This window comes from Leptospira broomii serovar Hurstbridge str. 5399 (assembly GCF_000243715.2).
GTDB classification, from domain to species: Bacteria; Spirochaetota; Leptospiria; order Leptospirales; family Leptospiraceae; genus Leptospira_B; species Leptospira_B broomii.
The window spans coordinates 579,213-690,000 of the sequence record NZ_AHMO02000004.1 but is presented as its reverse complement, the minus strand read 5'-3'; the positions used below and the strand labels follow the sequence as shown (position 1 = coordinate 690,000).

At 43.4% G+C, this 110,788-nt stretch carries 105 protein-coding genes and 2 pseudogenes (2 of these 107 only partly in view); 53 read left to right on the top strand and 54 right to left on the bottom strand.

Features of this window, described 5'->3' with window-relative positions; all coding sequences use genetic code 11:
* Together LEP1GSC050_RS03330 and LEP1GSC050_RS03325 are read right to left on the bottom strand one after the other, a co-directional pair.
* Positions 1 to 928, bottom strand: partial view of an S-layer protein gene (locus LEP1GSC050_RS03330; RefSeq protein WP_232225642.1) — the 5' portion only. It extends 314 nt beyond the left edge of the window; only the first 928 of its 1,242 coding nucleotides appear in the window; it begins with the start codon at positions 926 to 928; its stop codon lies off the left edge, out of view.
* 103 nt (positions 929 to 1,031) lie between these two features.
* Entirely contained in the window at positions 1,032 to 1,976 is a 945-nt protein-coding gene (locus tag LEP1GSC050_RS03325; protein WP_010569640.1) for a LysM peptidoglycan-binding domain-containing protein, read from the bottom strand.
* A gap of 243 nt (positions 1,977 to 2,219) precedes the next feature.
* Here LEP1GSC050_RS03325 and LEP1GSC050_RS20500 point away from each other — a divergent pair, with 243 nt between their 5' ends.
* Complete coding sequence (locus LEP1GSC050_RS20500; RefSeq protein ID WP_010569639.1) at positions 2,220 to 2,504, top strand: hypothetical protein; 285 nt, start codon at positions 2,220 to 2,222, stop codon at positions 2,502 to 2,504.
* Between the two features lie 474 nt (positions 2,505 to 2,978).
* On the opposite strand, the gene LEP1GSC050_RS03320 is transcribed toward LEP1GSC050_RS20500, so the two are convergent.
* The 5 genes from LEP1GSC050_RS03320 to LEP1GSC050_RS03305 all read right to left on the bottom strand — a co-directional run bounded on the left by LEP1GSC050_RS03320 (position 2,979) and on the right by LEP1GSC050_RS03305 (position 7,506).
* Positions 2,979 to 3,356: a hypothetical protein gene (locus tag LEP1GSC050_RS03320; RefSeq protein ID WP_010569638.1), complete on the bottom strand. Its 378-nt coding sequence runs from the start codon at positions 3,354 to 3,356 to the stop codon at positions 2,979 to 2,981.
* A 262-nt stretch (positions 3,357 to 3,618) separates the two neighbouring features.
* Entirely contained in the window at positions 3,619 to 3,795 is a 177-nt protein-coding gene (locus tag LEP1GSC050_RS21065; RefSeq protein ID WP_020987026.1) for a hypothetical protein, read from the bottom strand.
* A gap of 36 nt (positions 3,796 to 3,831) precedes the next feature.
* Positions 3,832 to 4,824 carry a hypothetical protein gene (locus tag LEP1GSC050_RS03315; protein WP_010569637.1) on the bottom strand — a complete coding sequence of 331 codons (993 nt, stop codon included), beginning with the start codon at positions 4,822 to 4,824 and terminating at the stop codon, positions 3,832 to 3,834.
* A 569-nt stretch (positions 4,825 to 5,393) separates the two neighbouring features.
* A complete protein-coding gene (locus LEP1GSC050_RS03310) occupies positions 5,394 to 6,173 on the bottom strand; it encodes an SDR family oxidoreductase (protein WP_010569636.1) in 780 nt (259 codons plus the stop codon).
* Between the two features lie 838 nt (positions 6,174 to 7,011).
* Positions 7,012 to 7,506, bottom strand: a complete 495-nt coding sequence (locus tag LEP1GSC050_RS03305) for a DoxX family protein (RefSeq protein WP_232225641.1) — start codon at positions 7,504 to 7,506, stop codon at positions 7,012 to 7,014.
* A 401-nt stretch (positions 7,507 to 7,907) separates the two neighbouring features.
* On the opposite strand from LEP1GSC050_RS03305, the gene LEP1GSC050_RS03300 reads away from it, so the two are divergent.
* The 3 genes from LEP1GSC050_RS03300 to LEP1GSC050_RS03290 all read left to right on the top strand — a co-directional run bounded on the left by LEP1GSC050_RS03300 (position 7,908) and on the right by LEP1GSC050_RS03290 (position 11,893).
* A complete protein-coding gene (locus tag LEP1GSC050_RS03300; protein WP_010569634.1) occupies positions 7,908 to 9,809 on the top strand; it encodes a glycoside hydrolase family 5 protein in 1,902 nt (633 codons plus the stop codon).
* A gap of 327 nt (positions 9,810 to 10,136) precedes the next feature.
* Positions 10,137 to 11,291 carry a glycosyltransferase family 2 protein gene (locus LEP1GSC050_RS03295; protein WP_010569633.1) on the top strand — a complete coding sequence of 385 codons (1,155 nt, stop codon included), beginning with the start codon at positions 10,137 to 10,139 and terminating at the stop codon, positions 11,289 to 11,291.
* Between the two features lie 56 nt (positions 11,292 to 11,347).
* A complete protein-coding gene (locus LEP1GSC050_RS03290; RefSeq protein WP_010569632.1) occupies positions 11,348 to 11,893 on the top strand; it encodes a DJ-1 family glyoxalase III in 546 nt (181 codons plus the stop codon).
* Between the two features lie 23 nt (positions 11,894 to 11,916).
* Here the strand turns inward: LEP1GSC050_RS03290 and LEP1GSC050_RS03285 are convergent, their stop codons facing one another.
* From LEP1GSC050_RS03285 to LEP1GSC050_RS03275, 3 genes are read right to left on the bottom strand one after another with little or no spacing between them, the layout of a single operon-like run.
* Positions 11,917 to 13,002, bottom strand: coding sequence for a DUF1574 domain-containing protein (locus LEP1GSC050_RS03285; RefSeq protein ID WP_010569631.1), 1,086 nt, complete (start codon positions 13,000 to 13,002; stop codon positions 11,917 to 11,919).
* Between the two features lie 18 nt (positions 13,003 to 13,020).
* Positions 13,021 to 14,520, bottom strand: a complete 1,500-nt coding sequence (locus tag LEP1GSC050_RS03280; protein WP_010569630.1) for an MBOAT family O-acyltransferase — start codon at positions 14,518 to 14,520, stop codon at positions 13,021 to 13,023.
* 3 nt (positions 14,521 to 14,523) lie between these two features.
* Positions 14,524 to 15,015: an NYN domain-containing protein gene (locus LEP1GSC050_RS03275; protein WP_040910972.1), complete on the bottom strand. Its 492-nt coding sequence runs from the start codon at positions 15,013 to 15,015 to the stop codon at positions 14,524 to 14,526.
* Between the two features lie 74 nt (positions 15,016 to 15,089).
* On the opposite strand from LEP1GSC050_RS03275, the gene LEP1GSC050_RS03270 reads away from it, so the two are divergent.
* Entirely contained in the window at positions 15,090 to 15,932 is an 843-nt protein-coding gene (locus tag LEP1GSC050_RS03270; protein WP_010569628.1) for a hypothetical protein, read from the top strand.
* Between the two features lie 21 nt (positions 15,933 to 15,953).
* Here LEP1GSC050_RS03270 and LEP1GSC050_RS03265 read toward each other — a convergent pair whose 3' ends face one another.
* A complete protein-coding gene (locus LEP1GSC050_RS03265; RefSeq protein WP_010569627.1) occupies positions 15,954 to 16,421 on the bottom strand; it encodes a PaaI family thioesterase in 468 nt (155 codons plus the stop codon).
* A gap of 158 nt (positions 16,422 to 16,579) precedes the next feature.
* Between LEP1GSC050_RS03265 and LEP1GSC050_RS03260 the strand changes: the two genes are divergently transcribed.
* The 3 genes from LEP1GSC050_RS03260 (at position 16,580) to LEP1GSC050_RS03250 (ending at position 18,775) form a co-directional block, all read left to right on the top strand.
* Entirely contained in the window at positions 16,580 to 17,581 is a 1,002-nt protein-coding gene (locus LEP1GSC050_RS03260) for a patatin-like phospholipase family protein (RefSeq protein ID WP_051184842.1), read from the top strand.
* 23 nt (positions 17,582 to 17,604) lie between these two features.
* Positions 17,605 to 18,075, top strand: a complete 471-nt coding sequence (locus tag LEP1GSC050_RS03255) for an Mpo1 family 2-hydroxy fatty acid dioxygenase (protein WP_010569625.1) — start codon at positions 17,605 to 17,607, stop codon at positions 18,073 to 18,075.
* Positions 18,076 to 18,196: 121 nt separating this feature from the next.
* Positions 18,197 to 18,775, top strand: coding sequence for a TetR/AcrR family transcriptional regulator (locus tag LEP1GSC050_RS03250; RefSeq protein WP_010569624.1), 579 nt, complete (start codon positions 18,197 to 18,199; stop codon positions 18,773 to 18,775).
* Positions 18,776 to 18,862: 87 nt separating this feature from the next.
* Here LEP1GSC050_RS03250 and LEP1GSC050_RS03245 read toward each other — a convergent pair whose 3' ends face one another.
* Positions 18,863 to 20,506, bottom strand: a complete 1,644-nt coding sequence (locus LEP1GSC050_RS03245; protein ID WP_010569623.1) for a glycerol-3-phosphate dehydrogenase/oxidase — start codon at positions 20,504 to 20,506, stop codon at positions 18,863 to 18,865.
* A 164-nt stretch (positions 20,507 to 20,670) separates the two neighbouring features.
* Here LEP1GSC050_RS03245 and LEP1GSC050_RS03240 point away from each other — a divergent pair, with 164 nt between their 5' ends.
* The gene (locus LEP1GSC050_RS03240; RefSeq protein WP_010569622.1) at positions 20,671 to 22,698 is read left to right on the top strand and encodes a PP2C family protein-serine/threonine phosphatase; all 2,028 of its coding nucleotides are present in this window, start codon (positions 20,671 to 20,673) and stop codon (positions 22,696 to 22,698) included.
* A 156-nt stretch (positions 22,699 to 22,854) separates the two neighbouring features.
* Positions 22,855 to 24,549 (top strand): FAD-binding oxidoreductase, encoded by a 1,695-nt coding sequence (locus LEP1GSC050_RS03235; protein WP_040910872.1) that lies wholly within the window; start codon positions 22,855 to 22,857, stop codon positions 24,547 to 24,549.
* 68 nt (positions 24,550 to 24,617) lie between these two features.
* On the opposite strand, the gene LEP1GSC050_RS03230 is transcribed toward LEP1GSC050_RS03235, so the two are convergent.
* From LEP1GSC050_RS03230 to LEP1GSC050_RS03220, 3 genes are read right to left on the bottom strand one after another with little or no spacing between them, the layout of a single operon-like run.
* Positions 24,618 to 25,382, bottom strand: coding sequence for an enoyl-CoA hydratase/isomerase family protein (locus LEP1GSC050_RS03230; protein ID WP_010569621.1), 765 nt, complete (start codon positions 25,380 to 25,382; stop codon positions 24,618 to 24,620).
* 20 nt (positions 25,383 to 25,402) lie between these two features.
* On the bottom strand, positions 25,403 to 26,209 hold the full coding sequence (locus LEP1GSC050_RS03225; protein ID WP_010569620.1) for a hypothetical protein: 807 nt from the start codon (positions 26,207 to 26,209) through the stop codon (positions 25,403 to 25,405).
* 29 nt (positions 26,210 to 26,238) lie between these two features.
* Positions 26,239 to 28,254, bottom strand: coding sequence for a tetratricopeptide repeat protein (locus LEP1GSC050_RS03220; protein ID WP_010569619.1), 2,016 nt, complete (start codon positions 28,252 to 28,254; stop codon positions 26,239 to 26,241).
* Positions 28,255 to 28,367: 113 nt separating this feature from the next.
* Between LEP1GSC050_RS03220 and LEP1GSC050_RS03215 the strand changes: the two genes are divergently transcribed.
* Complete coding sequence (locus LEP1GSC050_RS03215; RefSeq protein WP_020986897.1) at positions 28,368 to 29,810, top strand: hypothetical protein; 1,443 nt, start codon at positions 28,368 to 28,370, stop codon at positions 29,808 to 29,810.
* On the top strand, positions 29,797 to 30,906 hold the full coding sequence (locus tag LEP1GSC050_RS03210; protein WP_010569617.1) for a cysteine desulfurase family protein: 1,110 nt from the start codon (positions 29,797 to 29,799) through the stop codon (positions 30,904 to 30,906). The genes LEP1GSC050_RS03215 and LEP1GSC050_RS03210 overlap by 14 nt, the downstream gene beginning before the upstream one ends.
* 237 nt (positions 30,907 to 31,143) lie before the next feature.
* Here LEP1GSC050_RS03210 and LEP1GSC050_RS03205 read toward each other — a convergent pair whose 3' ends face one another.
* On the bottom strand, positions 31,144 to 32,271 hold the full coding sequence (locus LEP1GSC050_RS03205) for a deoxyguanosinetriphosphate triphosphohydrolase (protein ID WP_040910969.1): 1,128 nt from the start codon (positions 32,269 to 32,271) through the stop codon (positions 31,144 to 31,146).
* Positions 32,272 to 32,459: 188 nt separating this feature from the next.
* Here LEP1GSC050_RS03205 and LEP1GSC050_RS03200 point away from each other — a divergent pair, with 188 nt between their 5' ends.
* The 3 genes from LEP1GSC050_RS03200 to LEP1GSC050_RS03190 are packed head-to-tail and all read left to right on the top strand — an operon-like array spanning position 32,460 to position 34,206.
* Positions 32,460 to 33,083 carry a DedA family protein gene (locus LEP1GSC050_RS03200; RefSeq protein WP_010569616.1) on the top strand — a complete coding sequence of 208 codons (624 nt, stop codon included), beginning with the start codon at positions 32,460 to 32,462 and terminating at the stop codon, positions 33,081 to 33,083.
* A gap of 47 nt (positions 33,084 to 33,130) precedes the next feature.
* The gene (locus LEP1GSC050_RS03195) at positions 33,131 to 33,682 is read left to right on the top strand and encodes an HNH endonuclease (RefSeq protein WP_010569615.1); all 552 of its coding nucleotides are present in this window, start codon (positions 33,131 to 33,133) and stop codon (positions 33,680 to 33,682) included.
* Entirely contained in the window at positions 33,682 to 34,206 is a 525-nt protein-coding gene (locus LEP1GSC050_RS03190; RefSeq protein WP_010569614.1) for an LIC11661 family lipoprotein, read from the top strand. The genes LEP1GSC050_RS03195 and LEP1GSC050_RS03190 overlap by 1 nt, the downstream gene beginning before the upstream one ends.
* Positions 34,207 to 34,211: 5 nt before the next feature.
* Here the strand turns inward: LEP1GSC050_RS03190 and LEP1GSC050_RS03185 are convergent, their stop codons facing one another.
* The 3 genes from LEP1GSC050_RS03185 to fliS are packed head-to-tail and all read right to left on the bottom strand — an operon-like array spanning position 34,212 to position 35,612.
* The gene (locus LEP1GSC050_RS03185) at positions 34,212 to 34,706 is read right to left on the bottom strand and encodes a molecular chaperone DnaJ (protein ID WP_010569613.1); all 495 of its coding nucleotides are present in this window, start codon (positions 34,704 to 34,706) and stop codon (positions 34,212 to 34,214) included.
* Complete coding sequence (locus tag LEP1GSC050_RS03180; RefSeq protein WP_010569612.1) at positions 34,685 to 35,122, bottom strand: hypothetical protein; 438 nt, start codon at positions 35,120 to 35,122, stop codon at positions 34,685 to 34,687. The genes LEP1GSC050_RS03185 and LEP1GSC050_RS03180 overlap by 22 nt, the downstream gene beginning before the upstream one ends.
* Positions 35,123 to 35,162: 40 nt before the next feature.
* Positions 35,163 to 35,612, bottom strand: a complete 450-nt coding sequence (gene fliS / locus LEP1GSC050_RS03175) for a flagellar export chaperone FliS (protein WP_010569611.1) — start codon at positions 35,610 to 35,612, stop codon at positions 35,163 to 35,165.
* Positions 35,613 to 35,699: 87 nt separating this feature from the next.
* Here fliS and purN point away from each other — a divergent pair, with 87 nt between their 5' ends.
* From purN to fsa, 5 genes are all read left to right on the top strand, one after another.
* Positions 35,700 to 36,326: a phosphoribosylglycinamide formyltransferase gene (purN, locus tag LEP1GSC050_RS03170; RefSeq protein WP_010569610.1), complete on the top strand. Its 627-nt coding sequence runs from the start codon at positions 35,700 to 35,702 to the stop codon at positions 36,324 to 36,326.
* A 1-nt stretch (position 36,327) separates the two neighbouring features.
* On the top strand, positions 36,328 to 37,869 hold the full coding sequence (gene purH / locus LEP1GSC050_RS03165; protein WP_010569609.1) for a bifunctional phosphoribosylaminoimidazolecarboxamide formyltransferase/IMP cyclohydrolase: 1,542 nt from the start codon (positions 36,328 to 36,330) through the stop codon (positions 37,867 to 37,869).
* 1 nt (position 37,870) lies between these two features.
* Entirely contained in the window at positions 37,871 to 38,500 is a 630-nt protein-coding gene (locus LEP1GSC050_RS03160; protein WP_010569608.1) for a hypothetical protein, read from the top strand.
* Between the two features lie 32 nt (positions 38,501 to 38,532).
* Entirely contained in the window at positions 38,533 to 39,252 is a 720-nt protein-coding gene (locus LEP1GSC050_RS03155) for a hypothetical protein (RefSeq protein WP_010569607.1), read from the top strand.
* A gap of 136 nt (positions 39,253 to 39,388) precedes the next feature.
* Positions 39,389 to 40,033, top strand: coding sequence for a fructose-6-phosphate aldolase (fsa, locus tag LEP1GSC050_RS03150; protein WP_010569606.1), 645 nt, complete (start codon positions 39,389 to 39,391; stop codon positions 40,031 to 40,033).
* Between the two features lie 108 nt (positions 40,034 to 40,141).
* On the opposite strand, the gene LEP1GSC050_RS03145 is transcribed toward fsa, so the two are convergent.
* The 3 genes from LEP1GSC050_RS03145 to LEP1GSC050_RS03135 are packed head-to-tail and all read right to left on the bottom strand — an operon-like array spanning position 40,142 to position 43,353.
* Entirely contained in the window at positions 40,142 to 41,179 is a 1,038-nt protein-coding gene (locus tag LEP1GSC050_RS03145; protein ID WP_010569605.1) for a DUF1574 domain-containing protein, read from the bottom strand.
* 9 nt (positions 41,180 to 41,188) lie between these two features.
* Positions 41,189 to 42,598: an MBOAT family O-acyltransferase gene (locus LEP1GSC050_RS03140; RefSeq protein WP_010569604.1), complete on the bottom strand. Its 1,410-nt coding sequence runs from the start codon at positions 42,596 to 42,598 to the stop codon at positions 41,189 to 41,191.
* On the bottom strand, positions 42,595 to 43,353 hold the full coding sequence (locus LEP1GSC050_RS03135; protein WP_010569603.1) for a pseudouridine synthase: 759 nt from the start codon (positions 43,351 to 43,353) through the stop codon (positions 42,595 to 42,597). The genes LEP1GSC050_RS03140 and LEP1GSC050_RS03135 overlap by 4 nt, the downstream gene beginning before the upstream one ends.
* Positions 43,354 to 43,469: 116 nt before the next feature.
* Between LEP1GSC050_RS03135 and lipA the strand changes: the two genes are divergently transcribed.
* Together lipA and LEP1GSC050_RS03125 are read left to right on the top strand one after the other, a co-directional pair.
* Complete coding sequence (gene lipA / locus LEP1GSC050_RS03130; RefSeq protein ID WP_010569602.1) at positions 43,470 to 44,375, top strand: lipoyl synthase; 906 nt, start codon at positions 43,470 to 43,472, stop codon at positions 44,373 to 44,375.
* Positions 44,360 to 44,695, top strand: coding sequence for a hypothetical protein (locus LEP1GSC050_RS03125; protein ID WP_010569601.1), 336 nt, complete (start codon positions 44,360 to 44,362; stop codon positions 44,693 to 44,695). The genes lipA and LEP1GSC050_RS03125 overlap by 16 nt, the downstream gene beginning before the upstream one ends.
* A 91-nt stretch (positions 44,696 to 44,786) precedes the next feature.
* On the opposite strand, the gene ompL47 is transcribed toward LEP1GSC050_RS03125, so the two are convergent.
* The 3 genes from ompL47 to LEP1GSC050_RS03110 form a co-directional block, all read right to left on the bottom strand.
* Positions 44,787 to 45,869, bottom strand: coding sequence for a multi-beta-barrel domain surface protein OmpL47 (ompL47, locus tag LEP1GSC050_RS03120; protein ID WP_010569600.1), 1,083 nt, complete (start codon positions 45,867 to 45,869; stop codon positions 44,787 to 44,789).
* A gap of 314 nt (positions 45,870 to 46,183) precedes the next feature.
* Positions 46,184 to 47,359 carry a lipoprotein LipL45 gene (locus LEP1GSC050_RS03115; RefSeq protein WP_010569599.1) on the bottom strand — a complete coding sequence of 392 codons (1,176 nt, stop codon included), beginning with the start codon at positions 47,357 to 47,359 and terminating at the stop codon, positions 46,184 to 46,186.
* Between the two features lie 94 nt (positions 47,360 to 47,453).
* A complete protein-coding gene (locus LEP1GSC050_RS03110; protein ID WP_020986982.1) occupies positions 47,454 to 48,653 on the bottom strand; it encodes a PQQ-dependent sugar dehydrogenase in 1,200 nt (399 codons plus the stop codon).
* A 93-nt stretch (positions 48,654 to 48,746) separates the two neighbouring features.
* Here LEP1GSC050_RS03110 and LEP1GSC050_RS03105 point away from each other — a divergent pair, with 93 nt between their 5' ends.
* Positions 48,747 to 50,081, top strand: coding sequence for a radical SAM protein (locus LEP1GSC050_RS03105; protein ID WP_010569597.1), 1,335 nt, complete (start codon positions 48,747 to 48,749; stop codon positions 50,079 to 50,081).
* 284 nt (positions 50,082 to 50,365) lie between these two features.
* Here the strand turns inward: LEP1GSC050_RS03105 and LEP1GSC050_RS03100 are convergent, their stop codons facing one another.
* From LEP1GSC050_RS03100 to LEP1GSC050_RS03090, 3 genes are read right to left on the bottom strand one after another with little or no spacing between them, the layout of a single operon-like run.
* On the bottom strand, positions 50,366 to 51,049 hold the full coding sequence (locus tag LEP1GSC050_RS03100) for a TIGR00266 family protein (RefSeq protein ID WP_010569596.1): 684 nt from the start codon (positions 51,047 to 51,049) through the stop codon (positions 50,366 to 50,368).
* Between the two features lie 16 nt (positions 51,050 to 51,065).
* Complete coding sequence (locus tag LEP1GSC050_RS03095) at positions 51,066 to 51,737, bottom strand: TIGR00266 family protein (RefSeq protein WP_010569595.1); 672 nt, start codon at positions 51,735 to 51,737, stop codon at positions 51,066 to 51,068.
* A 27-nt stretch (positions 51,738 to 51,764) separates the two neighbouring features.
* On the bottom strand, positions 51,765 to 52,430 hold the full coding sequence (locus tag LEP1GSC050_RS03090; protein WP_040910870.1) for a TIGR00266 family protein: 666 nt from the start codon (positions 52,428 to 52,430) through the stop codon (positions 51,765 to 51,767).
* Positions 52,431 to 52,533: 103 nt separating this feature from the next.
* Between LEP1GSC050_RS03090 and LEP1GSC050_RS03085 the strand changes: the two genes are divergently transcribed.
* The 3 genes from LEP1GSC050_RS03085 (at position 52,534) to ptsP (ending at position 56,430) form a co-directional block, all read left to right on the top strand.
* Positions 52,534 to 53,193 carry an SDR family oxidoreductase gene (locus LEP1GSC050_RS03085; protein ID WP_040910868.1) on the top strand — a complete coding sequence of 220 codons (660 nt, stop codon included), beginning with the start codon at positions 52,534 to 52,536 and terminating at the stop codon, positions 53,191 to 53,193.
* 386 nt (positions 53,194 to 53,579) lie between these two features.
* Complete coding sequence (gene lpxC, locus LEP1GSC050_RS03075) at positions 53,580 to 54,485, top strand: UDP-3-O-acyl-N-acetylglucosamine deacetylase (protein ID WP_010569593.1); 906 nt, start codon at positions 53,580 to 53,582, stop codon at positions 54,483 to 54,485.
* A gap of 199 nt (positions 54,486 to 54,684) precedes the next feature.
* Positions 54,685 to 56,430, top strand: coding sequence for a phosphoenolpyruvate--protein phosphotransferase (ptsP, locus tag LEP1GSC050_RS03070; RefSeq protein ID WP_010569592.1), 1,746 nt, complete (start codon positions 54,685 to 54,687; stop codon positions 56,428 to 56,430).
* Between the two features lie 45 nt (positions 56,431 to 56,475).
* On the opposite strand, the gene LEP1GSC050_RS03065 is transcribed toward ptsP, so the two are convergent.
* From LEP1GSC050_RS03065 to LEP1GSC050_RS03055, 3 genes are all read right to left on the bottom strand, one after another.
* Positions 56,476 to 57,153, bottom strand: coding sequence for an LIC11631 family protein (locus LEP1GSC050_RS03065; RefSeq protein ID WP_040910864.1), 678 nt, complete (start codon positions 57,151 to 57,153; stop codon positions 56,476 to 56,478).
* 95 nt (positions 57,154 to 57,248) lie between these two features.
* A complete protein-coding gene (locus LEP1GSC050_RS03060; RefSeq protein ID WP_010569590.1) occupies positions 57,249 to 59,288 on the bottom strand; it encodes an AMP-dependent synthetase/ligase in 2,040 nt (679 codons plus the stop codon).
* A gap of 168 nt (positions 59,289 to 59,456) precedes the next feature.
* Positions 59,457 to 59,963: a TlpA family protein disulfide reductase gene (locus LEP1GSC050_RS03055; RefSeq protein ID WP_010569589.1), complete on the bottom strand. Its 507-nt coding sequence runs from the start codon at positions 59,961 to 59,963 to the stop codon at positions 59,457 to 59,459.
* A gap of 59 nt (positions 59,964 to 60,022) precedes the next feature.
* Between LEP1GSC050_RS03055 and LEP1GSC050_RS03050 the strand changes: the two genes are divergently transcribed.
* Complete coding sequence (locus LEP1GSC050_RS03050; protein WP_010569588.1) at positions 60,023 to 60,496, top strand: hypothetical protein; 474 nt, start codon at positions 60,023 to 60,025, stop codon at positions 60,494 to 60,496.
* Here LEP1GSC050_RS03050 and LEP1GSC050_RS03045 read toward each other — a convergent pair.
* The 8 genes from LEP1GSC050_RS03045 to recN all read right to left on the bottom strand — a co-directional run bounded on the left by LEP1GSC050_RS03045 (position 60,493) and on the right by recN (position 71,166).
* A complete protein-coding gene (locus LEP1GSC050_RS03045; protein ID WP_232225640.1) occupies positions 60,493 to 61,701 on the bottom strand; it encodes a glycosyltransferase family 4 protein in 1,209 nt (402 codons plus the stop codon). The genes LEP1GSC050_RS03050 and LEP1GSC050_RS03045 overlap by 4 nt on opposite strands.
* Entirely contained in the window at positions 61,688 to 62,617 is a 930-nt protein-coding gene (locus LEP1GSC050_RS03040; RefSeq protein WP_232225639.1) for a 3'(2'),5'-bisphosphate nucleotidase CysQ family protein, read from the bottom strand. The genes LEP1GSC050_RS03045 and LEP1GSC050_RS03040 overlap by 14 nt, the downstream gene beginning before the upstream one ends.
* Positions 62,556 to 63,002, bottom strand: coding sequence for an LIC11625 family surface-exposed protein (locus LEP1GSC050_RS03035; RefSeq protein WP_010569585.1), 447 nt, complete (start codon positions 63,000 to 63,002; stop codon positions 62,556 to 62,558). Before LEP1GSC050_RS03035 ends, LEP1GSC050_RS03040 begins: the two co-directional genes overlap by 62 nt.
* Before the next feature lie 61 nt (positions 63,003 to 63,063).
* Positions 63,064 to 65,268, bottom strand: coding sequence for an ATP-dependent helicase (locus LEP1GSC050_RS03030; protein ID WP_010569584.1), 2,205 nt, complete (start codon positions 65,266 to 65,268; stop codon positions 63,064 to 63,066).
* Between the two features lie 15 nt (positions 65,269 to 65,283).
* Positions 65,284 to 68,175, bottom strand: a complete 2,892-nt coding sequence (locus LEP1GSC050_RS03025) for a BamA/OMP85 family outer membrane protein (protein ID WP_020987029.1) — start codon at positions 68,173 to 68,175, stop codon at positions 65,284 to 65,286.
* A 94-nt stretch (positions 68,176 to 68,269) separates the two neighbouring features.
* Positions 68,270 to 68,725 (bottom strand): ExbD/TolR family protein, encoded by a 456-nt coding sequence (locus LEP1GSC050_RS03020; RefSeq protein ID WP_010569582.1) that lies wholly within the window; start codon positions 68,723 to 68,725, stop codon positions 68,270 to 68,272.
* Between the two features lie 2 nt (positions 68,726 to 68,727).
* Positions 68,728 to 69,333: a MotA/TolQ/ExbB proton channel family protein gene (locus LEP1GSC050_RS03015; protein WP_010419068.1), complete on the bottom strand. Its 606-nt coding sequence runs from the start codon at positions 69,331 to 69,333 to the stop codon at positions 68,728 to 68,730.
* Between the two features lie 126 nt (positions 69,334 to 69,459).
* Positions 69,460 to 71,166 carry a DNA repair protein RecN gene (gene recN / locus LEP1GSC050_RS03010; RefSeq protein ID WP_010569581.1) on the bottom strand — a complete coding sequence of 569 codons (1,707 nt, stop codon included), beginning with the start codon at positions 71,164 to 71,166 and terminating at the stop codon, positions 69,460 to 69,462.
* A gap of 429 nt (positions 71,167 to 71,595) precedes the next feature.
* Here recN and LEP1GSC050_RS03005 point away from each other — a divergent pair, with 429 nt between their 5' ends.
* The 3 genes from LEP1GSC050_RS03005 (at position 71,596) to LEP1GSC050_RS02995 (ending at position 73,728) form a co-directional block, all read left to right on the top strand.
* Entirely contained in the window at positions 71,596 to 72,300 is a 705-nt protein-coding gene (locus LEP1GSC050_RS03005; protein ID WP_040910861.1) for a hypothetical protein, read from the top strand.
* Complete coding sequence (locus tag LEP1GSC050_RS03000) at positions 72,284 to 73,054, top strand: SDR family NAD(P)-dependent oxidoreductase (protein WP_010569579.1); 771 nt, start codon at positions 72,284 to 72,286, stop codon at positions 73,052 to 73,054. Before LEP1GSC050_RS03005 ends, LEP1GSC050_RS03000 begins: the two co-directional genes overlap by 17 nt.
* Positions 73,055 to 73,425: 371 nt before the next feature.
* On the top strand, positions 73,426 to 73,728 hold the full coding sequence (locus LEP1GSC050_RS02995) for an ArsR/SmtB family transcription factor (protein WP_010419051.1): 303 nt from the start codon (positions 73,426 to 73,428) through the stop codon (positions 73,726 to 73,728).
* A gap of 32 nt (positions 73,729 to 73,760) precedes the next feature.
* Here LEP1GSC050_RS02995 and rfaD read toward each other — a convergent pair whose 3' ends face one another.
* From rfaD to LEP1GSC050_RS02980, 3 genes are read right to left on the bottom strand one after another with little or no spacing between them, the layout of a single operon-like run.
* On the bottom strand, positions 73,761 to 74,729 hold the full coding sequence (gene rfaD, locus LEP1GSC050_RS02990; protein WP_010569578.1) for an ADP-glyceromanno-heptose 6-epimerase: 969 nt from the start codon (positions 74,727 to 74,729) through the stop codon (positions 73,761 to 73,763).
* Between the two features lie 13 nt (positions 74,730 to 74,742).
* Positions 74,743 to 76,500 carry a UbiD family decarboxylase gene (locus tag LEP1GSC050_RS02985; protein ID WP_010569577.1) on the bottom strand — a complete coding sequence of 586 codons (1,758 nt, stop codon included), beginning with the start codon at positions 76,498 to 76,500 and terminating at the stop codon, positions 74,743 to 74,745.
* Positions 76,497 to 77,663, bottom strand: a complete 1,167-nt coding sequence (locus LEP1GSC050_RS02980) for an A/G-specific adenine glycosylase (RefSeq protein ID WP_020987054.1) — start codon at positions 77,661 to 77,663, stop codon at positions 76,497 to 76,499. Before LEP1GSC050_RS02980 ends, LEP1GSC050_RS02985 begins: the two co-directional genes overlap by 4 nt.
* 164 nt (positions 77,664 to 77,827) lie before the next feature.
* Here LEP1GSC050_RS02980 and LEP1GSC050_RS02975 point away from each other — a divergent pair, with 164 nt between their 5' ends.
* Entirely contained in the window at positions 77,828 to 79,540 is a 1,713-nt protein-coding gene (locus tag LEP1GSC050_RS02975; protein WP_010569575.1) for a methyl-accepting chemotaxis protein, read from the top strand.
* Between the two features lie 31 nt (positions 79,541 to 79,571).
* Here the strand turns inward: LEP1GSC050_RS02975 and queG are convergent, their stop codons facing one another.
* A complete protein-coding gene (queG, locus tag LEP1GSC050_RS02970) occupies positions 79,572 to 80,510 on the bottom strand; it encodes a tRNA epoxyqueuosine(34) reductase QueG (RefSeq protein WP_020986921.1) in 939 nt (312 codons plus the stop codon).
* 17 nt (positions 80,511 to 80,527) lie between these two features.
* Between queG and LEP1GSC050_RS02965 the strand changes: the two genes are divergently transcribed.
* The gene (locus LEP1GSC050_RS02965) at positions 80,528 to 80,902 is read left to right on the top strand and encodes an LIC_11502 family protein (RefSeq protein ID WP_010569574.1); all 375 of its coding nucleotides are present in this window, start codon (positions 80,528 to 80,530) and stop codon (positions 80,900 to 80,902) included.
* An 8-nt stretch (positions 80,903 to 80,910) separates the two neighbouring features.
* On the opposite strand, the gene LEP1GSC050_RS02960 is transcribed toward LEP1GSC050_RS02965, so the two are convergent.
* From LEP1GSC050_RS02960 to LEP1GSC050_RS21275, 5 genes and pseudogenes are all read right to left on the bottom strand, one after another.
* Positions 80,911 to 81,834 carry a DUF350 domain-containing protein gene (locus LEP1GSC050_RS02960; RefSeq protein ID WP_020986949.1) on the bottom strand — a complete coding sequence of 308 codons (924 nt, stop codon included), beginning with the start codon at positions 81,832 to 81,834 and terminating at the stop codon, positions 80,911 to 80,913.
* Between the two features lie 13 nt (positions 81,835 to 81,847).
* Positions 81,848 to 82,603, bottom strand: coding sequence for a type I methionyl aminopeptidase (gene map, locus LEP1GSC050_RS02955; RefSeq protein ID WP_010569572.1), 756 nt, complete (start codon positions 82,601 to 82,603; stop codon positions 81,848 to 81,850).
* A 6-nt stretch (positions 82,604 to 82,609) separates the two neighbouring features.
* Positions 82,610 to 82,843, bottom strand: a complete 234-nt coding sequence (locus LEP1GSC050_RS02950; protein WP_010419029.1) for a hypothetical protein — start codon at positions 82,841 to 82,843, stop codon at positions 82,610 to 82,612.
* Between the two features lie 234 nt (positions 82,844 to 83,077).
* Positions 83,078 to 84,103, bottom strand: a pseudogene (locus LEP1GSC050_RS21280) (SpiroCoCo family coiled-coil protein); the annotation flags it as partial.
* A 1,221-nt stretch (positions 84,104 to 85,324) separates the two neighbouring features.
* A pseudogene (locus LEP1GSC050_RS21275) lies at positions 85,325 to 86,659 on the bottom strand (SpiroCoCo family coiled-coil protein); the annotation flags it as partial.
* A 63-nt stretch (positions 86,660 to 86,722) separates the two neighbouring features.
* Between LEP1GSC050_RS21275 and LEP1GSC050_RS02940 the strand changes: the two are divergent.
* From LEP1GSC050_RS02940 to lmtA, 7 genes are all read left to right on the top strand, one after another.
* A complete protein-coding gene (locus LEP1GSC050_RS02940) occupies positions 86,723 to 87,508 on the top strand; it encodes a class I SAM-dependent DNA methyltransferase (RefSeq protein WP_020986969.1) in 786 nt (261 codons plus the stop codon).
* A 70-nt stretch (positions 87,509 to 87,578) separates the two neighbouring features.
* Entirely contained in the window at positions 87,579 to 87,881 is a 303-nt protein-coding gene (locus tag LEP1GSC050_RS02935) for an STAS domain-containing protein (protein ID WP_010569569.1), read from the top strand.
* A 51-nt stretch (positions 87,882 to 87,932) separates the two neighbouring features.
* Entirely contained in the window at positions 87,933 to 88,847 is a 915-nt protein-coding gene (locus tag LEP1GSC050_RS02930) for an ABC transporter ATP-binding protein (RefSeq protein ID WP_010569568.1), read from the top strand.
* Entirely contained in the window at positions 88,844 to 89,602 is a 759-nt protein-coding gene (locus LEP1GSC050_RS02925) for an ABC transporter permease (protein ID WP_010569567.1), read from the top strand. Before LEP1GSC050_RS02930 ends, LEP1GSC050_RS02925 begins: the two co-directional genes overlap by 4 nt.
* On the top strand, positions 89,599 to 91,293 hold the full coding sequence (locus tag LEP1GSC050_RS02920; RefSeq protein WP_010569566.1) for a GldG family protein: 1,695 nt from the start codon (positions 89,599 to 89,601) through the stop codon (positions 91,291 to 91,293). The genes LEP1GSC050_RS02925 and LEP1GSC050_RS02920 overlap by 4 nt, the downstream gene beginning before the upstream one ends.
* Positions 91,290 to 92,315 (top strand): DUF4340 domain-containing protein, encoded by a 1,026-nt coding sequence (locus tag LEP1GSC050_RS02915; RefSeq protein WP_010569565.1) that lies wholly within the window; start codon positions 91,290 to 91,292, stop codon positions 92,313 to 92,315. Before LEP1GSC050_RS02920 ends, LEP1GSC050_RS02915 begins: the two co-directional genes overlap by 4 nt.
* An 80-nt stretch (positions 92,316 to 92,395) precedes the next feature.
* Positions 92,396 to 93,154 carry a lipid A Kdo2 1-phosphate O-methyltransferase gene (lmtA, locus tag LEP1GSC050_RS02910; protein WP_010569564.1) on the top strand — a complete coding sequence of 253 codons (759 nt, stop codon included), beginning with the start codon at positions 92,396 to 92,398 and terminating at the stop codon, positions 93,152 to 93,154.
* A gap of 71 nt (positions 93,155 to 93,225) precedes the next feature.
* Here lmtA and LEP1GSC050_RS02905 read toward each other — a convergent pair whose 3' ends face one another.
* Positions 93,226 to 93,948, bottom strand: a complete 723-nt coding sequence (locus LEP1GSC050_RS02905; RefSeq protein WP_010569563.1) for an LIC_11490 family protein — start codon at positions 93,946 to 93,948, stop codon at positions 93,226 to 93,228.
* 106 nt (positions 93,949 to 94,054) lie between these two features.
* On the opposite strand from LEP1GSC050_RS02905, the gene LEP1GSC050_RS02900 reads away from it, so the two are divergent.
* Together LEP1GSC050_RS02900 and LEP1GSC050_RS02895 are read left to right on the top strand one after the other, a co-directional pair.
* Complete coding sequence (locus LEP1GSC050_RS02900) at positions 94,055 to 95,269, top strand: hypothetical protein (RefSeq protein WP_010569562.1); 1,215 nt, start codon at positions 94,055 to 94,057, stop codon at positions 95,267 to 95,269.
* Positions 95,269 to 95,733, top strand: a complete 465-nt coding sequence (locus LEP1GSC050_RS02895) for a chemotaxis protein CheX (RefSeq protein ID WP_010569561.1) — start codon at positions 95,269 to 95,271, stop codon at positions 95,731 to 95,733. The genes LEP1GSC050_RS02900 and LEP1GSC050_RS02895 overlap by 1 nt, the downstream gene beginning before the upstream one ends.
* A gap of 81 nt (positions 95,734 to 95,814) precedes the next feature.
* Here the strand turns inward: LEP1GSC050_RS02895 and LEP1GSC050_RS02890 are convergent, their stop codons facing one another.
* Together LEP1GSC050_RS02890 and LEP1GSC050_RS02885 are read right to left on the bottom strand one after the other, a co-directional pair.
* The gene (locus LEP1GSC050_RS02890; RefSeq protein WP_010569560.1) at positions 95,815 to 96,810 is read right to left on the bottom strand and encodes a tetratricopeptide repeat protein; all 996 of its coding nucleotides are present in this window, start codon (positions 96,808 to 96,810) and stop codon (positions 95,815 to 95,817) included.
* The gene (locus LEP1GSC050_RS02885) at positions 96,807 to 97,415 is read right to left on the bottom strand and encodes an LIC_11485 family protein (protein WP_010569559.1); all 609 of its coding nucleotides are present in this window, start codon (positions 97,413 to 97,415) and stop codon (positions 96,807 to 96,809) included. The genes LEP1GSC050_RS02890 and LEP1GSC050_RS02885 overlap by 4 nt, the downstream gene beginning before the upstream one ends.
* 459 nt (positions 97,416 to 97,874) lie before the next feature.
* On the opposite strand from LEP1GSC050_RS02885, the gene ccoN reads away from it, so the two are divergent.
* The 10 genes from ccoN to LEP1GSC050_RS02830 all read left to right on the top strand — a co-directional run bounded on the left by ccoN (position 97,875) and on the right by LEP1GSC050_RS02830 (position 107,836).
* Positions 97,875 to 99,305 carry a cytochrome-c oxidase, cbb3-type subunit I gene (gene ccoN / locus LEP1GSC050_RS02875; RefSeq protein ID WP_040910957.1) on the top strand — a complete coding sequence of 477 codons (1,431 nt, stop codon included), beginning with the start codon at positions 97,875 to 97,877 and terminating at the stop codon, positions 99,303 to 99,305.
* Positions 99,302 to 99,991 (top strand): cbb3-type cytochrome c oxidase subunit II, encoded by a 690-nt coding sequence (locus LEP1GSC050_RS02870; RefSeq protein WP_010569556.1) that lies wholly within the window; start codon positions 99,302 to 99,304, stop codon positions 99,989 to 99,991. The genes ccoN and LEP1GSC050_RS02870 overlap by 4 nt, the downstream gene beginning before the upstream one ends.
* 9 nt (positions 99,992 to 100,000) lie before the next feature.
* Entirely contained in the window at positions 100,001 to 100,147 is a 147-nt protein-coding gene (locus tag LEP1GSC050_RS02865; protein WP_010418992.1) for a hypothetical protein, read from the top strand.
* 3 nt (positions 100,148 to 100,150) lie between these two features.
* Entirely contained in the window at positions 100,151 to 100,684 is a 534-nt protein-coding gene (locus tag LEP1GSC050_RS02860) for a cbb3-type cytochrome c oxidase N-terminal domain-containing protein (protein ID WP_010569555.1), read from the top strand.
* Positions 100,685 to 100,737: 53 nt separating this feature from the next.
* Positions 100,738 to 102,111: a cytochrome c oxidase accessory protein CcoG gene (gene ccoG, locus LEP1GSC050_RS02855; protein WP_010569554.1), complete on the top strand. Its 1,374-nt coding sequence runs from the start codon at positions 100,738 to 100,740 to the stop codon at positions 102,109 to 102,111.
* A complete protein-coding gene (locus LEP1GSC050_RS02850; RefSeq protein WP_010569553.1) occupies positions 102,095 to 102,580 on the top strand; it encodes a FixH family protein in 486 nt (161 codons plus the stop codon). Before ccoG ends, LEP1GSC050_RS02850 begins: the two co-directional genes overlap by 17 nt.
* Entirely contained in the window at positions 102,577 to 105,009 is a 2,433-nt protein-coding gene (locus tag LEP1GSC050_RS02845; RefSeq protein WP_040910854.1) for a heavy metal translocating P-type ATPase, read from the top strand. Before LEP1GSC050_RS02850 ends, LEP1GSC050_RS02845 begins: the two co-directional genes overlap by 4 nt.
* Positions 105,006 to 105,185, top strand: a complete 180-nt coding sequence (gene ccoS / locus LEP1GSC050_RS02840; RefSeq protein WP_010569551.1) for a cbb3-type cytochrome oxidase assembly protein CcoS — start codon at positions 105,006 to 105,008, stop codon at positions 105,183 to 105,185. The genes LEP1GSC050_RS02845 and ccoS overlap by 4 nt, the downstream gene beginning before the upstream one ends.
* Positions 105,182 to 105,937, top strand: coding sequence for a sulfite exporter TauE/SafE family protein (locus LEP1GSC050_RS02835; RefSeq protein WP_010569550.1), 756 nt, complete (start codon positions 105,182 to 105,184; stop codon positions 105,935 to 105,937). The genes ccoS and LEP1GSC050_RS02835 overlap by 4 nt, the downstream gene beginning before the upstream one ends.
* Positions 105,938 to 106,120: 183 nt before the next feature.
* Positions 106,121 to 107,836, top strand: a complete 1,716-nt coding sequence (locus LEP1GSC050_RS02830) for a DUF342 domain-containing protein (RefSeq protein ID WP_020986975.1) — start codon at positions 106,121 to 106,123, stop codon at positions 107,834 to 107,836.
* A 64-nt stretch (positions 107,837 to 107,900) separates the two neighbouring features.
* Here the strand turns inward: LEP1GSC050_RS02830 and LEP1GSC050_RS02825 are convergent, their stop codons facing one another.
* From LEP1GSC050_RS02825 to xerD, 3 genes are all read right to left on the bottom strand, one after another.
* The gene (locus tag LEP1GSC050_RS02825; protein WP_040910955.1) at positions 107,901 to 108,305 is read right to left on the bottom strand and encodes an LA_2478/LA_2722/LA_4182 family protein; all 405 of its coding nucleotides are present in this window, start codon (positions 108,303 to 108,305) and stop codon (positions 107,901 to 107,903) included.
* Positions 108,306 to 108,369: 64 nt separating this feature from the next.
* Positions 108,370 to 108,795 carry an ATP-binding protein gene (locus LEP1GSC050_RS02820; RefSeq protein ID WP_010569548.1) on the bottom strand — a complete coding sequence of 142 codons (426 nt, stop codon included), beginning with the start codon at positions 108,793 to 108,795 and terminating at the stop codon, positions 108,370 to 108,372.
* 37 nt (positions 108,796 to 108,832) lie between these two features.
* On the bottom strand, positions 108,833 to 109,729 hold the full coding sequence (xerD, locus tag LEP1GSC050_RS02815; protein ID WP_040910953.1) for a site-specific tyrosine recombinase XerD: 897 nt from the start codon (positions 109,727 to 109,729) through the stop codon (positions 108,833 to 108,835).
* A gap of 126 nt (positions 109,730 to 109,855) precedes the next feature.
* On the opposite strand from xerD, the gene LEP1GSC050_RS02810 reads away from it, so the two are divergent.
* Both LEP1GSC050_RS02810 and LEP1GSC050_RS02805 read left to right on the top strand, forming a co-directional pair.
* Positions 109,856 to 110,452, top strand: a complete 597-nt coding sequence (locus tag LEP1GSC050_RS02810) for a tetratricopeptide repeat protein (protein ID WP_010569546.1) — start codon at positions 109,856 to 109,858, stop codon at positions 110,450 to 110,452.
* Positions 110,453 to 110,464: 12 nt separating this feature from the next.
* Positions 110,465 to 110,788, top strand: the 5' portion of a protein-coding gene (locus LEP1GSC050_RS02805) for an LA_2486 family SGNH/GDSL-type esterase (RefSeq protein WP_010569545.1). 684 nt of this gene lie beyond the right edge of the window; 324 of the gene's 1,008 nt are visible here — the first part of the coding sequence; its start codon is at positions 110,465 to 110,467; its stop codon lies off the right edge, out of view.

The window sequence follows — 110,788 nt, the reverse complement described above, 5'->3', positions numbered from 1 at the left end:
TCTGGTCGACCATGAGGGGGAATTCCCCCGATTTTTTATTTCCTGCCTTGTCTTCAGAAATCCACCGTAAAATCCAAATACCTTCCTGTAGCGACTCCGGTATTTTATATTCTCCTTTAAAAGCAGGAGGCGAACCCTCGAATTCTCGAATCCGTCGCACACCGACTTTTCGCCCGTTAGGGGACTCGGATTTTATTTCCGCCTCAAGATAGCGAATCCCTGAACCGGCTTCTTGAATTGCAAAGTTTATCGACTCTCCTGAATGGTATTCAGGTAAACCGGAACTTCCTATTTCTTTAGGATTCCAGATAACCTGGGGAGGAGTTGTGTCCTTCAGAACACGAATCGTTCGGACCTCTTCTCGGTTTCCGACTATATCTTCGGAGTAAAATTCTACGTCAGCCCAGCCCTCCTTTACTAGCGGAATTGATCCTCTATATTCCAACCATTCACCTTTATCGATTCTAAAAAAAGTTTTCAGAGGTAAGTGGGCCTTAGGACTGCTTTCAGAATTATTTCCCGATCCGGCGGAATCTGCCTTCTTCGAATTAGAATCTCCAAAGAAAATCTCCAAACGTTCCGACGGATTTATAAAACTATCCGCCCCGTAACTTTCCTCTCGAAATCTTTCCGAATATTCCTTTAAAGAAACCACACTGGAAGGAGGACCTTTTGCACCCGACATCCCAATAGCAGTAATCCGCACATATAATGTAAGTTTATCTTCTCCAAAAGATACCGACGGATCAAGAACCGTTTGAGAAGTGAGAACATTAGCGAAATCTGATCGTTCGGAAAGTTCTACTAAATATCCTTTGACGCCGAGAACCTGTCCCCATTTAAGAGTAATTGACAAAAGCGGGATTGCTACGGAATCTTTTTTAGATTGAGCCATAAGTGAATCAAGCTGTCCTAAAAATAGAAGCATGAAAACCGTTGTCATAGCAGCGAAAGTATTATAAAAATTCAACATAACGGGTGCGAAAATTAAAAGCCAGACTTCTTCATTGAGCCAATTGCCAGTATTACTATTATTGAATTTCGACTCTATCAGGAAGAGGGGTAGGAGTCGCAGGTTTCTTACCTTTCTCTACCGAAGTTCCGAATCCGGCAGGAACATGAACTACGACGCCTTGAGCACCGACGTCTAACTCTCCTTGAAAGCATCCCACTATACTTTTGTCGGGAGTCGTAGAATCCACATAAAATTCCGTCCCTCTAACCCCTACAATGGCGACGGGAGTCACCACGAATAGTTTATACTTCTTACCCTTATCCTTCTCTCGGACGGAAGACTCTAGCGATCCGGAAGAGACCTGGACTGCTTTCGCATTTTCAACCGTATCGTTCTTATATTCCGCAAGGGATTGGGTTTTATTACTAGAAATAATTCTCAAAACGGAATTTTGTCGAACTTCGAAAGAAATCCCTGTCTTAATAAAAGCGAAATGCAACGACGATTTATCCTTAGTCCGAATCCATTCATCAGTTAGGAACACCGCGTTTTTTGCAATCTTTGCCCATTTTCCTGCAGTCGTTGCAGGATTGAAATCCTTAGAGGATTCTACAGTACCAATCACAAATTCGGCTATCGCTTCCGGATTCGCTGTCGGTGTCACGACCGTTTGAACCGGCGCTGCCGGAATCGAATCCTTCCGAAGGTAGCCCGGGATTTTTAAGGTTATTCCTTCTCTTATTAGGGATGGATTTGGAATCTCATTGTACTTAAGCAATTCCTTCCAGCGTCCCGGTTCCTCCAAAAATTGTTTGGATATTTTGGATAAAGTATCGTTCTTCTTAACCTTGTATTCAAAAACATCGTCGTGAGATCCTTTTTCTTGCGCATAAAGGCTATAACTGCTATCTACGCTAACCAGAAGAATGACAAAAATCGATAGCACAAAGTAAGAAAGCATTCCTAGAAAAATAGGTAATATTGCAAACTCGGCTGCCGGTCGCGGAGTGATCTCCTGCATTAATTTTCCTCACAATGTTTTTCTGCATTTCTAACGTTGCAGATTTTAGTAAATCTCTTGATGAGCCCAAAAATCAGCGTCAGGCCATAATTCAACGTTTATCGCACTAAACGCGATAAATCAATGAGACGATAATTTCCGGCAAAATTAGCCGTGATTTACCAAAATTATTGCATCTTAGAAAAATTGGTTTGAAATTTTTTCTTTCCAAAACATTCTTCCCATTTACTGACGCGAACTCCTATGAAAAAATCCTTATTATTTATCTCAACGACGATTCTCATTAGCGCAACATTCTTCGTGATTCCCGACCGGGTCGAATCCCAAGGTGGCGATATCGAAGCTGCAATCCAAACAGCCTGTAACCGTTTGGTCGAAGGCGGCCTTTATAAAAGTTGTAAGCCTGCACCCGGCTTTTCTGCTTCCCAAGGCTACTATAGCCAATCCGCGCAAGTAAAGTGCGAATGCCTAAGCAAGTCTGATAACAGCAAAACGATCGTAACAATCTCTCTATGGCAAGGATACTGACTCGGTAGTAAGATAACTTTCTCACTAGTAAAAGAGGATCCGGTGACGACTTCTATTTTGAAGAACTTAACGAATTCGAGGGTTTAGAGTTAGCTCGCCGAAATAAACCGCTAGAAGAGGGTCGGATCCTGAGAAGATTACTGCTTCGGATAAGGCGACGATTTTGCTTCTGAATGATCAAATTCTTATCAATCAATATTTTACTTTGATCAGGTAGCTTGAAATTTAATGCGACATAATATGTATTATCGGAAGTAGTGGATGGTTAACAGATAGACACGTTTCTACTTTCTTTTATTAAAAAAGTTTGAGATTTCTAGGATTACTACGCTTGCATACCGAACGATCAATCCTACCGAGAGCTGAATCTAAAGTAGAGCCTATTGACCTATTGACACTTGCCGCCGCTCCTCGGAGGACCTACGGCCGTGTTCCGACAGATATGAACGTCGCAAGTTCCAATTTATCAATTCTTCATTGTCTACGGAATCGATAAGCCTGGAAGGTCAAAAGAAGTCCAATCAAGATGAGAACGATTTCTATAGCAAGAGCCGCGTTATCATTCTGAAATTGAGCCCTATAACTCTGAGGGTAGAAAATACGAATTAAGCCAAGAAACACCGCAGCCCAAGCAATAAGAGTTATAAGAACTGGCCAATGGCGAGTCCAAATATTGTGCGAGCGAAGAATGGCCAGGCCGGCAGTGAACATGAGAATGCCCGACAGGTAAACCAGCGGTGTAATCTGTTCTGCATAGAGAGTAGGATTCCAAAATCGCAACTCTGAAGTGACCATTACGATGAGCACAGGTCCAAGAATAGCGGCTATTTTTCGAGATGTTTTAAAATTCATAGTAAACTGTTGTGCCGCCGGATTTCGTATAATGAAAGAGACTAGCCGAAGTCCGAAACGGCTAAGCATTAGCGTGCTTTATAAGCAAAGTTACAAAGTCGAATTTGCCGTAAGTCTCAAGACTAATCGCGTTCCGGGGTCGATGCGAAGTGGCGTGAAATAGTTATACGCAACGAATTTTAATCTCCTGATACGTTGTTTCCTATTTCGTTAATTTCCGAAAGCTGGACTTTCTGATACCTACCCTGCTACGAATTCCGCTTTATTTTTCAACCATCTCGGCGATATCCAACCGAACATAGGCTTGAGTCAAGGTTAACTGTGTATAACCTTCCACCTCCGAATTTGACAAGGCTTTTCTTTGAATGAGATCCTTTGCTACATTTTCTAAATCAAATGAAATCGGTAGATGAATAGATTTCCGAACGATAATCCGCATTCGGATCCGCTCCGTCCATTGAAGTTCGGATTTATTTTATTCGTCTTTGGAATAAAGACTCGAAAGTCGAATTTGATTTAAACGTTCTTGGTTAGGCGTGGATACGGTATTCTTTTGCAGCGGTTGAATATTCGTCGACGAATCTGTTGAAGAAGAGAGGGATTTTAATTCATAATCTGAAGCTCCTACAAACGCGTAATCGTATATCGGATCGGGTTGAGGGGGTCTGGTATGATAGTAAAGATTCGCGCTTTGAGTGGGATGAGATAGTTTTGTGACTTCTTCTTCCTCAGTCTGACTTAAATAAGCATCGCCGTAATTACTTCCGGTAAACAAGAGCGCAAGAATGGCCTGTGCCGTCCAAGGAGCCCAGGTCGCAAAATATCCCTTAAAACCCGCTTTCAAAAAAGGTTCAGAATACATTGCAATTCGTTTCTTTGCTTCCTCGTCTCGAATGACTCCCATATCGTATGCCATATTCCCGGCTGTAAAGCAAGCCCCTAAAAAAAGAACGATAGCTCCTTTCGCAGCCTTAAGATCGCTTTGAATCTGATCGTTCGAGACATATTCTTTTCCAAGATAAAATCCTCCCACGGACTTTTGTGCATAAGGAGGAGAATTCAAATTCGTTCCGATTCCGTGGCCGGCATACATTACAAAGTGGGCACCTTTTGAAGCCGCCTGTATTCCTTTCCACGGATTATTAGGAGGATAAAACTCATAAACAGTAACGCCCCGATCTTTGAGGACTTTCGCCAACGATTTAATATTACTAATATACTCCTGAGTTTTTGGCCCCTTGGCCCCGTCTACCTCTCCTACGATCGCAACTGCTTTTAATCCGGAACCGGAAATGGTCGCATCGGGAAGCTCCGCCCGTTTTTTAACTGCCGATAAATTTTCTCCTATCGCATTTCCCGGATGCATCATTTGCAGTTGCTCGGACACCAAAGCACAAACCGGTATCAGTAGGAGGAATGTTTGTAGGAATAGTTTCTTTAAAGAGACGGCACTGGAAATAAATTTCATCCGACAGAGCTTAGTCGGAGTTTGAACTTTGTCAAGCAGGGAGAGCGAATATTTATTATTTTTTCAAAGTATTTAAAATACGTAAATATTTGAGGATGGAGATAGCATGGTCGATTATCCGCAAAACTTGTTTAAAAATTTGGTTCAACGAGTTCCAAGATTTTATAATGGTTTATGAGGTTTCGTCGATTGCTATTAGAAGCAGTCGAATCCGGACTAGATAATCATCATTCGAAGCGCAGAATTATGAGACACGGTTTAATTCGACATAATTACGAGGATTGAACGTAATATTCGAAAAGCTAAGAAATATTTGCATATTATTATGCCATTTTAGGAAGAAATCCATTTTGCACGATACCGAACTTTCGATCAGACCCGCAAGAATCCTTAACCGATTTACAAGGCCCTGCAAAAAACGGATAGTATCCCACCGAAGTCGGTTCGACGATATTCCTTATAAACGATTCATTTTAGCGACAAATCTCCGAAATACTAAACTTCCATATTCAATTCTAGAAGAAAGGCTCAAATATGGAATGTCTATACTTTGCCTTAGTTGAAGAAAATTATTTTGAACCGGCAAGCATTCGATCTATTGATTTGCTCATTTGGTTCAGGATAAAATCCGGAGCCAAGCGACTCATGAACTTCAATTGGTTACTCTGGCCTGGACGAATCTCAAAAGAATCTTTTTCAATTCCTTTCAACGTGTCTCGGACCATATCTTCCACCTTCATAATACTGACGCCTTTCATATCGCTAGGCTCGAATTGACCTAACATTTCAGTTTGCGTAGCAGGAGGTGCGACTTCAAAGATTTTAAGATTCGTATTTTTTAACTGGACCCGAAGAGACTGCACAAAAGAATGCAGCGCCGCTTTGGTTGCACAATAAATAGGAGAAGTCGGCAAGGGGACAAAAGCAAGACCAGAAGTAATTTGTATAATAGCTCCGACAGGCTGCTTTTTGAGATGAGGTATGAATTGTTTTGTCATCCAAATCGAACCAATTAAATTTATATTTATTTCTCGGGTAAAATCCGTGAGCGAACTATGAGTTTCGTGAAAGTTAACGACTCGCATCACCCCGGCATTATTGATTAACACGTTGAGATTAGGAAACCGTTTGATCACCTCTTGGTAAAGAGATTCGATTTCTTTTTCGCTACTAACATCGCTTTGAATAGTGTGAAGCTTAGGAAGTTTCTCCTTTGCACTTTTTAATTTTTCTTTATTGCGTCCAGTTATGATAACTGAGTTATCACGTTCAAGAAGACGCGAGGCCATTTCCAATCCGATGCCGCTCGCGCCGCCTGTAATTAAAATCGTGTTTCCGTTTAGTTTCATGAATGTCTCCTTTTAAATCAATCCGCCTCTATATCGACGAGCGGCAGCTAAAATAAGTTCTGCTTCCAAAAATTTATTCATCCGTACTTTGAAGAATTTTCGACCAAACCGCAGTATTAATATTCGAAAAATTCCTAAGTCGATGTCGACTCCTAATAATAACCTATTCTTATTTTATAAACCGCTTACGTTTATTAACAATGTGATTAAACGAATTTAATCTCCTACCTTACGAATCCAAAAGCCCTTAAACAGAGAATCCCAAATAAACTCGATTCCAATTCGGCTGCATCTTGCTGTGCATAAGACTGAGGACAGACCTAGGGGAAATCCACTGTAACACAAGAATCATTCTCTATAACATGGAAACTACGCTTATCAATGTTCTGTCTTCTAAACGGGTCCGGGGGTGGCGAGCAGACAATTCCCCGGAGATATGGAGTTAATTCGAATGCAGTTTGTTTGATTGAAAATTTGACTTCACTTCGTTCAGTTACCCTTCGGGAATATCGCTCCCTAAGGGCCGCTCGATTGGGTAGCGAAAGACGCGCGTAACGCAGCTGCAGCGCTGGGGAGACGTTCCCCGTCTATCCTCTGTTTCCGTAAACTCCCACCGGATTCTAGCCTCGGAGAGTAGAATTTACTTAAAAAACCCCGCCCTTTTTTGGGCGGGGGCCGGAGCGAAGCGGTGGAATTGCCTTATTTCACAAAAATCGTAAGGACACAAGCATTTTTCATTTTGAAATTCGTGAGGGAGCTCCAACCGAACTTTCGAACATAGAATAGTTGCAATATTTCTAATTTTCTGAGTGTAGCTCTGTCCTCGGTTCGCGATCAGTTACGATTCCGCTCTTCCTTTCAAAAGTGCGTCAATGGAATTACGTCCGGGCCCGGTAAGAACCAAGAAAAGCGATCCCAAAGCTTGAGCATATTCGGATCGAATTTCATGCAAAACCGCCCAAATGCCGATGATCGGAGGCACCTGAGGCGACGCCAAGGGAGACGTCCCAAAAAATAGCGGCACCTTGGTCATGGCCATCGCTACAATCATTTCGATTACGAAAAGACAACCGATGGGCTTTGTCAGAAATCCGGCTATGAGCAAAAGCCCACCCGCGATTTCCAATCCCCCGATAAGACCGCTAACAAGCCCGGGCTCAGGAAAACCAAGTTTTGTGAATCTTCCCAAGCCCTGATTCGTATAAAGAAATTTGATAATGCCTTCCCAAAGGAAAACTCCACCCACTAAAAATCGGATGATAATTTTATACGGATGTTCCGTATCTTCTATTCTTAAAAAGAAATTTAATACTTTCATGTATTTGTATTTCACTGCTCCTTTTATACCATAGGTTTAAGCGAATGAACGAATTTAGTCTCGGCTCTGCGTTTGGCTAGTGCATTCGATTCACTCCCAACTTCGACGTAATCTGATAGGATTCCGGCGACCTATCGGAACAAACGATACGGATTGCGGTATTGCTTTCTTAAAGATTTTTCATTTATTCTTTGTGCCTTAGAACATCGTTCCTTCCCCTCTGTTCCCGTCATGAACGGAAGCAAAGCAGACGTTTTTGAACGATCGTTTTTTTTAAATATAAGTCCTTTATAAGCCTTTAGCGCTCGCTATAGAAACGGATTATAAGGACATTCCTTTTAATATACCAAAAGAAAATAAGAACCTGTCTTTAATAGGATCAATATCACTGTTAACGGTTCTTGGAGAGAATTGAAATGTCGATGAATCAAAATAAGGGGATCGGAATCTGTACGATTCTTTTTTTCCTTTTAACAACTATTTCTTGTTCGCCAGACGGTGCAAAATTCGGCCCGAATCTACTGGGAACTCTTTCTTCCTTAACCGGGAATTTGCAGGGAATCGGATTGAACCCAAATGCGAGTCGCGAGCAATTGGTTTCCCCTACGGGAATTCCCCTTCCCTCGGTTCCTTTAAGCACGAATGGGAGATACATCGTCGATACGAATAACAATCGGTTTAAATTAAAGGCGGTGAACTGGTACGGAGCAAGCGACACTCGTTTTGTCGTAGCCGGACTAGATAAGCAGCCGATTTCATATATCGTTTCTCTAATCAAAGAATGGGGATTTAACGCAGTTCGATTACCCTTTTCAAACGTTATGCTGCATCAAGCGACTCCCGTTGCCGATGCGGATATTAGTGCGAATCCACAATTTAGCGGCTTAACTCCTCTGCAAGTTTACGACCAAACAGTCCAAGCCCTAACCGAAGCAGGAATTGCAGTAGTTTTAAATAATCATACGACCTTAGCGGAATGGTGCTGCGGATTCGACTATAACGGTCTTTGGTATCATACCGGTTCGAGTTTAGCCTACAATTCTTCGACGGATATGTGGCAGGCCGATTGGCTTATGATGGTGAATCGCTATAAAAATAATAAAATGGTCGTCGCAGCCGATCTAAGAAACGAGGTCAGAACGCAAAGACGCGGTGATTCTTATATTCCCGATAGCCCGAATTGGGGATCGGGTGACGTAAACGACTGGCATAAGGCTTCCCAAGATTTGGGCGGGTTAATTACTCAAAACAATCCGGATTTACTCGTCATCGTCGAAGGCATAAATTGGTGGGGACTTATTCCGATTCTTGGTTCGGGTGAACGCCCGCATCTCAAGCCTATAAAGGGTCTGCCGGTCCACTTACCTCTTTCTAATAAACTCGTCTATTCGGCCCATAATTACGGTTATATCGGTCCGAATAATAATGGGGATCCAAAAACTTCGGGAAGTAATATCACCTATAGCCAAATGGACCCGACCACGTTTCGTAACACTGTCTATTCCGAATGGGGATATGTGGTTGATCCTGAGCTCTATTACACTGCGCCGGTCTGGGTAAGCGAGTTCGGCGCGTCCCCCTCTACGACTAATGATCAAGATAAGCAATGGCTGCAAAACTTAGTCGATTATCTAATCGAACGGGATCTGGATTTTGCATTTTGGCCTTTAAACGGAAACGACGAGTGGGGACTGGTTTCGAGCGATTGGTCTAGAACATTGAAAGACGATTGGCGTTTCGCACAATTGAATCGTCTATTGACGTATTCCGGTAACCAAGGACAGAGCGTTTTCGCCTACCATTTTTCAAATCTATCTATCGGAAGTGGAAATGACAATTCATCGACTCTGAACAACGATTGGGATAATGGAGCGAATAAAGGAACCTGCCCCGATGGATATCGGCTGAATGGACTCAGCCAAGATCAACGTGCTCTTTGCACGGATGTTACCTACGGAGTCCTTTGGAATTCAAATAGAAATTTTAATGTGCAAGCCGTTAACGAAACCGCTACCCGATACCATGGAACCGGAGATTGGGCCGGAGGTTTTACAAAGTACGAATGCCCGCAAAACTTTTACGTATCCGGCTTTTCAAAACGTTGGTGGGGAACTAGCGGTATACTCTGCGCACAAAGCAATCGTTCGTTGGGGAATAGCTGTAGAACCGTTTGGTTCGATAGAGGAGACAATAGAACATCCTCTCGAGGTGGTGATTGGGCCTCCGGATCGTATAAAGGTCAGTGCGATGATGGTGAATATTTAGGTGGTATCGCTCAACGAAACGGTTCGGCGAGCGCCCTACTCTGCTGTTTATAAACTTTTGCTAAACTCCTAGCTTCTTATGCCGTAATCGAATAATCAATTCGATTACGGCTTTTCTTTTTAAATTTCATTAATTTCAAAAAATAAATAAAAGCCGTTCTATATTCAATCCTAGAATCGAATTTAACAGTCTAACGATAGTCGCCATTCTGCAAATCTGCATTTGAACATCGGTCGTCTGCGTTTTCGTCTCAATAAAGGTAGACTGAAGTTCAGTAGTTCACCGATTTTTTTCTCACTTCTTTTATTTTTTAGTATGTAATCAATTAATTACTTATTAGAATTGATGGAATTCGATCCTTTTCGGATTTTGGACTTACGATGAATCCTACTATTTCAGTCATTCTTCCTACATACAATGAGAGCGAAAATTTGCCGATCGCTGCGGAGCGAATCTCCGAATCTCTCTCCGGATTTATGCACGAGATTATCGTCGTAGACGATGATAGCCCCGATCGCACGTGGGAAGTAGCTGAGGATCTGCAAAAAAACCTTCCTCAATTGAAAGTAGTTCGACGCTTTACCGGAAAAGGTCTATCGTCCGCTGTTTTGACCGGCATGGGAATCGCGAAAGGAGATCTTTTCGTTGTGATGGATTCGGATTTGCAACACGACGAAAGAATTCTACCCGAAATGATTCGATCTTTGAATGATCGCGGAAATGACCTTTGTTTAGGGACTCGTTATACGAACGGCGGTTCTACCGGAAAGTGGTCTCTGTTTCGAGTAGGGATCAGTCGATTCGGAAACGTACTAGCGCGACGGCTAATTCGCCAAAACGTTTCCGACCCGATGAGCGGATTTTTCGGGATACGAAAAGACGTTTATTCCGAAGTCAAAAACAGCATTAATCCTAGAGGTTTTAAAATTCTTTTGGAATTTCTAGCCCGGGGAAAAGAAGATTTAAAGGTAGAGGAAATCCCTTATACATTCCGTACACGGGTTCATGGAGAAACAAAACTAGACAATTCGGTAATTCGAAATTTTCTATTGGCTCTATTGGACATTCGTTTTGGAGAATGGATTTCGCCGACTTTCTTGCTTTACGCGATGGTAGGAGCAACCGGAGTAATCGTAAATCTTGGAGGTTTTCTGATCGGCGAGTTCCTATCCTTACCCGATATCAGTACGGGAATATCGTTTTTAGATCCGATCTCAAGTTCCGTCTTATTGGGAATCGAGCTCTCTATCATATCCAACTTTCTGCTAAACAATTACTTCACATTCTATGAAAGACGGTACGAAGGATTCCGTGCCTTAGAAGGGTTTGCGATTTTTCAAGCAGTTAGCCTATTCGGACTTATTTTGCAGATTGAGTTTTACCAATTATTGCATAATCGGGTCTTTGCTAATTATTCATTTTCTGCGGGAATTCCGATCAAACTAGTATGTGACCTACTATCAATTGGAATTGCCATGCTCTCGAATTATTTTCTTAATTCCAACCTTACTTGGATGAAGACGAGTAGGAAATGATTTGCTTATAACCTAACTGCGGGTAAAGTCTTCCAAAGTTCGGATCGGAGGAAGATATGGCTAAAGTTCTGGTACCCTTTGCCACCGGAATGGAAGAAATAGAAGCAGTCGTTATTGTGGATGTTCTCCGTAGGGCCGGGATACAAGTCATTACTGCAGGACTCTCAGCCGGTCCTGTTCAAGCTTCCCGCGGAACCCGCCATCTCCCCGACGCCGTACTTTCAGAAATTCTTCACGAAGATTTCGATATGGTTATTCTTCCGGGAGGAAATTTAGGAACGCAAAATCTTGGAAAAGATTCCAACATAATCGAATTACTAAATCGTTATAAAAAGCAGGGGAAATGGATCGCAGCAATTTGTGCGGCTCCGAGCATTCTAAAGGAGCACGGTATATTAAATTCCGGGCAAAAATTTACCGGTTTCCCGGGATCTGTGGAAAAAACGAATGAATACACCGGCTCGAGACTCGAAGAATCCGGAAAAATCATAACGAGTATCGGCCCGGGTTCAGCCTTTGAATTTGCATTACGAATCGTAGACATCCTAGCCGGTTCTGCAAAGAAAAAGGAAGTGGAATCAGGACTTTATTTACATCGATGATGGCAATTGCTTTTGAATAAAATCTAGTTTTGCTCTATGCTTTCCGATAATTTTCTGAAAACAAAATCCCCATACGCGGGATAACAACTCGGAGACATGTGACCCGGATCCGAAAAATCGTCGCAGGAATACCCTGGATCGTTATTCATATCCCAAAATTTTGTCTGGGTGTCCCGATCGAACTTTTGGATCTCCGTAAGCCAAATGTCCAAAGGAATTTGAGGTCCCTCGGGCGTATCCGTTTTGCGAGTTCCGTACAACTTAAAATACGGCCTAGCTACTCGGACCCAGATTGTAGCGTAGGAAATCCCGGCTTTCTTCAATAATTTCACCGAATCTCTCTGCATTTCCAACATATCGAAGTGAAACGTATAAGGACTCAAATAAGATTGAAAATCGGACTCCGATCTTTTAATCAACTGGTCGTGGGGAAGTTTAATTACGTTTGCTTCTCTAGACGTACTCCCCTTTTGATCCGCTAACGACTCCAACGTATTTACTACGGCCTCTGCATAATTATTAGCCCAATAGGAATTATTTTTTAAACGTTCTCGGACTCTCCAGAGTTTCGGCCTATCTCGATACGAATGAAACATTCTCTTCGATAGAAAAATGGACCATTGCTCCTTCGAATATCGATTCCAGTGTCGAAGCAAAAATCCAGGCGAAACTCCGTAGATCAAGACCTCATCAAGAGCTAGATTCGGCGTTTTATTAAAGATTTCTAAAGACTGATCCAATACGACAAAATCGGGATGCAATCCGTCCTGTACGATCCTTTCGACCCAGTACAAAAAGTAATCAGGCGATCCTCCCGGAACTGAAAAATTGTATAGAATCCAATCCGGATATTTTTTACTTAATTCATGGTACGGAAAGAGAAGCGATCTGGAGTTTCCGAGGAATACTAAAACCTTTTTCCTTTCAGAAGGAGTTTTTTTTAGATACCCCTTTAAATCTTCGTAAAGGTCCTCTTTGCTTAAATAATTTAAGTGGGATAGAGTGTTGGAATAGTATCTTTCAAAATAACTATTAGTTAAAAACCGATCTATTATTAACGAGATTGCAAGAATCAAAAACGGGATTAGAAGAATCTTCTTATCTTTCATATCAATTCGTTCGAACCTCTAAAATTGGCAATAGATACAAACACTGGAATCTTCAGAATATAACGTGATTGCAAATATAGTAAGAATCGCGCAAAGTACAAAAACCCAGGTTCGATTTTCGCCGATTTTCTGAATCCGTTCCGGTTTATACTGCACGAAATGAAAAAACAAAAATGCTAGATACGAATAAGCAAGTTTTTCCATATTCTCCATTCTTTCTAGTTTAAATGGAGACGGTCCTGAAATTAACGAAGTCGCTTGGTCGAGCCAATTCGATCCGTTGGCTATTAAAATTCCGGAAAGTTTTCCCGGCATATTTGCGATTAATCCCACGACGTGCTGGACCATTTTTCCGGCGGAATTCGATCTGAATAAGATTGCGCTGAACGAGAATAGTACGAATATTATTTGAACTCTGATTACGTTTAAGAATCTATTTGAGGATTCTCCGTCATCCCATCCGAAACGTTTAACAAAAAACCTCTCCGTTGCAAGGATAACCCCCCAATAAAAACCCCAGGCGATAAAAGTGTAATCCGCTCCGTGCCAAATTCCCCCAACCGTCATTGTAATGATTAAATTGAGATAAGTTCTCCACTCCCCCGTTTTGCTGCCACCTAAAGAAAAGTAAATGTAATCTCTCAACCAAAACGAAAGAGTCATATGCCACCGTTGCCAAAGTTCCCGGCCGGATGGGGAAAACAAAGGGGCCTTAAAATTCTCCGGCAATTCGAAGCCTAGCATAAGACCGACCGACCTTGCCATATCGGTTAAACCGGAGAAATCGCAATAAACCTGGATCGTATACCCGAACCCAGCTAACACGAGAGAAAGATTATCGTATTGCCCCGGATTTGCAAACACAGGCGCGATTACGTTCGCAACAGGGTCCGCCACCAGGATTTTTTTAATCAAGCCGGAGATCATTAAGTAGCCTGCTCGGATGACTTTTTCCTTACTAGGAGATAGATGCTCTAAGTTCGGGAAAAAATCTTTCATCCTCAAAATAGGGCCGACGATTAAAATCGGGAAGAATAGGACAAAGGAGAAAAATTGCTTTAAAGTTAGGATCACTCCTTCAGGCTTTCGATAGGCATCGATTGCGGACGCGATCATTTGAAAACTGTAAAAGCTGACCGCTAAAGGTAGGGATATTTTTAATATTCTAGGAACTTCTTCGAAGAAAGGATATCCTGTGATATCCGCAAGTATCCTGTTGATGAAATAAAAATACTTAAAGAATCCAAGATTAATGGCGTTCAGTAGGACGGCGAATATCATCCATCCCTTTTTGTGATTCGAGGTTCGAATCTGATAATAAGCGAAGTAGTTCGCCGTTATAATCGCTATAAAATGAGCGAGAAATCCTAATCCACCGAAGATTGTCGACGCGCCCATAACATAGAATATTGCGCTTGAAAATAGCAAAAAATCCTGTCTTCGCCGACCGGGTAAAAGCCAATAAATGATATAAACGACGGAAAAAAAGATAAGAAATAGGATGGAATTGAAGAGCACGGTTTATTTTCCCTTCTTGAAGAGTTCTTTCCAATATAGAATTTCGCCAGGAGAAAGTTTTCGTTCCGAATCTTTCTCGGTTGTTTGCGGTTTTTCGCTGAAAGCATCGGCGACTTTCGCTGCAAAATCCTCAGATGTGATAGTTTTCGAGCCTAAGCGTTTTGCAAAAAGTAAAATTTCCTGATCCGAGGTTACTATGAATAGTTCTGAAGGTCTCGGCGAGTACTTGATATAATCCTTGATCAGATCGTCGGCTTTTAATTCTTGGCTGAAGTAAACTTGAATATTTCCGTAAGCATCCTTTCTTACCTCGCTTCCTTTTTCTTTCTTTCCATCAAAGAAAACGTGAATATTCGGGTTCTTAATTTTCGAAGAATACGCTTCTAAAATCCTAAGAAGTCCTACCCTAGCTTCGCGAAGACGATCGGAATACATAAATGCTTCCAATTCGGGAAATTTATAAATCAAATTGAAACCGTCTACTACTAAGTGCATCTCGCGAAATCTAGTGACCAGATTGGCCGTTCTAGAAAAACTTGTAAACACCTTACCGAACCGAGCCGATAGCCATGACGGATACTGCAACCAAACCTCTTCGAGTATCTCGAATCGGCAAAATCATCCGTACAATTCGATATTGGAGAAGCGTCCTTCCGGGTACGGGCCGGGATTACTTCCTCCTCACACTCGCTTCGATCGATGTCTTCCTGCTATTATTTGTAAATTCTTATAAGGAATTCATTCATCGAGATATTTCGGCATATGTTTTAGTTTTCGATCTAATGGTTCTCGTTCTTTGGGGACTTGAATTAATTTTAAAACTGAGACAGAAAGAAGATCCGAAAAAATACTTAAAAACAAATTGGTACGAAATCGTCGGAATTATTCCCTTCTTTTTCCTAAGGCCTTTCCTGTTGCTCCGCGGCGTAAAATTGGCGATCGCATTCTATCGATTCGGAACGTCCGGGCAAAACGTCAGCGAAGCTTTAACTCGAGAGATCACATTTCGCTTTAGGGACGTGATTGTAGATACGATCGCCGACGCCGTATTTCTGCATTCTTTGGAACGGGTGGAAGAAGTGATGCTTCGTTTGGATTATAGCCAGCTCGCTAAACAGGCTTTTTCAAAACATGATCGTCAATTTCACAATAAGGTTAACGAGTCGCTCCAATCCAAGTTTCTTTTAGGAGATTTATCGAGACTTCCGTTCATGTCCGAGCTTTCGCGGAGATTGGGGGAAGACATCGGACAGATGATTGCGGAAGTTTTGGAGACTGAGGTAATGGGGGAAATCATGAAGGATATAACAGCCAATATCCTGCGAGAAATGACCGATCATGTTCGGAAGCTTCCCCTGGAAAGAATTACAGGAACTCAGTCCAATACGACACAAGAAAGTCAACAGACTTGATCCGCAAAAATCTATATTCTTCTACTCTTGTTTTTCGGCTCCCGGAATTTTCAAAATCAAAACCTGAGTCGTAGATTTCGCGAGAAGCTTTTCTTCCTCGTCAAAAGCCTCGGCTTCGAGATAAATATGCTGATTGCCTCGTGCCACCACTCTGGCCGTAACACGAATCCGTTGATTTTCTTTGACCATACGAATATAGCTTACGCTAAGTTCCAACGTGGTAGTGGGTTTCCCCGCTGCCAGGTAGCAAAGTGGGCCGAACGTATTATCAAACGCGGCAGCTAAAAATCCGCCTTGAAAGACACCCATTGGATTGGAAAATCTCGGTTCGATATAAAAACTGCAAGTCAGTTCTTTTTTACGGACGTACGAAACAAATTCCCCTGAAAGTTCTTTGAACGCGGGAGGGGGAACTTTTAAGGAAGGGGCCGCCTTAGAAAATTTCTCCCATTCTTTTTGCATGTCCTGCAGATGATTTTCCTGGGCCATTAAAATTGTCTCCTCGACCATAGTCTGACGGGTTCGATTCGCTAAAGTCTTTCTCCAAAAAGAATGGAGTAAATCATTATCTTAGGGTTTGTAGGAACTATGACAGCCCAAATTTATTCTTGATTCCGAACGGCGTTCATTGTCTAAAGAAAGATTTAATGCTGTCTGAATCGACCAAATCATCGTATCCGTTTTTAGAATCCATTTGGAAGGAATTGGGGACTAAAAAAGAAATTGCCCTGGCCATCGCAGGCGGCGGAATCAAAGCTTTTTACGGCCTAGGCTTCGCATTTGCACTTCGTAGCTGGGGAATTCAGATTCGGGAAGTCTCGGGAGTAAGCGCCGGCGCTGCAATGGCGATTAGCGCCCTTTCGGAAACCGAGGAAGAAAGTTCAGTCTACTTCGAAGAATTAACCCGCAGAAACCCTAAAAATTTTTACTGGAATCGGCTTTTGAGAATTCTTCCACCCTTCCCACATGACGGCATGGCTCGTCGAACGGTCAGCTATTGTTTAAAACTTCCTAAACTACTTTCTAAGGCTGCGAAGATACGAATTCATACGGTTGAAATTCCGGGAGATCAAATTCAAAAAAATAAAAATGGAAAACCGAATAAGCGTATGCTTTTAGCGAGGGCTGCTAGGATTATTCGAGCCTATTTTAGAGACGAAGAATTAAGAAGAAAGGGGGAACTCCCATTCCATGTGATGGATAAAATGAAGGAATGGGGATGGAGAGAACGCGTCTTTACTGAAAAAGAATTTTCCGACCATGAAACGGTCACTCAAATCGTCATGAACTCCTGTTCCGCCTTTCCGGTGCTTCCTTTGCAAAGTCTAGGCGGTAATTACTATTTAGATGGAGGACTAACGAACAATCTTCTGCTAGAAGAATTCAGCTCCGAAATTCCGAAAATTGCGGTTTTCTACGAGCCGACTACATTGGTTGGAAAAGCACCTGAAATCGTAGCAAATACACTCCTAATCTCTCCGGATGCCCCATTTATAGAACAAGGGTTTGATTATACGAATCCGGGTCTAGTCCGTTATGCCTTTGAGAAAGGTAAGGAGGACGCCGAACGACATCGCAGCCGTATTCTAACCCACCTCGCTCCTATGTGGAAAAAACACTTGCTTTCTTTTTTCGAACAAATAAAATAATTAACCTGTTCGGGAGGGAGAGCATGAAATCTGTCGAATCATGGTTCGGCGAGTATGGGGAAAGCCACCAGAATAAAACCAACAAGGCAATTCACTGGATATGTGTACCTGCGATCTATTTTAGCGTTTTGGGTATGATTTGGGCGATTCCTACTCCATCATTCTTAACGAACATAAGTCCGCATTTAAACTTTGCGACGCTGTCGATCGCTTTTGTTATTCTATTCTATTTGAGACTTTCCCTGACACTTGCATTAGGAATGCTTGTCGTTTCCCTGCCGATGTATGCAGTCATTTTAGAATTAGAGGCGACAGCCCCGATTCCTGTGTGGCAAATTTCGCTCGGGATTTTTGCGATCGCATGGATCTTTCAGTTCATCGGCCACAAGGTAGAAGGCAAAAAACCTTCTTTTTTTAAGGATCTGCAGTTTCTGCTCATCGGGCCGATTTGGCTGCTTGGATTCATTTACAAAAAATTGAACATTGCCTACTGAATCGATCTTAGAATTCATTCGGTAAGAGGTCTTATTTTAATGCTCGAACCTATGAATTTGTCGAGTTGACGTAGAAAGCGACTTTATAAAATTTAGAGTAATCTGTTTCAGGAAAACCGGAATGCCGAAAATCGTAAACCACGAGAAATATAAAGCGGAAATTCTTTCCAAGTGCGTGGATATTCTCGCGCGGAGAGGATATTCGGCAGTATCTATGCGAGAGATTGCAACCGAACTGGATGTATCTACTGGTACATTATATCATTATTTTTCTACGAAAGAAGATATTTTTAAAGAACTCGTAAAGTTCGTTCTTAGCAAGGACATCCAAGAACTGCAAGTTTATTCAAAGGGAGAAGAAAACCAATCCATTGAAAAGCGTGTAGAAGCCCTTTTTACTATGGTGAAGGATAGAGAAAGCTACTTTCAAAACCTCCTTTATATCATTTGCGATGTCTCTCGTTTAAAGAATCATGAAGAGGAAAAGCAACTCATTGCCGAAGCGATGAAGGAATATGTGACGATCATCACAAAGCATTTAGGTATCACCAACCCCAACTTAAATAGACTTTTGATCAGTATTATCTTAGGGACGGTCGGACAAAGGATCGTCGATCAAGATGCCATCAAGCTAGAGGACGTAGCCGAAGTCGTAAAAGACTTTATGGGTGTAGTACTCGCAAATACGTTTACCTTCTAGCTTTCTTAAAATTTTCGAAGAGACAGCATACTTTAAATTCTTGGGAAATCGTATTCAATTATAATATTGTACGATTTGTTGATCGTCCTATCCGACCTTATATCTGCTGAGAATCTCCGCTTTTTCGGATTTTCTTTGAGTCTGATTCCAACCCAAAGATTTCCCGAGTTCTTCCATAATAAATTCTAGATTTTCCGCAGAGGGTAATCCTGGTACTCCCGCTCCGGACCTATGAAAGAAGAAATCGCTGGCCTTCCGGATTGATTCCCCGTTTGCAATGTACCGAATTTCGGAAATATATAATTTTTCTCCGTTCGCTAAAACTGCATAAGGTTCTCCAGGTTTGGCATTCTGAAGAATTTCATATGAGATACTGCCATAACGATTCGCAACGGTTTCCAAAACTTCTCCGCTTAATTTCGGAAATTTGTTCGCTAAACCGTGAATCAACGAAGCAAGATCGGAAAATTCTCCGGAAATCAAAGGGACGAAATTCGTCTCACAAGGCAAATAGGTTCCGGGTAAATAATCACATAGGAGGTCGGCGATCTTTTCCGCAAGTCCTCGGCTGGTAGTATATTTTCCTCCGAGCGCAGTAAAAAATCCGGGAAATCCCTGATCTTTATGGTGAATAATTTCCGTCTTTCGGGAGGCATTGTACGTATCCGAGGTTTCTCCGGGGTCTTCCACAAGGGGTCGCATACCTCCATAGAAAAAATCCACGTCGGTTTCTTTTAATTCTGTATATCCGTAAGCATAATTAATTTCCTCGAGTAAACCTTGGATATCATTCTTCGTAACTTTAAATTTATCCGGCGAATCCTGATAAACCGTGTCAGTAGTTCCGATTATGGTCTTACCTCGCCAAGGAAGCACAAACATATGAGTTTTATCCTTCTTCTTCAATACTAGCGCTTTTGAACCGGAAATTGCGCGAGTCACGATATGAATTCCTTTTGATCTTATTAGAACCTTATCCATTCCGACTCCGGCGAGCGATTCGATAAAATCCGCCCAAGGTCCGGCAGCGTTAACGACCGTTTTCGCAAAAACCGGGAATTTCTTACCGCTTCGTTTATCCAAAAGAATAGCCTGGTACGCTTCTTGTCCTTTACTAAGCGCTACAAGTTCCGTATAATTATATGCCTCACCTCCGTTTCGTTGCGCGGAGAAAATAAATTCGCAAGTGTGACGTTCCGGATTTATATTTTGGTAATCGTAGTATAGATATGCTCCCTTCAATCCCTCTTTCGGTAAGGCGGGCGATTCTATAAGAGTCTCTTCCTTACTTAGAAATCTAAATTTAGGAATCCAGCGATCCGGAGAAATTTCCCTATTTTTATCGAATGAGAATGCGTCATACATCTGCATCCCTGCCGCTAACACCAGTTTTTCGGTCATTGAGTAAACCGGAACGAGAAAGCCCAGGGTTTTTACGGCGTGAGGACTGATTTTAGCAAGAATTCTTCTTTCCCGAAGCGATTCTCTAACTAGAGCAAACTCCGCATTCTTAAGATACCGCAAGCCGCCGTGAATGAGCTTGGAGGTAGCCTGACTAGTTCCTGACGCGAAGTCATTCTTTTCCACTAGTAATGCTCTAAGTCCTCTAAGGGTGGCATCCCAAAGCAAAGTCGCTCCGGTAATTCCCCCCCCAACGATCAACGTATCATAAACGTGGGAAGAAAGCTCAGTCTTCGGAGATTTCGAACGAGAAGCACGAGTATTTACCATAGGTTTCCCCAAACTAGTCGTTTCGATTGGATTGGTCAACGATTTACGGAAGTCTTAAAATGTACTGTGCTTCGAGTTAAATTAAAATGTTGAATCACTCCGAAAGATTTGCGACTAGGTAAGGATAAGCTCGGAAAATAACCGAACACGGTTCATCATCTCAAATGACATCTCCTCAGAATCTTCTCAGAAAAATCCGAGTCTCCTGGGGAGACTTTCTTTCTATCTTCGAACCGGACCCGGATCGAAAGACATACGAGCACGAATATAAACAAGACCTGAATCGACAAGTTATGACTTTGCAATATCCGGGATCGATTCTCGGAATTTTTGTCTGGTTAGGATTTGCTCTGGGGACCGATCAAAAGCTACATCCGGAATTTCCGGAACTCGTTTATTTTCGGATCGGACTTTCTTTAATCAGTACAATTTCCCTCGCGCTTTTTCTTTTAGGATCGGTCTTTAAAATTCCGATTCGGAAATTCGGTTTAGAATTTGCTTATGTGTTCGCGTCGTATTTTTTACTCTCCTGCTCTTTCTTTACGGGAAGAATAGCGGACGATCCGAACTACGTTTCGGGATTGCAGATCGCCGTGTTGATCATAGTCTTCTTACCCATTCCGAGAAGAATATCTTTTCTACTATACGGGGCTTCCATCGTACTGTTTATCGTAGGCGTTATTCTGTATTCCCCTCCATTGAATACTCCCCAGGCGGCGTATTCAATGCAAAATCTAGTCATCGCATATTGTGTTGCGATAGTCTTTTCGATTATCGTGGAAAAGTACCGATTTGCGACATTCGTCGGTAATTTTAAAATCGTAGAAAAGAACCGTGAAATTTCCGAAAAGATGGATCAAATTCAGGTCCTAAAAGAAAGACAAGACGGAGATTATTTCCTTACCTCTCTATTGCTGACTCCCCTTTTGAAAAAAGAGATCACTGTCGGATCGCCTCTAAACGTAGAATTTCTATTCGATCAATACAAGAAATTCAGCTTTCGAGGAAAGGAGTATGAAATCGGCGGAGATTATATAAGCGCCTATGAAATTCTTTTACGAGGAAAAAAATACACTGCGTTTATCAACGGTGATGCTATGGGAAAATCGGTCCAAGGGGCCGGTGGAGCGCTCGTTCTAGGATCCGTTTTCAATTCGATTATCAGTCGTTCCCGTCTTTCTCCTGAAATCCAAGCCAGATCGCCCGAACGCTGGCTAAAGGAAGGATTTCTGGACCTACAAAATGTCTTCGAGACATTCGACGGATTTATGTTAGTTTCGGCCGTTTTGGGGCTAGTCGATCTTGGAACAGGCACCCTCTATTTTGTTAACGCCGAACATCCATGGCCGGTTCTATACAGGGACGGGAAGGCCTCCTTTCTAGGAACGGATTCGAATATGCGAAAATTAGGAATTTCCGAAATTCTAAATTCCAAGATTGCAGTCCAAACCTTTAAGCTAAGACCTAATGATATCGTTTTTTGCGGCTCGGACGGAAAAGACGACCTGATCTTGGAAGAGAACTTTTCCGGCAAACGAACGATCAACGAAGATGAGACCCAATTTCTTCATTGCGTAGAGGAAAGCCAAGGCGATCTGGAAAGAATTCGCAGATCTCTTTCGGCGAAGGGAAAATTATCCGACGATCTGAGCTTATTATCCCTCGCGTATCGCCCGAGTCAAGATCCTTATAGAGCGGACGATTCCTCGGTCCTACTAAAAGCGGACACCGCATTTAAAAACCAAGATTACTCTACAGCGATTCACATATTGGAGGAATCTCTGCCGAAAAATTCGGGTGTTTGGCAAGGACTTTCACCAAAAATAGCCAAGGCCCTCTCTCGTTTGTACGATAAATCGGGACGTACTAGAGAGGCCGCAATTTGGGCCGAAACGGCGTTGGATTGGGACCCTGCAGATTCCGAATTCTTTTTTCAGACCTCCCTTCTCTGGAAAAAAGTTTATGCCGCTTCTCGGGACAACGAGTCATTAGAGCGAGCGTCCGAATACGGAGAACGCTTCCGTATTCGAATGCCTTCACACGTCCGCAATTTAATTAACCTAGCGGACACGTATCGCTTGCTAGGAAATCGGGTAAGAGCCGGCAAGTTGCTTGCGGAAGCTGCCGAACTTGTTCCAGGTGATCCGAAGATCCATAACCTCCGCCAACTATTAGAACAACGTAAACCCTGAAATGAATTCCGGAATCCGTCTTTCCGAGAAATTCCCATCGATTAATTTTCTTTAAAGAGCGAGTTTTCGTTCCGAGAGTTTATTTTTTCCGTTGCTCTTCCGCATTTCCAGTATTTCCTGGATGTGAATTCCTTCCAAGTCGGAGCTGACCGGAAAATGTTTTATCACGAACTGAATGCGAACATTGATTATTCTCGAACCAATCTTAGGTGGAACGCCTGGGGTGCAAACGACCAAGATTTCTTCCGAAAAAGCCAGATGCCGGAAATTCTCAAACTTCTTCAAAATGAGTTTCGAATCGATAGGATTCGGGAAACTCCCTCATCTACTTTGGAAGAAATCAAGCTCCCTGCTTCGAAACTTGGGTCGGGAGATATCAGACAACTTTCCGCAATCCTTGGAAAAAATAATATTAAAACCGATCGATTTGAGAGAATCTTTCACTCTGCCGGGAAAAGTTTTTATGATGTTTTGCGTCTACATCGCAATACGCTTAAAACTTTCGTTGATGGAGTCGTTTATCCAGGTAAAGAGAGTGAAGTCGCCAAAATTTTAGAATTCTGTTCTCGAAATAAAATTACCGTAATCCCATTCGGCGGGGGCTCTTCCGTAGTCGGCGGCATCGAGGTCATTAAAGGGAAAGGTCATAAAGCCGTTATTTCTCTGGATACGACTCGAATGGATAAATTCCTTTCGCTTGACCCGGAAAGTCTGACTGCTACCTACCAATCCGGAATCTACGGGCCTAAACTAGAATACGCCTTGAATCTTAAAGGATATACTCTGGGTCATTTTCCACAATCTTTCGAATACTCCACCTTAGGCGGATGGATTGCCGCAAGGAGCGCAGGCCAACAGTCCAATCGCTACGGTAAAATCGAGGAAATATTAACCTCGGTAAAATTAGTCACCCCTTCAGGTATAGTTGAGACGTTGCGAGCACCGGCTTATTCGACAGGACCGGATTGGAATCATATAATTGCCGGAAGCGAAGGATTACTCGGAATCATCACGGAAGCTACCGTCAAAATTCATAAGATTCCAGAGACTAGAAAATATTTCGGTTTGGTATTCCCCAACATCAAAGACGCGTTAGGTTTCATTCGAACTGCCAACCACAAAGAAATTAAGACTTCAATGTTGCGTCTTTCAGACGCGAATGAAACTAGGCTGTACGAGACTTTGGGAGAAATAGGTAAAAAGCGGACACCGAACAGAATGATTAAAACTTGGATACAAAACAAAGTACTCGAATTCAAAGGGCTGAGCCAAGGGAAATGTGTGGTTTTAGTCGGTTTGGACGGCTCTAAATCCGAAGTGGATCATTCGTTTTCGGGTTTAAAAAGGATTTGGAAAAAATTCGGTGCGCTATATGCGGGTGAAAAATTAGGACAAAATTGGATTCATGGCCGCTACAATATGCCGTATCTTAGGAATCATATCATGCTCTACGGCCTAGGCGTCGATACGATGGAAACCTCTACGACTTACGAGCGAGTCGAGGCTTTGCATACCGCCGGCCTCGAAGCGCTCCAAACCGCGATACCGGGTTCGATCGCTATGTGCCATTTATCTCATAGTTACCACGAGGGCGCCTGTCTATATTATACGATTCTATTCCCGTTGGATGAAAAAAAACCCGAAGAACAATGGATCCGTATGAAAAAGAAAGTATCGGACGTTTTTACGGCCCATAACGCTCCGATCAGCCATCATCACGGCGTCGGAATAGATCATAAGCCTTGGTATGAAAAGGCGTTGGGACCCGTAGGAATTGAAGGATTGAACGCGCTAAAAAAATCCGTGGATAAGAAGGAAATTCTAAATCCTGGAAAAGTATTTCATTCCTGAATTTCCTTTAATTTTGGAAAATTTAAATCAGCCAAAGGATCGGCATAAACTCGATTCGGGTTGGTATATCAAGTAAATGCAGGTCGCCGTCTTTCCAGAATAGATCTCATACCTTCCTGTCCATTTTTTGAGTGGACTGCAGCCGCCAACAAATCTATATCCCGAGACTCCAGTTGGTCGGCTACTAACCGCTGTGAGTCTCGTAAGGATATTTTGATTCCGATTACGGATTCAATGGCCATAGTCGCGAATTGGTCGCACCATTTTCTTGCTTTAGGGATCAAGTCTTCGGCAGTTGCAGATTCTTCCACTAAGCCGACGGCTACGGCCTCGTCGGATTTTAATCCGCGTCCCGAATAAAGAAGATCTCGAGCAGTTCTGATTCCAACTAGTTCTTTCAATACATAACCGGAAGTGGACGGGAAATTGAGGCCGATCAATGCTTCCGGAAAACCGATTCTCCCCTTCTTTTCGACCAGGATGCGGTAGTCCGAAAAAATCGCGAGGACTGCGCCCACTCCCATCGAATGCCCGTTCATTGCGCAAACGATCGGTCGGCTGGAAAATAAGACCTTCCCGCAGGCTCCTAGCGCCTCCTTTAGTACTGCTTTAATTTCCGAGAGTTCTTTTCCGATAAAGATCTCCGGGTTGAAACCGTTGGAAAAAAATTTATCATTCCGCCCGGAGAGCAGAATCGCTTTTATACTCCGATCGTTTTCAGCGGATTCCATCGTTTCACTTAACGTTCTAAAGAAGTCCACGCCGAGTGAATTCGTTTCGTTCGTTTTGATGTAAAGTTCGAGGATATGCCCATTTTTTTCCGCTTCGATCATTTTCAGCCAACCTTCCTATTCTAAAATCCGAACGATGAACTCGTGACGTTTTCAGTACGGCCAATTCGCTTCATCTTAATTTCGATTCGATTTTGATCGCTTCCATCTTCCCTAGAGACGATACGAGTAAGAGTCACCTTTGGCGGAAATTCTACGGCTCCTTGAACGCTCGTTAATGCTTTTACATTCTTGCGGCTCGAGTTCCATTCTACGGTGGCAATTCCCTTATCCGTTACGTAATAAGTCCATTCTTCTCCCGATTTACGAACCAATATGATTCCTTCCTTAGGATGAACGAGCGTTCTATCCGGTTGGAATAGCTTTACGTTTCGGTTTGATAAAAGGTGGTATATGACGGGAAACGGAACCACCGTTTGCTTTCCCCCGTTAGGGTCGGCGATAATAATATCGTCCATCGGTTGCTCATGAATTTTATCCTGGGTCGCCGTTTTGATTCGGATCAATTCGCCGTCCGTATATACTTTTGAAACGCTGATTCCAAAAAGGCGATCCGTTAATTCGATCTGCATCTTTCCGGAAGGTTTATCGTAATAGATCTTTCCGTTTAATGAGAAAATATCTTTTTTTGGAACAAAATTCTGAATTCGAATTTCAAAGTCGCCGGAGTAAGAAGAGCCGGCATCTTCCATTTTTCTAACTTCGTCTAGAAACTTAGCTCCCTCTTTTGACTTAGCGCTCACAAAACTAAGTTTTCCGCGTAAAGGAAATGCAACTTCTTCGATTTCAACTGTAGCGCATTTACAGCTTAATAATACGATTAAACTAAACGATTGAACCAAACGAGTCACTTTTTTATTTGATTCCAATTTTTTTTCCTCACAGTTCGAATCCTTCTTTAGGGTTTAATCGTAACCGGTTTCGTTCTCAACCTCTCCAGTTTTTCCCGGATTCTTGTCTTGTCTTCTTTCTTTTGAAAAAGCTTGCTCGATTTTTCCCAGTACATTCTAGAGTCTCCAAGTTCTCCGCGTTCAAAATGTAAATCTCCTAAATGTTCGCAGATCGTAGGATCGCTTTCGTTCTTTTCCTGAAGAATTTGATAGGCTAAATTCAAATGCAATAGCGCGTCGTCTAACATTCCGCGTTTATAATAAATCCATCCTAGACTGTCTTGGTACGCTTCGTTATCAGGCGCCAACTCAACTGCTTTTCTGATCAAAGAAAAGGCCTCGTCTAGTCGACTTCCGGATTCGGATAGATAATATCCTAAATAATTGTAAGCGATCGGATTCTCCGGATCCAAATCCATGGACTTACGTAAATCGAGCTCCATTTCCTGTATCTTACCGAGTTTCTCCAGCGAAATCGCCCGGTAGAAATAATAGATGGCAGTCTTCGGATCCAATTGAATCGCTTCCTCGAAAGCACCTTGACTTCCGGAGAAGTTTTCCGTCTGGGAAAAAATCACGCCTAATAGATAGTGCGCGTACGAATTTTTTGGATCTTCCTTTATAATCTCTTTCGTTATCTGCTCCGCCTCTTTCGTTTTTCCCGGCGGATTTCCTCTTAGTAAAAAAGCCAAATGCAGGCGATATTTTCGAACCTCGTCGGGCGTCTCCGATAATTCGATCGATTTTCGAATTGCGACGATGGCCCTGTATACCGAACCGGATTGTTCGTATACTGTGGCTAGAAAATTGTAGCGACTTGCTATCACTGATTTCGGACTACCGTCCTTGCTCACAATGTCGATCGATTCTTGTATTAATGTTTCCGAAAGATTCCAAAGCTGCGACTGTAACGCGATTTCTGCCGTTTCCACAAGTTCCTTGGAATAAATTTCTCCCTTTAAGTCGGGCTGATGCTTTAGAATCTCCAAAACGGCAAGTCTGACCCAAAGTCTTCGAGGATATTTTTCCCGCATCGGATAGATGATCTTCTTAGCGTCTTCATAGCGGGAAGTTAGGACGCAATATAAACCGTAGAGCAGAGATCCTTTATATAACTTTCCGTTTTTCTTAAGTTCCTCGAAATAAGCCGACGACATCGAACGGCTTTCTACGAAATACATTTCTCCCAGCATCATCTCTACGGATGAATTTCCTTTCACTTGCGCCAGAATTCTAAGCAGTTCCTTCTTTGCCTGGGCAAATTTTCCTAATTGATTCAGAACTCCGGCTAAAAGGAATCGAATCTCCCAGGCCTCCGGTTTTTGCTGCAGATAGCTAGACAAATAAAAATAGGCTTTAGAATTTTGCCCTTGAGCGAAGTAAATTTTTCCCAGGGATAAATATACGAATTCCTTATATTTCGGATTACCTTCTTTCTTCTCGATCGCATCGTTCAAAGAAGTCAGATATAAAATCGACTTCGCGTTATTTTGAATCGCGATGTTGGACGAACTGAGCAAATAATAAACGTAGGAATCCATCGGAAAACGGCTTAGATTTTCCTCTAAATAGTCGCTGGTCTTTTGGTACTCCGCTTGTTCGTAAAAAATGCTCGCTTTCAATATATAGGTTTCCCTAAAATTCGGATCGCTTTTTTCGGCAAGATCCGCTTCCTGCAACGCTTCCTTGAGCTGACCGATGGAATAGTGTGCCATCGCTTTGTTCCATCGAGCAACGGCCGAAACAGTGCCGCCGACTGCCTCCGAACAACGAACGTATTTTTCGAATTCTCCTAACGCCTTTAGCGTTCTCTCGCCTCTCTCTCTTCCTTCGAGTCTTCGCGCTTCATTCAAGGTATCTAATGCCATTGACAGAAAAAACGAGGGCCATACCGACCTAGTTCGTCCCGATGAATCGACGTCTCGACATAAAAGTTTTTGCCCTGAATCGATAGGCGCTCCGAGAAGAGAAAAGAATACATTCGTAGTCAGAAGTAAGATAGGAATAGTGCTTGCTAGTTTCATAATCCCCGGACGTGTATAAGCTTGGGAAGAAGGACGCAGCATTTCCTCCCCGCTCAGTCTCTGCGGGGGATCGGCGGCGTCGAACGAATTTTCCCCGAACCGAAGGAAAGAAATTGCTCAGTATTCTGCGAGAAAAGAAAAAACTTTTCCTAACCCTGCTATTTATTTGGACCATCGCGGCAGTTTGGGTTTTTCCCCGAAGATTCGAAATTTTGCGGGATATCTCACTCTGGCTGGATCCCCCCGTTTTAAACCCTGCACTCTCTTTAAAATTGCAGGAAAAGGGGGACGGATTCCTAAACGAAAAGAAAGAGTTTCGGGGAGTCGAACATTATCTGCAACTTGATAAAATGTCCGAGGCTTGTTACCGAGCCATGGATTTAGGAAAGCACGGAGTGGACGATATTTTTAGAATTCCGTCCTGGATGGAAGCAGAACAAAAAGGATGGACCCTTCAAAAATTATCGGACAGCGATTCGAAAAGCATCCGCCAAGGAAGAATCGATCCGAGCGAATATTGGAAAGAATTCTCTCCAGCAGTATTGGAATCTTTGGATTATTATAAGCGAGCTTTAAATTATAACCCGTTTGACGGATATAATACTGCACCGAGCCAGATTACATTCGGTGCAAGTAGACCGCAAACAGCGGGCAAAAGTCTTCTAGAAAAGATCCGTCTTACTGCCTTCGCTTCCTGTCGACCCGAGGAGGCTCTACTCGCTCATTTTCAGTCCCTATTGAGTATAGAAGAAATGGTCTTTGATAAGATCAAAATCCGAAAAAAGGACCCTATTCCATGGTGGAAGAAAATCCTAAATTTCTTCCGATTCAGCTGTGCCGCGGATGAAACGAGTATAAGCGAGCCGGAACTCCCCAGAGAAATACGAATTTGGCAGGCAATTACGGAATCAAATTCATCTCCGATCGTATTTGCAGCGGATTACCCCGAACGAACTTCTCTGTCGGCGAATCAGTATAAAAAATTACTTCTACGAACCTTGGAATTACTTCAGAGCCGAACTGGTCATCCAGGGTCTTCCCTTTCGCCGGAAGAATCCGTTTCGCTGCATACTCGTATGCTGTATTTTTCCTGCGCTAAACGGAATATTCCGCCTGAGGCTAAATATTGGGGCCCTTCTGCGATTGCCGCGATACCCTGCGATTCTTCCGACGAGGAAGGGCAAAAAATATTCTATTCGAATCTCTATCGTACTGCGGAACTTTATTATAGACTCGGTGAACGCGAGGATTCGTATCGCAAACGAGCCGGCGATCTCTTTGAATCCGTTTATCAATCTAGGAAAACCGAACTAGGCATGCGTTTTCAGTCTAAGTTAATGAGAGTTCGTTGCTTGCTGTATCAAAAAGCTTGGGACCAATCGCTCAAGGAGCTGGACGGACTACAAACCGAATTGTACACTGTCGATCCGGAGTACAGAAGCGATCGATCCGGCTACGAAGATTTGATCGAAGATCGCAAGAAGTTGCTTCAGTATGTTCTCCGCCGAAAAGGAAGATACGAAGAAGCGGACGACCTGTTCGATGAAAAGAATTAAATATTTCGATTATAATGCCACTCATCCTCCTTATCCCGGTTTACTAGTTACCGTAATAAACGAGTACGAGGCGGATTTTTTTAATCCATCCGGTCCGACTCGTTTTTCTCTCGGAAGGCAGGGTAAGATAGAAGAAGCCCGGAAAACTTTGGGAAAGCTCACCGGTAAAGATGCGAAGGGTTTCGTATTTTGTTCCACAGGAACCGAAGCAAATTATCTTCTAGCGATCTGGGCAAAATCTCTCGTTAAGTCGGTAGCTTATCTTTCGCCATACGAACATTCTTCTTTTTACGAAGCGGTCGAAAATGCGGGTATACCGTATGAAAAACTTTCGGGAAATAAATCTGGGCTCGTTTCTCTGCAGGAGATAGAGGAAAAGTTAGCCAGCAAACCGGGTCCGGTTTTTATAATACATGCAGGAAATGAAAGCGGCGTCCTCCAGCCTCTCGATGAAATCGGAAGATTATGCGACAAATTCGGTGAGAGATTGTTTTCGGATACGATGCAATCTTTCGGAAAAATTTCGGTTCCATTCGAAGTTCTTAGCGGTTTTACTTTTTCCGGCCATAAGATAGGCGGAGGGTTGGGCACATCCGTACTTTGGTTTGATCCCAATTTATCCCTAAAGGCGGGCTTATTTCGGGGCGGAAATCAAGAAAACGGGTTCAGAGCGGGAACTGAGAATTCTCCTGCGATCATCGCGCTTTCCGAAGCCGCAAAACTCCAATTTTCCCAAATGAATGAACGGAATATCAGATTACTCCGTTTTAGGGAAAAAATAGAATCGGCTCTTAAACAAGCCGGAGTAGAAATCGTTGCAGAATCTTCGCCGAGACTTCCTTCCACTACTTTCTGCATTTTACCCACGGAAGATTTGGATTTTTTTATGATGGGTATGGAAGAAAGAGGTTTTGCTCTTTCTACAGGATCCTCCTGTAAATCCAGATCTAGGGAGCCTGCGCTTTCCTTATTGGAAATGGGTTATACGAAAGAAGAAGCGCTTCGGGCCATCCGAATTTCAACGGGTAGTTTCACTACGGAAGAAGAAGTGGAAGATTTGATCAAAGGTTTCCTGGAAGTTCTTCAATCTCTTTAATATAGCATTTTCGTAAATTTCATTCCGATTCTTATTCTATAATATTATTATAAAATGATTCGGATCGGGTGGACGTAAATGGCGGAACGATCGCCTTAGGTCGTCCGTTAGACGGGCAGCGATAGCATTATCCGCACCTTGAATGAATTAAAGATATGAAACCTCGTAAGCGCCTTAACGGCACTCTTCATTGCGGGAGTTCGGGCAGTTGCGACGACCTAAACTTTTTTAGATCTTCTATTTGCGAAGATCCTTAAATACCGTCTCAGCGTATCGATCCGTCATGCCGGCGACAAAATCGCAAACGCTTCTATCTAATCCTTCTGATTCGATACGTATCCTGTAAGTCTCGGGAATTTCCTTGGGATGTTGTTGGAAGTATTTAAAGAGCACTGAGATCATATCTCTTCCTTGATCGCTTGTTTTTATAACCGAAGGGTGTCTATACAAGGTCTTGTATAAAAATGATTTCAATTCTCGAACTTTCTCTCCGAACTCCAAATCGAATCCTATGATTTTTTTACCTTCGGTATACGATCTATTTAAATCGCTCCGGTTTCCAATTTTATACTCGAGGAGGCGGCGATAAACGACATCGATAATATGAGACACCATGCCGTTAGTCAATTCGCGAATCGTCGTGCGAATCCTGACTTTCTCGTTTACTTTCGGATAGCGCTCTTTGGTTTTACGGCTCGTTTCGTTCCAAAGCGGAATCTCTTCCAACTCTTGTAAGCGAAGATAGCCCATCTCCAGGCCGTCCTCGATATCGTGATTTGTATAAGCGACTTCGTCGGCTAGATCGGCACACTGCGCTTCAAGACTAGGACCTTCCTGCTTTCTTTCCAATCCGAGAGTCGAGGTCGAATATTCGGCGCCGTGTTTCATTAGACCCTTTAAAGTTTCTATGGAAAGATTTAGCCCCGGGAATTCAGGATATCGAGTTTCGAGATATCTTACGATTCGTATCGATTGTTTATTATGTTCAAAACCACCCGAAACGGACATTAATTCCGCGAGCATATCTTGTCCCGCATGACCAAACGGCGTATGACCTAAGTCATGCGCGAGAGCGATGGTCTCCGCCAATAAAGAATTCAGACCTAGAGCGGTGGCAATCGTACGAGAAATTCCGGCAACTTCGAGAGTATGAGTTAATCTATTTCTATAGTTTTCTCCGACGGAATAAACGAAGACCTGCGTTTTATATTGAAGTCTTTTAAACGCGCTCGAATGAACTACCCTATCTCGATCGCGCTGAAAAGGAAGTCGATAGGAATGTTCTTCCTCGGGATATTCTCTCCCCCCCGTTCGATCATGGGGAACGGCGTATTCGGATAACAAGGAATTTTCCAGCTCAGACAGAGCGAGTCGATCTCGAAGCACTTCGTACCAGAATCTGACATGGATAAGTCCACATCAAGCCAAACATTTGATCATTGCTCGACCGGTTATTACGAATTCCGAAATTCTATTTTTTTCTGTCCTCTTTCCCCCCCTGCGGATTTCATTGGTAGGAATTCCCTCAACCTGGAAGTCTTACATTACTCTTTATGGATTTTCTTGCAATTTTAGTAGATTTCTTCTCAGGCTTCGGCCAGGGTTTCGCTTATATAGCCGTATTCGCTACTCTGCTCCTTTGCGGGTTCGGGCTTCCTATTCCCGAAGACGTGTCCCTGGTTTCTGGCGGAGTGATAGCCGGCCTAGGATACGCGAACGAGCATATCATGTTTGCGGTTGGGATGGCAGGAGTTTTATTCGGGGACGGGACGGTGTTCCTACTCGGGAGAATTTACGGGGTTCGTGTTTTACAGATTCCATTCATAGCTCGATTCATCACGCCGGAGCGATTCGAAAAAGTTCAGGAAAAATTTTCTCAATACGGCAATTGGGTTGTTTTCATGGGCAGATTCATGCCGGGCCTTCGTATGCCGATTTATTTGACAGCGGGCACTTCGGATCGAATTTCATTCTTTCGATTTTTAACCTTAGACTTCATTGCCGCCGCTATTTCGGTACCAATCTGGGTTTATCTCGGACACTACGGGGCGAGTAATTTAGACACTCTAAGACATTGGATGCATCAAGGTCAGGCTACGGTCTTCGGAATCGTGGGAGCTGTTCTGGTTATTGCTCTGGTAACATTTTACATTAAGAAGAAACTCGCAGCGCGGTAATAGTTTTACTCGACATTCTTTCCTATTCTACTATTGTCTGGTTAGATATGGACGTCCTCGGTCAGCCGGTCTTGGTGCTGAACGCAACCTACGTTCCGGTTGCCATTCGTACGGTAAGGGATGCGATTGTTCTTCTTCTTCTCAATAAAGCCGAATTAATTAAAGACGAAAAAAACCTCCTGATCCGTTCTGAAAAATTAAAGTTAACTGCACCTAGAATTATCCTTTTGACGGATTATTATAAAGTTCCTAGAAAACGACACAAACTCTCCAGAGAAAATATTTTTCTGCGAGACAATTACGAATGCGTGTATTGCCGAAGGAAGCTTCCTACTTCTAGACTCACCCTAGATCATGTGATACCGAAAAGTCGCTGGGAAGAGATCGCTAAAGAGCGGAAACCCGCCGAATATCATACCTGGGAAAATTTAGTAACTGCTTGTCGCGATTGCAATACTAAGAAAGGCAACAAGTTGCTTCACGAATTGAAATGGGAACTTCCTGAAAATCGATCGACAAACAGGAGGCGTATCCCACTGTTTTCCGTATCCGACCAATTGGCCGAAAAATTCGGTTGGGCGGAATATATCCGCACATAATGAATAAAAATACCGTAACGATCCGGTCAGCAATTCTTCCATTCCTCTGTCTATTTGTCGCAATTACGGACTGTTCGAGAAATTATTCGAACACTCCTATCGTAACCGCTCCTCCGACGATTATAGCTGTCACCCCGATTGCCACCGGATATGAAATCCGTTTGCGTGCCGGTAATGCCGAATTTCTTTTTAACGGGTACACTCTATTTACCGGAAGCACTGCGTTCAATTCGAGAAACCCGTCTAGCTTTACCCAAGGCGTTCCCTGTCAATTACCCCTCAATCTGATTCCCAATCAACCGATCGAATATTCGATTGAAGTCAGTCCGACTGCAGGACCTCTCGCGGTAGTTCCTACAGGTTCTTCCCAAAATGCGAATCGGGTCTGTAAAATCGTTACGACTATTTCAACCGGACAATATATAACTCTACGATCTTCCGTGCTTGCTTTAAATTTGGTGGGAGGTACGGCCAAAGACGTATTCGTATTCTCTTTACCTTCTAATACGGTTATCGTTCCATAAATGGTTCAGGATCGAAACCAAACTCCGATCCTTTTTAAGGTTTCTTCCGCATCCGATCTCCAAATGCTAGTCGGATAATTCCGGATGAACTCCTGCAATACTGTCTTAGCTTCCATTAAGTTGATTCTTAGCTTTCTAAGTTCGGAGTTTTCCTCCGGGTTTAAAAAAACGGGATTTCCTTCCGTCTTTTTAAAGTATTCCTCCAAAGCATCGGCGGCTATTTGTTTAGCGGCTTTATAAGTTAGAAAACCGTCTCTATCTTCTCTTCGCTCCTCTTTGCGGGAATGAGAATTGGATTCCTCATACTTACCTAACGATTCGAGTAAGACATCCCGCAAATTTACTAGTTCCTTAAATAGAACATCGCTTTCGAATTCACCGGAATCAGGATGGTATTTTCTGGATAATTCTCTGAACCTAGATCGGACTAAGTCTTCGTTATATTTTTTTGGAAGTCCGTAAAAATCAAGCGCCCGACTTAACAGGTCCCCGTCTTCCAACCGCTTTTCCTTTGGGCAAGAAATTTCTTTAACTGGATATTGGCTTGAACGAGATTCAATTCTTTTTGGTATTCGGATAAGATCTGTTCCATTAAAGAACCGACTCTTCCATTCAGATCTCTAGACTCTTCTAACTTACGAAAAAGTTCGTCCGCTAACTGAATCATATTTAGGGATTGGGGAGCGGACTCCTCTAAGAGTTCTATCTTTCTATCCAGGGAAAACATTCTCTCGACAAGAATCGAATTCTGTCCTTCGATTATCGCCGCGGTTTCCCCATCGCCGTACCCTAAAATTTCGAGCTGCCGTTTTTGAAGGGAAATTACTTCGTTCAACAGATTGATTTTTTGACCGTATAAATCGGATAAGGAATCCTCTCGGGAATCGAATTGCTTGGTTTCCTTCTGTTTTGGCACTGCGAACTTCCTCTTCCGGTAGATTCGGAAATTTGTGGAATTAGCCTTGGAGAGAGAGTCCCGAACTACGAGTACCTGGAGTCGGCATCGCTACTACGGAACCTTTTTCTTTTTTCTCTACTTCGTCCCAGGCGCTTTTAAGATCTTCAAGATATTTGATAATTTCCTTCATAATCTCGGAATCTTTCCGCATATTTGCTTCTAAAAGACGTTTTTTTACGTAAACGTAAATGCCGAGCAGATTATTTGCAACCTCTCCGCCGTCTTCCAAATTCAAAGCCAGCATTAATTCCGTAACAATATCCTGGGCTTTTAGGATATTGTTATTAACCACATCATACTTGCGGGGCGTATTATTTTCTATCGCCACATTTAAGAAGCGAATCGCTCCTTCATAAAGCATTACGATAAGCCGTCCCTGACTAACAGTAGAAATTTCATTGGATTTGTACTGTTCGACAGAGGCCGTCGATTTTCTAGCAAGTGACATGTGTCTCTCCTGAAATACTCTTCGACAAAATCTGGGACCGCCTTAACGTAGGTGGATAATTCTTAAGCGTATCTTGAGCGAAAATTCTTGGCAAGCCTGTTTCCTAAACCCAGAAAAAAGCTTGTTTTTTTAGCCTCCGGTCGCGGTTCCAACTTGGAAGCAGTCCTTTCGGCGGTCAAAAAGCGAAAAATTCCCGGAATTCCTCAATTTCTGTTTTCGGACGAGCCAAATGCACCGGCTATCAATATCGCTACAAAATACGGTCTGCCAACTAAGATATTAGAATATAAATCTTTCTCTCGAAAGGAAGATTACCATGCCTCTCTCTTAGAAATCCTGGATTCGGCCGCCCCGGATCTTATCGTGGCCTGCGGATATATGAGAATTCTACGGTCGGAGATCATCCGTAGATTTGAGAATAGAATCATCAATATCCATCCGTCGCTACTACCCTCTTTTCCGGGATTGAACGCGCAAAAGCAGGCGTTCGAATACGGAGTCAAAATTGCCGGCTGCACCGCTCATTTTGTGGACGAAGGCGTGGATTCGGGACCGATCATTCTCCAAGGATCCGTGAAAATCGACTCGAAGATGACGGAAAGAGAATTGACTCTGGCCATTCTCAAAGAGGAACATAAAATCCTGCCTCTCGCAGTGAAACTCTTCTGCGAAGATAGGCTCTCCATTAAAAATAGGAAGGTCTCCATCCTCTAGCATGATTAAAATAAGCCGCGCACTCATTTCTGTTAGCGACAAAACCGGTCTAATCGGTTTCGCCAAGTATCTCGATTCCAAAGGCGTCGAAATCATCTCCACCGGAGGGACTCTAAAAGCACTGCAGGACAGCGGAATTAAAGCAGTCGCGATCGATGACTATACCGGCTTTCCGGAAATTCTAGACGGTCGGGTTAAGACACTTCATCCGAAAGTCCACGGAGGACTTTTAGGCGTAATTTCCAATCCGGAACACCAAAAAAAAATGGACGAGCTTGGAATCCCTAAGATAGACCTGGTCGTCGTGAATCTTTATCCGTTCTTAAAAACGGTTTCTAAGCCCGGCGTCCAATTGGACGAAGCTATCGAGAATATAGATATCGGCGGTCCCTCCATGATCCGATCCGCGGCGAAAAATTATCGGCACACGATCGTAGTCACCGATCCGAACGACTATAAAACGGTGGAAGAGTCGATGGTCGTAAACGACGGTTCGGTTGATGCTGATACTTCCTTTCTTCTGATGAGAAAGGCATTCTCTCATACGAGCATGTATGATACCGCAATCTCTTCCTGGTTCAATAAACTTGCAGGCGAAAAATTTCCCGACATACTCAACCTCTCATTCACTAAAAAACAAAAGCTCAGATACGGAGAAAATCCGCACCAAGGAGCCGCGTTTTACGAACCTCTTTTTACGAAGAGCGAATTCTCTCCCCTGCAAGGAAAGGAACTTTCGTTTAACAACATGCTGGATTTCGATTCCGCATTTCATATATCCGCATTATTACCCGACAATACCGTTTGTATCATAAAGCACTTGAATCCTTGCGGAATCGCTTATGCTGACGATCCTTTGGAAGCATTTCGCTTAGCAAAGAGGACCGATCCGGTTTCTGCGTTTGGAGGAGTCATCGGAATCAAAGGAAAGGTTTCGGGCGAATTAGCCGCTCTGATAGGCGAATTATTCGTTGAAGGCGTGATCGCCCAAAAGTTCGAAAAGGAAGCTCTGGATTATTTCGCCAAAAAACCGAATGTTCGTTTAATAGAGATTGAAAACTTTCAAGAAGCATTGGATGAAATGGACCTGAGGCCGATTCATCATGGGCTATTGTTGCAGGATCGGGATTACGCTACAATTTCGGAAAAAGATCTAAAAGTGGTAACTAAGAAGCAGCCGACAGAAGAAGACATTCGCGGATTGATGTTCGCTTGGTCCACGGTTAAGTTTATTAAGTCAAACGCTATCGTGTACACCGAGGAAAATGCAACGTTAGGAATCGGCGCCGGCCAAATGTCAAGAGTCGACTCTGTCCAATTAGGTGCCACGAAAGCGTTAAATGTAGGACTCTCGGTCGTAGGATCGTACGTGGCCAGCGACGCCTTTTTTCCTTTCCGGGATGGAATCGACGCGATCGCGAAAGCGGGAGCAAAGGCGATCATCCAACCGGGCGGTTCTATCAGAGATGAGGAAGTGATTCAAGCGGCCGATGAGCACGGCTTGATTATGGTGTTTACCGGCATGAGGCATTTCCGACACTAAAATGGAATTCTTTCTCTATCTAATTTTCTTCGCGTTTACGCTGTCTTTTCTATCCTTAGCGGATTATTACTTCGGATTATTATTCCTAAGCGGAAAGGATATGTTCGCAAAAAGCGAACTTACGGATTGGATCAGAATTCTTCCTTCTAAAATACTTCAAATCTTCGAAGCTGGAGGAAATCTCCAGTATGGATTGATTTCCTTCGGATTATCCGCCTTTGTCTCATATATCTGGACATTAGCGGGTGGACTTATCGGAGCCCCTCATTATGCGGATTCCTTCGGAAATTACTTCTTTTTGTCTTTTTTGATGCCCGGATTACTATTGGCGTTTTATCCGACCCTCGCTTCGGAAATTTTAAAATCTACGTCGGATTCCCGTCCGGATTCTTTCTTATCCAGATTTTTAGGGCAGGAAATCCCTCTCTTATCCGGAGTCTTCGTTTCCGTAATCGCATCCAACTTGGCGGTCTACGGACTTTATCACGAAATCGCGTTTCTGTTCGTACTTCCTAATATTTCAATTCTTGCAATCCTGTTGATTCTGAGATGGAACGGAAAGGTCCGATTTGGGGGAATTCGGCTGGATCGACAAGAGCCTCACGACGAGGATTTCGGGGAAGATTCCTAATACAAATCGGTTCTTTTGCCGATAGGGTAATTATGAAAGGGCTTACTCTACCTACGATTTTTGTTTTCGTTCTTGTTCCTATTCTAGGCGTGTTTGCCCAGTTTCCGGGAGACGATACGTCTCGAAATAATCGTCAAGGTGGCAGCCGACCTACTCTCGACGGGTTTGCGGAGGTCGCTTGGGAATCAACGTACGCTCAAGTCAGGGAAAAATTTCTTTCCTTAGCCACGAATCCGGATAGCGGCGAAAAAGTAGAGATTATCAACGAAGATAAAGAGAAATCATTGCTGATTCGAAGAAGCGGAATCTTTTACGTGTATCGCTTTTACTCTACGCCTAAGATCGTCTTAGATTCCCGCCCTAAACAGAAGCAGGTTCAAACGACTCCTCCGCCGGCAAACGAAGACGAAGGCCATAATGAACCGGGCAAATTATTTTCCGTCGGAGTTTCCTTTCGATATCTTCCGGGTAAGGAAGTACAAGATAAGCTGGAGAATAAGTACGGCAAACCTAAGAAGGAAACTCTAGACGAAAAAAAAATCGGCGGCGCTGCGATCTGGGAACTAACCAACGAAAAGGAAATTCCTCCTCGCGGCGGGTTTATTGTTCAATGGAAAGAAGCCTACAAAAAGCAACCTTTCACACGCAGAGTAGATTATTTTAGCTCTAAACTGAAGGCTCAGATAGAAAAAGAATACAAGGAATTCTTCTCCGCCGAAGAAATTAAAACTTTGCGAGATCTTATTCCTTGATCCGGGACCCGGGTTTCATACTTATTCAACTTTCTCACGACATAGATCCTCAATCAGAATCTAAAATCGGATTGACCCTCTACTAGGATAGAAACGACTATCCTAGTAGATCATCCTTCGAAATCGGAGTTCACTTGTGGAATTATATTTAGATACGGCAAACGTCGACGAAATCAAAGAGATTGCCTCTTACGGCCTACTCGACGGCGTTACTACCAATCCCTCTCTTATTGCAAAGTCGGGGCGCAACTTTAAAGATGTAATCAAGGAAATTTGCGCAATCGTCCCAGGTCCTGTAAGCGCGGAAGTTCTCGCAACCAAACACGAGGAAATGCTGAAAGAAGCGGATGAACTCGTAGCCATCGCTAAGAATGTCGTCATCAAAGTTCCTTTGATTCCGGAGGGATTAAAGGCGGTCGTAAAATTGACCGAAAAAGGTATTCCGACTAACGTAACATTATGCTTTTCCGCCCCCCAAGCTCTTCTTGCAGCTAAAGCAGGCGCCACTTATATTTCTCCCTTTATAGGTAGAATCGACGATACGTCCTGGGACGGAATGGATTTGATTTCAGAGATCCGCGAAATTTACGATAACTACGGCTACGAGACGAAAATACTCGCCGCCTCGATCCGCGGCCCGATGCACTTGAAAGAATCTGCACTACGAGGAGCCGATTGTGCGACTATGCCTATCTCCGCTTACCAACAGCTTTTCAAACATCCACTAACCGATATAGGGTTGGAAAAATTTTTAGAAGACGCCAAAAAACTGAAATGGTGAAGTCTTCATCTTCGATTTAGCTTTAAAGCCCGCAAAATTTGCGGGCTTTTTTATGTCAAAGCGGCGATCTATGAACCCGATTTTAGATAAGCCCAAAAATTCGTCGAATTATCTAGGCAATTTATTTTTTCCGTAATAGTCATTCATTAAAAGCCGAATTTGATCCACAATGCAGAAGATATCCTGATGAGAAGCATCATAATATTTGTCACAGGAATTTGAGACATTCATGTCGACGGAACGAGCATCGTATTTATTCGTAAGCTCTCGGACCCTGGGCCACCAAATTTTGTCCAAACCTAATTCGTAATAACCTTTTCGATAACCGTCGTATACACGCGGCCATACTATATATGCGACTATTCCATTTTCCTTACAGAGTTTTAAAAATTCTTCGACGAAGAAAAATTGCGTATCCGATACCGTAAATCCGGAAAGGTAGATACTTTTCAGTCGAATCGCATCTTTCGCGAGTTTCTTCGGATTGTTGGTCGCAGTCGCATACGCCATTTGTTCTCCGTTCGTCATATCCAAGATGATTCTTTCGTCGTTAAATGCAGGATCGTATTCGTCCAGATTTCCGGCAGTCAATCTCGACCAAAATAGTTTGAAGCTCGGCTTTACTTTTCTATAAACAAAGATCCTTTCCTTGAGTATATCCAATTTGTCCGAAATAGTTAAATGATTCCAATAAGTATGGATGAACTCCTCGTCCGCGCCGAGGCGCAAGAAAGGTTCGTACATCAAACCCTTCGAATCGTCGAAGGCTTCCGGGCTCACAACGTAAAAGACCGCCTTCGGTTTAACTCCGGCTTGAACCGTCTTTCTTAACCAATATAATCCGTAAGCCGGAACTGCCTGAGGTCCCGCAAAATTATAGAGAACCCAATCCTTTCTCATTTTCTCTTCGAGTGCTTTTTCCGAATAAGGGTATGCTCTAGAATCCCCGAACGCTATCGCTAAATTTCTCTCTTGAATTTTCGGATCCTTTAGCATTCTTTGAAACAGCGATCTTCTCTGAGAATAGTAAACGGGATTTCCGTCCTGATAAAATGAATCGCGAAAATATTCGAGGGTGAAAATCTTATCCGCGCAAAACAGCAAAAATAAAAAGAGAAAGGGATAATAAATAAAAATACGTTTCATAGTCTTTTCTTAAAATTGTCCGTAAAAGAAGTCGGCATTGCCGTTCGGCAAAGCCAGTAAAATCAGAATCCATGCGAGAGGTAAAGTGAACGCTTTGATCCTATCGGAGATCCGGAATTTTTCCGGCCATTCTTCGGTACAATGGAAAAAAATCGCAACAGCCAAAGCAAACACACACGGCTCAGCGTTCGGAAAATCCTGTCCGGGAGCCCATGTAAGAATCCGTCCGACGGCGTCAAAAGCGGTGCTAACGGTCGGAGTAAAAAATAAGATCCACGAAATACAGTAAATATGCAGAACGAAAAGATAGGTTACGATTCGCTTCACGTACGGAATATCGGGAAAAAGTTTTATTCCGGAATCTTTAAAGACTCGTTCGATTGAGAGATATGCACCCGTAAATAAACCCCAAAGTAAGTAGTTTGTATTGGCCCCGTGCCATAAACCCCCGATCCCGAAAGCTATCAGATAGTTAATGCAGGTCCTAAAAGTTCCCAATCTAGATCCGCCTAGCGGAATATATAGATAATCTCGGATCCAGAATGAAAACGTTAGATGCCATCTTCTCCAAAAATCGCCGAAACCGTTCATAAAAAAAGGCGCCTTGAAGTTTTGCGGCAACTGGAAGCCTAATAATCGGCCTAGTCCTCTCGCCATATCCGTTAATCCTGAAAAATCCAAGTAAAGATAAATCGCAAAAAAATAAATAGTACGAAGTAATGCCCAGCCGGAAAAGATGGCCGGCTCTCCGAAAACAGGAAAGATCGATCCGGTCATTAAAACGGATAGAACTGATTTCTTTAATAATCCGAAGAGAACCAACCATAATCCGTCGACCATGTCACCGCGAGACATCTTAGGCGAATTGAATTGCGCAGAAACATCAGAAAATCTTAAAATGGGTCCCGCGATCATTACCGGGAATAGAAGGACATAAGAAGATATCCGGGAAATCGTTATCTCCTCCGGTATCGATCCTTTTTTCTTATCCACGGCAAGCGAAATTAATTGAAATGTATAATAACTGATCGTAAGGGGTAAAATTACTTCGAAACCCGCCCATCCTAGGGCTTTAGAAACAAGAATATCCAAACTTGCCTTGCTCTGTAATTCCCGCATCCCTAATGCGACGCCGACGAGGTCCGTTAAGAAGTAGAAATATTTAAAGAAAGCTAAATTCAAAACATTGAATCCGATAGAAACCGGTAAAAACCAATTCTTCTTCAGAAAGAATCGAATGAATATCCAGTTAACGAGAATCACAGACCAGAGGTGAAATAAGAACGGCCAAGAGCCGAAGGCATAAAATACGGAAGAGGCTAAAACAAGAAAATATTTCTTTAATCGGTCGGGAAGGTTCCAATAGATAAGGAAAACGAAGCCGAAGAAAAATAAGAATTCTAAGCTTGTAAAGTTCATGGTCTCCATTTTTGAGGATCCAGGAGAGTGTATTCCCCTTCCCGAATCCCTAGTTCTTTCAATCGTAAATTTCCGATTCTCACACGTTGTAGGTCCATCACCCTTCCTCCCAATGCGGAGAACATTCTTCTAATCTGTCTCTTTCTCCCCTGACGGAGAATGATTCGAAATCGGGAGGCCTCCGGACCTTTTGATTCCGAAAGGATAGATTCTGCTTTCAGGATTTCTCCCTCGTCCATAATTCCTTCTCGAAATCTACGCACCGTTTCGCTTACCGAAATGGAGTCGTGCAAAGATACTTCATATTCCTTTTCGGAAGAATGAGAAGGATGGCTTACTTGGTGAACTAGTTCGCCGTCGTCGGAAAGTAATAGTAGACCTCTCGAATCCAAATCTAAACGACCCGCAATTGCTAGCTGTCCGTACTTGCTCGGCAATAATTCAAAGACGGTATGATTATGAAATCGATCCCCGTGGGAACAAAGATAACCTGGCGGTTTATTGAGAGCGACGAAAACGGTTCCCTTCTTAGGAATCGCCTTTTTGTTCCCTACAAAAACTTCGTCCTTCCCCGGACGAATACGAGTACTTAGATCTTGAACCGATTTTCCGTTTAAGGAAACTTTTCCATTCAGAATCAATTCTTCCACTTTTCGTCTAGAGCCAAAACCGCAATCGGCAAGGAACCGATTGATTCTTATCCCATCCCGTTCTTCCGAAAGTTCCGATTTTTGCCCTCTCTCTTTTTTTCCCAAAACGGGCCCATCCTATAAGTGTTGCCACCCGAATTCATTCCAGATTAAGTATAGGGGGACAATCCGGCTACCCAAAACACTTGACCTTTCCACCGGAACTCGGCAGGCTATAGACTGTGAACCCGCTCAAGAAAAAACCTAGAACTTCGTTCAATATTCCCGCTCCGGAAAAACCGGATTGGCTAAAGGTTCGGCTTCCTTTTCGAGAAACAGGTAATTCCGTTTCAATAGTTCGAGAACTTGTAGAAGAAAGTAAATTACATACGGTTTGTGAAAGTGCTTCCTGTCCTAATTTAAATCATTGTTGGTCCAGGAAAACTGCGACGTATATGCTTGCCGGAGATATTTGCACTCGACGTTGCGCCTATTGTGATGTTCCGTTTGGCAAGCCTCTTTCACTCGACTCTGGAGAGCCTCTGAGAGTTGCGGAGTCAGCTAAAGCTCTCGCTTTAAAACATGTGGTGATTACGTCAGTAAACCGGGATGATTTGGAAGATGGCGGAGCCCGTCATTATAAGGAAACGGTGGAACTAATCCGCCAAAGGCTACCCGATTGCAAGATAGAACTCCTAGTGCCGGATTTTAAAGCCAAAGAAGAAAACCTATCGATAATTTATTCAAGTAAGCCTGATATTTTTAATCATAACTTGGAAACCGTTAAGCGTTTATTTCCGAAAATCGCACCCGCCAAAAAATACGATCGTTCCCTACAAGTACTAAGACACGCTTCCGCTAATGGGTTCCTTACGAAGAGCGGATTGATTTTAGGATTAGGGGAAACTTTAGAAGAGGTCAGAGAAGCCCTCGGAGATTTGCGAAATTCCGGGGTTAAGATGGTGACTCTCGGACAATACTTGCAACCTACAGCTTCGCATCATCCCGTAAAGGAGTATGTGCATCCCGACATTTTTAAGGATTTAAAAGAGTATGGAAAAGGCCTAGGTTTTTTATCCGTCTTCTCCGGTCCGTTAGTCAGAAGTTCCTATCATGCTGACGAGCAAGTACCTTGGAACGAAAATTAAATAGAGTAACGGATATAAGCTCATCCGACTCCCCCGATCCAGGAGAGATAAAAAAAATTATATTTCATTCTCTTCTTTCCTATCTGTCGAAGAAGGAAGGTCCGTTATCCAAGACCGAGATTAAGGATCTTTTATTAGATTCCTTAAATCTAATAAAAGGATTTCGAGTAGAATGGGCCGAAATCAGAAAATTCGGTAAAGGAAAATTATTGGTCGAGTACCATCATAAAATTATGGTGCTCGATATGGAAGAAACGATAAACACCATCTTAAAGCTCTGGGAAAATTATTTAGACGCAAAAGAGAGAACCCCGGACTAAATCGAATCATGGATTCATAATCGAATCGCAAAATAAAAGCCCCGAATTTCCGGGGCTTTTATTTTTAGGATTATCCAATCTAAAAGAAAGATTACTTTCCTGCGGGTTTCGCGTTGGATGGATTCGCCGATTCGGATTTTGAATCCACCTGGCGAATTTTCGTTTCAGGAGGAGTTAGATCCAGAATAAACGTCAGTTTTTGCACTTCACTTTCATTACCGACGTTATCCACCGATTTTGCTTCTATTGTGTGCTGACCTGGTGCCGTTACGGTAAAAGCATCTTTATAAACCGTCCATTCCGCCGCTCCGTCTAGCTTGATCAATAATTGCTTAATTCCGGAAAACGTATCATTCCCTTTCAAAGAAAACGAATTTCCTTTTTTAGTATATAATTTGGATTCTACAGATACTAATGGAATCGTTTCAGCGATCATAACGGTGGGTTTTTCAAAATCGACCGTCACCACGAAGATTCCTTCTTGAGAAGTATTATTGGATTTATCAGTACCGAAATATTTAAGAGTATTTACCCCTAATTTATCCAAGCGAATCGGTTGATTATCGTACGTTTTAAATTCCCCTCCATTTACGGAGAATTTAACTTCCTTTACGCCGGCAAGATTGTCCGTCGCCGCGATGGTATAAGTAGTATCCTTAGGAGCGTAGCTTTGGTCTCTAGCGGAAAAGACAGTTTGACTCGGATTTATTTTGAGATTCGGAGGAGTGTTATCGACTAGAACTAGCAGAGTTTTAGGATTCTCCTTATTTCCTACCTTATCAACCCCTCTATAACTTACCTTCACAAGCCCTTCCTTAGCAATGAATATAGGAGCTGTATAAGTAACGTATTCTTCCTCCCCAATTCGATATTCGACAAAGTCGACTTTAGATGCGTCATCGGAAGATGTTAGTTCGAATTTAATCTTTGAATTAACGTAAATATCAGGAATAGTACCTGCTCTTTCTTCTGAGTCGGCTTTTTTCCCGGAAGCAGCTCCGTCGGATTTGGACGTATTCTTACCGGATCCGCCGGAGGATTTCGTCGAAGGTTGGGTTTGCGATTTAGGTGCTGTTTGTCGTTCGGGCTCGTCATCCGTATTCTGAGCGAAGGCCGCAGTTGAAACGATAAGTAGGCAAATGGCAATAAATCGGATTGGGGATGCACCCGTCATTCTAATCTCCTTGGAATTCTACGATGGTCTTTTAGGTTATCGGATCTGGCTCTATCAGATTCTCAAATTTAGACAATCTCTTCTTTTTGATACATGACGAACCGTTCTGAGTTTGGACGGTAAATAATCGAAATTTCTAACTAAATTCTGTCAAAATCGAAGCAAATTTTCATAAATTCGGTAGAACAAATTTATCATTACTTTACGAGAAATGTGGAGGCCGTTCATTACAAGAGTTTTACGGCCTATAAAAGAAAAAACCCGGGAGCCGTTAGACTCACCGGGATTTTTCCACCATTCTTTAAGCTTGCAGTTTAGAGTTTGGTCTTGGTTTGGAAATCGTAAACGACCTCTTGCACATCAGCTTGGTTGATTCTCTTGATGCCTTGCTCAGTATGAACAATCATCGTGCTTCCTTGCTGATCTACGATCGCACCGATAAATGAAGTCCCGTCAGCCATGACGATCTTCTCAAGTTTCTCGTAATAATTAACCAAATCTTGTTTGGTTTTCAGGTCTTTTGGAGCCGAAACTAAAACGCTTTTGAATCGTTTTACCTCGTCTTCTTGACGTTTAGCCAAGTCGGCTTCGATCTTTTTCTTTTCCGAGTCGTTTACTGCTGCTGCCTGTTCATCCAGCTTACCGGAAGAAGACTCATCGTTCAGTTTTACGATCTTTTCTGCCGTTCCTTTATCAACAGTAACGATAGTGTTGATTTCTTGTTCTTCCGACTTAGAAATACCCGATCCTGAAAGTTTAGTAACCGCTTTCGGAATTTCTTTATCCAAACTCGCAATTTTGGAGGCATCCTTTGTTCCGAACGTCTTATCAGACGCTTTTACAAGAGAAGATTCGTTTTTCTCCAAAACGATCTCCGCTTTATCCAGGGAATTCTGTACTTTCTTAAGATCGGAATTTCCTTCGATTTCCTCCGTGCTCATGCCTTCTAAGGCTTTTACACGAGGAGCAACCGCAACGGATCCTTCCAGAACTTTAATGACAGATCTATCGGGTTTTGTGCGATCTACGAGGAAGGAAGTTCCACGCACACCGGCGATGGCGGTCGGAGTGATAACCGAAAACTGATCGTCCTTGCTTGCTTTGTTAACTTTGGCAAAAACTTTTCCCGAAACTAGAGCGAGACGAGTGTCAGTATTTCCCTTAGCATTTACTGCCAAAGCAGCAAACTCCAACTGAGAATTTTCGGAAATTCTGATCGCAGAACCGTCCGCAAACTGAATATCGACTTTTGCCTTATCCTTGGTGACAAGCTTGTCGCCAGATTTGAGAGAAGCTCCTAAGCCTGCTTTTTCTTCGGTTAGATCAGCGTGTTGAACTTTTGATTCTCCAACGCTAAATACAATGATTGCCGTAGGTTCGCTCTGTTTTGCGTTCGCAGCTTCTGCTTTTTCAGCAGGCTTTTTGCAAGCTCCGGATGCTAACAGACCGACCAGTAGGACGGCCGATGCAACGGAAATGATGTTCTTCATACCCCTATCCTTGATCGAGATTAACCGGATCCGCGGTGGAGGCGGTCCGATCTATATGGGTTAACATTCAAAAGAATAGGTTTTTCAATTTATTTCAATTTTTTTTTACTAATTGATAAATATTTCCACCGTTAAAATCGGCAAAATAAATCTCACCTGCGGAATCTTGGCCAAACGTGCTGATGGGAAACCCTACTTTGAAGAGTCTGCGTACAGTAACTTTTTTGTCATTTTCTACCGACAAAGCCCAGATAACGCCCGCTACAAAATCACCGAAAACATACATCCCTTCTAACAAGGGTAATTGTTTTCCTCGGTATACATAACCGCCGGTAATCGACTGTCCGACTTGGTGGTCATACTCAAACAGCGGATCTATTAAACCGGGCTTTTTACATTCCTGATTATTTCGGAAACAATGAAATCCTTCCTTAATATTCCATCCGTAATTACCCCCTTTTTCAATGCGATCCACTTCCTCGAATTCATTCTGTCCGACATCCGCCAAATATAATTCTCCAGTCATCGAATCGAAGGAAAAACGCCAAGGATTGCGAAGTCCATATGCCCAAATCTCCGGAAGAAATCCCGACTTCCCGAGGAAAGGATTGTCCTTAGGAACCTTGTAAGCCGGACCAGAAGTATCGAGATTCGGTTCGATTCGAATCATTGTTCCGAGAAACGTATTGGGATTTTGTCCGTGTAAAAAAGGATCGTTAGCCGCGCCTCCGTCTCCAAAGCCAATATATAATTTTCCGTCATGGCCAAAGGCCAATTGACCTGCATTATGATTAGAGTAAGGTTGATCGACTCGAAGTAGAACGCGCTTTCGATCTTTCCAGGAAAGAACTTTCTGCGATTCCCAGACAAATTCAAGAATCAAGGTCTGATCCTTACCGGATTCCTTTGACACTGCATTTATGTAAAACCGACGATTTTTCGAAAAATCCGGATGGAAGGACAAGCCCAAAAGCCCTTCCTCCGATCTGGTTTCAACATTCCCCGTAAAGTCTGCCGCGAGATTTTTTTCTCCCGAGGTAAGATCAACCAACCAGATTCTACCTTTCTTTTCAAGTACGACGAAACTCTTAGGCTGCCCGGGGAGAAATTGAATATCAGTAGGTTCCTTAAACCCATTCGCGACCACCTTCCATGTAAGATCACTCCAAGTGATTGCTTTCGGCAGTTTAGAGGAAATTTCTCTCTTTTTCTTCTTAGTTTCAGCTGAATGTAAAATTGAGCTAAATAGTAAAAATAAGGAAAGAACTCGAAATACAGTATAAAGGCGGAACATAAGAAAATCTTCGTTCGAAATAGGCTACGGTCAACGTGAAAAAACGGAAAAACTAGATGCCAAAACGCCCTAGGAAAACAGTCTGTCGTTAAGATGAACGCTAGAAGTACCGTGCGCCCAGAATCTTCAATCGCATTGCTCGAGGAGATGGAACGAAAATATAGAACGATCCCTTTGGAAGCTATCGTAAAGCAGGACATCCTTAGACAGGGAATTCATTTTCTACCCGAATCTTTTTTAGTCGGGGAAGAATATAAGACGAAAGATTATTTCATCTTTTCTTTCGATCATATTCCTTTAGCCGACTTAAAAGAAGGAGCTGATTCAAAGGCTCCCGAAGAGATAAAGTTAGCAGGGGGACATTTTAACCTATTACCTACGGTTATCTCTACCCGGAATAATCCGACTTCTCCCTATAAAGTAAAACGAATCCCGCCTGGACAGGACAAGGAGGGTGCGCCGGGACTTTTCCTAAATGATACATTCCTTGGCCATCTAGAATATCCGCCAAAACCGGCATGGTACCGACATAAAACGAAATCCGGAAAGCTTCCCGGGGAAATTGCTCCCGTTATCGAATGGGGTTATTTAATCTATTTAACCGTTTTTCGAAATTGTCAATATTTTGGAAAAGAGGAGGAATGCGCTTACTGCGATATAAACCATAATTATCGTCAGCAAAAAAATGCCGGTCGACCTTACACCGGTGTCAAGGACGTCGAAGACCTTTTAGAAGTACTATCCTGGATCGATTCCGAAGATCAGATTGCAAAAGTTTATACGATTACCGGCGGGTCAGTCATCACTTCCTTGAAGAAAAAGAATGAAATCGATTTCTATTTGGAATATGCAAAAGCGATAGAAGATAAATTTCCCGGACGATGGATGGGTAAGATAGTATCGCAAGCTTGGGAGAAAGAAGACTGTCAAAAGTTTAAAGATGCAGGCATTCAAGTATATCACCCTAACTACGAAGTATGGGACAAAGAACTTTTTAAAAAAATCTGCCCCGGCAAGGAGTCGTATATCGGTCGCGATACATGGATCCGTAGAATCGTGGATTCTGTTGAAATTTTCGGCCCCTCACACGTAATTCCTAATTTTGTCGGTGGAGTGGAGTTATCTCAACCTTGGGGATTTGAAACGGTTCAAGAAGCAGTTGCCTCAACAGCCGAAGGTTTGGATTTCTTTATGTCGAAAGGGATTATGCCGCGCTTTACGGCCTGGTGCCCGGAACCGTATACCACACTAGGCACTCAGCCCGGGCCTCCCCTTGAATATTTTTGCGAACTATTGAAGGTTTGGAAAAATACATTCGAAAAATATAATTTACCTGTTCCTCCGGGATACGGAGAACCGGGACCGGGCAAGGCTGTCTTTTCAGTTTCAGCATTTATGGACGTCATCGGATACGCGGGACGGAATTAGTTAGATCGTCGATTCGATTCGACGAAACTTCGGAATTGAATTCGGTTAAGATATCCCCCACCCTTCCTGGGTGGGGGATGGTGGCGGCTTTTCTAAAAATAAATTTCCTAACAGAATTTAAGCGAATTGTCAACCAATTATTGGATTCGCTCCGTGTATGAGGTCCCACATCCGGTCATGCAAAAAAAGACTTTTAATAAATTAGAAAATCTGATATCGAATTTCTCGTAAACCACCGATCCGGCCCCCGCCCAAGAAGGGCGGGGGCCGGATCAAAAACCGCTTTAATCACTTGACGAGGATTTTTCTACGCGGCGCCAACTATCGGCCCAAGATGCGAAGGAATTTTGGTTCCGAGACTGCACATACAATCTTCCCTTTCCTGAAAATTTAGCGACCAGCCCTTCCCCAGATAGGAAGAGAGATTTTAATCCTCCGATGCGATCGATTTGATAATCCAGAGTCGTTTCAAAACCGACAATATGCCCGGTGTCGACGATATAAGTTCCGTCTACATCAACGGTATGAATAGCTCCGAAACTTGAAAAATAGAGATCACCGGTTCCGCTTACTTTTAAAAAGAAAAGACCTTCCCCGGAGAAAAAACCTTTAAACCCACCCCATTTGCTGTCGATCGTAAGTTCGGTCGAACCGGCTACATAAGCACCTCTACTAAGAATAAGCTCTTCGTCTTTTAAAACTCGGTATTCTAAATCGCCTTGGGTTTCGGAGGTGAGATATAAGTCCCCTGCTCCTCCTTGTGCAAAAAAAGTATTTTGGAAAAAAGATTCGCCGCTAAGCAATGCCCGCTTTGCGGAAGCAAAAATACCCCCCTCGGCTTTCGTTTCCATTTTAACGTTGGGAGCCATCGCCACCATTGCTCCGGATTCGGCTCGAATCGATTCACCGTTTTCTAATGTGATTTTTAATAGTGGAAAGTCAGGTTTAGCTAGTATTTCATGTTTCATAATATTTCTCTCTGTTCTATCTTTTCTTAGGAGGAAGTTCCGACCGGAACCAAGAACCCAGAGTCGGAACGTTTCTGGTCTGTATCCAAAGTTTTCCTTTTCCACTGAACCTTGCCACTAATCCTTCCCCTCCGAAGAAGAAGGATTTCCAACCGCCAAACTTAGTAATCTTATAATTTAAGCCTTCCTCGAACGCCACGATATGCCCGGTATCGACGATAAAGTCGCCGTCAACTTCAAGCAACTCTATCCCTCCGTAACTCGCTATTAGCAACGTACCCTTTCCGGAAAGTCTTAAAAAGAAGAGAGATTCGCCGCTAAAGAACCCTTTCATTCCTTGAAACTTGGTATCCATATCGATCGAAGGCGATGAGGCTAAGAAAGAGCTGGATTGAACGAAGACAGTTCCGTCTAAAGCCATACTTTCTATATCCCCAGGTAATGTAGGAGCCAGGAGCAATTCTCCCGGCTCGGAGGCGGAGAACGTATTCATCCAAAAGGACTCCCCGCCTAGAAACGCCGCCTTTAACGATTTCATAAAGCCGCCTTTCTGGGCCTTATGAGTTTCAATCCCGATATGGGAGCTCATACTCATCATCGCGCCGGATTCGGCTTTGATGGATTCTCCCGCTTCCAAATTAACTTTCGCAATACTATAGGATGGCTTGTATAAAATATTAATGTTCATTGTTAAGTCCTATTGATTCTTACGTTTTTACCCCGGTAAGAGACGGGTGAGCCAGCTGATAAAACCGGACGGTACCCTACTTTGTATCCAAAGAGTTCCATTTCCTGTAAAGTTCGCCACTAAGCCTTCTCCACTGAACAAAGTGGATTTCCAGCTTCCTCCGGCTTTACCTACGGTAAACTGAAGGGAGGAATCAAATGCTACGATATGGCCGGTGTCAACCGTATATCCACCCTGCACATCGATAGGAAAAATGGATCCGTAGGCGCTCAAAAAGGCCTTACCAATTCCGGAAAGTTCCAAAAGGAAGAGGCCTTCCCCCCCTAAAAGGGAACGGAGGCCTCCGAACTTGGAAACAATTTGAACAGCTTCATCCGATGCGAGATAAGCGCCTGCCTGAACTAAAATCGTTTTCCCGTTCATATCCAGTTCTACGATATCGCCGGGTAATTCGGGGGCCAGTCCTATCTCCCCTCCCGCGCTAGGCGCGGTATAGGTATTGAAGAAAAACGATTCTCCGCCCAGGAATTTCCGCGAAAGAGCGGAAAGGAAGCCGCTCCCCATTTTAGTTTCTATTCCTATCCCGGAACTCATATAAACCATAGCTCCAGCTTCCGATTTAATAGATTGACCGGGACCCAATCGAAGCTTCAATAGAGAGAACGATGGTTTGTGGGTAATCTGGTATTGCATATCGCAGCAGGTTGAAAGTTATTTCCTAAATCGTCAACCTGATTCGGAATTCCTCCTGATCTTTCCTCTTTTAGAAACGTTCCATAGAGTCGGTCTTTTTCAAATGAAACATGCATTGATAACCGGAGCAAATCGTGGCATAGGCTTAGAGTTGGCTCGAATTTTTTCAGATCAGGGTTACGAAGTATTGGCAGCCTGCAGAAAGGCTTCCGAACCGCTGCGTAGATTAGGCGTACCGATTTTCGAAGGCTTGGATTTAACCGATTGTAGGAACTTCGACTCCCTATCAAACGCCCTTTCCGGTAATCATTTGGATCTCTTAATTAACAATGCCGGAATTTTGATACCGGACAACCTAGATAGTATCGATTTTGAAGAAGTGGAAACGCAATTCTTAGTGAATGCTTTGGGCCCCCTCCAGTTAACACATTCACTTCTTCCTAAGATAAAGGATGGAGCAAAAATCGCCTTTATCACCAGTCGATTGGGCTCAATCGGAGAAAATACTTCAGGCGGCTATTACGGTTATAGGATGTCGAAAGCTGCCTTAAATGCAGGCGCCGTTTCCTTATCCAAAGACTTGAAGCCTAGAAGAATCTCTGTCGCAATTTTACATCCGGGAATGGTTGCCACTGAAATGACCGGTCGTCAGGGAATCCCCCCTCGGGAAGCCGCTGAAGGCTTGTTTAGACAAATTGAAAGTTGGTCCCTGCATGCCACCGGCAAATTTTTCCACCAGAATGGTGAGGAATTACCGTGGTAATGGCAGGTCCAAACCCTGGATAAAAAGGACTCAAAAGCAAATCTACGCTTCGAATCCGAATTCCCGTTATACTCCATATTGATATTATGGTAACCAGATGAGCGCAACATCCCAAAAACGAGCCCCGGAATTCTGTCTCCCGAAAACAACACTGTTGTAAAAATGAGACAAAAATACAGAAATTTCTTGCAAATTATGTCTCCTAAAGCCTTAAACCACGATCTACGTCCCCTTTTTCCTCTAGTTTTCGCCGCCTCATGGCATGGAAGTTGCTTTATTAATCCTAAAGGGCTATTTTTTATCCGAGCCGAGATGAAACTCGCGATAAAGAATACCCGTTAAAGCGAGAAACTGACCCAGATAGAAAAGATCTGGATAGGAAACCGATGAATTTCACGGAACATAGAAAAACAATTAAAGAAACAGTTAGAATTAAAGGGATCGGATTGCATTCGGGAAAAGAAGTCAATCTGGTAGCCCACCCTGCTCCTTCCGGAACGGGAATTGTATTTGAATATAGAAAAGGTGAAGATAAGGCCTCTATTCCGGTAGAGCTAAGCAACGTAGTCGATACAAGCAATGCGACCACATTAGGAGACGGACTTCATCGAGTACAAACAGTGGAACATCTTATGGCTGCCGTCTTCTCTCTAGGGATAACGGATATGATCCTGGAAATTGATTCTGTGGAAGTCCCGATCATGGATGGTTCCGCATTACCCTTTCTAGAGGCATTTGAAGCAACCGGATATAGGGAATTCGAGGAAGTACAAGAGCCTATCTATGTCAAAAACCCGATGTGGGTCGTAGATGGAGACAAATACCTCGTTATCCTACCGAGTAAGGAATGGAAAGTAACCTATACGATCGATTTCCCACACCCCCTCCTGAAAGGTCAAAATATCACAATCAATCTGAATCGCGAAATACTCAAAAAGGAGATCCTTCCTGCAAGAACCTTCGGATTCTTGAAAGACGTAGAAGCGTTGCAGGCAAAGGGGCTTGCTATGGGAGGCTCCTTAGATAACGCAATTGTACTAACACAAGACGGTTATTTAAACGAATCCCTACGTTACGAAAATGAATGCGTTAGACATAAAATCCTAGACCTGGTCGGAGACCTATCGATTGCCGGTAGACCGATCATAGGACATTATTTAGCCTCTAAAGCCGGTCATGCTCTGGATGTATCAATGGCCAAATTAGTAATGAGTTCCGAAACCGGAAACGAACTAGGCAAATACAAGAGCCGTCGTATTCCTCTATTTAAAAGAAAGACCGCGGTCGTTTAAGGAAGAAAATACCCAACTAAAGTCTGGTTTTTCTTCCTTAGGAATACCTGCCCGACCCGATGACTACGGCGATTTTCAATTCCGGAATTTAAACCGGAAGGGAGTTTCCGTGCTCTAAAGTCTTTAGAAAACTCCTTTAAAAAAGCTTGTCCTCCCGGGAATTCGTATATATTCCTAATCTTCGCGGAATTTCCTCCTTATGAATTTGAGCAGCAGTAAACGTACCACTTTTCCTGGAATCATCGCATTTCCGGGGCGCTTTTACGGTCGCTGCGTAAAAATCGGAACAAAGAAACGACATCTGGCCCACGGAGCCTATATCCACGAATCCGAAATCCCGAAAGAGTTAGAACGCTTAGAAAAAGCAATCCTCTTGTCCCGCAAAGAACTTAAGGAAATTGTAAATAAGCTGAATCAGAAGGCGGAAGCTAAGGAAATGAAAGCGATCCTGGAAACCCAGGTCATTTTGACTGAAGATCCGATGCTGAATAATTCCTTCAAAGATCGGATTCGAAAGCAGGGAGAAAACGCCTTTCTAGCGGTGGAAAACGCGATACGAGAATGGGCCGAAAAGTTTAACAAAATAGAGGATCATTTTTTTCGGGAAAGGGTCGACCATCTACAGGACATTTCTAATAGAATCCTGGAAAACCTTTTGGATACGAAAGAAGAGGCCTCCTTCTTAGCGGATTTATCCGAAGACGTCATACTCGTCGCCCGTGAACTAACTCCTTCGCAAATGATCTTGATGAATAAAAGTAGAATACGCGGAATCGCGACGGATCTCGGGGGAAAAACCGGACATATGGCGATACTTGCTAGAAATTACGGCATACCAACCATCGTCGGTTTAAAACAATTTTACGGAAGTGTAAAGGACAACGAGTATGTTTTCTTAGACGGTGAAAACGGTCAAATGGTCCGAGCGCCTACCATCGAAGAAGTAAAATATTACGGAGCGTCTTCCCCGCTTCCGTCGGACAGTAAATCTCAAAAACAAAAGAAAGCGATCACTAAAGACGGAATTCGAATCCGATTAAAATGTAATTTGGAATCCGATACGGACTGGGAGCAAGCCAAGAAACTGGAAGTCGACGGAGTGGGACTCTTTCGATCCGAATCTTTATTCTTAAAATACCAGGATAAAAACGTTTCGGGTGAGGAGCAATTTCAGGCTTACAAGAGGATAACCGAGGGATTGGATCCGAATCCGGTCTGCATACGGACCTTCGATATCGGCGCCGATAAATTTTCGACGGGAGAATTCGAAGAGAATCCATTTCTCGGAAACCGTGGAATCCGCTACAGTTTACAAAATCCGGAATGGTTTAAGGAACAGCTCCTCGCTATTTTAAGAGCTTCCGCTTTCGGAAATCTGAGTATTTTACTTCCTATGGTTACGAACCTTTCGGAAGTGCGAAAAACGAAAGAGCTAATAGAAGAATGTAAAAAAGAATTATCCGGCCAAAAGGAACGATTCAATCGAAAACTTAAATTAGGAATGATGGTCGAAACCCCCGCAGCAGTTTCTGCCATGGATATCCTGGCAAAGGAAGTCGATTTTTTTTCGGTAGGAACCAACGACCTGCTTCAATATTTGATGGCTGTGGATCGCAATAATGTGAACGTTTCGAATCTTTATAATCCGTTTCATATCTCCTTTTTACGTTCATTAACGCAAATTGTTGAGACCGCTTGGAAATATGAAAAACCGTTGAGTATTTGCGGAGAGATTGCGTCCGACACGACATTTACGATTTTATTATTGGGTTTGGGTTTCCGCGAATTGTCGGTGTCCCTCCCATTCGTCGGAAGTATTCGGAATATTCTTGCTTCTACCGGACTCAAGCAAGCGACGTTCCTAGTCCGTAAAGTCATGGAACTTTCGGAATCGGAGGACTACGAAGCGATCGAAGCTTTCCTTTTTAGCAAACATTTAGAGTAGAATGTAAAACGAAAAAGGTCTCCGCTAATCCTACTCGGTAATAGTTTATTCTTTCGTAATTTGCCGATAATCCAGAGAAAGAAACAAAAATGGTGAATGTATCTGTTCTTTCTCCTGCAAGAAAACCCCGCCCAATCCCTCATTCGGCTTCAAGAAATGTAGGTACGATTGTTTTTCGGTCCGAAGAAAAAAGTTCCCCTTTACATTGAATTTTAATGAAAGTTCAGAGACCCATTTTAGCAATGCAGGAAGATCTCTGGTAGTCGAATCTCCCCCGCGAAACATAGAAAGATATTGCCTTCCCTTCCAGTTTCCTTGGAAATTAAACCCGTCTCCAGGAAGAATCGGGATTAAATGATTATCCGAGTCCGGATACATCGCCCTATAATATGATAATGACGATAAATTTCCTAAAACGGTCGGCAAAAAAGTATCGAATTCGACTCCCTTTATTTCTTCCTTTCCGTCTATGAGACAAATTCCTTTTTTAAAACCGGAAGTGAGTCCTTGAACTTTTAAGACATGGTTCTCCGGATTATTGAAAGACAGCTCTCCCCGACTTAATAGGAACGCCAAGCTCAAAGGCGAGAACTCCGTGAGCCTAGAAAAGTCCCATACTTCAGCGTTTTTTAATGGCGAAAAATACAAATTATCCAACGCGTACACGTCCGAATGCCCGTAGGGCTCGAATACGGAAGTTCGCCGAATAAAAGACTGAATCATGCTTTAAATATCGGACGAACTGAAAAAATGGGAGGGCAAAAAAATGCCCGAGGAGTAATCCACGGGCATTCTTCCGGAAAATAGTGTCGTGAAACCTATTTGTCGGTATAGACCTTCTTAATTTTATCCGCGTATTTTTCCGCAATCACGTGACGTTTCATCTTAAGCATGTTATTTAACTCGTCGCCGACTTCAAACGGTTTAGTAATTAGAAAGAACGGAGTAACTTGTTCGAAAGACTTGAACCCGTTCTTGGCATTGTTCAAGTTCTTGATCTCCTTACGGTAAAAATCGACTATCTTAGGATTTTCGATTAGTTTTTCCCGATCCGAAATATCGATCCCGTTCTCCTTGGCCCATTCACCCAATTTCTCGAAGTCGGGTATAATAATGGCACCCAGGTTTTTCTGATCTTGGCCGATCACCATACACTGACTAATGTACGGCGATTCTTGCAGTTTGTTTTCGATAGGAACCGGCTCTACATTTTCTCCACCGAGAAGTACGACGGTATCCTTCGCTCGACCCGTCAAGGTTAGAGTCCTCTTAAAGTTGATCATTCCCATATCGCCGGTGTTCATCCAACCGTCGACTAACGTTTTGGCCGTGGCTTCGTCGTTTTTGAAATAACCTTTCATAACTTGGGGCCCCTTTACGAAAACTACGCCTTTACGACCTAGCTTACCTTGGGTTATGTGACCGCCCTCGTCTACTTCGGTTAATACATCGTTATTATCGTTTCTGATCTGAAGTCTCGTCTTAGGAACGATACTCCCGACAGAACCTATTATCAATTTTTGGAAAGTACGAACTGAAAGAACCGGAGAAGTCTCTGTCATTCCGTATCCTTCCAACACGTTGATTCCGATATTATTGAAAAATTCGTCCACATGCCGAGGAAGTGCTCCTCCGCCGGAGATGGAGGCTCTGAGATTCCCACCGGTCGCGGTTCTAATCTTAGAGAGAACGACCTTATCCAAGGTTGCGCTGTTTAGAAATAAACCCAAACCGGAAACGACATATAACGGAAGACTTAAATACCCGAACGAAGTTGGAGCAAGCATATACGCCGCAATAGCTGTAATTATGCTTAGTGTAAACGGACCGGTCAGCAGATATTGGATGACCATTAGAATCCCGTAAAAGAAAGAACTTATTGGATTGCGACCATGGTAATCTACCTCATTTCCCGAAAGAAAACGGGTCGAGGCGTTATTCTTATCGGAAAAGAAATATGCCAATTTGAATAAGGTTCTGCGAATCGTCGGAGTTTGGCTCGGATCGTTGATACGGGTATATATTCCGTTGTAAATATTCTCCCAAAGTCTAGGTGCTGATCCCATAAAGGTAGGCTTTACCGTTGCCAAATCCTGACGAAGATCGCGAACGTTCGTATAATAGGTTGCCGCACCGATACTGATGCATACATATTCGACGACCCTTTCGAAAACGTGCCAAACCGGGAGTATCGAAAGTAATTTCGCTTCGGCGTTAATCTTCAGCATCGGAGTGACATTCAACACTTGATGCATCATATTTGAGTGCATCAGCTGAACTCCTTTCGGAAGACCCGTCGTACCGGAGGTATAGATAAGAGTGAATAGATCTTCGGGTTTAATTCCTGCGACCCGCTCCTCTACCTTCCGAGATCCGCCGGCACGAAGCTGTTTCCCTTTTTCGATTAGATCGTATAACTTCAGGACTCCGGGAGAATTAGAATCCTTGTCCATGATAATGATCGTTTTTACTTTTGCTAGTTGCGATTTATTCCGATTGAATTTTTCGAGCATTTTATCGTTTTCGATAAAGACGACTTCTGATTCGGAATGACTCACGATATAAACGATTTCGGAATCGGTAATGTCGGTGCCGCGAGGTACATCCGCAGCTCCGGTAAGAATGATCCCATAGTCGGCGATAATCCATTCTATCCTATTGTCGGCCAAGAGTCCCACATGTTCACGGGCCTTGACTCCTAAGTCGATAAGCGCTTCTGCAAGGTTTAAACCGTACTCGTACAACTGACCGTAGGTGACCGGATGGTAATGTTTGTGAGCATCCTTGGAATAGAAGGCAGGTTGATCCTTGTATTTCTCCGCAGTCTCACTGAACAATTGGGCGAGATTCTCAGCCATGAATCATAACTCTCCTGATTTTTACTATGGGGTTTTTTTAGGTTTCCGGCGGAACCCGATTACGGTCCCCAGGATAAAAGGCGAACCCTAGAGATAAATCCTTTTTTTTAGGGCTTTGTCGAAGAGATCAAGAGTTATTTATGCATATCGTTATGCATATTTGAAGTTTTAGGGAGATTCGAGCCAATTTCTTAGACGTCCTCGCAAAACCGGGAGATCTTTTTCGGAGATTCCGTATTGGAAATGTAGGCGTTTTCCTGATTTACTAAACACGAAGAGGGCCGGCTGGCCCTCTATCTTTAAAAGGTTTACTAATTTCCACTCTGGATCCAGGAGGCTAGGATAATCCATCCCGAATTCCTTAGCTGCGTTCTTGATCTCCAGGATACTTAATCCGTTTTCCGTATTTACCCCCAAGACTTCAGCGTTCTTACCATGAAGGTCGTTTTTGAGATCTTCCACTACCGGCACGGCTTTTTTGCAAGGCTCACACCAACTCGCCCAAAAATCCAGAATTAGAAGCTGTCCCCGATATTCGGAGAGCTGATGGGATCGGCCATCCCAATCTTCGAGCGCTATTTTGTAAATCGCCGCCTCTTCTCCTCTTGTACAAGAAGGCATCGTTAAACTAAGAATGATAATGAGAGAAAAAGTGAAGAGAGGTCTAAAGCTCATCCTTTCCAGGATGTGCGATCCTGAAACGCCTTCAAGCTAAATCCGCTTGTTTCCCTCAAATGGACTCGATCCTCCTTGCCAAGACGGCTGCGGCTCGTAAAATGGAGGAATCGTTTTTACTCGTGTCTAATTCGATTTATAATTACTTTTTGTCCTTTCAAGAATTTGAAGGTTATTTGGGAGGATCTCGGTTTTCCGGAAAAGGAATCACCGCGATACCCGTTTTTGCCGACTCGCAGCAAACGATACCGACTGCCTATTTTGAATGGTCGAGCAAAAAAGGATTCTCCTTGAAGGTAAATTCGTCCCAATTTTCTCCGGCTTACGATAGAGAAGGATGGAACGAATCGGATTGGGAAAGAAAAGAGGACCTATTTAGATTCGCTCCCAACGACAGTGAAGAGGTATTCTTCCAAGCGCTGGATAAAAATAGAATGCATATACTTTGGAAGTCGGATCGGGGTATCGTTTTTTCCGGAACTGTAGAACGGGTCAAAACCGGAATATTACGGAATCTGTTCGGGAAATTCTAGTTCGATTTACCTTTCAGGAATTCCAGAAAAACGTCCCGGGTTAATTTTGCAGAATGAAGCATTTCAAATTTCTTTAAATTAGGCTTCGGTAATTTCCAAGGTTTGACGCAATAGTTTTGAAGCGCCTCCGCCCATTTTATAGGATCTCTCGTGCTTTCATAAACTATCGATTTTCCCCCGATTTCGCGAAAAACCGGTAAATCCGCGACTAGGCATTGTTTTCCATGCGCCAATGCTTCCACGAGAGGAATCCCGAACCCTTCATACAAAGATGGAAACAGGAATAAATCGGTCTTCGAATATAAATAATGTAATTCTTCATCGGAGGGAGCTTCTATCCAAAGCATTTTCCCGGATTTGCTGTCGGCTCGCATCGTCTCGACTAAATCAGGATTTTCCCATCCCGCTTTGCCGGCATGCACCCAAAGTCGAGGTTTGTTACCCGCTATCTTTAGATATTCCAGATATGCCTGTCTTAAGAAACCGTAATTCTTTCTCGGTTCTACCGTAGAGACCGAAAGAAAATATTTGGACGGAAGATTTGCGACTCGTTTCGTCGGGGGCTTGGCGGGAGTTCGTCGAATGTCATCGGGATCATAACCGGGATATACTACCGAAATTTTACTTTCCGGAATTTTAAAATATGATTTCGCTTCGTCCCCGACTGCCCTAGAAATCGGAAGAATCTTATTCGCTCGTTTAGCGCTCCAGTGAATTAGCAAAGCTTGCTGGAGCCGAGCAAGTCGTCTCATCGTATCCGGAAATTTATAAATCACGAAATCGACGCAGGTAAGAACGGTAGGAATATTGCTTGGAAAGAAAGGAGGTAGAACTTGCTGAGTTCCCCAAAAGAGATCGACTCTGTCCCGACGTAAAAGCCAGGGAAGTGCAAGACCGAAATAGAGTCCTCCTTTTTTAGCGAGATAGCCTTCTCCTACCTCCACACTTACATTCGGTAGGTTTGTCAAACCGGCGTGACTTGCATGTAATGGACGGTTTGAAAAAAGACGAAAACTGAAACGAGGATCTCCTTCGAAACCTTTTAGAGTTGCTGAGATTAATCTGCCTACACCTGAAACGGGAGTAGATAACGGCCTCGCGTCCACCCCTATGATAAACGGCTTTTGAGTCAGTGGATTTACGGTCTTTCGTTTTCCCTTCAAAATTAACAAACTTCCTTGTCTGAAATATTTACCAACTTTCACGAACAGAACCTTGAAGTCTGGCTCTATTGTCCTTCCAAAATTCTTGAACTATCTCCCTCTTTCCAGCCAAAAGTCCCACGCTTAATTTTGATTTTAAAAAATCAAAAGGCAATCCTGTCTTTATTTCTATATCCGATCCGCCTGACGCTCGGAGAATCGCGACGCCTCCCGCAATGTCCCAATCATTTTTAGGTCGTAAGGAAAGAGTTAACGGTGCTTTTGCGACGGCCACTAATGCCAATTTATAAGCAATAGAGCCAGTCGCCTTAGTTTTATATTGGGTTCCGAAACCTGTCATATCGAACAGCCCCGCTCTAGTTTCCGAGACTGAAACTAGAATTTCTTTCAAAGAATGGATTTCGGCATCTTCTAAAAACTTATGAGAAGTATTCCAATCGATCTCTCGGCTTGTAAAAGGCGGTTCGATAACTTGGTATCCTGCTCCTACGTTTTCCCTTCCCCAAAAAAACTCACCGCTAGCGGGATTCATAATGATACCGAAAACAGGTCTTCCTTCCCGAACTAGACCTAAACTCAACGCGAATTCCGGATTCTTTGCGACAAACTCGCGGGTGCCATCAATCGGATCTAAAATCCAAACTCGCCCGAATCGATGAGTCTCCTGATCGAAGGGAAGAAGTTCTTCCTCTGAAAAAACCGGGTCTCCGAATTTTTTACGAATCCCTTCGATTAAAATTCTATTTGCGACGAGATCGGCTTCGGTTACAGGATCCCCTTTCGTTTTTTCTCTGACTGAGAATTCGCTACGATATATCCGGAGAATCTCATCCGCCGCCTCGAGCACGAGCCTTGATACGATATGAGCTTCTTCCGGAAATCGCATTCCGAGAAGATTATTTTGCCTGGCTCGAAGGAGACGCAGGTTGCTGTTTGTCTTCCTTGTGAACCTCTTCATCTAAATTATCGGGACGAACATAGAAGACTTCGTTCGTTGGTGTCTGAAGATATAATTCCGGATCCATCAGATACGTATAAAATACTATATAGGTTTTAAACTTAACGTAAACCGAGAACGTACCTTTTTGCTGCTCGTACTGGAGCGAATCGGTCGTTAGACCTTTCGTATATTCTTTGTAATCCAGATACTTTCGGTGAAGGCTGTATTTAAGAGCAGAAAGTAGATTCTTTTCCAGAGTAGCCTTTTTGGCCGCTTCCGAGATTTTTCGGTTCTTATTAAATTCTTCTACCTTGTTGAATTCTTCCACTAGACCGGTTACTTTTCCTGCTAGGAGGGGGCTTGCCAAGCCTAAGGCAAGAGCTGCTACTAAGATCCGTTTCATTGGTTTTCCTGTGTTCCTTGGGATAATTATCGGTTTTTATAAGGAGGAACTTTTCCCTCCGTTATAATTTCTCTAAGGGGGTATAGGCAAGGAAAAAGTTCTTTTCTACCCCTCCAAACCTGATTTTGACTTTTCGGTTTTTCCCGTTCCCGGAGACGCCGGCAACAATTCCCACCCCAAACTGACCGTGCCTAACTCGATCCCCCTCTCCGATTTCCGCTTCCTCTCCTAAAGGACCGGCGTTCGAATCTTCCGAATTTCGAACGTTTTTTAATGAAGAATCACCGGCTCCCCCCCAAGCCACAGGAGGACCTTCCGGCACCCGGACTCCCCTTCTTATGAATGCGGCTTCTTGGCCGAAGCATTCCGAAGGAATTTCGGGCAAAAAGTGAGATGGTATTCGCGGTTCTACTTTTCCGAATTTTCGAGAATATCTGCAATAGCTTAGATAAAGTTTTTTTCTGGCACGAGTCAGGGCTACATAGAATAGCCTGCGTTCCTCTTGCTCTCCTTTCGGTTCCTCAAGACTCATAGAATGCGGGAAGGTCCCTTCTTCCAGGCCGGTAAGAAAAACGGTCGGAAACTCCAGTCCTTTTGCGTTATGTACCGTCATTAGATGAACATAATCGGTCAATTGAGCGGTGTCCTCTTCCGAGGTAAGGAGGCTAATCTGATTGAGGTATTCCTCCAAATTCGGAGAATCTTCCCGCTCTTCATACTCGGCAATCGAGTTCACGAACTCTCGAACGTTCTCGACTCTTGAAACGGCCTCCTCATCCCCGGAGTTTCGCTCGGTATATTCCACCCAACCCGACCGTTCAATTATTTGTAACGCAATCTTAGAGGGAAGTTCTCCCTTCTCCTTCATTTCAATCAGATCTTCGAATAGATGATAGAGTTCTTTTGCTTTGGCAATCCCTGCTTTCTTTAACGGTAAGTCAGGATGTCCCAGCGCCTCCAAAAACGAAAATCCGCGATCAATGGAAAACTCGCGCATTTTCTCGATGGAGGCGTCTCCTATTCCCCTCGGTGGATTATTTACAATTCTAAGGAGAGATGTCGAATCCAAAGGATTGGCGACCACATTTAAATATGCGATCATGTCCTTAATCTCGGCCCGATCGAAAAATCGAAATCCTCCGAAAATTTTGTAAGGTATACCTGCGGATCTTAGACTTTCCTCGTAATATCTCGATTGGGCGTTTGTTCTGTAAAATATGGCAAAATCTTTATAGTCCGTGCCCTTTGCCGCTTCGGATCGAATCTTTTTTACCGCGTCATACGCCTCTTCGTTTTCGTTTTCAAACTCAGAGAGAGTTACCGGCTCCCCTTCGGGATTATTTGTAAAAAGCTCTTTCTCTTTACGATCAGGGTTATTAGAAATTACCCTTGACGCCGCTCTTATAATTCTTCCTGAGGAACGATAATTCTCCTCCAGCTTTACGACAAAAGAATTCGGATAATCATGTTCGAAATTTAGAATATTCGAAATATCAGCGCCTCTCCAAGAATAGATGGATTGGTCGTCGTCTCCCACCACGCATAAATTGCCGCGATCTCCTGCGAGTAATCGAACTAGCCGATATTGAACTTTGTTGGTATCCTGATATTCATCCACCATGACGTATCTCCAACGCTCCTGATACTTTGATAATATCGAAGGCTGTTCTTCGAACAGTCGAACGACTCTCAATATCAAATCTCCGAAGTCGAAAGCCTGATTTTTTTGCTTTCTGACTTCGTATTCGGCGTAGATCTTCGCGACGACCTGCGATCGGTGGGAAAAATCCTCTTTCCTGACGTACTGGTCCGGATCGAGCATCGAATCCTTTAAGGAAGAAAAAATACCCGTTAAGGCGGACGGCTTGTATTGCTTAGGATCCTCGTGCAAGTCCTTTACAACTTGCTTAATTAACGATTCCTGAAGCGTCGTATCGTAGACGGTAAACCCCGAATCGATCCCGAGTGCATTCGCCTCTCTCCGTAAGATAAATAGACAAAGAGAATGGAAGGTTTTAATTTGCACATTGAACGGCAGATCGGGAACCAAATTGCGCACTCGTTCGGCCATTTCCGCAGCCGCCTTATTTGTGAACGTTAAAGCGCATATGGAGTCCGTTTTTCGATTCAGAATTAAGTTGGCAATTCGGTGAGTAATGACTCTTGTCTTTCCGGAACCGGCTCCTGCAAGGATCAAAACTGGGCCGTCCAATCGTTCTACAGCCGCTTTTTGCGGTTCATTTAAGCCGACAAGTAAATCGATCACACAAAATTCCGTCCCTTAGAAACGGTAATCCCCGATTCCGAATACGAATTGAAACGCCCTATCGTCTTCATATCTTTCAAATGGGGCCCAAAAGTTTCCCGTAGGACGAATTTTCTGGGCGAAGTAAATACGAAGGGGAAGAACCGGAATCTGAATCCTTAGACCTATCCCCCAAGAATATCTCATACGATCCATCGCAACGTTTTGCGCAGACAATACCAATCTCGCCGGATTATTCAAATCGTCGTAAGTCACGTCGGCTTTCTTGCCGTTCGATAAGTTGAAATTATTTTGGAGGTAATAGCCTACCGGGTCGGCCAAAATCTGTGCTTGTTTGTTTTTATCATAATTCGTAACATAATCTTTTTTAACGCCGGTAAATCGATTAACTTGCTCGTAAAGCGCCCCCCCATCTAAAAATACCACTAACCACAAAAGACTCGGTTCGATCGGAATCCGAATTTCAGAATCGAACAGAATACGATGCTGAGCTCCGCTTCTCCAGTCCGTCGGAAATTTCGGATCGTTATAGTACCATCCTCGTAAGGACTCGTATCCCCCGATGATCAATAAATCCTGGGGGCGAATGTACGGGTCTTGAACCGGATCTTGGTGGCCGTACTTTGGAGATCTCTGCAAAGTAAACATATCCGATGTACGAAACTCCTGTACCACCCGCCAACGACGGAGTGAGTTGTTTCGCACTAAACCGCCGAACGTAAAATCGAACCAAGTGTGATAGTATTCTGCAGTTACTCTATACTGATCGAAGTGCGAAGATCCACCAAGATACTGGCCTACGTTATCTACTTGCAAAAGTATATCGTAACCTCGAGTTGGAGCGAATACGTTGTCCCGAATATCAAAGGAAATGCCGTTTGATATCTGCGAACGAAATTGCCAACCTTGTCGAACGTTAGCGAGGACAGCGTCGGATACGAGCGCCGTCGGGTTAGAATAGGAATAGAACGCAGGAGTGTATCTGTGAAAGTGCGTCCAGTTGGTGAATACACGATGGGCAATCCCCATCGTAACACCTAATCCGTTGTTATCGTACGTCGCGTTCTCGGTAATCGGGGCAGTCGTACTATCGGAGATTGAAATCGTGGAAGTAGACCCTAAGAAGATCGTTCTTGAAAAATAAAATAAGGAAAGAGAAAGAGACCAAGGGGTATCGTTAAGCCATGGCTCCGTCCAAGATATCTGGAAAGATCTTCTGTAGGGACCGAATTCGATCCTTCCGGATATCTTTTGCCCTGTTCCATTCAGGTTATTCTCGCCGACTTCCGTAAAAATCGTAAATCCAGTAATCGTTCCGTATCCACCACCCATGGACACGGTTCCCGTCGGCTGTTCCAATACTTCGATCACGATATTCATCTTAGAATCGTCGGAGCCGGGACGCATATTAAAGTTTACTTCTTTAAAATATCCTAAATTGTGGATACGCTCCCTGGAGCGATTGACTTTAGTGGAGTCGAAAAGATCGCCAGGCTTAAACAATAATTCCCGCCGAATAACTTTATCCTGCGTCTTCTTGTTTCCCTTGATAATTACGTTTTCGATTTTAGCTAAATTATTTTCCCGAACCGTAAAATCCACGTGCACGAATTTTCTACCGCGTAAAGCGGTTTTTTTTACGAATACTTCCCGCAATTTACGTATGTTCAATTGCTTATATTCGTCTTCGCAAATTTTGCGCTCTAAATCCGTTTTTCTTGAATAACAGTTTTCGTAATATTGAAGACTTTCTTCATCCAATGAAATAATCTTCCTTCGAGGGATAACCTGCGCGAAAATATGCCCTTTTGCCCCGTAGAGTTCGTTTACGGAGGATCTATCACGCATGAATACTGTCTCATCGAATATTTCACCCACATCTTTTACGCTATAATCCATCACCTTTTCTATTTCATCTAACGTAAAGAGTGGACTTAGCTTATCTTTCGGAGTATCGGGCGGGTTTTTCTCTTTATTCAAGAAGACGGGACGACCTTCGTTATCCAAAGTCATATCGTGGGCAACCGAATACCCGTTAAAATAATAAATCTGTCCTTCGTACAGTTTTATATTAACGATAATTACGCGCCTGTCTTTCTTTTCGGGATTTTCCCAATGGATCTCCCAATTCGTTCCATCTCGGAGTAACTCGGAGTCCAGATACCCCTTACTACGCATATAAGCCTGAATAACTTCCTTATCTTTCTCGAAGGAGCTTTCCTTAAAAGACCCGCCTTCGAATAGACCTTCTTCCTTCAGATCCATCAAGCCCAAAAGCTCGGACGTTTCGATGGTTTCGTTTCCATAAACGTTGATCTTAGCGACAGGAATTTCCTCGCCTTCGTCGATCACGAATCTTACTTTAACTAGATTCGTTTTGGGATCCGGTTTTCCCAATTCTGCCTTTACATAGGCTAAAAAGAAACCCTCATCCCTATATTTTTGAAGTATGACATCCCTTGACTTGGATACTTTCTGAGGAGTAATAACCTCGTTATCCTTCAACGGCATTTTTTCACGCAGGTCCGCGGGAAAAACTTCGTCCGCGCCTACAAATTCGATTTCCTTAACCCGGGGACGTTCTTTCAATTCAACGATTATCTTGACTCCGCCGTCCACATCTTCGGCTTGTATGTCTATAAAATAGAAAAAACCGGAAGCAAATAAGGTTTTCAGGTCTCGATCGACCATACCTTTCGTTAATTGCCTTCCGCGCTTCAACTCGAGCATAGAGTCGATATCGGCATCGGACGTGTTCCGATTTCCTTTGAACACGACTTCCTTAATCGTTTTACCGAAATAATCGCTCCTCTTTGATAATAACTCGGTTATATCTGCCGAATAGAAAAGGGAGCTCGTCAAGAAAAAGACGACTATAAATTTATTTACTGGAGGCTTTCGTTTCAAGTCACTTATCAACCTTTTTAGTAGGTTCTAAATTCCTCCAAAATTCAGGAAAAACTTCTTTGGAAGATCCTTCGTCTTCCCATTTATAGTTCGTTCATTTACCACCAGGCTGACGCACCATCGATAAATTGAATCTGGTAACGCCCGCTTCATTTACTTTATCTATTACTTTTACGATGGTTTGATAATTCGCGCCGCCATCGCCTCTGATGATAACTCTATTTTTGCTGGCTTCTTTTTTGTCCTTATCTTCAGGACCCATGAAAACCTTGATCTTATCCGTCAGTTTTTCCAAAGCCACAGGTTCCGTATCCTTATCTAAGAAAATCTTTCCATCCTTATTGATGGTAATGACTAACTCATCCTTCTTCTTTTCCTGTGCGGTGCTGGAAGAACGCGGCAATTCAATTTTAATTACTGTCGATTTTTCCAAAGTAGCATTCATTAGGAAGTAAATAACGATAAAGCAGATAACGTCAATCATAGGCGCAAGCTCGATCTGTCCGGCCCGATATCCGTTGCTTTGACTTCTCCACTTCTTGAATCTCATCGCTATTTTAAATACCTTAAGGCTTGCTCGGAAAGAGTTTCCATTTCGGAAATTGCGTCATCTTTCTTCTTTTGAAAAAAGTTATTAAAAATGTATGCAGGAATAGCAACCGCCAACCCCATTGCGGTGGTAATCAAGGCCTCGCTAATTCCGACTTCCGCACCTTTGGTTCCGGAACCTTCGGCAAATGAGCGGATAATTCCCACTACTGTTCCTAAAACTCCTAAAAGCGGTGCGATGGTCGCAATGGTCGCCAGAGCAGAAAGAAATTTATCCATCCGTTGAATCTGGCTTAAACCTTGGCTTAAAATTTCGTCTTCTACTGCGGAAGTCTTTCTCTTAAATTGAGCAATGCCTGCTTGTATGACCTGAGAAGTGGGGCCTTGACTTAAACTACGAAGGAGATCCGAAGCGGAATCATAATTTTTCTCGTTCAGCAGGTCTTTTACTCGTCTCCATTCGTCGGGAGAAATAGCTTTCCAACGCGAAAAAAAGATCAATCTTTCAATTATAATTGTGAACCCGATAATCGAAACTAGAAGGATTAAAATCGGGATCGTTTCCGGAGGAATGATGGAAACCAAAGAATCTGTTTTGGCAAGAATCATGTCGGTCGAAGTTCTCCAAGGAGTAGAGTTTCTGACTCGGCTGTACCTGCCAAACGATTTTTAGAAAGAATGCTTCCTTTTTACCGGGGACTTAGTCTCCGGTAAAATCATTGGAAGACTGTCTAATCATACCGCCTTCTTTTTCAGCAGCTCTTTCGCATGGTCAAGAGCACCCCGCGAAACATTCTGACCCGAGATCATTCTAGCAAGTTCCAAGGTTCTTTCTTCCATTCCTAAAAATTCAGTGTCGGATAGAGTTCTACCTTCTTTTACTTGCTTACTCACTTTGAGATGATGATCGGCTGCAGCGGCAATTTGTTGCAAGTGAGTAACAAGAAGAATCTGGTGAGTCTTTGCTAATATTCGTAATTTCTTTGCAACATCCATTGCAATCTCCCCGCCCAGACCTGAATCGATTTCATCCAACACCAAGACTTTTCCATCATGATTCGAGCCTAATACACTTTTAATAGCAAGCATCACTCTGGAAATTTCTCCCCCTGAAGCGATTTTACGTAGAGGCCGCGGCTTTTCTCCCGGATTCGGGCTGAAATAGAATTCCGCTTGGTCCAGTCCATACTCGTTGACTACGTAAGATTTCCCTTGGGCCTCAACCTCCCCTTCGGCACTGGATTCCCAACGTAATACTACCTGAATCCCTGCGCCGGGCATACCTAGGACATCCAATTCGGATTTAAGTCTAGTTTCGAAACGATTTAAAGATTCTCGCCTAGCTTTGGACAATTGCATACATAATTGCGCAAGTTTCTCCGTTGCCTTTTTCTTCTCTCGCTCAAGGGATTGTTTCGAATCCATATTCTGGGCTAACGCTTCGAGCTCGTTTTCCGCATTTTTTTTGGAAAGTAAAATTTCCTGAATACCAGCCCCATATTTCTTCTTCAACTTTTGTATCAGATCCAATCGACTCTGCACATGTGCCAATCTGTCTGGAGAAAAAAAGACTTCGTCCTTCTGGTCTTGCGCTGTCGTATTAATTTCACGGAGAGTAACGTACGCTTCCCGAATAGAAGATTCCAATTCTGAGTAATCCGAATGAATTGCTTTCATTTTTTCCGCAGCCATTAGAATACGAGGAAAAACGCTCAAAACTGAAGTTTCACTTTCCGATAGCAATCCGGCGATTATCTCTAAATTCTCGGATAGGCGCTCGCCATGAGAAAGAAGCTTCTCTTCCTTTACTAGATCTTCCTCTTCCCCCTCCTTTAAACCTGCTGCATGAATTTCGTCGATTTGGTATTGAAGAATTTCCTTTTTCCGATTCTTATCCCCGTAATTCGCCTCGATCTCATCTAAACGCTTACGCAGGCTCCGATATGTTAAAAAGGATTCTTTTACCTCGGACCGGAGAGGATATAAACCGGCATAAGTGTCTAAAATATCTATCTGCTGCGTTTTATCTAAAAGTAGAATCTGATCGTTTTGGTTATGAACCTCGGCGAGTAATTCGCCTAGTCCACGTAAAACTTGAGCGGAGGATAAGGTGTGATTGATTTGAATTTTGGATTTTCCGTCTCTTGCAAACTCCTTTCGCAGAATAAGCTCCTTTCCTTCGAAAGGGATCCCCTTTTCCTGTAGCCAATCCTTAGCTGGCAAATTTGCGCTAATATCCCAAACCGCTTCCAAGATATATTTGTCGGCTCCAGTTCGAATATCAATCGCACTGCTTTTTCCGCCTAACAAAGACGAAACTGCATCTAATAATAGCGACTTTCCGGAACCTGTTTCCCCGGTAATTGCAGTTAGCCCGGTTCTAAATTCAATTTGGGCCGATTCAAGTAAGGCGAAATCCCGGACCAATAACATCTGAAGCATATCAATATCCTACTCAATTAATTGCTATATATTAGTATATCAATAGACTTTTGACAACTATTTTTTTGTATAGTATTCTTAAAAAATCTTCACTCTGTAACCTAAAAAAGACTAAAATTAATGAAAAGAACCTATAACGGGGAATATGAATCCTCCGATTTTCCCTAAAATCCGAAAGTATTCCGAATTTATAAGGTGAAGAATTTTCAAAACGATGGAATTCGACTAAGTTTCGACTAATTTAACCTTTTTTGCAAAAATCGAATATAAGACAAAAATCAATTTCGATCGCGAAAACACTGTCGATTTACTTTAGAATAAATTACCTTTTTGTAAGAATTCCAATGGTTGAATAGTTCGGATTTTTGATTGCATGAATCCGGGAAATCGAAAGACTGGACCTCGATCCTCACACCTCGAAGGACGAGCATGGCAAAAAGCTTTAAACATTTAGACGCCCAGCTCACTGATTATATCAAAGGCCGTTCCCGAATTTCCGTTCAATCCTCCCGAATGAATTCTAAACTAGAAAAGTACGTTTTACGTATTCTTACGGAAGTTTTGGAGAAAGTCGGACAATCTAGATATATCGAAATGCTTTATACGATCACTAAGGAAATGGCAATCAATGGGGTCAAAGCAAACCAAAAGCGGATCTTTTTCGAGGATCAAGGCCTGGATATTCGAAATCCCGAACATTATGACCAAGCCCTTTCTCAATTTAAGGAAAATTTTTCCGAAAAAATGGCTGACGAGTTTGGAAAACGATGCCTGGCACGCGGAGTTTATGTAAAAATCAATGTAGTTTATAGTTCCGATGGTTTGGTCGTCGAAGTAGCGAACAATACCCCCGTTATCGATATCGAAGAAGTTCGTATGCGGGAGAAAATGAAAAAGGCGATGGAATATAACGATATCGCCGAATTCTATATGGATAATATGGACAATACGGAAGGAGCGGGACTTGGAATCGCTTTGATTATGATTTTATTAAAAAGCGAAAATATAGACCCGAATCTTTTCCGAATCCAAACGCAAGCTTCGGAAACGGTCGCTCGCGTTGAAATTCCTTTTACAGATAAATACGTAACAATAAGAAGCAAGGAAATCAACCAAGTTGGAAATAACAGGTAAAACCGCAGTAATTACCGGTTCGGCCGGAGGCTTAGGCAAAGCGATGGCCGAACATTTTGCGAAACTAGGTGCAAACATCGTTCTTTCCGATATCTCGGAAGAAAAATTGTCCGAAGCGTTAAAGGATATAGAAGGGATAGGCGTCAAAGCGATCGCAGTGAGAACGGACGTTTCCAAGGAGGCCGATGCAGAGGCTCTCATGGAAAAGGCAGTTTCAAAATTCGGAAGTTTGGATATTGCAGTGTTGAATGCAGGAATTCTACGAGACGGATTGCTTGTAAAAACCGATAAACAAACAGGCAAAGTCGCGTCCAAACTTTCCTTATCCAATTGGCAATCCGTAATAGACGTCAATTTAACTGGAGTTTTTTTAACGGGAAGAGAAGCTGCAGTGCAGATGATCAATACCGGGTCTAAAGGAATCATCATTCCGATCGCTTCTGTTGCCATGCATGGAAATCCAGGCCAGACGAACTACTCTGCTGCGAAAGCCGGAGTAGCCGCCATGACGAAACTTTGGGCAAAAGAGTTAAGTCGCTACGGGATTCGAGTAGCAGGGATTGCTCCCGGCTTTATCGCCACTGAGATGGTCATGAAGGATATGAATCCGGAAGCATTAAAAAAATGGGAAACTCAAATTCCGATCGGGAGACTGGGTTATCCGAGTGAAATAGCCGAGACGGCTGCTTTTATCGCAACGAACGAACTCGTAGACGGAGTAGTACTTGAAATTTCAGGCGGAGTGAAAATTTAAGTTTCCACCTAACCGATTCCGAGCGGATGAAATTCACTAAGTCCGCTCGTTTTGTTCCTACAACAATCTCCATCTTAAAATTTCTCTCTTAATTCTTCAGAATATACTAATTTTATACCTTAATACATATTCCCAGTCATCCTCTCTTGAAACCTAAATCAAAAGACCTGCAGAATTACATAATATTCGAATTTTTCTAAGTCGTACATTCAAATAGAATATTAATGTAATCTTTTACCTTTATAATTTCATAAAAATATCATAATTTACACAATTAGACATAACGATAAAAAACCGTTAATTAAAGCGTAAATCCTTGAAAAAATGGGACTCTCCTATATTATGGATTCAAACTCTATTGAAGGAAAAAAATGGCAGCCCAAAAGTTAGAAATCAAGAAAGCCCACCTGGACTCGACCATCCGCGGATTAAAAGCAGTAGCTCACCCAGACAGATTAAAAATTCTACTGTATTTATCTAAAAAAGAACACAGCGTTGGTGAGTTAGTCGACGCGTTAGGAATTAGTCAATCTGCTGCTTCCCAACATTTAAGTAAGATGAAGGAAGCTGGATATCTTGGCAGCAAGAAAGTATCCAATCAAGTTTTCTATTCCATTAAAGATCAGAAATTCAAAAGCTTCGCAAAGTCTTTACTTCAAATTTTCTCGAAGTAAAAACCCACCCTATAGGGGGCCATCCGGCCCCCTTAATCTAATTGGGTTTGCAGAAGTTTTACATAATCTGCAATCGCAGTTTTAAGATCTGTAAAACCCTCGGCGTAACCGGTAGAAAGTAATTTTTCCGTGGAAGCTTTAGTATAATATTGGTATTTTGCGCGAAGACTCTCCGGCATTTCCACGAATTCAATCTGACTCTTCCGATCTAAAGCGCCAAACAGTCCGTTCGCTAAATCCAGCCAGGTTTCTGCCACACCTCTTCCTACATTGAAAAGGCCGAAATGATTTCCTGAAAATAGATGGATTGCGATTTTAGCCGCGTCTTTCACGTATAAAAAATCGCGCTTCTGCTCTCCGTCCTTATATTCAGGCTTATACGATTTAAATAGTCGGATCTTTCCTTCCGAAAGAATTTGTTCATATCCTTTCAAAACGACGGATCTCATATCACCTTTATGCGCCTCTCCAAAACCGAAAACATTAAAGAATTTTACGCCTGTAATCTTTGAGAGATAACCTTTCTTTTGAGCGTATAAATCGAACATGTGCTTGGAATAACCGTACATATTCAGCGGACGCAAATCTGCTATCGGAGCCTTATCGTCGTATCCGTAAGTCCCGTCTCCGTAAGTGGCCGCCGAAGACGCGTAAAGAAAACGAAGATGCTTGTCCAAACAAGCTTCCGCTAGCACTTTCGTATATTCGAAATTATTTTTGATCAGATAAGATGCGTCCGATTCCGTCGTGGACGAACAGGCTCCCATATGTAAAACATGAGTGTAACCCTTCGGTAATTGTCCAGAAATCACTCTAGATAGAAAGTCTTCTTTCTCAAGATAGTCGGTATAGCATAGGTCGCGCAAATTTTTCCATTTGGATAAGATTCCTAAGTGATCCACGATTAAAATATCTTCCACGCCTCTCTCATTCAGAAGACGCACAAGATTGCTTCCGATCAAACCCGCTCCGCCGGTAATAATAACTCGAATCTTAGACATAGGTTCCATTCGATCAAAGCGAATTTAAAAGTCTACCAAATCTATCTTCAACCCGTTTGGCTATCTTAGGATCCGGTTCAAGAACGGCAGGATACCAATCTTTAAGACGAGCGTCGATGACCACCGGAGAGGAAAAAGATAGATGATTTCTTCGAACTTGAAAATTTCCATAGATGTCCGCCGCCGGTTCAAATCGAGTAAATACATTCCAAATGAAATCGTGATCCGACACAGTCGCTCCTTCCGAATCATCCACTAAAAATACGAATGTAAATCCCTGAATTGCGGATTCCTTGAGCAGTAGTTCCGCGAGCTCATCTCCGCGTTTGTAAGGACTCCCCGATACGACAAGTGCGCCCGGGCAATAGACCTTGGGTTTTTTAAATTTGGAATTTTTGAAGGAGACTTCGATTTTAGACTTTAACTTTCGAAGTTTATTTCCCACTCCCAAGAAAACCGCCTTACTCCCTTCGTTCACCTTAGGCCCGGTATAATCCAACGTATCCTGCGCGATATTCGAGAAAATATGCAGGTCGGTCTCCGGATCGAACCTCTCGAGAATCGTCGAAAATACTTTCTTGAAATCCTTAAGTTCGACTTCCTGATCCGTTACCATAAGTACCTTCGTAAGTGAGAGTTGCCCTTCGCCTAATATGCGCAAGGCGCCCATAAATGCTTCTTTCCTATATCTCTCCTTCACGATCGCTGCGGCAAGGGAATGAACGCCTGATTCTTCGTATGCCCAGACTCCTTTTACTTGCGGCATAACTAAAGGAAACAAAGGAGATAATAAATCCTGTAAGTATTCCGCAATCCAATGATCTTCCTGCGGGGGGCGTCCGACTACAGTAGCGGGCCATACCGCATCTTTTCTACGAAAGATACGATCCACTTCGAATACGGGATAATCGTGTTTAAGGGCGTAGTAACCGTAATGATCGCCGAACGGTCCTTCGGGTTTTCTGATTTTCGGAGGAATTTTTCCGATTAGGGCGAAATCGGCGTCTGCAACGATGGGCAACGGACTTAATTCCGGTTTTCTGGAAATTCTCAGTCTCTCTCCCAATAACAACGAAGCCAAAAGAAATTCGCTAATTTCTTCAGGAAGAGGAGCTACTGCGGCAATCGTAAGGGCCGGGGGACCTCCTACATAAATGTGGGCAGGTAAGGCTTGATCTTTCTTCTCGGCTTCATGATAGTGAAATCCTCCCCCTCGATGAATTTGTATATGCATTCCGGTTTGTTTCGGTCCGTGAAACTGGATTCGATACATCCCTAAATTCCCCTTTCCAGTCGAAGGACTCTCCGTATAAACCAAGGGCAGTGTTATAAATCGTCCGGCATCCTTTGGCCAGGATTTGATTGCTGGAAGAGCATCCAAGCTATCTTCCTCACTTTCCAGAACAGCGGGAAAAGAAATTTTACGCAGGCCGATTTTAAGAGCCGCCCATGCCAAGGATCTGACTTCCCAGACTTTTCCGAAAGTAGGCGGCAGGAGATGTTTTGCAGAATGCGCGATCCTTTGTACGAAACGTTCCGGATCTTCACCGAAGGCAATATGAATTCTTTTTTTAGATCCGTATAAATTCGTAGCCACGGGAATTTTCGATCCGATTACATTCCGAAAAAGTAATGCAGGTCCGCGCTTAGCCACGACTCTTCGTTGCAATTCGGCAAGCTCTAAGATCGGATCGATCGGATCCGTGATTTCCAATAATTCCTTATGTCTGGAAAGCTCCCGAAGAAAATCGCCTGTTGATCTAATATTCATATGCGCTGGCTGCCTTTTGCTTTCTTTGCTACTGTCGGAATTCCGGGTAAAACCGGCTCTTTCGGAGAAACCGCCGATTTAATTTTTCCGGCGATCGAGGAAGGACACTCGGTCTCCAAATCATCCCACTCGCACCATTTATAGTCCACTTCAACGTGCTTCTTTCGAATCGAATCCACTAGATCGCGAGACTGTTTAGCGGAAATCGACGCTTCCCAAATAGAACCTACAATTTTATGATGAGTGATCGTATGCCTAAACTTCGTTCCGGTATCATGAAAGGTAAGATCAAGTTCAGTAACCGGATCGACAGCGTAGGGAGATTTTCCGTCCCAAGTAAACGGCAGAGTGAAAATAGTCTTAAAAAATCTTCTTTTAGAATATCTAAGCAAAAGAATTCCGGCCGGTGCGCGGACAATTAGGAATCGAATGCCCAACGCAATTTCTTTACTTTTCTTTTCAGCGATTGGAATTTCCTGCTGAACCCCTTCTCGGTAAGCCTCGCATTCTTTTTGCAACGGGCATTCTCCACAAAGAGGAGTCGTCGGCAGGCAAATTCTCGCCCCCAATTCCATCACGGATTCATTATGATCTCCGGCATAATCCCTATCCAGAAATTGATCCGCTAGTTCCTGTAAAATCGAGGCCGATTTTGAGGGACTTCCTCTGAATAAAAAAAGTCGAGAGAGAACTCTCTTTGCATTTCCGTCCAAAACTGCCAAAGGAATATTATAAGAAATGGAAAGAATAGCGCTTGCAGTATACTGACCCACTCCCGGTAAGGAAAGCGCCCCTTCGAGGGTCCGAGGGAAGATTCCGGAAAATTCCGAAACTAATTTTCGAACTCCTTTATGCAGATTCTTCGCCCTTGAGTAATATCCTAATCCCTTCCAGTACCGTAGGACCTCCTCTTCTTCCGCTTCCGCCAAATCGCTCGGTTTGGGAAATCGTTGCAAAAAAGATTCGTAAAGCGGAATCATCGTAGTAACTCTGGTTTGCTGAAGCATTACTTCGCTTACCCAAGTCGAATACGGCGTTCGGTTCTGTCGAAACGGAAGATCGCGTTTTTCCCGTAAAAACCAACCGCGTAATTTAGTCCGAGTCGATTTAAGAAAATTTTCGTCGAATTTGTTTTGAGAATTGCGGGAACCGGAAACCACCATCGCTTCTTTCCATTCCATAATTTTGCAGGGTCAGGGGAAAGGAGTTTTCGCGCTTTCGCAAATTGATTTTATTTGGAAGAATTCTCGCATTAAGCGGGCGTTCGCGAGCAAATCCGAACAAACAAATTAAGTTACCAACTCAACTGAGGAGAATAATACGTTAAATGTTTGCAAATATCAGTATAGCCAATCGATTACGCGGGTCCTTTTTCTTAATCGTTCTAATTTTGCTAATAATTGCAAGCGTAGGAATCGTTTCTATGGATCTCGTTTTCGACGCCGTCAATGGCCCGATGCGCGAAGCTATTCTTAAAAAAGATTTATCCTCGAAGCTACTCAGAAGTACGATCGAAATGGAATTTCAACAAGCAAAGGCTTTCAAACTTGACAGAGCGGATGAGATTTCCGGAAACTCCGGCGAGTTTCTAAAAGAATTCAGGGAAAAAACCGAACGCGATATTCGAATTTTAGAGCCGCTTATAAAAAGACCAAAAGGCATTAAATTGCTCAAGGAATTTAAGGAAGAACGGGAACGCTATTTAATTGTTCTAGAAAAAATTTTGGTCCTACAAAAATCAAAAGCCGGCCCAACCGAAGTCACCTCGTTCTTTCACGCTGAGGTGGAGCCCACCCAAAAAAAACTCACATATCTACTGGATGAAATTTATGCCTTTCAAGCGGAAATATTGGAATTGGAAACGAAAGAGCTGCAAAGAATTCAGAAATTCAGTTTCTGGTCGGATCTGATCCTTTCCGCCTTTGCCCTTATCGGCGCGTTAGGACTATCTTGGGTTATTATTCGAAGCATAACCTTGCCATTAAACCATGCCTTATCCGCCTCGGAAACGGTCGCCTCCGGAAATTTAAACATAATCTTAGATACGAATCGAAAAGATGAAACGGGAAAACTGCTGTCTTCGATGGATATTATGGTAGGCAACTTGAAATCGCTGATTACCGTAGTAAGAGATACTTCGCAAAGCACGAAAGAAAGTTCTTTCGAAATCGAAGCTCAAGTTGATAGCGTAAATAATACGTCTCAACAGATAGCGGCAGGTTCGGAAGAATCTTCCGCTTCCTTAGAGGAGCTATCCTCTTCTTTTCAAAATGTAGCCACCGCCGTCGAACGAGAAGCTAATCTTGCCGGGCAAATCGATGCAAGGTCCCGAAATTTCGTAAAGCAATTGCGCGAAGTGGAAATGTCTTTATCCAATTTGGTAAAAACGTCTCAGGCAGCCGAAACGTCCGCCGAAAAAGGGAGAACAACGGTTTTAAAAGCGACCAAAGCCATGGAGGATATTCGCGGAATTTCGCAGCAAATACAAGGTATCGTCGATATAATTACTGAAATTTCAGAACAAACTAATTTACTTTCTTTGAATGCATCTATCGAAGCCGCACGAGCGGGAGAAGCCGGAAAAGGATTTGCGGTCGTAGCGTCGGAAATATCTAAGTTATCGACGAGGACGAATGAAAGTGTCAAAGGCATCCAGGATTTGATTTCAAGCACAGACGGAATCGTGGAGCAAGGAACTAAAAACGTAGACGACGTGATACTTTCCATCGAATCCGTATCCGGCGATATTCGGAGCATTCATGCGGCTTCGGAATCGGTAATTATTGCGCTGGGTGAACAGCTTCGCTCAGCGGAGGATATTTCGGCAACGATTCGCGAGGTTTCGGAACTATCGTTTGAAGTTGCCGACGCTACTAAGGAACAAAAAGCAGCCGTTGCGGAAATCAGCCAATCCATGCAAAATTCCACTGCTGAAGCTCAAAGATTAGCCTCCATCTCGCAGAAATTAGCGAGCCAAGCCCAGGGCTTAAAAGCAAGGACCGAACAATTAGATTCTAATTTATCCCGCTTTCAGATTTAAACGTAGAGTTTCCTAGAAAAACATCCATCATCTATTCCGAATTCACGGTGATAAGGTTTCTGCGAAATTGGGCGTAAGAGATCCGATTGACGGCGGCGTCCGAAAACTGCCGCTGAAATTCCTCGTCGGTAAGCGTTAGCATAGCCGAACCGTCGGTTTTAAAAAAATCGCGAACTTTAAATTCTTCGATTTCAGTTTCTGTCCCTCTTCTCTTGGCTTTTACTCGGTTCCAAGGGCATACTTCTTGGCAGATATCGCAACCGTACACCCACCCGTGTAATCCTTCGACGGTGGGGGAACGATCTTCGATTGTTTTGTACGAAATACATTTACGCGCGTCTATTTGATACGCCGAAAGTGCACCGGTTGGACAAGCTCGAATGCACTCGTCGCAGGTTCCGCATCGATCCTTAGCGGTAAGGGAGGCAATTCGAAGAGGGAGATCGGTGAAAATTACCGTCAAAAAAAAATAGGAACCAATCTCTTCGTTTAATAAATTAGTATTTTTTCCTATCCAACCTAGACCGGCCTCTCTGGCTAAAATTTTTTCAGGTACGGGCAAAGAATCCACCCCCTGCCTAAAAACATTATTCGGAAACCGATCCCTGAGAATTGTCAGTACGTCTCGAGCCGATTTTTTTAACACCGCATGATAATCTGCGCCGGTAGCGTATCGGGAAAAACGAAACGGAAGCTTGGACGCGATCTCTTCGTACTCGGGATCCGAATATAGCGCCCCTAAAACAAAGACGGTTTCGGGATGAAATCCTAGACCTTCCAATTCCAATCTGAGTTTCATATTACGAGGATACCAGTCCATATTACCGTGTCTGCCTTCCCGAACCCATTCTAGAATGTTTCTCTTATCACTTTCCGGTACAACGGCCCTTGCGGCTCCGAATAATTGAAAACCGTTTTTGTGAACGAGCGATTCTAATTCGGACAGAAGTTCTTTACTTTCCATGAACATAGTTTTATAAAAACAATATGGATACGGGAGAAAACGAATTAGATCTTCCTCTCTCCGTTTTAAGCGGTGGAATTCCAATACAGGATCTTCTCATCGCAGCAAAGGAAGCTGGAATTCCCTCGCAAATGAACGATAATTCTCTTTTGAACCGTTGTTTACTGGCCGGACTAGTCGGTGCTTTGAAAGGATTCTCAGAGAGAGAACTTTCTCCCTTTCTTCCGACGCATAAGACCATTTTTCCCGAAATCAAAAAGGAACTTACCGAAATTTTTTCTACCCTTGTAATAAACGAATCGGACGAGCCAAGCTGGCTACGGGAGTCCTTCGAATACGGGACGAAAAAAGTTTATCATCTCGAATGGAAATTGTATTCCTCCAAAGAATTATTTTAGCTTAATTCTTAAACGGCAAAGAAGATAATCGCGGAAAAAGAAACTAGTACGACCGCTTCCAATAATCCCGCCCCGAAATTTTGATCCTCGGCAATCTCATGCTTTAAGGTTGATCCGGATAAGATCACCCTTCCCGCAAAAAAATGAAGAACCGGTATAATCAAAAACGCAAAGCCTAGATCCAATAGAAGAAGAATACCTGTATGCATAATTGAATCGAATTCCCGAAATAAGGCTCTTGTTAAAAGAATTCCTATCGCAAGTAGTGCTCCGGCAAACGCAATTCCTGCAGCTAAGTTTTGTTTAGATTCCAGCTCGTCCTTTAGCTTATACGGAATCCAGAGTTGATAGTAAAACGTAAAAAGAATCATCCCTAATTGGCCGATCAAAAAGAAAATAACCGATAATATGGCTCCGATTAAGGTCCGCTCCCAAATTGGGGAAATTGACAACCCCAATCCTTCCGGAAAAACTTTCGATCCGATGTCTCCGTTTAAAGCTGCAGCGATAAAAAAGGAACTAGCGATCGTTCCTCCGAACAAAACCGTCCCTACGGCTAAATTTTTATTTTCGTAAACTTCTTCTTGAGCATCGATTCCACGCAGGATGAACGCGTCGTTTAACCATTGAGACACTAAGAGTAAGACTACACCTAAAAGTGAATATGCCGAAACTTGAATTACGTCGCCTACAAGGCCGGTTCCGTCGCCTGGATGGGAGACAATCGTGATGAATAAAACGATGATTCCCAGATAATATCCCGAGAGACTTAAAGCCAGGGCGCCATTATCCGAACGGACAAGTTCTTCGTCCAATTTTCTAGGTTCTAACCAATCTTTGACTTTTTTACCGATATAAAAGACAAGGAAGCCGAGTAAAAAGAAGACTAAGTCCTTTCCTACTAAGGAAAGATATTTCCAGACAAAATCCATGCCCTCCAAGATACTACGGGAGGGTCAAAATTTCATAGCCTTTTTCGGTGACAAGAATGGTATGCTCGAACTGAGCGGACCATTTTCCGTCTTTTGTCGTGACCGTCCAACCGTCTTTCTTAGAAAAAATAACTTCCCAAGTACCCAGATTTACCATGGGTTCGATAGTAAAAGTCATTCCCGGTTCGAGTTTAGTCAATTTACGGTTAGATCTGAAATGAGGTACCTGAGGTTCTTCATGAAATCCTCGGCCTATCCCATGCCCCATAAGATCTCTTACGATTCCATAACCCTTTGGTGTCAGATAATCATCGATCGCATTCGCAATATCGTTAATGCGATTACCCGGTTTGACCTGCTCGATTCCCATCCACATCGCCTTTTCCGCATCCTGAACTAAAAGTTCCACTTCAGGACTGCTTTTTCCGCCGACGATAAACGTTCGAGACGAATCCCCATGATATCCATCCACAATCGGAGTAACGTCGATATTAACGATATCTCCCGACTTTAAAACGTCGGTTGCCTTCGGAATCCCGTGACAGACAACCTCGTTGATGGATGTGCAGACCGATTTCGGAAATCCCTTGTATCCCAAGGGAGCCGACTTGCCTCCGTTCTTTTTAGTGAACTCTTCGCAAAGATCATTGAGTTCTAATGTACTAACTCCGGGCTTGACATACCCGGAAATATAGTCCAGAAGTCTGGCGGCTAGTTTTCCTGCCGCCCTCATTTTCTCGATTTCGGTCTTGTTCTTGATGTAGATCAAGAAAGCTTAGAAGTCGGTGGGTCGAACCGTCGTACGTTTGTTCGCCTCGGTCCGTTTCAGAGCATCGTCGATCAGAGCGTAAAGCTTCTCATTCAAACCGTCGACAGCATCACCGGAGGTCATAAAACCTTTCGATTTGATATAGGCTTTCACCTTGCTTGCGACGATGAGGGTATCCTTTTCAGCGCTTTGAGCCATGGAATTCTTCCTCTTAACTGTAGTTTTCTTTTTTTGTACCATATCAACGTGCTTTGAGAGCTTTCTCCTTTCTCATCCGGACTTTCCGGAACGTATCGGTTATACTTAGATACGTTTCCAAAAGCCTTCAAAAAAGGAACTACTTTCGCTAAAGCCCCTTGATTATTTAAAGTTACCTTTATTTAAAAAAGGAGTCCTCCTTTGATTGTAAACGCATAATATGATACAAGTAGAAACGAGACATATTGGTCCGGAAGACTAGGGTCAAGAACAAAATCATCCCCTTTTTGCCGCCTCGCTCTGAATTATGGTTTGTACTAACGAAGTTTCCAGGCCGAGCTTTTCGGCGATGGTCTCCGGAGCCCAATGAAAATTGTGAAATAAATTCAAGACCGTGGCTTTTTTCCTATTCACCATCGGATTCTGCTCCGAGGATTTTCCACTTTTGCCCGGGAGCGGCTTTTGAGCCGTTGTTTGTACTACATCTAAGAATGATGATAATTTTTCGAATGTGTCGTCAGCTTCGGCAAGAAGACTTTCTAACTCGTCTTTAACCGAGCTTGCACCCTCACGAAGATCCTCGACCCGTTGTAGCAATGTGCTAGTTTGTTTATGGCGCTCAGATAGCTCTGCCATAAGATCTTCGATCTTGTCGAACTTCGCTTCGACCGAAAGAATTTCTTCTTTTCTCCCCGCCAAAAATTCCAATCGTTCGTCGGTCTTACGCAGCGTGTTAGCGACTTCTTTCTCTCTAGCTTCCATAACGGAAATTTCTTTTTCCAGTTCGCGAATTCTCTGAGCCGCCTTAGAGGAAGAATCTTTCTGGTCTTTGGCTTCGTCCGTAAGGCTATGCAATTCTTCCCGAACCTCGTCCAAATGTCCCAATCTGCCTTCCAGATCCACGAATTTCGACTCCATTTCAGAAGCACGATTCCCGGCCTCTTCAAGCTTTTGAATCGTATCTTCCCAATGAGCAGATTCCAGAAGCATTTTAGAAAATTCCTCTTTTAGACTCTCCGCTTTTCCGGCAACATCCAAAATTTCACTTTCCCGCTCTTCCGCTTTCTCCAGACGTCTCTCCAACTCTTCTTGGTATTGTTTGAGTCTATGAAGATTTTTATCTAGCTCAAGGGATAAGGATTCGGAATGATTCGCTTCTTCTACAGCGGCCTTCATCCGTTCTACGAACTCCTCGGACCGGTCGATCATTTCTTTTACATCTAAGAATAATACCGACTTAGATTCGGCTTCCTGCATCTTATCGGAAATTTCTTGAACCGAGCTTCGAAGAGCCTCCGCTTCCGTTTCGAGTTCGCTGAAAAGGGAATTTTTGGCTTCCTGAATTTCGCGAAGATCCGTTTTTAATTCTATCTGCAACCTGCGGTATTCTTCCTGCGCCGCTAAGAATTCTTCCTTCCCGGATCGCAAGAATTCTTCAGAGGACGATTCCGTCTCTCGCAGCAAATTGCGAACCTGGCTTTGGAAGCCTTTCATCTGCTCTTCGCTTTCCCGTTTACCGGCTTTCAAGGCCTCTTCTAAATTCCGTTTTACGTCCTGTAAATGTTTAGAGATCCTTTCTTCGAGTTGACCTAACTGAACATGACCCTTATCCAGAAGAGCGGATAATTGCTTATTGATTTTTGCGTCTATGGTTCCGTTCAGCCGACCTATCTTTTCTTCCTGTCTTTCGAAGAATTCTTCGGCAGATTCGCGTAGCCTTTCCAAAACGGACGTTGCTTCTTCGGCGGCATGATCGAGTTCCACTTCGGTCGAAGTCCGAATTCTTTCGGCTTGGGCCTCCATTAACTTTTCATTCTTCTTGATTAGATTCTCGAATTTCTCTCCGATTTCGGAATAATCTTCTTTTAAAGAAGAAACAAGGCTTTGTCCTTCCGTTTTAATTTCTCTGAATCTTTGAGTAAGCTCTTCGCGAACGTCTTCCCCTTCCTTACGGAAATTGGTTTTATATTTAGAAACGAATTCTTCGATCTTATCTTTCTGGGACGCATAGACCGTTCCGAATTCTTCCAGAAGTTCGGCGCCGCGAAGATGAATCTGACCTAGTCTTTCTTCCAAACCTTGGATGGCTTCTTGGGTATGGCTTTTGAGAGAAACGACCTCTTCTTCCCAGGAACGACCGAAATGTTCCAATCTCCGATCCATTTTGCGGAATTCTTCGTCGATAGTTCCGTTCAATTGGGAAATTTTTTCCTCGGCCTCTCCTAAAATATCCCCAGCGCTACTTTCCATAGCGGAACGAATATCCTTCACATATGCATCCATTTCCCGCATGCGAGTGGAGACCTGAATGTCGAAGGATTTCAAATTTTCCCGAATTTGATCCCATTCCAAACGGAATCTTTCGGAATGTGAAGCGTGCAAGGCATGAACTTCATCCTCTAAAATTACTCGAATTTCTTCTATTTTGGAACGGGATTTTTTTTCTTCTTCGTTTCTAACGACTTCCAGGGTGGAATGGAATTCCTGTGCGGAAGCGAATACTTTCTTACGAAGATCTTCCGATTCCTCTCTTAGAGAACCCAACTCTTCCTCTAACGAATCGCGCACGTCTTCGATACGTGCGCGCGCTTTCTTTTCCTCGTCCCCGCGGGCAGTTTCCAAAGAGGAATGAAACTCTTTTAGACCGAAAAGGATTTCTTTCCTTAAGTCGTCCGCCTCGCTTCTAAGGGAGGAACTGATTCGATTGAATTCGTCTTCGAAAGAATCGATTTGACGCATAAGATCGGATTTACGCGAATCTGCCTGCTTTAATAACTTATTCTCCGCTTCCAGATATTTCTCTTGGAAGATATTAATAGAATCGTTAATTCCTTCCGCCTGACGACGAGTTTCATTCAAAATTTCATCGCGTCGAGTTAGAGTTTCTAGACTCATGCCTTCGATTTCCCTACGAATCGCGTCGATTTCGATCTTAACTCCGTTAAGGTAGGCTTCTTTAGAATGTATGACTTGCTCTAAAATTTGATCGAATTTTTGCCTAAGAACGGACTCGGATTTTGCAAAAAGATCTTCCAGCTTCCTTGCGGCAAGCTCTCCCTTTTCGTCCACTCTCGAATCCATTCGATCGATTTTTTCGGTTACCGTTAAAAAAGCGGTCTGGATTCGATCCGTTTGCGCATCCAAATCCTCTTCTTTCGCTTTCATGGAATCCAAAAGATTCGAAACTTCTTCCCGAGCCAATTCAACTTTACCGACGGTATCACCCATGATAGCTTTAGTTTGGGCTTCTAATTTCTGGCGATAAGATTCGCTTAACGAATCTAAGCCGATTTCGACTCGATCGGCCTTAGCTTCCAATAATCCTTCCAATTCCACGATTTTAGAGGCTAGGGATTGTAGTATGTCATCGGAACGTAAATTGATTTTTTCCTGAAATGCACCCAGTAGCGATTCTGCTTCGGAGCGAAGTTCCTGAATTCTGATCGTGACTCCGTTTAAATCTTTTTTGCCGCTTTCTAAACGATTCAGACCGTCCTGGATGGATTCGGATTCTTTTCGAATATCTCCGGAAAGATGAACGACTTCCTTTAGATCCAAAGTTACTGCATTTAAAAATTCCCTGTTGGAACGAATGGTTTCCAATAATTGGCGAGACTCGTCGTTTAAAGTGCGAACTTCTTCGGCTAGCTTGCGAGTTTGTTTAAGAGAAATCTCCAATTCTATGCCCGAATCTTTAACGGACTGGATTTTCTCCATTGCGATTTCTTGCAATTCGTCCTGAAGCTTTCCGGTATAACGTTTGATTTGGCTTAGCTTATAATTCGACTTGTCCATCCTACGGAGTAGGATAGTTATGCCAACGCTAGCCAAAAAGGGAAAAAGGAGTTCTAGGCCCATAGTTTTTTAGAGCTTCCGGGTAAAGCTTCGAAAAAGCGCTTCCTGAGAATTATGTCGCATCAAATGGATAGAAATACTGTTAACCAAGCTAAAAGATCAAGAATTATTTCTCATATCCCGCAAAAAAAGCCTTATACTGCTTTTTCAGGCGTTTATGATCGCGTTATGAGGGGGGCCGCATATAGACTTTGGGCTCAAGTCGCTTTATCTGCCTACTCTACCGCAACCGGAAATTCAGTTCCATCGAAAATCCTAGATTTAGGATGTGGAACCTGTGCGCTCTGGAAGCTACTCCCTTCTAGATCGGAAATTTGGGGGATCGATGCCTCCCGAGAAATGCTTTCCGTGGCCGAAAAACGACGAATTCCCGGCAATCGAGTGCAAGCAAATTTACTTTCTCTTCCTCCTTTGCCGGCTCCCTTTGATTTGATCCTTTCAGTACATGACACGTTTAATTATTTCCTGGACGAAGGGCAATTGCGCAAAATTTTTCGGGAAATTTCCGGTCTTTTAGGAAAAGCCGGAATCTTTTTCTTCGATGTGAGTACGGAGAGGAACTTCGAAAAAAATTTCGATGGCGCGATCTTAGAAGAAACGCATGACGGCATTCATCTCATTTGGGAAAACGAGTATTCTAAGAAAGACATGATTCTGACCACAAGGCTAAAATTTCAGGAAAAAGGAACGGAAATCGAAGAAGTGCACCTTCATAAAGCGTATCCGACCGATGTATGGAGATTTTTGCTGGAGTCTTCAGGATTGGAAATTTTAAAAATCGGCTCAGATTACAGCTCTTGGAAAATCTCTCCCAAGGCCGAGTATCTAAATTTCGTATGCAGAACCGCTTAAATGTAATTTCTTTTGAAATTCTTGTAGAATCTTTAGGATTTCCCAGTCTATTTTAACAAACGACTCAATTATGGCAAAACTAGAACTCCAGGGAAAGCAGGGCACGGTTCGGTTCGATAACCAGCTTTTGGACGGGTATGAAAAAGTTTTTGATGAAATCTCGGAACATGCTTCGCGTGCTCAATTTCAGAGTCTGATCTTGGATTTAACTTCCACAAGAAAGATTACCTCCAGTGGAGTTGCAAAACTTCTTACTTTGAAGAATCTCATGGATCATTTCGGAGTTAAGCTGGAAGTTGTGAACCTTCATCCGCCCCTACTCGACGTCCTCAAGAAATTCAAAGTCGACTTAATGTTAAAGATCCGTTCCTAAGCCTTAGGAAAAACGGTTGCGAGCGATAGGACTTAAGCAGACCGTACTAGAATGGGTTCCCTCCAGGCGAATCGACTCACAAAATCTTTTTCCAATCGGCCGGCCCTTTTCGAGATAGGTTTTTCCGTCCCAAAGGGACGAATAACCGGTCTCCTAGGTCCGAATGGAGCGGGAAAAACCACCACGATGCGCCTACTTACCGGATTCCTGGAACCGGATGCAGGAACCGTCTCTTATGGAGACATTTCCTTACATGAAAATCCGATCCAAGTAAAACGAAACCTTGGATACTTACCGGAATGGGCCCCCATCTATCCGGATTTAACGTCTCAAGAATATCTGGAATTTATCGGAAGAGCAAGAGGCTTACAAGGTGGAATTCTACAGCATCGAATTCGTGAAATGAGAGAGTTATGCGATTTGGGGGATTATTTTTTTTCGGAGATAGGAACCCTTTCGAAGGGATTCAAGCAACGAGTTGCATTGGCAGGCACGCTAATCCACGATCCTGAATATATAATCCTGGATGAACCGAGTTCGGGTTTAGATCCGATACAAATCAATCAAATACGATCAATCATTCGGTCTTTTGGACGGGAAAAAGTCCTCATACTTTCCACTCACATACTTCAAGAAGTGGAGGAGATTTGCGATCACGTTTTAATTCTCCACAAAGGGCGACTCATAGCGGATATGAGCGTGAAAGAGATCAATCGAGGCGATTCGATTTTACTCGTCGCTAAAACGGATTTAGAAACTTTAGAGCGATGCTTTAAAAACACGGATATCGAGATTCTGGAGTCGAAAGATTCCGGAAATGCTAAGGAATTTCATCTTCGATCGGATACGAATTCTCCCGAGTTTCTATTCGAGAAAATTCGCTCAGCGAGCTTCCCTGTTTTAGAATTTCGTCCGGTTCGTCGATCTCTCGAATCAGTCTTTCAGGAATTCACTGCGATTCCATGAGTTATTCTTCTCGAATTTTCGAATTCTATACCAATGTAAAAACTGTCTTTTCAAAGGAATGGATCGGATATTTAAACACTCCGATCGGATATATCTTTGCGGTTCTCTTTCTATTGCTCTCTTCTTTTTTATTTTTCTTCGGATTAGGGGAAGACTCGTTCTGGGATCGAAACGTCGCAAGCATGGAGCAATTTTTTCTTTGGATTCCGCTCCTATATATCGTATTCGTTCCCGCAATCACGATGCGACTTTGGTCCGAGGAAGAAAGAACGGGAACTACGGAAATATTATTCACTCTTCCATTAAGAGAATATGAAATCGTGCTCGCAAAATTTATAGCAGCTTGGTTTTTCCTAGGCACAGTTCTTTTAACGACCGTTTCAATTCCATTTACTATTTGGGCCTTAGGCGACTTAGACATCGGAGCCACGCTTGCGGGATATTTAGGTTGTTATTTATTAGGAAGTTGTTATATATCCGTAGGCCTATTGATTTCGGCTCTTACGAAAGATCAGATTAGCGCTTACTTGCTAACTATGTTAGTCTGCTTGTTTTTCTTTTTACTCGGATATCAACCTGTTCTGCGCTTTTTAGGAGGAGCCTCGGCTTCCTTCGCCTCCTTTATCTCTTTATCCAGACATTTCGAGCCGTTTCGATTGGGAATTTTAGACGGGAAGGAGATCTTTTATACCGTCAGCTTCACGGTCACTGCATTAGTCGCCAACGTAATCGTCCTCTTAGGAAAAAGAAGATGAAGGATTTGCTGAAACCGTTCTTGGAAATTTCCAAACGTCGATGGTTTGTCCTTGCGAACCTTTTTCTCTTTTTTCTTTTGATGAATGGAATCGTTTCTTCGGGCAATTGCCGCAAGGATCTTTCAAGATCCCAGCGATTCGAACTTACCGTAAGTACCCGAAAGCTGCTGCAGAATTTGGAATCAATTTTATACATCGACGCGTTCTATTCCTCCAAGGTACCGGGAGAATACAAAGCGAGATTGGATCTGACAAAGGAAATCCTAAGCGAGATCGCCTCTGTCGGCGGCAAAAAAGTCGTGCTCCGTTTTTTTGATCCGGACTCATCCCAGGAAGATGCTCTGAAGGCTTCCGAATCGGGAATCGAGCCTCAAATTCTACAAAAGTCCGACCGCAACTCCGCTTCGGTCAAGCAAGCGTATTTGGGACTCACGCTCACTCTCGGTTCCGAAACCGAAATTCTACCTGTCGCATTTTTCGCCGAGCAAATCGAGTACCAAGTCCTATCCGGAATTCGAAAGATACAGAGGAAGGATCAAGATAGCGGATTAGTGCTTCTAAAAACGCACGGAAGCTTGAGTCCCCAAAATCCCGGTCCGGGCTCGGGTAAAGATACTGTAGGTGTTTTTGTGCACCAGGTCTTAGAAACCGAAATCGGAGTGATTCCAGAATTGAATTTGGAATCTGACGAAATTCCCGAAGGAACTAGCGTCCTTCTTTGGATCGGATCAGGCTCATTGTCGCAAATGGAACGATATAGGATCGATCAGTTCCTAGTAAACGGTGGAAGCTTGATCCTTCTTTCAAAAACCATGGACTTCCGAATGGAATCCTCCGGTAATAGAATGGGAATTTTAACGGGAGAAGCTGGGGCAGGAATGGCTCAAACGGATCCCTTTGCCCACGATTTGAATTCATTTTTAGAACATTATGGAATTCGAATTCTCTCGAATATCGTCTTAGATCCGGATAATTCCTTGCCGATGGGGGCGCTTATCGAAGTCGAGCCCGGCGTTCTAGGTAGATATCCCTATCCCGCCTGGATCGTAGCCAGCCATAAGAATAACACCTTGAATGACGATAGCCCGTTTACCAAGGAACAGGAAAATTTACTTCTGCCTTGGAGTTCCAGTATTGAACTGATTCCGGGAAAGCAGAAGAATGCACTTGGAGTTCCTTTGATTTTTAGCGGCTCCGATGCGGAAATTCGATCGGACAGAGTCATGCTGGGGGAAAAGCAACTTCAGCAAACTCCGATTCGACCTAACGGAGGCCCCTTTGTGCTCGGCGCAATCGTTGAAGGTCCTCTCGAATCCTATTTTGCGGATAAACCTCTCCCGAAAGGAGTCGGAAAAAACGGGTACCTTTCCCGATCCCCGAAAGATAAGTTCGGAAGAATTCTAGTATTAGCCACACCGTATCTTGTTTCGGATATCCTAGCCTTTCCGGATTACAGAGAGATATTCCGAGATACGAATATTCCATTTATTTTAAATGCTATCGATATACTAAGTGGAGACACCGATTTATTGGCAGCAAGGAGCAAACAATCCCTGATTCTCAAAATGAATCCGGTTTCTCCTAAGATGGAAATTTTCGCAAGTTTAATAAACGTATTGGGAATTCCCTTGTTCGTGAGTCTCTATGCATTCTTGCATCTTCGTCGAAGAAGAAGGAACAGGCAGCGATGAGGTGGCCAAAATTATTTCGTAACTCTCAGGAATATATCCGATCGAACTCGGGCATCGCTCTTTTCCTAACCAACTTATTTTTAGCCTTAATCCTTTTGCTAGTACAGGACCCTTGGGAAGCCTTTAAAGATACCTATACGCACGCGGATCCGTTCTTTCCTGTAAAAGAATCGGATATTTCAAAAGTCGTAGTGGGAAGAAAGGGTGAAGCAGTCGTTCTGAACCGCACAATCGATTCCTGGGAAGTCTCGCTCCCGAACGGCAAGGAAGGCCAAGGAGATATCGAGAGGATAGAAACCTTCCTAAAAGGGATTCTTGCATTACGAAAATATACGCTTCTATCTCAGGGAAATGCTCCCCGATCTTTTGCCCCTGAGTTCGGACTAGACGGAGACGAGCCTAGCCTGGAGGTATTCGACGCTTCCGGGTCTAGTCTAGGAATTCTTTATTTAGGTTCGTTAGCAACCCGCCATGCCGGCATGCATGTGCTCGAACCGCAATCCGGGAAAATTTGGCTAGTACGGGAAAATCTGAAACTATTATCAGGTAATAGTAAACCGGATTACTTCTTTTCCAGAAGTTTGTTTTCGAAAGCTTTGTCCGAAGCTCCGATTCAGTCGATTCGCTTAACATTTTTGGGGAACTCCGAAAAGAATTTTTCCTTAGTCAATTCGGCGGGGGAATGGAATTTATCCACTACTGAATTCTCCAAACCCGCCTCGACGGAAGAAGTAAATCGCTTTGCCGAAACCCTCCTCCGATTGAAAGCGGATGAAATTCTGTTCGAAAATAAAGAGGAAATCGTTCCCGTACGAAGCGAAGAAAACTTTCAAGTTCAACTTCAATCCACGTCCGAAACGGAGCTACTTTCCCCTATCGGTAAAACAAAGCAAGGAAGCTGGGTATTCCAGCGTAAAGGCCTGAACTATAAGTTGATTCTAGATCCTTGGACCCTCGAACCTATTTTACGAAAAGATTTGGCGGACTTTACTTCCAATAAGGGAACACATTCTTTTCAGTGACGACGTCCGGGAATCATTGATTGACAGCTACCGCGTACCTAGGTTTCCTTCCAAAAAACCTCCGGTACGAAGGAAACTGCATGGCTCTGATCGAAGAACTAGATAAACAAGGGATTTTCCTATTTCGCTGGAGATCCTACATTCCCGGCTTTATCCTACTCTTGAGTTTGTACGCTCTAAAAGACTATCAATTTTTAAACGGATCCTACGAGACCAATTTATACTACGCTGCAGCCTGCTTTTTCGTAAGCTTACTCGGTTTATTCGTTCGTTGCTTCGTGATAGGATATGCGCCGGCACGCACCTCAGGCCGAAATACGAAAGAGCAGATCGCAGATATGGTAAATCGGGAAGGAATCTATTCATTGGTTCGTCACCCGTTGTATTTGGGGAACTTCCTACTATACATAGGACCTATACTTTACTTGCGGGATCTTCCCTTACTTCTGGTATTCGCTCTTTTTTTCGGGTTCTATTACGAAAGAATTATGTTCACGGAGGAAAAATTTCTCCGGGAGAAATTCGGCCGCGAATATCTCGACTGGGCGGACAACGTTCCCGCTTTCGTTCCGAAATTGAAGGGCTACGTAAAACCCCAACTCTCTTTTTCCATTAAGAATGTCTTAAAAAGAGAGTACCCTAGTCTTTTTGGAATCGTCGTTATTTTTGTTTTATTCGATTTTTGTGCGAGCTTCCTGAATAATTTCGGCTCATGGACTGCGCCATGGGAAGTCATTACCGAACCGCAAATTTGGGTTTTTGGAATCGGAGCCGGATTTTATATTATCACTAGGTTAATCGTAAAAACGACTCGCTGGCTGCAAGTCGAAGGGAGATAGATAATTGCTTTTTGCCCTGCAAATCTTACTAGATAAGAATTGCAGGGATGATTCTCGGCGAATATCGGTACTTACATTTTCGAAGTATGTTCCAAGTAGTTTTTAAAACGTTCGGTTTCTTTCGTCAAAAAAATCGGAGTAGGAAATTCTCGCTTCGCAGGTAAAAGAGCGAAGCCCTCATCGTAAAAGATTACTTTTTCCACCTCATCCAGTTTATAACTGAACTCGGAATTTAACGCGTGAAATGCAAAGCCGCCCGGAATTTCTCGAACTCTTCCTTTACCGATTCTTCTAAATCCTTTAAGTTGTTCGGGCCTAATTTTTTGCTTCAATCCTTCGTAAGGCAATTTTCCGGAAAGATCTAGGAACAAAATCCCTTCCATAGACCACTCTTCCTCGCGAGACTCTATGCCAATTTCCACTGTTTCCTCCGGAGGTTGCTCTCTTTGTCGTAACGATTCCTCGCGAGGAATCGGTTCCGTCTTAATTTCTTCTTCCCAAACTTCTTCTTCCGGAATCATATTTGATTCTTCTCTTCGTTCGGACGCGTGTGTAACAGGACGAATCTTTCGCTCTTCTGCAAATACTCTATCTAGATGGGAAGATGATTCGGTTCGAACCGGCTTCTTTGCGGAGGTCACCGCCTCGGTGACAATTTTTCTGTCCCTGGGAATCGGATTCGGCATCCTTGCAGAACCGGACGGAACCGTGCGATTCTTAAAACCTGGCTGGAAGGATACATAAATGAAACAAAGAAGTCCGACCAGAACGAGTGCGAGTGCAATATAAAGCATCAGTATATGTATCTACCATCCGATCGCCTTTCTGAAGCGTTTTTCGTCGGTTTTTCTCCTTTACAGATTCTACCCGCCTCTCACCCTTCCTTTCATACGGATTTTTATGACAAATACTGAAGGAACATCCTTTAAAGACATTTTTTTCAAAGTCGGGTCCGCCCTTTTCCTGGGCGTTCTGGTTTTAATGCTGATTTTTACTCTTCTCCGTTCCGACGTGGAACAAGCCGGAATGGATATGCTGACCGGAAAAGCGAACATCAAAGCCGGAAAAATCGGCGGAAAAGATGTGCCCATGGATTCCTTTAATGCGGGTCGTCGTTACTGCTATCAAATATATCAGGGTCAAATTCCGGATAACCAGCTCGGTGAATGCGCCTTCATGATTCTAAAAGGAATGTTTGTCGCGAATACGATTGCAAATTCGCTAGGCTATACCGTTTCGGAAGAATTAATTCGGCAAAATCTTTGGGAAGAAGCTCAAAAAAGGGTAAAACTTTCTTATCGAGGTGCGGGATATTCCGACGACGAGATAGAGAAACCTGACCAAGTATATCGTCAGTTCTTAAAGGAAGCGCCGATGCGTTTCCGTATTGAGGCTGCAGTGCAAGGTTCTATCCAGGCAAATTTACTCCAATCGGATCTACGAAAAACCGATGACGAACTACTAGTACAATCCGAAGCATCTACGGCAAGAGTTGATTTAAACGCTCTCGTCTATACGGAAGAAGATCTAACAAAATTGGCCAACCAAAATGTGGAGCCGACCGATCTACAACTTAGAGAGCTGTATCAGAAGGAAATCACCGATTCTAATGCTCCCAAAGGAAAAGACGGGAAAATCGCCACTTTCGAAGAAAGAAAGTCCATCCTTCGCGGAAAATTTCTAATCGAAGCCCGTAAGTCAGCTATCGAAAACCTAAAAGCAAAAATTAAGGCCTTACAAAGCGAACCGGATGGACTTCACAAAGTAGCGGCTTTATTCGGGACTGGCACAGTAACGATTAGGGACAAGGCATTCGCGGATTTAAAGTCAGTCGCTTCTTCTAAAGGAAATTTTTCTCTGCTTACGGATAAACGGTTCTTCCAAGATCTAACTTCACAAGCTTTTGGTCAGAAAAAGAGCCTAGGTCCGTATAAGGATGCGGATAAGTACGCACTTGTCGAATTTGTAGCCGTTCGCTTCGGAAAGCCGGAAACTTCCACAGTACTTAGAATTAGAGATTCATCCGTAATCTTAAACGGGTTTCTAGCGGAAATCCCTCAAAGTGTCGCGGAAGAAATGACCGTAGAAAGGTTAGCTAAATCAGCGGAGGAATAATGCAAATCCGTGCCGAACTCGTAAATCCATTCCTGGAAGCGGCGACCATCGTCTTCCGGGACGTACTACAAACCGATTTGATCCGTGGAAAAATCGGAGTAAAGGATACTCCTGAAACGACATTGGAACTCGCAATCGTCATTGGCGTCTTGGGAACCTTCAATGGTGAAGTCGTTTACGGATTGAATTATGACGCCGCCTACAAGATCGCAAGTAAGCTGATGCCGGGAATGAGTGAACAGGATATTAAAAACGAGTACAAGGATATCTTGGGCGAAATCGCAAACATGACCACGGGAAATGCTATGAATATTTTCGCGACAGCAGGCCAATCTATCGAGATCACGGCCCCGAATATCGTAGACGCCAAAAACGAGACGATTAAGATTCCCAAAAAACAAGCGCTTGCCATTAATCTATTTTCCAAATTCGGAAAATTAGAAGTAAACGTTTCCCTTTCGTAAGGAAATTTTTAGAGATTAAAACGCTCGACGATCGATTACAAATCGTTGAGGCCGCAAAAAGAGATCTCTAAAACCGAGGTTCTAGAGATCTCTTTTTGAAAGATTTTCCAGTTCGGTTCGTAGTGGGGAAAATCTTCCCTTAGAATCCTCAGAACTTTTTTCCAGATACTTTACCAGAAATTTTCTTGCCCACTCGGCTTCACCTGCCTTGTGACTGGACTTAAATAGAAGATAAGCGCCTAAATCTCTTTCTTCCAATTGCTTTCTAAATTCGACCGAATTCGGATCCGATGCAATCGGATATTTGCGGCCGAAACGATTCCAGAAATCGATCAGATATGCGCGGGAATCGGCAAATCGTCCCTGCCGAAAAAGAGAATCACCTAATTGTAATAAAGCTTGCGCGCGGTACTCTGGAGGAGCTTCGGTCGCGACTTGCAAAAGCGAGGTTTGAGCCTCCGAATTTTTTCCCTGAGACCGCAATGAGCGCGCCGACTCGAGTAGGGTTTTCCACTTCATTTCCTCGTCCTGGCTCTCTGAGGCGGACGAATTTGTTTGAGTATCGATAAGTTTGGATAATTCCAGTTTTGCCTTCTCGGACGCTTCTCCTTGGCTTCCCGCAGCTTTCGTAAATTCCTCTTGGGCCGCGTTCTTTTCTCCATTACGAAGTCTTAATAATCCCCGTTCGTAGGCACCCTGACTCGGATCTTGGTCGTCCTTCTTTTTTGCTTTCCGAGTTTTTTTCCCGGTTATATTAGGCAATTGAGTCGACTTCGGTTTGACGGAAGGCGTTTGAATCGCCACAGAATCGAGCTCGGCAGGTTTACGATTCGAATCGCTTCCGATCGCAGTTTCCGAAGATTTACTTGTCTCGGTAGAATCCGCTTCCGGCGCGGACATCGGCTCTTCCCCCACAACCCCCGGGGATTGCGAAGGCACACTTAAAGTTTGTCGAGATTCCGCTTCTTCCGTGCCGGACCGATCTTCGGGAAACGGTAAAGGCAGGTCCGCCCAAATCAAAGTCGGTAAAGCCAAATAAATAATAAGAGAAGCAATATTGGACGATTTCAAATTCATTCTCTCAATTGTGGACCAGTTGTCTTCCCGGGCGGTTTTTCCAATCGTGAAGGTGCGTCGCCTTTGGATGAGGAGTTCTGCCCGGATTGGGATTTCGGTTCTAACTTGGGCGTGTTGTCGGAACTATTACTTGGAGCCGAGTCTTCTCGTGGGGGCCGTTCATTCTCGTTTGGAAAAAATACTCGGGAATCTCCCTCATTTCTTCGCGAATTGGAAAGCGTATTTCCCTCTTCCAGAGTGGCTTTCGGAGCCGACGGGCCTGCCTTAGGTCGATCCTGAGAATATCTTTCAATATCCAGGGAATTCGGCTTAGAATCGTTCAGGCGGGGATCACTCCAATGAATCTCCTTTCTCTTACGATTGTATTCTCGCTCGATATCCTCTAAAAAAAGGGCTTTTCGGTCTAAAACCTTGGCCCTATCTTCCTCTCCTGCCATCTCTAGGCCTTTCTGAAAGCTCAGCCATGCCAATGCCAATCCGATCAGTACCGCGAGAGCCATACCGGCCTTTCCGATCATTTTAACAGTTTGTGGGGGTAAGCCGCCTAAAATTCCGTCAATCGAGCCGCGAATACTTGTAAGAAATGAAAAAGGATTAAAGGCCATTGCGAATTCCTATGAGAATCATCGGTTTTTTTGCGGTTTTTTTCAAGGACATAATTACCGGAAAGTGTTCGGATTTTGACGCCTCAATCCGTTATGTTCCCCGCTCGAGAAGGAGCGGAAGCATTCGATTCGATCAAAAAGCGTTCAGAAAGAAGCAGGTGCAAAATTACCTGTCCGATAAACGCTTTAATAATTTATTTCTAATCTCTTATTTAAGACCGAGTAAAATAACCGACTCTTCCGTATATTGCTATTAAGAAAGATTCTCAAAAGCAAAACGACTAACGTAATTTACCTCATTACATTTTAGAATTATTCCAGTTAATTCAATAAATCGAATGTATCCTAACGTTGACAATTATCACCGAATTAAACTCTCCCCAACTCACTTCCTTGCTTGGCTTTTTATTCGAGTATCGAATCAATGGAAGTATCCCTTTCCACGGGAACGGAGAAACGATGAATTCCCAAAAATATAACGATCAAATCGTAAAAGGATTTATTATCTCTGCGTTGGTATGGGGCGTGGCTTCGATGCTAATCGGAACCTGGATCGCTTTCCAAATGGTATTCCCCGAATTAAATTTCGGTCCGTACTTCACTTTTGGACGATTACGCCCGCTTCATACAAATGCAGCCATATTTGGTTTTGCGCTCAGCATCATTTTTGCGACGGCCTATCATACCGTCCAAAGACTGTGCCGAGTTAGAATTTGGAGCGATCGGTTAGCGAATATTCATTTTGTATTATACAATTTGACGATAGCGTTAGCCGCTGTGACCCTTCCGTTAGGGCTAAATCAATCGAAAGAATATGCGGAACTTGAATGGCCGTTAGATCTCCTAATCGTTATTTGGTTCGTAATCTTTCTAGTGAATTTCTTCGGAACGATTTTCACTCGCGAAGAAAAACAACTTTATGCTGCGATTTGGTTCTACATTGCCTCGTTTGTTACGATTCCGATCCTATTCATCGTAAACAACCTCGCAGTTCCTGTCGGCTTAACCAAATCATATTCCCTGTTTTCCGGCGTGTATGACGCGAATATCCAGTGGTGGTACGGACACAATGCGGTCGCCTTCGTATTGACCACTCCATTCTTAGGATTGATGTATTATTATCTTCCTAAGCATATCAAACAACCTATCTATAGTCACAGATTATCGATCATACATTTCTGGTCCTTAATCTTCATTTATATTTGGGCCGGTCCACACCATTTGCTCTATACTCCTCTACCCGATTGGTTGCAAACCACCGGTATGGTTTTTAGTATAATGCTTTGGATGCCTTCTTGGGGAGGAATGTTAAACGGATTTTTGACACTCACTCAAGCGAAGGAAAAGATCAAGACGGATGCGACTCTGAAAATGTTATTAGTGGGAATTACCTTCTACGGTATGTCCACATTCGAAGGCCCGTTATTGTCGATTCGATCCGTCAGCGCATTAGGGCATAATACCGATTGGATTATCGGTCACGTTCACGGGGGGACCCTAGGCTGGGTCGGAATGCTTTCCTTCGCGGCTATTTATTATCTCGTTCCTAGGCTTTGGAACACAAATCTGTATTCGGAAAGGTTGGCCAATTTTCACTTCTGGGTCGCTACTCTAGGAATTTTACTCTATATCGTTTCGATGTGGGTCTCCGGAGTTACGGAAGGTTCGATGTGGAGAGCCGTAGACGAAACAGGAGCATTAAAGTACCCTAATTGGGTCCAAATCACCGAAGTTCTAAAACCGTTCCGTCTGTTCAGAGGTATCGCAGGTGTTCTTTACGTTAGTGGATTATTTGTGATGATCTACAACGTGATCAAGACGATCAAAACCGCTGGAAGTGGATGGAAAGAAATTGATCTACGTGTAGGCCTCAAGGAGGCAAAAGCATGAGCTGGTTTGATAAACTTTTAGATCGCTTTTCGAATCTCACCGAAAAATGGGAACAGAACGGAGTTAAATTCACGATCTATACTACGATCGCGGTTTTATGCGGCGGTATCTTCGAATTAATTCCTCCCTTCTTCCTCTCGAAGACGGCGGAACCGATTGCGAATGTAAAACCTTACACCGCCTTAGAACTGGCCGGGCGAGACGTTTACCAAAAGGAAGGCTGTAATAATTGCCATACCCAAATGATCCGTCCGTTCAAATGGGAAGTCGATCGATTCGATCCGCAAAAAGCGTTCGGTCGAGACGGGTATTCCAAAGCGGGGGAATTCGTTTACGATCATCCATTTTTATGGGGATCGAAACGGACTGGACCGGATCTAGCTCACGAATCTCAAATACAGCCCTCGGCGGAATGGCACAAAACGCATCTCATCAATCCGAGAGACACTGCTAAAGGATCGGTTATGCCTGGGTATCCGTGGCTATTCGAAGAGAGCGCTAAGCTCGATCCGGAAAAGATTGCCGCCCATTTGAGAGGATTACGTAGCGTCGGAGTTCCTTACACCGATGCGGAAATTCAAACCGGGATCGCAGAACTTTCCGGAAAAACCGAAGGCGACGCGCTAATAGCTTACCTGTTAAAAATGGGTCGAGACAGCGCCGAACTTTCTAAAAGTTTAAAGTAGGAAGCATAGATGGATTTAGATACATTACAAATCTACAAAGCGCTAAGACTTCCGGTCTTAGTCATTGCAATCGCCATCATCTTTGCGTACGTTTACGCTCGAAAACGCAAAGATCGCATGGAAAAACCGAAATACCGCATGTTAGAGGAGGATTGATCTATGAGCGATCCAAATAAGGAATTTGACGGCATCAAGCAATCCAACAATCCTCTTCCTGCATGGTGGGTTTGGGTTTGGTTCGGCTCGATCGTATTTGCAATCGCCTATGCAATATACTTTCACGGTTTTTCGTCTTGGGAAACCAAAGAGCAATATGAAGCACAGGTGTTAGATTACGAAAAAGAATTTCCGAATAAAAATAAGGTGATAGTATCGAACGGAGGCGCAGACCCGTTTCGCGGGGATGAAAAAGCCATTGCCGCAGGTCAGGCAACTTTTCAGACCTATTGCGTCGCCTGTCACGGCCCGACAGGAGAAGGTTTAGTCGGACCGAATTTAATGGATAAAGAATGGCTGCATGGAAATACGGATGCGGAGCTTTATGAAGAGATAATGAAAGGAATCGGCCCTGATAAGGCGAAGTTGGGTCGAGGACCGATGCCTCCGCACGAAAATTCCTTAGGTTCCGAAAAAGTTTATCAGGTCATCGCTTGGTTAGCTTCAAGGAATCCGAGTTTAAAAGCCTCCAAGTGAAATTTGATGCTCGTACCCGCCGCTTCGCGGCGGGTCGATTCGGAGGAATCTAAATGGTTATTTCTCGCCCAATGTCGGGAAGGATCAGAAGTGCCAGAACGATAGTTCAAACTTTTCTAATCCTATTATTCTTTGGAACGCCTTGGCTACGTTGGGATCAACTCCCTCTCATTCGTTTGGACATCCCGGAGAGGAAATTCTTTCTTTTAGGTAATATCTTCACGCCCCAAGAAGGTTATTTTTTACATCTATTCCTTTTGGGTATGGGACTTTCCCTCTTTCTCTTCACCTCCTTGATCGGGAGGGTTTGGTGCGGCTGGGCCTGTCCTCAGACTATCTATACTGATTTATTCGATGTCGTCGGAAGATTCACCTTAGGATCGAAATACGGCAAGAAGGATGCCCCCATCATAGGGAAGATAGGAACTCATCTCATTTGGATCCTAGTTAGCTTACTAGCATCCTTAGCATGGATCTCTTATTTTGCGGATCCTTATTTGATGATAGCCGACATTCGATCCGTTTCTGAAACTCATTTAATGCCAAATTGGGCGTACTTCACGGGATTCTTTACATTCGCGATGTACGCGGATATGGCCTTCATCCGAGAACAGTTTTGCAAATATGCCTGTCCTTATGCTCGCTTTCAAACAGTTATGATGGACGGAGATTCCGTTAATATCACGTACGATTATAAGAGAGGAGAACCTCGCCGAAAAGGTACCGTTAAAATCGGAGATTGCACCGCCTGCAATATGTGTCTCGTAGTTTGTCCTACAGGGATCGATATTCGAGAAGGAACCAACGTCGGCTGCATTGCCTGCGGAAAATGTGCCGACGCGTGCACGCATCAGATGGCGAAAGAAGGAAAGAAAACTCTCATCGGATACTGGTCGGAAAACGAAATCGCTTCCCGTAATCGCCAGATAAGATGGATCCGTCCGCGAACGCTAGTTTACGGCGGATTATTAACATTGGTTCTTACGGTTGCTAGTCTTTTGCTGTGGACCCGGGTACCTATGTATCTTTCGGTGCTGCCGGATCGGAATTTACAACCGATGGCGCTTCCCGGAGGGACCATCCGTAATTTCTACGAAGTGCAAATACAAAATTTGACATTCGAAGAAAGGAAACTTAGATTCCAAGTCGAAAAAACTGATATTGATGGGGAATTGCATATTCTAGTGGGAGGAACCGAAGAGGCAGTCGTAAACCTTCCTTCTAATTCGAATATGCATTATCGATTAATCCTAGAATTAAGGAATCTTGAGGGACAAGATGCTTCTAAAAGAAGTCACGAAATTGTTTTAAAAGTATTCGATCTTGAAAAACCCGTTTTTGCAAAAACGAATACGATTCCTTTCCTACTACCGGTAGGAATCGCATTTAAGCAAATAGGAGGAACTAATATTGCATCCCAGCCTTAAACGAGCATTCATTCTAATCGGTCTTTGCTTTGCAGGACTGATTTTCGCGACCGTTTGGACGGTAAACGTAGCTACGTCGAGTCACACTCCGCCCGTTGAAAAAGATTATTATGAGAAGGGACTTAAATACGAAGCTGCGATTGCAGAGCAGCGAAGTATGATTTCGAAAGGATACGAACTCCAAGGAGCTTGGCTTGAGGGCGAAGTTCCTATAAAGGTCGGAAAACAAAAATTACAGCTAAAGCTTCTTAGGCAAAATGTTCCGATCATAGGAGCTAAGTTAAGAGTTCGGTTCGAAAAAAGCGCAACGGATGCGTTTAACAGACAAGCGGAATTCAAGGAACTGAAACCGGGAACCTACGAGGCGGAATTAGAGATTCCGATATCCGGTCCTTGGTCGGCAACGGTTATTGCAAAAACGGACGAGGGAGCGTTTGAACGAACCAAGCAGTTGAGTATCATACGGTGATTGAATATTGCTATCATTGCAATTCCCCTATCGGGAAGGACTTGATAGAAAAGAAAATTCTAGGAGTCGATAGACATTACTGCTGTAACGGATGCGCCGAACTTTCTTCCCTTCTCTTAGGAAGCGAACTCGGACGATTTTACGATATCAGGGGTGGGCAGAAACTCAATCCTGTGGGGGATATATCCGAGATAACCGGAGATACTCGGCTCGAAACCGAATCGGTCTACAAAGAATATGTAGAAAACTCAGAACCGGGTAAATCGATCGTGAGGATCAGCGTCGGAGGAATCCATTGTAGCGCTTGCATTTGGCTGATCGAAACTGCCCTTTCTAAATTACCGGGAGTTTTTTCCGCTAGAATGAATTTTGCCACCTCCAGGTTGAGCGTGGAATTCGACCGGAATCAACTCAACCTTACGAGCCTATTCTCTTCCATTCGAAAACTTGGATATACTCCTAACTTATACTCTCCCTACAAGTCGGAAGCAAAAGTCGAAAAACCGTTTAAAGATTTAGCACTTAGAATGGCGGTTGCCGGATTTTGTTGGGGAAACATCATGCTCTTCTCCGCCGGACTATACGCGGGTTATTTCGAAGGAATGGATTTAGGAATCAAAAAACTATTCCATTATGTTTCTTGGATATTGGCCACACCGGTTTACGTATTTTCCGGTTATCCGTTTTGGAAAGGTGCCCTGGAATCGTGGAAAAGAAGATTTTTGTCCATGGACACTCTCCTTTTTTTAGGAGTAAGCATGGCCTACTTTTATAGCGTTTACGTAACGATCACCGACAAAGGCGAGGTCTATTTCGATTCGGTGTGTACGATCTACTTTTTTATACTTCTAGGCAAGTATCTCGAAGCGCATATTCGATATAAAGCAAGTGCAAAAGTCGGAGAGTTGCTTTCCCTTTTGCCGGAAGAATACGAGGTACAGAGAGACGGTGACTGGAAAAAAGTTCCGACTTCGCTTATTGACGCCGGAGATAAAATCAAATTGGTATCCGGCAATAAGGTTCCGGTCGACGGAAAATTAGATTCTACGGATGCTTATTTTGACGAGTCGGTAATAACCGGTGAAAGCCAACCGGTTCACAAAACGAAAGAAGATTCGATTCGCGCAGGTTCTATTTGCCTTTCGAGCGGAATCTATTTTTACGCGACCGGAACTTCTTCGCAAAGCACGTTAGCTCAGATCGGTCGGCTTTTAGAAGAATCCCTCCTGACTAAACCAAAACTACAGAGAACAACGGACACATTAGCATCCATATTCGTAAAGGTAGTCTTATTTGTTGCATTGATCACATTCGCGTATTGGTGGAACGCCGTTTCATTAGAGATTGCGATTTTAAATACGATCAGTGTTTTAATTGTGGCCTGCCCTTGTGCGTTGGGTTTAAGCGTTCCAGCGGCCTTGGTTGTAAGTCATTTACTTCAGTCCCAGGCGGGAATTTTAGTCAAAAATCCTGAATCCGTAGAAACGCTGGCGAAGGCGGACAGGTTTTTCTTTGATAAAACGGGCACCCTGACTACGGGAAAGTTGGAATTGGTAGAAGAGAAAATTCTCGGTCAAGAAAAACCTCTCGAATACAGAAATTTGGCTTATGCATTAGAGGTGAACTCTTCTCATCCGTTAGCTCGATCTCTCGTTCGTGCATTGGGGACCGAAACTTCCATAAAGACCAAGGAAACTTCTCCCCGAAACGAATTTTTCTGGAAGGATCTAAAGGAAATATCCGGAGGTGGAATCGAGGCAAAACGAGCCGGCGAAAACGGAACCATATATAGGATCGGAAGCAAAGGATTTACTTCGCAAATCGGTTCCGTCAACGACGGCTGGATTTATTTGAGTAAGGATCGACATCCTATCGCAGCCTGGAAATTCGGAGATACGGCAAGGCCCGATGCGAAAGCAAGTATTTCATTGCTTAAATCTGTAATTCCTAATCTAGAACTTTTGTCCGGCGATTCGCCAGAAAAAGTCCAAGCTCTCGCCAACGAATTAGGAATCCTTGAATATACCGGAAACCTTTCGCCGGCAGATAAAAGACAACGAATCATCGAAGCACAGCGAAACGGAGAAACTGTCGTAATGGTGGGCGACGGAATCAACGACTCGGCCTGTATTGCCCAAGCTAATCTAGGCATTTCCATGGGAATCGGATCCGATTTAAGTCTAGATCGTTCCGATTTGATTTTAGTCCAGAATCGACTCGATGCACTCCCGAAAGCCGTTTCCATTTCCAAATCGACTCGTCGAATAATTCTTCAGAATATTATGCTATCATTAACTTATAATTCTATTATGATTCCTATCGCCGCATTCGGATACATGCTGCCCGTTATTTGCGCTGGATTTATGACTCTTAGTTCGATAACGGTCGTATTAAATTCCATATCATTGAGAAGGAGAGTATCACTTTGAACGCTTTATATATGACGATTCCCTTAGCGTTGATAATCGCATTCGGCTCGTTCTTTGTCTTTCTTTGGAGTTACAAATCCGGTCAATACGAGGATATCGAAGGACCGAAATATAGAATGCTCTTCGATGATGATCAGACCGAACCCGATCACTCGGAAAAGGCGCCAAAAAAATGATTCTTCCGATTTTAGGCGCCGCGTTCTTGCACGGATTGACGAGTTCTCTTCATTGTGTGGGAATGTGTGGACCTTTTGCGGGAACGTTATCCCTAGCTTCCGGTCAACGCTCGAGAAAAGAAAATGCGTTTTTGCAGCTTTGCTATAATCTCGGGCGACTCGGCTCATATTCTTTGATCGGCGCTCTACTCGGGTTCGTCGGCCAGGGAGCGAATCTAGTTTCAACCGAACTCGGTTTTATTCGAGAAATCGCCGCATGGATTTCCGGGATTTTTGTAATCGTATTCGGGCTCTCTCTCTTACTCGGAGGAGGAGTCTCGAGCGCTTCGGCTTCTTTTGCCAATCGAATTTTGGGAAAGGTTGCACGGCCGATCTTGGAAGCCCTACGTGAAAATAGCGACAAACCGTTTCGACTCGGTCTAATCGGATTCAATTTCGGTTTAGTGACCGGCCTTTTACCTTGCGGCGTCTTGTATCCCGCCTTTGCACTTGCGTTCGCAACAGGTTCTCCTTTGAACGGAGGCGCAGTGATGGCTAGTTTTTTTATAGGTACTTTCCCGCTACTTTTTGCCTTCGGTTACGGATTCCGATCGCTTGCCCTCAAGTTGAAAGGAAACACTGCAAGATTTGCAGGAACACTGGTCATCTTGATCGGAATCGGATGGATTTTCTTTCGCTTCGGTCATGATCATTCCAATCATACAGGACACAAACCGGCTCCATCCGAATCTCATTCGCACCACGGACATTGATGGACTTCCTACAGGCAGGATAAGATCGTAAAAAAACTGTCTTTTTCCGTTTGAGACGAATTTTCTTTTCCTATATTTCCTACTCTTCTCTTCCGTTTTTCCATATTCGATCTAAAGTCTTTTCGCAGGATTTCGATTGTAAAATATAGGATGGGCGCTACTCTCCAATATCGGAACTATCGAATGACTGACTCGATTCGTAATTATACAGATTCCCTCCTCCGAGATTTAGAGGAAAACGAGGGTGGTTTTTTTAAGATCGAGAATTTAGACGGATTAGCTTATTTAACGGTTTTTCCTTCGGGAAAAAAAGGTAAGAGCGTAGAAATTAGAGAAGTTTTCAAACGCCTAGAGGTCTTTAAAATTTCGGAGAGCTCCGAAGAGGAAGTGAAGCGAGTCGTCAAAAACAGAGATGGAGAACCCCATTTTATCGGGAAATGGCCCGGAAAACCGGAAGCTAGTCATATAGAATTAAAAATCTCCGAAGATAAAATGACTGCGCACGCGATATTGCAACCGCCCAAATACGGCGGGAAAGTTCTTTCAGAAGTGGAAATCCTTTTTGAACTAAAAAAAGAAGGGATAGAATTCGGAATTAAATCGGAAGAGATCGCGCGCCTAGCAAAGGCGGAAGAATACGGAAAGCGGGTTTTAATCGCGATCGGCGAGCCTCCGATTCCGGGAAGCGACGGAGATTTACGAATTTTATTTCAACATCCGAGTATTCCAAAATTGGAAGAAGACGAATTCGGTAGAGTAGATTTCAAAAATATTCAAATTATCCAGAGTGTGAAAAAAAACCAGAAGTTAGCCGAGAAGATTTCCCCTTCTCCCGGCAAACCGGGTAAGAACGTTAATGGGGACCTCCTCCCGTTTGAAGAAGGAAAACCTGCGGAGTGGAAATTAGGCTCCAATGTAAAAATCTCGGAAGATAAAAATCAGATTTTTGCCCTTATAGACGGACGACCTATCGTCGATCGTTACGGAGTTATTCGCGTGGACGAAGTTTGTCACCTCGACCATGTGGATTTTTCAACGGGTAATATCAACTTTCCCGGAACGATTATCGTAGAAGAATCCATTGCCGACGGATTTGTCCTCGAGACGGAAGGTTCTATCGTCGTTAAAAAGTCGGTAGGAAAAGTCTTTTTAAAAGCCGGCGGCGACATCGTTCTTTCGGGCGGCTTCATGGGCAGAAACGGCGGCTTAATCGAATCCGGCGCCGATATCTACGCCAAGTTCGTGGAGCAGGGAAAAATGATCGCAAAGAATTCCATCTTTATCGAGGAAGCCTCGATGCACTCGGAATTGATCGCCGGCGAGTCGATCCTGGTCCGTGGAGGACGCGGGGAATTGATAGGCGGACAATGCGTCGCCGGAAAGAATATCACCTGTTCCAAACTCGGAGCCATCGTGGAAACTAAGACGGTACTGAGCTGCGGAATGCCGCCGGAATTATTAACCGAACTCGAAGATTTAAAGGCGGAAGTTCGAAAAAATCACGACGTTTTGAAGAAAGTAGAAGCGAGCATCGTAAAATTAAACGACGATTCGCAACGGAGAACTCTTTCTAACGAGGAAAAAGAAAGCTTACCTAAGCTCCAAGCGATCAAACAAAAATACCAATCAATACTTGAAAACTTACTTGCCCAGGAACAGTCTGTCATACTTTCCTTCGATCCGGATAAAAACGCTTATATCGAAGTAGAGCGGGAGATTTTTCCCGGAGTCGATGCAAACCTGGGTAGAAATCGGAGCTTTAAGGTTAAATTAAAGGAAATTCCCGGACCGTCGTTTTTATTCCTTGGAACGGACGGACAAGTGGTTCATTCTAAAGTTCGGCCGAAACGATTAGGAATTCTGCAGGAAGATTCTCCGAATTTAGAATCCGGGCCTTAATTCGACTTAATCGTGCCGATTAATCGACATGACTTCGATTTTAAAATATCCCGACCGGGGAATTTCATTCGATCGATCGGAACAAATCCTGGCAAGAAGGAATCCCCCCGGATTCCTCCATTGATGCGCACGGAGTCTTGAGCAAATCATCCATGCAACGCCGAACTTTCGCGATTTGCTCGTCGGTCACTTTTTCATAATCGTCCGGGAGAATGCTCTGGTCCTTCTGGTTCTCCATACATTGTTCTAAAGAATAGAATTCGGATTTCGCCTCCTCTTGTTCCGATACGGATAAGGATTCCAGATACATTGCGGAGCATTCCAGGTTCTTCCGGCATAATTCTCGAATATAAGAAGAACTTAAATTTTTAACTTCTTCTCGCGAAAGAGACGGTCCTTTTCGACAGACCGAAACGAATAACGACAAAAATAGGAAAAATACGATAATTTTGGGATTCATCAGCTCGATAACCTTTTTGAAACGATTACGAGTATTAGGAAACAAGATTTTGCCTAAAAATTAAGGCTAAATCCTATTTCATTTTTGTGAGAATGAGACGGTTCCCCTTCCCGGATTGATCCACATAAAAGTGATCTGTGAGTTTACGCACTAGATATAATCCGATTCCTTCCTCTCGGTAATCCCCAAGATCGTAACCTCTCATATCCGAAAGATTTTTCTGAACCCCGAAGTCGCGAATCCTAACTTCCATTCGATTATCGAAAATCAAGATTTCCAGAAAAATCGGATATCCGTGTTTGCCTAGATATGCGTGCTTAATTACGTTGAGAAGACATTCGCCGACCGCCAATTTCAGGTCCGCGGAGTCGTATAACGTGAAGCCGGATTCCCTAGCTAGATTATAAACGAAGTTCCGCGCCACAGATACGTAACGCGGATGAGATGGGATCTGGATCCGAAACTGGTTTGAATAGCTCGTCTGTTTAGGATCAGTCAACCTAAACTCCTCAATGGTTTCGGATCATTATTAGAAATTACCCTCTTGGATGGAATTTCTTATGAACTTCCTTCAGGGTTTTATTGGCCATGTGAGTATATATCTGAGTCGTAGAAATATCGATATGTCCCAATAGTTCTTGAACAGATTTGAGGTCTGCGTGATTTTCCAAAAGATGAGTCGCAAAGGAGTGTCTCAGCGTATGAGGGGTGACTTTCTTTTTGATATTCGTTCTTTTAATATAATGATTCAGAAGTCTCCAGACAGACTTACGATTGATAAACGAACCTTTCTTCGATACGAACAAATAATCGCAATTTCGGTTCTTCAGAATATAGGGTCTGCTTTGTTTAAGATATCTGTTGAGAATGTCCAAGGATTTCTCGCCGAACGGAACCAGTCTTTGACGTCCGCCCTTACCTTCCACAGTTAAAGTCATCCCGGCCATATCCATGTCCGTTAAGCGAAGATTACAAGCCTCCGAAATCCGGAGACCGGAGGAATATAAAAGTTCGAAAATGCATTTATCTCTTAGTTCATAGAGATGATCTTCGCGAATCGCGCTAAAAAGTTCCTCGATTTCTTCCTGAGTCAGATAGTCGGGAATGGAGCGCATCACTTCGGGAGTTTCGATTTTCTCCGTCGGATTCGAATCTAATTTCTTTTCGTCTTTGAGAAACTTATAGAATTGCCGAATTGCGACGACCTCACGAGCGATCGTCTTAGCGGAAATTTTTCGATTCCTTTCTTCATTGAGGAAACGAACTATGTCGTTCGCCTGAACTTCTAAGAAGTCGATATGTTCCTTTTCCAGGAAGTTCTTAAACTTGTTTAAATCGTACCCGTATGAGTAGATCGAATTGTCGCTCAGACCCTTCTCTACCGAAAGGTATTCCTGGAAATTTTGGAGTAAATTCTTATGAGAAGATGTCACTTTCTTAGTCCCGCTTCTACGTATTACAGTACTAATTCCTTCGGACAAATTCTCCCACTAGATTGAAACTTTTTTAAGATTGCGGTATGGGAAGGCCCGTAAATTATACAAATTCGACGGAAGAAAATGACTTTTTTTAGTCAAATTTTATCCCTCCACCGGAAAAAACCTACGGAAATGAGACAGAAGTTCCGACACGCATTTGCGATTCTTATGTCCCTAATCCTTGTTTCCTGCGATTCTTCACAGGAATGGGTAAATCTTGCTCGTGAAAAACACTCTCAAGGCAATATTGCGGAAGCGCTTTACTACTACGATTTGGCGCTTAGAAAAAATCCTGATAACGTAGTCGCGAATCGGAATTTAGGAATTCTTTTAGCGGAAAGCAACGAAGCGCCGGGCTCTGCGGCATTCTATTTAGAAAAAGCGCATATAAAGGATCCGAAGAATCCGGATATCCTTCTCTATTTATTAGAAATTTATTTAAAGGCAGGATCGAAAACCGAGTCCGATCGGGTTTTAAAATCTTTCGCCGATGGATGGGATAAGGATAGGGAAAGCCTGGCAAAGTTTCTGAAAGAATGTTTATTGGATGAGAAAAAAAATCCGAGCGAAAGAAAGCGCTTTCAAGAAAATCGAATTCCGGATGCGAACCCGGCTTCCAAGCGAATGTTTCGAGAGTGCGAAGAGAAACTATATCCGGAAATTTCCGGAAAATCGTAAAAACAGAATCTTTTGAAACCATTCACTTTTCTTAAAATATTCGTTCTGGTATCATTAGTATTTGGAATATTAGAAATATCACTTAGACTTCCCTATTTTCAGTCCGTTCGGTTTAAATTAGCTGATAAGGAGCTACATTGTCTTTCTGAAGATCGCCTTCCCTGGATACGACTTTGTCCGAATCGACGACTAACCCTCTTTCACCCTGCGAAGGGATACTCTTATAATATACGGACCGACGAGAACGGCGAACGAATCAGTTACGAACCGGGAACAACACCGCTTGCGGTTCAAAAGCGAATCTGGATATTAGGAGATTCCGTCGCCATGGGGTAT

What these genes read in the sequence shown, in the direction of transcription:
- LEP1GSC050_RS02920 (WP_010569566.1), top strand. Translation starts at nt 89,599, where the DNA reads ATGAAGGATTTGCTGAAACCGTTCTTGGAAATTTCCAAACGTCGATGG.
- ccoG (WP_010569554.1), top strand. Translation starts at nt 100,738, where the DNA reads ATGGTTATTTCTCGCCCAATGTCGGGAAGGATCAGAAGTGCCAGAACG.
- LEP1GSC050_RS02830 (WP_020986975.1), top strand. Translation starts at nt 106,121, where the DNA reads ATGACTGACTCGATTCGTAATTATACAGATTCCCTCCTCCGAGATTTA.
- LEP1GSC050_RS03240 (WP_010569622.1), top strand. Translation starts at nt 20,671, where the DNA reads ATGACATCTCCTCAGAATCTTCTCAGAAAAATCCGAGTCTCCTGGGGA.
- LEP1GSC050_RS03265 (WP_010569627.1), bottom strand. Translation starts at nt 16,421, where the DNA reads ATGGCCCAGGAAAATCATCTGCAGGACATGCAAAAAGAATGGGAGAAA.
- LEP1GSC050_RS03100 (WP_010569596.1), bottom strand. Translation starts at nt 51,049, where the DNA reads ATGAAACATGAAATACTAGCTAAACCTGACTTTCCACTATTAAAAATC.
- LEP1GSC050_RS02890 (WP_010569560.1), bottom strand. Translation starts at nt 96,810, where the DNA reads ATGAATTTGAAATCGTCCAATATTGCTTCTCTTATTATTTATTTGGCT.
- LEP1GSC050_RS03320 (WP_010569638.1), bottom strand. Translation starts at nt 3,356, where the DNA reads ATGAATTTTAAAACATCTCGAAAAATAGCCGCTATTCTTGGACCTGTG.
- LEP1GSC050_RS02980 (WP_020987054.1), bottom strand. Translation starts at nt 77,663, where the DNA reads ATGGTGGTTTCCGGTTCCCGCAATTCTCAAAACAAATTCGACGAAAAT.
- LEP1GSC050_RS02835 (WP_010569550.1), top strand. Translation starts at nt 105,182, where the DNA reads ATGATTCTTCCGATTTTAGGCGCCGCGTTCTTGCACGGATTGACGAGT.
- LEP1GSC050_RS03270 (WP_010569628.1), top strand. Translation starts at nt 15,090, where the DNA reads ATGACGGATACTGCAACCAAACCTCTTCGAGTATCTCGAATCGGCAAA.
- LEP1GSC050_RS03160 (WP_010569608.1), top strand. Translation starts at nt 37,871, where the DNA reads ATGGAATTCTTTCTCTATCTAATTTTCTTCGCGTTTACGCTGTCTTTT.
- LEP1GSC050_RS03055 (WP_010569589.1), bottom strand. Translation starts at nt 59,963, where the DNA reads ATGAGCTTTAGACCTCTCTTCACTTTTTCTCTCATTATCATTCTTAGT.
- LEP1GSC050_RS03145 (WP_010569605.1), bottom strand. Translation starts at nt 41,179, where the DNA reads ATGAAACGTATTTTTATTTATTATCCCTTTCTCTTTTTATTTTTGCTG.
- LEP1GSC050_RS02930 (WP_010569568.1), top strand. Translation starts at nt 87,933, where the DNA reads ATGGGTTCCCTCCAGGCGAATCGACTCACAAAATCTTTTTCCAATCGG.
- LEP1GSC050_RS03250 (WP_010569624.1), top strand. Translation starts at nt 18,197, where the DNA reads ATGCCGAAAATCGTAAACCACGAGAAATATAAAGCGGAAATTCTTTCC.
- LEP1GSC050_RS02925 (WP_010569567.1), top strand. Translation starts at nt 88,844, where the DNA reads ATGAGTTATTCTTCTCGAATTTTCGAATTCTATACCAATGTAAAAACT.
- LEP1GSC050_RS03050 (WP_010569588.1), top strand. Translation starts at nt 60,023, where the DNA reads ATGGACTCGATCCTCCTTGCCAAGACGGCTGCGGCTCGTAAAATGGAG.
- LEP1GSC050_RS02960 (WP_020986949.1), bottom strand. Translation starts at nt 81,834, where the DNA reads ATGGATTTTGTCTGGAAATATCTTTCCTTAGTAGGAAAGGACTTAGTC.
- LEP1GSC050_RS21065 (WP_020987026.1), bottom strand. Translation starts at nt 3,795, where the DNA reads ATGCGGATTATCGTTCGGAAATCTATTCATCTACCGATTTCATTTGAT.
- LEP1GSC050_RS03290 (WP_010569632.1), top strand. Translation starts at nt 11,348, where the DNA reads ATGGCTAAAGTTCTGGTACCCTTTGCCACCGGAATGGAAGAAATAGAA.
- LEP1GSC050_RS03230 (WP_010569621.1), bottom strand. Translation starts at nt 25,382, where the DNA reads ATGATCGAAGCGGAAAAAAATGGGCATATCCTCGAACTTTACATCAAA.
- LEP1GSC050_RS03015 (WP_010419068.1), bottom strand. Translation starts at nt 69,333, where the DNA reads ATGATTCTTGCCAAAACAGATTCTTTGGTTTCCATCATTCCTCCGGAA.
- LEP1GSC050_RS03325 (WP_010569640.1), bottom strand. Translation starts at nt 1,976, where the DNA reads ATGCAGGAGATCACTCCGCGACCGGCAGCCGAGTTTGCAATATTACCT.
- LEP1GSC050_RS02810 (WP_010569546.1), top strand. Translation starts at nt 109,856, where the DNA reads ATGACTTTTTTTAGTCAAATTTTATCCCTCCACCGGAAAAAACCTACG.
- LEP1GSC050_RS03295 (WP_010569633.1), top strand. Translation starts at nt 10,137, where the DNA reads ATGAATCCTACTATTTCAGTCATTCTTCCTACATACAATGAGAGCGAA.
- LEP1GSC050_RS03020 (WP_010569582.1), bottom strand. Translation starts at nt 68,725, where the DNA reads ATGAGATTCAAGAAGTGGAGAAGTCAAAGCAACGGATATCGGGCCGGA.
- LEP1GSC050_RS03060 (WP_010569590.1), bottom strand. Translation starts at nt 59,288, where the DNA reads ATGGCTGAGAATCTCGCCCAATTGTTCAGTGAGACTGCGGAGAAATAC.
- LEP1GSC050_RS03310 (WP_010569636.1), bottom strand. Translation starts at nt 6,173, where the DNA reads ATGAAACTAAACGGAAACACGATTTTAATTACAGGCGGCGCGAGCGGC.
- LEP1GSC050_RS03245 (WP_010569623.1), bottom strand. Translation starts at nt 20,506, where the DNA reads ATGGTAAATACTCGTGCTTCTCGTTCGAAATCTCCGAAGACTGAGCTT.
- LEP1GSC050_RS02975 (WP_010569575.1), top strand. Translation starts at nt 77,828, where the DNA reads ATGTTTGCAAATATCAGTATAGCCAATCGATTACGCGGGTCCTTTTTC.
- LEP1GSC050_RS03190 (WP_010569614.1), top strand. Translation starts at nt 33,682, where the DNA reads ATGAATAAAAATACCGTAACGATCCGGTCAGCAATTCTTCCATTCCTC.
- LEP1GSC050_RS02915 (WP_010569565.1), top strand. Translation starts at nt 91,290, where the DNA reads ATGAGGTGGCCAAAATTATTTCGTAACTCTCAGGAATATATCCGATCG.
- LEP1GSC050_RS03255 (WP_010569625.1), top strand. Translation starts at nt 17,605, where the DNA reads ATGAAATCTGTCGAATCATGGTTCGGCGAGTATGGGGAAAGCCACCAG.
- LEP1GSC050_RS03115 (WP_010569599.1), bottom strand. Translation starts at nt 47,359, where the DNA reads ATGAAGAACATCATTTCCGTTGCATCGGCCGTCCTACTGGTCGGTCTG.
- LEP1GSC050_RS02870 (WP_010569556.1), top strand. Translation starts at nt 99,302, where the DNA reads ATGAGCTGGTTTGATAAACTTTTAGATCGCTTTTCGAATCTCACCGAA.
- LEP1GSC050_RS02965 (WP_010569574.1), top strand. Translation starts at nt 80,528, where the DNA reads ATGGATACGGGAGAAAACGAATTAGATCTTCCTCTCTCCGTTTTAAGC.
- fliS (WP_010569611.1), bottom strand. Translation starts at nt 35,612, where the DNA reads ATGTCACTTGCTAGAAAATCGACGGCCTCTGTCGAACAGTACAAATCC.
- rfaD (WP_010569578.1), bottom strand. Translation starts at nt 74,729, where the DNA reads ATGTCTAAGATTCGAGTTATTATTACCGGCGGAGCGGGTTTGATCGGA.
- LEP1GSC050_RS02940 (WP_020986969.1), top strand. Translation starts at nt 86,723, where the DNA reads ATGGATAGAAATACTGTTAACCAAGCTAAAAGATCAAGAATTATTTCT.
- LEP1GSC050_RS03105 (WP_010569597.1), top strand. Translation starts at nt 48,747, where the DNA reads ATGAACGCTAGAAGTACCGTGCGCCCAGAATCTTCAATCGCATTGCTC.
- purH (WP_010569609.1), top strand. Translation starts at nt 36,328, where the DNA reads ATGATTAAAATAAGCCGCGCACTCATTTCTGTTAGCGACAAAACCGGT.
- LEP1GSC050_RS03155 (WP_010569607.1), top strand. Translation starts at nt 38,533, where the DNA reads ATGAAAGGGCTTACTCTACCTACGATTTTTGTTTTCGTTCTTGTTCCT.
- LEP1GSC050_RS02895 (WP_010569561.1), top strand. Translation starts at nt 95,269, where the DNA reads ATGCAAATCCGTGCCGAACTCGTAAATCCATTCCTGGAAGCGGCGACC.
- LEP1GSC050_RS03195 (WP_010569615.1), top strand. Translation starts at nt 33,131, where the DNA reads ATGGACGTCCTCGGTCAGCCGGTCTTGGTGCTGAACGCAACCTACGTT.
- LEP1GSC050_RS03300 (WP_010569634.1), top strand. Translation starts at nt 7,908, where the DNA reads ATGTCGATGAATCAAAATAAGGGGATCGGAATCTGTACGATTCTTTTT.
- LEP1GSC050_RS02860 (WP_010569555.1), top strand. Translation starts at nt 100,151, where the DNA reads ATGAGCGATCCAAATAAGGAATTTGACGGCATCAAGCAATCCAACAAT.
- LEP1GSC050_RS03285 (WP_010569631.1), bottom strand. Translation starts at nt 13,002, where the DNA reads ATGAAAGATAAGAAGATTCTTCTAATCCCGTTTTTGATTCTTGCAATC.
- lpxC (WP_010569593.1), top strand. Translation starts at nt 53,580, where the DNA reads ATGAATTTCACGGAACATAGAAAAACAATTAAAGAAACAGTTAGAATT.
- LEP1GSC050_RS03090 (WP_040910870.1), bottom strand. Translation starts at nt 52,430, where the DNA reads ATGCAATACCAGATTACCCACAAACCATCGTTCTCTCTATTGAAGCTT.
- ccoN (WP_040910957.1), top strand. Translation starts at nt 97,875, where the DNA reads ATGAATTCCCAAAAATATAACGATCAAATCGTAAAAGGATTTATTATC.
- LEP1GSC050_RS02885 (WP_010569559.1), bottom strand. Translation starts at nt 97,415, where the DNA reads ATGGCCTTTAATCCTTTTTCATTTCTTACAAGTATTCGCGGCTCGATT.
- LEP1GSC050_RS02900 (WP_010569562.1), top strand. Translation starts at nt 94,055, where the DNA reads ATGACAAATACTGAAGGAACATCCTTTAAAGACATTTTTTTCAAAGTC.
- LEP1GSC050_RS02935 (WP_010569569.1), top strand. Translation starts at nt 87,579, where the DNA reads ATGGCAAAACTAGAACTCCAGGGAAAGCAGGGCACGGTTCGGTTCGAT.
- LEP1GSC050_RS03140 (WP_010569604.1), bottom strand. Translation starts at nt 42,598, where the DNA reads ATGAACTTTACAAGCTTAGAATTCTTATTTTTCTTCGGCTTCGTTTTC.
- LEP1GSC050_RS20500 (WP_010569639.1), top strand. Translation starts at nt 2,220, where the DNA reads ATGAAAAAATCCTTATTATTTATCTCAACGACGATTCTCATTAGCGCA.
- LEP1GSC050_RS03210 (WP_010569617.1), top strand. Translation starts at nt 29,797, where the DNA reads ATGAAAAGAATTAAATATTTCGATTATAATGCCACTCATCCTCCTTAT.
- LEP1GSC050_RS03035 (WP_010569585.1), bottom strand. Translation starts at nt 63,002, where the DNA reads ATGAAACGGATCTTAGTAGCAGCTCTTGCCTTAGGCTTGGCAAGCCCC.
- LEP1GSC050_RS02995 (WP_010419051.1), top strand. Translation starts at nt 73,426, where the DNA reads ATGGCAGCCCAAAAGTTAGAAATCAAGAAAGCCCACCTGGACTCGACC.
- LEP1GSC050_RS03005 (WP_040910861.1), top strand. Translation starts at nt 71,596, where the DNA reads ATGGCAAAAAGCTTTAAACATTTAGACGCCCAGCTCACTGATTATATC.
- lmtA (WP_010569564.1), top strand. Translation starts at nt 92,396, where the DNA reads ATGGCTCTGATCGAAGAACTAGATAAACAAGGGATTTTCCTATTTCGC.
- LEP1GSC050_RS03065 (WP_040910864.1), bottom strand. Translation starts at nt 57,153, where the DNA reads ATGATTCAGTCTTTTATTCGGCGAACTTCCGTATTCGAGCCCTACGGG.
- LEP1GSC050_RS03275 (WP_040910972.1), bottom strand. Translation starts at nt 15,015, where the DNA reads ATGCACTTAGTAGTAGACGGTTTCAATTTGATTTATAAATTTCCCGAA.
- LEP1GSC050_RS03110 (WP_020986982.1), bottom strand. Translation starts at nt 48,653, where the DNA reads ATGTTCCGCCTTTATACTGTATTTCGAGTTCTTTCCTTATTTTTACTA.
- LEP1GSC050_RS03220 (WP_010569619.1), bottom strand. Translation starts at nt 28,254, where the DNA reads ATGAAACTAGCAAGCACTATTCCTATCTTACTTCTGACTACGAATGTA.
- LEP1GSC050_RS03200 (WP_010569616.1), top strand. Translation starts at nt 32,460, where the DNA reads ATGGATTTTCTTGCAATTTTAGTAGATTTCTTCTCAGGCTTCGGCCAG.
- LEP1GSC050_RS03260 (WP_051184842.1), top strand. Translation starts at nt 16,580, where the DNA reads ATGCTGTCTGAATCGACCAAATCATCGTATCCGTTTTTAGAATCCATT.
- ptsP (WP_010569592.1), top strand. Translation starts at nt 54,685, where the DNA reads ATGAATTTGAGCAGCAGTAAACGTACCACTTTTCCTGGAATCATCGCA.
- LEP1GSC050_RS02905 (WP_010569563.1), bottom strand. Translation starts at nt 93,948, where the DNA reads ATGCTTTATATTGCACTCGCACTCGTTCTGGTCGGACTTCTTTGTTTC.
- queG (WP_020986921.1), bottom strand. Translation starts at nt 80,510, where the DNA reads ATGTTCATGGAAAGTAAAGAACTTCTGTCCGAATTAGAATCGCTCGTT.
- LEP1GSC050_RS02985 (WP_010569577.1), bottom strand. Translation starts at nt 76,500, where the DNA reads ATGAATATTAGATCAACAGGCGATTTTCTTCGGGAGCTTTCCAGACAT.
- ompL47 (WP_010569600.1), bottom strand. Translation starts at nt 45,869, where the DNA reads ATGACGGGTGCATCCCCAATCCGATTTATTGCCATTTGCCTACTTATC.
- recN (WP_010569581.1), bottom strand. Translation starts at nt 71,166, where the DNA reads ATGCTTCAGATGTTATTGGTCCGGGATTTCGCCTTACTTGAATCGGCC.
- LEP1GSC050_RS03315 (WP_010569637.1), bottom strand. Translation starts at nt 4,824, where the DNA reads ATGAAATTTATTTCCAGTGCCGTCTCTTTAAAGAAACTATTCCTACAA.
- LEP1GSC050_RS03095 (WP_010569595.1), bottom strand. Translation starts at nt 51,737, where the DNA reads ATGAACATTAATATTTTATACAAGCCATCCTATAGTATTGCGAAAGTT.
- LEP1GSC050_RS03235 (WP_040910872.1), top strand. Translation starts at nt 22,855, where the DNA reads ATGTTTTATCACGAACTGAATGCGAACATTGATTATTCTCGAACCAAT.
- LEP1GSC050_RS02950 (WP_010419029.1), bottom strand. Translation starts at nt 82,843, where the DNA reads ATGGTACAAAAAAAGAAAACTACAGTTAAGAGGAAGAATTCCATGGCT.
- LEP1GSC050_RS03040 (WP_232225639.1), bottom strand. Translation starts at nt 62,617, where the DNA reads ATGAAGAGGTTCACAAGGAAGACAAACAGCAACCTGCGTCTCCTTCGA.
- LEP1GSC050_RS02865 (WP_010418992.1), top strand. Translation starts at nt 100,001, where the DNA reads ATGGATTTAGATACATTACAAATCTACAAAGCGCTAAGACTTCCGGTC.
- LEP1GSC050_RS03085 (WP_040910868.1), top strand. Translation starts at nt 52,534, where the DNA reads ATGAAACATGCATTGATAACCGGAGCAAATCGTGGCATAGGCTTAGAG.